The sequence below is a fragment of the uncultured Neptuniibacter sp. genome, from assembly GCF_947498015.1.
Taxonomy (GTDB): domain Bacteria; phylum Pseudomonadota; class Gammaproteobacteria; order Pseudomonadales; family Balneatricaceae; genus Neptuniibacter.
On record NZ_CANMIR010000003.1, the window covers coordinates 57,672 to 173,014 of the forward strand.

107 protein-coding genes, 4 tRNA genes, 1 pseudogene and 1 riboswitch (2 of these 113 cut by a window edge) are annotated in these 115,343 nt (G+C 45.7%); of the genes and pseudogenes, 76 read left to right on the forward strand and 36 right to left on the reverse strand.

Features of this window, described 5'->3' with window-relative positions; translation table 11 throughout:
- Positions 1-311, forward strand: partial view of a Si-specific NAD(P)(+) transhydrogenase gene (gene sthA / locus Q0882_RS04460; RefSeq protein ID WP_299178519.1) — the 3' end only. Its footprint begins 1,090 nt before the window's first position; the window shows 311 of its 1,401 coding nt (coding positions 1,091-1,401); its start codon lies beyond the left edge, outside the window; its stop codon occupies positions 309-311.
- A gap of 101 nt (positions 312-412) precedes the next feature.
- Here the strand turns inward: sthA and Q0882_RS04465 are convergent, their stop codons facing one another.
- Positions 413-2,638 carry an NADP-dependent isocitrate dehydrogenase gene (locus Q0882_RS04465; RefSeq protein ID WP_299178521.1) on the reverse strand — a complete coding sequence of 742 codons (2,226 nt, stop codon included), beginning with the start codon at positions 2,636-2,638 and terminating at the stop codon, positions 413-415.
- Positions 2,639-3,002: 364 nt separating this feature from the next.
- On the opposite strand from Q0882_RS04465, the gene Q0882_RS04470 reads away from it, so the two are divergent.
- On the forward strand, positions 3,003-3,170 hold the full coding sequence (locus Q0882_RS04470; protein ID WP_299179106.1) for an oxidoreductase-like domain-containing protein: 168 nt from the start codon (positions 3,003-3,005) through the stop codon (positions 3,168-3,170).
- Between the two features lie 4 nt (positions 3,171-3,174).
- Complete coding sequence (locus Q0882_RS04475) at positions 3,175-3,336, forward strand: hypothetical protein (protein WP_299178523.1); 162 nt, start codon at positions 3,175-3,177, stop codon at positions 3,334-3,336.
- A gap of 38 nt (positions 3,337-3,374) precedes the next feature.
- Here the strand turns inward: Q0882_RS04475 and rne are convergent, their stop codons facing one another.
- Positions 3,375-6,197, reverse strand: a complete 2,823-nt coding sequence (rne, locus tag Q0882_RS04480) for a ribonuclease E (protein ID WP_299179108.1) — start codon at positions 6,195-6,197, stop codon at positions 3,375-3,377.
- Between the two features lie 523 nt (positions 6,198-6,720).
- On the opposite strand from rne, the gene rluC reads away from it, so the two are divergent.
- The 9 genes from rluC (at position 6,721) to Q0882_RS04525 (ending at position 14,637) form a co-directional block, all read left to right on the forward strand.
- The gene (gene rluC, locus Q0882_RS04485) at positions 6,721-7,686 is read left to right on the forward strand and encodes a 23S rRNA pseudouridine(955/2504/2580) synthase RluC (protein WP_299178525.1); all 966 of its coding nucleotides are present in this window, start codon (positions 6,721-6,723) and stop codon (positions 7,684-7,686) included.
- A 15-nt stretch (positions 7,687-7,701) separates the two neighbouring features.
- Positions 7,702-8,787: a DNA-binding protein gene (locus Q0882_RS04490; RefSeq protein ID WP_299178526.1), complete on the forward strand. Its 1,086-nt coding sequence runs from the start codon at positions 7,702-7,704 to the stop codon at positions 8,785-8,787.
- A gap of 118 nt (positions 8,788-8,905) precedes the next feature.
- Entirely contained in the window at positions 8,906-9,880 is a 975-nt protein-coding gene (gene cysB / locus Q0882_RS04495; protein ID WP_299178528.1) for an HTH-type transcriptional regulator CysB, read from the forward strand.
- A 519-nt stretch (positions 9,881-10,399) separates the two neighbouring features.
- The gene (locus Q0882_RS04500) at positions 10,400-10,864 is read left to right on the forward strand and encodes a hypothetical protein (RefSeq protein WP_299178530.1); all 465 of its coding nucleotides are present in this window, start codon (positions 10,400-10,402) and stop codon (positions 10,862-10,864) included.
- Positions 10,865-10,884: 20 nt separating this feature from the next.
- Positions 10,885-12,291, forward strand: a complete 1,407-nt coding sequence (locus tag Q0882_RS04505; protein WP_299178532.1) for a hypothetical protein — start codon at positions 10,885-10,887, stop codon at positions 12,289-12,291.
- A 35-nt stretch (positions 12,292-12,326) separates the two neighbouring features.
- A complete protein-coding gene (locus Q0882_RS04510; protein WP_299178533.1) occupies positions 12,327-12,959 on the forward strand; it encodes a hypothetical protein in 633 nt (210 codons plus the stop codon).
- A 65-nt stretch (positions 12,960-13,024) separates the two neighbouring features.
- Entirely contained in the window at positions 13,025-13,387 is a 363-nt protein-coding gene (locus Q0882_RS04515; RefSeq protein WP_299178535.1) for a roadblock/LC7 domain-containing protein, read from the forward strand.
- Positions 13,388-13,417: 30 nt separating this feature from the next.
- Entirely contained in the window at positions 13,418-13,879 is a 462-nt protein-coding gene (locus Q0882_RS04520) for a PAS domain-containing protein (RefSeq protein WP_299178536.1), read from the forward strand.
- Between the two features lie 11 nt (positions 13,880-13,890).
- Positions 13,891-14,637, forward strand: a complete 747-nt coding sequence (locus Q0882_RS04525) for a PhnD/SsuA/transferrin family substrate-binding protein (RefSeq protein WP_299178538.1) — start codon at positions 13,891-13,893, stop codon at positions 14,635-14,637.
- Between the two features lie 52 nt (positions 14,638-14,689).
- Here the strand turns inward: Q0882_RS04525 and Q0882_RS04530 are convergent, their stop codons facing one another.
- The 3 genes from Q0882_RS04530 to Q0882_RS04540 all read right to left on the reverse strand — a co-directional run bounded on the left by Q0882_RS04530 (position 14,690) and on the right by Q0882_RS04540 (position 19,154).
- A complete protein-coding gene (locus Q0882_RS04530; protein WP_299178539.1) occupies positions 14,690-16,951 on the reverse strand; it encodes a Tex family protein in 2,262 nt (753 codons plus the stop codon).
- A gap of 7 nt (positions 16,952-16,958) precedes the next feature.
- Positions 16,959-17,387, reverse strand: a complete 429-nt coding sequence (gene trxC / locus Q0882_RS04535; RefSeq protein ID WP_299178540.1) for a thioredoxin TrxC — start codon at positions 17,385-17,387, stop codon at positions 16,959-16,961.
- A gap of 177 nt (positions 17,388-17,564) precedes the next feature.
- Complete coding sequence (locus Q0882_RS04540; RefSeq protein WP_299178541.1) at positions 17,565-19,154, reverse strand: ABC-F family ATPase; 1,590 nt, start codon at positions 19,152-19,154, stop codon at positions 17,565-17,567.
- A 207-nt stretch (positions 19,155-19,361) separates the two neighbouring features.
- On the opposite strand from Q0882_RS04540, the gene Q0882_RS04545 reads away from it, so the two are divergent.
- The 6 genes from Q0882_RS04545 (at position 19,362) to Q0882_RS04570 (ending at position 28,486) form a co-directional block, all read left to right on the forward strand.
- Positions 19,362-19,799 carry an acyl-CoA thioesterase gene (locus Q0882_RS04545; protein ID WP_299178542.1) on the forward strand — a complete coding sequence of 146 codons (438 nt, stop codon included), beginning with the start codon at positions 19,362-19,364 and terminating at the stop codon, positions 19,797-19,799.
- 94 nt (positions 19,800-19,893) lie between these two features.
- A complete protein-coding gene (sbcD, locus tag Q0882_RS04550) occupies positions 19,894-21,357 on the forward strand; it encodes an exonuclease subunit SbcD (RefSeq protein WP_299178544.1) in 1,464 nt (487 codons plus the stop codon).
- Positions 21,354-25,064 carry an AAA family ATPase gene (locus tag Q0882_RS04555; protein WP_299178546.1) on the forward strand — a complete coding sequence of 1,237 codons (3,711 nt, stop codon included), beginning with the start codon at positions 21,354-21,356 and terminating at the stop codon, positions 25,062-25,064. Before sbcD ends, Q0882_RS04555 begins: the two co-directional genes overlap by 4 nt.
- 3 nt (positions 25,065-25,067) lie before the next feature.
- Positions 25,068-25,577 (forward strand): GNAT family N-acetyltransferase, encoded by a 510-nt coding sequence (locus tag Q0882_RS04560; RefSeq protein ID WP_299178548.1) that lies wholly within the window; start codon positions 25,068-25,070, stop codon positions 25,575-25,577.
- Positions 25,578-26,156: 579 nt separating this feature from the next.
- Positions 26,157-27,254, forward strand: a complete 1,098-nt coding sequence (locus Q0882_RS04565) for a site-2 protease family protein (RefSeq protein ID WP_299178550.1) — start codon at positions 26,157-26,159, stop codon at positions 27,252-27,254.
- 2 nt (positions 27,255-27,256) lie between these two features.
- Positions 27,257-28,486, forward strand: coding sequence for a DEAD/DEAH box helicase (locus Q0882_RS04570; protein WP_299178552.1), 1,230 nt, complete (start codon positions 27,257-27,259; stop codon positions 28,484-28,486).
- 11 nt (positions 28,487-28,497) lie between these two features.
- On the opposite strand, the gene Q0882_RS04575 is transcribed toward Q0882_RS04570, so the two are convergent.
- Together Q0882_RS04575 and Q0882_RS04580 are read right to left on the reverse strand one after the other, a co-directional pair.
- Positions 28,498-29,076: a DNA-J related domain-containing protein gene (locus tag Q0882_RS04575; RefSeq protein ID WP_299178554.1), complete on the reverse strand. Its 579-nt coding sequence runs from the start codon at positions 29,074-29,076 to the stop codon at positions 28,498-28,500.
- A gap of 67 nt (positions 29,077-29,143) precedes the next feature.
- Positions 29,144-30,151 carry an MsnO8 family LLM class oxidoreductase gene (locus Q0882_RS04580; protein WP_299178556.1) on the reverse strand — a complete coding sequence of 336 codons (1,008 nt, stop codon included), beginning with the start codon at positions 30,149-30,151 and terminating at the stop codon, positions 29,144-29,146.
- Between the two features lie 127 nt (positions 30,152-30,278).
- Here Q0882_RS04580 and Q0882_RS04585 point away from each other — a divergent pair, with 127 nt between their 5' ends.
- Complete coding sequence (locus tag Q0882_RS04585) at positions 30,279-31,208, forward strand: D-hexose-6-phosphate mutarotase (protein WP_299178558.1); 930 nt, start codon at positions 30,279-30,281, stop codon at positions 31,206-31,208.
- On the opposite strand, the gene Q0882_RS04590 is transcribed toward Q0882_RS04585, so the two are convergent.
- The 7 genes from Q0882_RS04590 to ilvC form a co-directional block, all read right to left on the reverse strand.
- Positions 31,201-31,506: an AzlD domain-containing protein gene (locus Q0882_RS04590; protein WP_299178560.1), complete on the reverse strand. Its 306-nt coding sequence runs from the start codon at positions 31,504-31,506 to the stop codon at positions 31,201-31,203. The two genes, Q0882_RS04585 and Q0882_RS04590, sit on opposite strands and share 8 nt — an antisense overlap.
- Complete coding sequence (locus Q0882_RS04595) at positions 31,503-32,186, reverse strand: AzlC family ABC transporter permease (protein WP_299178562.1); 684 nt, start codon at positions 32,184-32,186, stop codon at positions 31,503-31,505. Before Q0882_RS04595 ends, Q0882_RS04590 begins: the two co-directional genes overlap by 4 nt.
- Positions 32,187-32,254: 68 nt before the next feature.
- The gene (locus Q0882_RS04600; RefSeq protein WP_299178564.1) at positions 32,255-33,085 is read right to left on the reverse strand and encodes an AraC family transcriptional regulator; all 831 of its coding nucleotides are present in this window, start codon (positions 33,083-33,085) and stop codon (positions 32,255-32,257) included.
- Positions 33,086-33,131: 46 nt separating this feature from the next.
- The gene (locus Q0882_RS04605; RefSeq protein WP_299178566.1) at positions 33,132-35,072 is read right to left on the reverse strand and encodes a bifunctional diguanylate cyclase/phosphodiesterase; all 1,941 of its coding nucleotides are present in this window, start codon (positions 35,070-35,072) and stop codon (positions 33,132-33,134) included.
- A gap of 20 nt (positions 35,073-35,092) precedes the next feature.
- Positions 35,093-35,593 carry a hypothetical protein gene (locus tag Q0882_RS04610; RefSeq protein ID WP_299178568.1) on the reverse strand — a complete coding sequence of 167 codons (501 nt, stop codon included), beginning with the start codon at positions 35,591-35,593 and terminating at the stop codon, positions 35,093-35,095.
- Positions 35,594-35,771: 178 nt separating this feature from the next.
- Positions 35,772-37,211 (reverse strand): molybdate ABC transporter ATP-binding protein ModF, encoded by a 1,440-nt coding sequence (gene modF, locus Q0882_RS04615; RefSeq protein ID WP_299178570.1) that lies wholly within the window; start codon positions 37,209-37,211, stop codon positions 35,772-35,774.
- Between the two features lie 101 nt (positions 37,212-37,312).
- Complete coding sequence (ilvC, locus tag Q0882_RS04620; RefSeq protein WP_299178572.1) at positions 37,313-38,788, reverse strand: ketol-acid reductoisomerase; 1,476 nt, start codon at positions 38,786-38,788, stop codon at positions 37,313-37,315.
- A gap of 346 nt (positions 38,789-39,134) precedes the next feature.
- On the opposite strand from ilvC, the gene Q0882_RS04625 reads away from it, so the two are divergent.
- The 15 genes and pseudogenes from Q0882_RS04625 to Q0882_RS04690 all read left to right on the forward strand — a co-directional run bounded on the left by Q0882_RS04625 (position 39,135) and on the right by Q0882_RS04690 (position 57,172).
- Positions 39,135-39,211: transfer RNA gene (locus Q0882_RS04625), tRNA-Met, on the forward strand.
- A 201-nt stretch (positions 39,212-39,412) separates the two neighbouring features.
- On the forward strand, positions 39,413-39,997 hold the full coding sequence (locus Q0882_RS04630) for a hypothetical protein (protein WP_299178574.1): 585 nt from the start codon (positions 39,413-39,415) through the stop codon (positions 39,995-39,997).
- A gap of 269 nt (positions 39,998-40,266) precedes the next feature.
- A complete protein-coding gene (gspE, locus tag Q0882_RS04635) occupies positions 40,267-41,991 on the forward strand; it encodes a type II secretion system ATPase GspE (protein WP_299178576.1) in 1,725 nt (574 codons plus the stop codon).
- Positions 41,991-43,214, forward strand: coding sequence for a type II secretion system F family protein (locus tag Q0882_RS04640; protein ID WP_299178578.1), 1,224 nt, complete (start codon positions 41,991-41,993; stop codon positions 43,212-43,214). Before gspE ends, Q0882_RS04640 begins: the two co-directional genes overlap by 1 nt.
- 20 nt (positions 43,215-43,234) lie before the next feature.
- Positions 43,235-43,681 carry a type II secretion system major pseudopilin GspG gene (gene gspG, locus Q0882_RS04645; protein ID WP_299178580.1) on the forward strand — a complete coding sequence of 149 codons (447 nt, stop codon included), beginning with the start codon at positions 43,235-43,237 and terminating at the stop codon, positions 43,679-43,681.
- Between the two features lie 22 nt (positions 43,682-43,703).
- A complete protein-coding gene (locus tag Q0882_RS04650; RefSeq protein WP_299178582.1) occupies positions 43,704-44,135 on the forward strand; it encodes a GspH/FimT family pseudopilin in 432 nt (143 codons plus the stop codon).
- A pseudogene (locus Q0882_RS16740) lies at positions 44,128-44,214 on the forward strand (prepilin-type N-terminal cleavage/methylation domain-containing protein); the annotation flags it as partial. The gene Q0882_RS04650 and the pseudogene Q0882_RS16740, both read left to right, overlap by 8 nt.
- Positions 44,215-44,220: 6 nt before the next feature.
- On the forward strand, positions 44,221-44,535 hold the full coding sequence (locus Q0882_RS04655; protein ID WP_299178584.1) for a hypothetical protein: 315 nt from the start codon (positions 44,221-44,223) through the stop codon (positions 44,533-44,535).
- Positions 44,532-45,236 (forward strand): prepilin-type N-terminal cleavage/methylation domain-containing protein, encoded by a 705-nt coding sequence (locus tag Q0882_RS04660; RefSeq protein WP_299178586.1) that lies wholly within the window; start codon positions 44,532-44,534, stop codon positions 45,234-45,236. Before Q0882_RS04655 ends, Q0882_RS04660 begins: the two co-directional genes overlap by 4 nt.
- A complete protein-coding gene (locus Q0882_RS04665; protein WP_299178588.1) occupies positions 45,214-46,164 on the forward strand; it encodes a general secretion pathway protein GspK in 951 nt (316 codons plus the stop codon). The genes Q0882_RS04660 and Q0882_RS04665 overlap by 23 nt, the downstream gene beginning before the upstream one ends.
- Positions 46,165-46,169: 5 nt before the next feature.
- Positions 46,170-47,267, forward strand: coding sequence for a PilN domain-containing protein (locus tag Q0882_RS04670; protein WP_299178590.1), 1,098 nt, complete (start codon positions 46,170-46,172; stop codon positions 47,265-47,267).
- Positions 47,264-47,881: a type II secretion system protein GspM gene (gene gspM, locus Q0882_RS04675; protein ID WP_299178592.1), complete on the forward strand. Its 618-nt coding sequence runs from the start codon at positions 47,264-47,266 to the stop codon at positions 47,879-47,881. Before Q0882_RS04670 ends, gspM begins: the two co-directional genes overlap by 4 nt.
- Positions 47,878-48,423, forward strand: coding sequence for a hypothetical protein (locus tag Q0882_RS04680; RefSeq protein WP_299178594.1), 546 nt, complete (start codon positions 47,878-47,880; stop codon positions 48,421-48,423). Before gspM ends, Q0882_RS04680 begins: the two co-directional genes overlap by 4 nt.
- A gap of 17 nt (positions 48,424-48,440) precedes the next feature.
- Positions 48,441-50,591, forward strand: coding sequence for a type II secretion system secretin GspD (gspD, locus tag Q0882_RS04685; protein ID WP_299178596.1), 2,151 nt, complete (start codon positions 48,441-48,443; stop codon positions 50,589-50,591).
- A gap of 650 nt (positions 50,592-51,241) precedes the next feature.
- A complete protein-coding gene (locus Q0882_RS04690; RefSeq protein ID WP_299178598.1) occupies positions 51,242-57,172 on the forward strand; it encodes a hypothetical protein in 5,931 nt (1,976 codons plus the stop codon).
- A gap of 208 nt (positions 57,173-57,380) precedes the next feature.
- Here the strand turns inward: Q0882_RS04690 and Q0882_RS04695 are convergent, their stop codons facing one another.
- From Q0882_RS04695 to Q0882_RS04705, 3 genes are all read right to left on the reverse strand, one after another.
- Entirely contained in the window at positions 57,381-60,569 is a 3,189-nt protein-coding gene (locus Q0882_RS04695) for an Ig-like domain-containing protein (protein ID WP_299178600.1), read from the reverse strand.
- Positions 60,570-60,642: 73 nt separating this feature from the next.
- A riboswitch (cyclic di-GMP riboswitch) is annotated at positions 60,643-60,729 on the reverse strand.
- A gap of 292 nt (positions 60,730-61,021) precedes the next feature.
- Positions 61,022-61,276, reverse strand: a complete 255-nt coding sequence (locus Q0882_RS04700) for a hypothetical protein (protein ID WP_299178602.1) — start codon at positions 61,274-61,276, stop codon at positions 61,022-61,024.
- 136 nt (positions 61,277-61,412) lie between these two features.
- Entirely contained in the window at positions 61,413-62,786 is a 1,374-nt protein-coding gene (locus Q0882_RS04705; protein WP_299178603.1) for a sigma-54 dependent transcriptional regulator, read from the reverse strand.
- 261 nt (positions 62,787-63,047) lie between these two features.
- Here Q0882_RS04705 and Q0882_RS04710 point away from each other — a divergent pair, with 261 nt between their 5' ends.
- Positions 63,048-64,886, forward strand: coding sequence for an ExeA family protein (locus Q0882_RS04710; protein ID WP_299178605.1), 1,839 nt, complete (start codon positions 63,048-63,050; stop codon positions 64,884-64,886).
- Between the two features lie 12 nt (positions 64,887-64,898).
- A complete protein-coding gene (locus Q0882_RS04715; protein ID WP_299178607.1) occupies positions 64,899-65,771 on the forward strand; it encodes a general secretion pathway protein GspB in 873 nt (290 codons plus the stop codon).
- A gap of 147 nt (positions 65,772-65,918) precedes the next feature.
- On the opposite strand, the gene Q0882_RS04720 is transcribed toward Q0882_RS04715, so the two are convergent.
- A complete protein-coding gene (locus Q0882_RS04720; RefSeq protein ID WP_299178609.1) occupies positions 65,919-66,737 on the reverse strand; it encodes a pyruvate, water dikinase regulatory protein in 819 nt (272 codons plus the stop codon).
- 240 nt (positions 66,738-66,977) lie between these two features.
- On the opposite strand from Q0882_RS04720, the gene ppsA reads away from it, so the two are divergent.
- Both ppsA and Q0882_RS04730 read left to right on the forward strand, forming a co-directional pair.
- Positions 66,978-69,344, forward strand: a complete 2,367-nt coding sequence (gene ppsA, locus Q0882_RS04725; RefSeq protein WP_299178611.1) for a phosphoenolpyruvate synthase — start codon at positions 66,978-66,980, stop codon at positions 69,342-69,344.
- Between the two features lie 137 nt (positions 69,345-69,481).
- Positions 69,482-69,616, forward strand: coding sequence for a hypothetical protein (locus tag Q0882_RS04730; RefSeq protein WP_299178613.1), 135 nt, complete (start codon positions 69,482-69,484; stop codon positions 69,614-69,616).
- A 38-nt stretch (positions 69,617-69,654) separates the two neighbouring features.
- Here Q0882_RS04730 and rrtA read toward each other — a convergent pair whose 3' ends face one another.
- The 4 genes from rrtA to Q0882_RS04750 all read right to left on the reverse strand — a co-directional run bounded on the left by rrtA (position 69,655) and on the right by Q0882_RS04750 (position 74,262).
- Positions 69,655-70,260 (reverse strand): rhombosortase, encoded by a 606-nt coding sequence (gene rrtA, locus Q0882_RS04735; RefSeq protein WP_299178615.1) that lies wholly within the window; start codon positions 70,258-70,260, stop codon positions 69,655-69,657.
- A gap of 14 nt (positions 70,261-70,274) precedes the next feature.
- Positions 70,275-72,389, reverse strand: a complete 2,115-nt coding sequence (locus Q0882_RS04740) for a VIT and VWA domain-containing protein (RefSeq protein ID WP_299178617.1) — start codon at positions 72,387-72,389, stop codon at positions 70,275-70,277.
- Positions 72,390-72,514: 125 nt separating this feature from the next.
- Positions 72,515-73,246 carry a helix-turn-helix transcriptional regulator gene (locus tag Q0882_RS04745; protein ID WP_299178619.1) on the reverse strand — a complete coding sequence of 244 codons (732 nt, stop codon included), beginning with the start codon at positions 73,244-73,246 and terminating at the stop codon, positions 72,515-72,517.
- Positions 73,247-73,326: 80 nt separating this feature from the next.
- Positions 73,327-74,262, reverse strand: a complete 936-nt coding sequence (locus Q0882_RS04750; RefSeq protein ID WP_299178621.1) for a LysR family transcriptional regulator — start codon at positions 74,260-74,262, stop codon at positions 73,327-73,329.
- A 143-nt stretch (positions 74,263-74,405) separates the two neighbouring features.
- Here Q0882_RS04750 and Q0882_RS04755 point away from each other — a divergent pair, with 143 nt between their 5' ends.
- Entirely contained in the window at positions 74,406-77,483 is a 3,078-nt protein-coding gene (locus Q0882_RS04755; RefSeq protein ID WP_299178624.1) for an FAD-binding and (Fe-S)-binding domain-containing protein, read from the forward strand.
- A gap of 12 nt (positions 77,484-77,495) precedes the next feature.
- Here Q0882_RS04755 and Q0882_RS04760 read toward each other — a convergent pair whose 3' ends face one another.
- Positions 77,496-78,116, reverse strand: a complete 621-nt coding sequence (locus tag Q0882_RS04760) for an SPOR domain-containing protein (RefSeq protein WP_299178626.1) — start codon at positions 78,114-78,116, stop codon at positions 77,496-77,498.
- Positions 78,117-78,227: 111 nt separating this feature from the next.
- Here Q0882_RS04760 and rraA point away from each other — a divergent pair, with 111 nt between their 5' ends.
- A complete protein-coding gene (gene rraA, locus Q0882_RS04765; protein WP_299178628.1) occupies positions 78,228-78,716 on the forward strand; it encodes a ribonuclease E activity regulator RraA in 489 nt (162 codons plus the stop codon).
- 419 nt (positions 78,717-79,135) lie between these two features.
- Positions 79,136-79,540 carry a hypothetical protein gene (locus Q0882_RS04770; protein ID WP_299178630.1) on the forward strand — a complete coding sequence of 135 codons (405 nt, stop codon included), beginning with the start codon at positions 79,136-79,138 and terminating at the stop codon, positions 79,538-79,540.
- Here the strand turns inward: Q0882_RS04770 and Q0882_RS04775 are convergent.
- Complete coding sequence (locus tag Q0882_RS04775) at positions 79,537-79,962, reverse strand: Rrf2 family transcriptional regulator (protein ID WP_299178632.1); 426 nt, start codon at positions 79,960-79,962, stop codon at positions 79,537-79,539. The two genes, Q0882_RS04770 and Q0882_RS04775, sit on opposite strands and share 4 nt — an antisense overlap.
- Before the next feature lie 161 nt (positions 79,963-80,123).
- Here Q0882_RS04775 and Q0882_RS04780 point away from each other — a divergent pair, with 161 nt between their 5' ends.
- Both Q0882_RS04780 and sppA read left to right on the forward strand, forming a co-directional pair.
- Entirely contained in the window at positions 80,124-80,783 is a 660-nt protein-coding gene (locus tag Q0882_RS04780; protein ID WP_299178634.1) for an HAD-IA family hydrolase, read from the forward strand.
- A 15-nt stretch (positions 80,784-80,798) separates the two neighbouring features.
- Positions 80,799-81,869: a signal peptide peptidase SppA gene (gene sppA, locus Q0882_RS04785; RefSeq protein ID WP_299178636.1), complete on the forward strand. Its 1,071-nt coding sequence runs from the start codon at positions 80,799-80,801 to the stop codon at positions 81,867-81,869.
- 40 nt (positions 81,870-81,909) lie between these two features.
- Here sppA and Q0882_RS04790 read toward each other — a convergent pair whose 3' ends face one another.
- Positions 81,910-82,488, reverse strand: coding sequence for a nucleoside triphosphate pyrophosphatase (locus tag Q0882_RS04790; RefSeq protein WP_299178638.1), 579 nt, complete (start codon positions 82,486-82,488; stop codon positions 81,910-81,912).
- Positions 82,489-82,599: 111 nt separating this feature from the next.
- Between Q0882_RS04790 and Q0882_RS04795 the strand changes: the two genes are divergently transcribed.
- From Q0882_RS04795 to Q0882_RS04870, 16 genes are all read left to right on the forward strand, one after another.
- Complete coding sequence (locus Q0882_RS04795) at positions 82,600-83,118, forward strand: YceD family protein (protein ID WP_299178640.1); 519 nt, start codon at positions 82,600-82,602, stop codon at positions 83,116-83,118.
- 23 nt (positions 83,119-83,141) lie between these two features.
- On the forward strand, positions 83,142-83,324 hold the full coding sequence (rpmF, locus tag Q0882_RS04800) for a 50S ribosomal protein L32 (protein WP_299178642.1): 183 nt from the start codon (positions 83,142-83,144) through the stop codon (positions 83,322-83,324).
- A gap of 2 nt (positions 83,325-83,326) precedes the next feature.
- Positions 83,327-84,343: a phosphate acyltransferase PlsX gene (gene plsX / locus Q0882_RS04805; protein WP_299178644.1), complete on the forward strand. Its 1,017-nt coding sequence runs from the start codon at positions 83,327-83,329 to the stop codon at positions 84,341-84,343.
- 99 nt (positions 84,344-84,442) lie between these two features.
- Positions 84,443-85,375 carry an ACP S-malonyltransferase gene (gene fabD, locus Q0882_RS04810; protein ID WP_299178646.1) on the forward strand — a complete coding sequence of 311 codons (933 nt, stop codon included), beginning with the start codon at positions 84,443-84,445 and terminating at the stop codon, positions 85,373-85,375.
- A gap of 22 nt (positions 85,376-85,397) precedes the next feature.
- Positions 85,398-86,141, forward strand: a complete 744-nt coding sequence (gene fabG / locus Q0882_RS04815; RefSeq protein WP_297307905.1) for a 3-oxoacyl-ACP reductase FabG — start codon at positions 85,398-85,400, stop codon at positions 86,139-86,141.
- 163 nt (positions 86,142-86,304) lie between these two features.
- Positions 86,305-86,538, forward strand: coding sequence for an acyl carrier protein (gene acpP / locus Q0882_RS04820; protein ID WP_299178648.1), 234 nt, complete (start codon positions 86,305-86,307; stop codon positions 86,536-86,538).
- A 108-nt stretch (positions 86,539-86,646) separates the two neighbouring features.
- A complete protein-coding gene (gene fabF, locus Q0882_RS04825) occupies positions 86,647-87,885 on the forward strand; it encodes a beta-ketoacyl-ACP synthase II (protein WP_299178650.1) in 1,239 nt (412 codons plus the stop codon).
- Positions 87,886-87,894: 9 nt separating this feature from the next.
- On the forward strand, positions 87,895-88,707 hold the full coding sequence (pabC, locus tag Q0882_RS04830) for an aminodeoxychorismate lyase (RefSeq protein WP_299178652.1): 813 nt from the start codon (positions 87,895-87,897) through the stop codon (positions 88,705-88,707).
- Positions 88,704-89,729, forward strand: a complete 1,026-nt coding sequence (gene mltG, locus Q0882_RS04835) for an endolytic transglycosylase MltG (RefSeq protein ID WP_299178654.1) — start codon at positions 88,704-88,706, stop codon at positions 89,727-89,729. Before pabC ends, mltG begins: the two co-directional genes overlap by 4 nt.
- Before the next feature lie 18 nt (positions 89,730-89,747).
- Complete coding sequence (gene tmk / locus Q0882_RS04840; protein ID WP_299178656.1) at positions 89,748-90,383, forward strand: dTMP kinase; 636 nt, start codon at positions 89,748-89,750, stop codon at positions 90,381-90,383.
- 2 nt (positions 90,384-90,385) lie between these two features.
- The gene (locus Q0882_RS04845; RefSeq protein ID WP_299178658.1) at positions 90,386-91,381 is read left to right on the forward strand and encodes a DNA polymerase III subunit delta'; all 996 of its coding nucleotides are present in this window, start codon (positions 90,386-90,388) and stop codon (positions 91,379-91,381) included.
- A gap of 16 nt (positions 91,382-91,397) precedes the next feature.
- A complete protein-coding gene (locus tag Q0882_RS04850; RefSeq protein ID WP_299178660.1) occupies positions 91,398-91,748 on the forward strand; it encodes a PilZ domain-containing protein in 351 nt (116 codons plus the stop codon).
- A 30-nt stretch (positions 91,749-91,778) separates the two neighbouring features.
- Positions 91,779-92,558 carry a TatD family hydrolase gene (locus tag Q0882_RS04855; RefSeq protein ID WP_299178662.1) on the forward strand — a complete coding sequence of 260 codons (780 nt, stop codon included), beginning with the start codon at positions 91,779-91,781 and terminating at the stop codon, positions 92,556-92,558.
- A 1-nt stretch (position 92,559) separates the two neighbouring features.
- Complete coding sequence (locus Q0882_RS04860; RefSeq protein ID WP_299178664.1) at positions 92,560-93,453, forward strand: radical SAM protein; 894 nt, start codon at positions 92,560-92,562, stop codon at positions 93,451-93,453.
- Between the two features lie 136 nt (positions 93,454-93,589).
- Complete coding sequence (locus Q0882_RS04865) at positions 93,590-94,690, forward strand: malate dehydrogenase (RefSeq protein ID WP_299178666.1); 1,101 nt, start codon at positions 93,590-93,592, stop codon at positions 94,688-94,690.
- A 56-nt stretch (positions 94,691-94,746) separates the two neighbouring features.
- Positions 94,747-95,154, forward strand: a complete 408-nt coding sequence (locus tag Q0882_RS04870; RefSeq protein WP_299178668.1) for a secondary thiamine-phosphate synthase enzyme YjbQ — start codon at positions 94,747-94,749, stop codon at positions 95,152-95,154.
- A gap of 53 nt (positions 95,155-95,207) precedes the next feature.
- Here Q0882_RS04870 and Q0882_RS04875 read toward each other — a convergent pair whose 3' ends face one another.
- From Q0882_RS04875 to Q0882_RS04900, 6 genes are all read right to left on the reverse strand, one after another.
- Positions 95,208-95,765 (reverse strand): chemotaxis protein CheW, encoded by a 558-nt coding sequence (locus Q0882_RS04875; protein ID WP_299178670.1) that lies wholly within the window; start codon positions 95,763-95,765, stop codon positions 95,208-95,210.
- A 189-nt stretch (positions 95,766-95,954) separates the two neighbouring features.
- Positions 95,955-96,266: a TusE/DsrC/DsvC family sulfur relay protein gene (locus tag Q0882_RS04880; protein ID WP_299178672.1), complete on the reverse strand. Its 312-nt coding sequence runs from the start codon at positions 96,264-96,266 to the stop codon at positions 95,955-95,957.
- A gap of 1 nt (position 96,267) precedes the next feature.
- On the reverse strand, positions 96,268-96,564 hold the full coding sequence (tusB, locus tag Q0882_RS04885) for a sulfurtransferase complex subunit TusB (RefSeq protein WP_299178674.1): 297 nt from the start codon (positions 96,562-96,564) through the stop codon (positions 96,268-96,270).
- Between the two features lies 1 nt (position 96,565).
- Positions 96,566-96,934 (reverse strand): sulfurtransferase complex subunit TusC, encoded by a 369-nt coding sequence (tusC, locus tag Q0882_RS04890; protein WP_299178676.1) that lies wholly within the window; start codon positions 96,932-96,934, stop codon positions 96,566-96,568.
- A complete protein-coding gene (gene tusD, locus Q0882_RS04895; RefSeq protein WP_299178678.1) occupies positions 96,934-97,326 on the reverse strand; it encodes a sulfurtransferase complex subunit TusD in 393 nt (130 codons plus the stop codon). Before tusD ends, tusC begins: the two co-directional genes overlap by 1 nt.
- Before the next feature lie 75 nt (positions 97,327-97,401).
- Complete coding sequence (locus tag Q0882_RS04900; RefSeq protein ID WP_299178680.1) at positions 97,402-98,061, reverse strand: Bax inhibitor-1/YccA family protein; 660 nt, start codon at positions 98,059-98,061, stop codon at positions 97,402-97,404.
- Between the two features lie 135 nt (positions 98,062-98,196).
- Here Q0882_RS04900 and truC point away from each other — a divergent pair, with 135 nt between their 5' ends.
- The 4 genes from truC (at position 98,197) to Q0882_RS04920 (ending at position 102,084) form a co-directional block, all read left to right on the forward strand.
- Positions 98,197-98,979 carry a tRNA pseudouridine(65) synthase TruC gene (gene truC, locus Q0882_RS04905; protein WP_299178683.1) on the forward strand — a complete coding sequence of 261 codons (783 nt, stop codon included), beginning with the start codon at positions 98,197-98,199 and terminating at the stop codon, positions 98,977-98,979.
- 18 nt (positions 98,980-98,997) lie between these two features.
- The gene (locus Q0882_RS04910) at positions 98,998-100,011 is read left to right on the forward strand and encodes a thioredoxin fold domain-containing protein (protein ID WP_299178685.1); all 1,014 of its coding nucleotides are present in this window, start codon (positions 98,998-99,000) and stop codon (positions 100,009-100,011) included.
- Between the two features lie 96 nt (positions 100,012-100,107).
- The gene (gene mtnN, locus Q0882_RS04915) at positions 100,108-100,860 is read left to right on the forward strand and encodes a 5'-methylthioadenosine/S-adenosylhomocysteine nucleosidase (RefSeq protein ID WP_299178686.1); all 753 of its coding nucleotides are present in this window, start codon (positions 100,108-100,110) and stop codon (positions 100,858-100,860) included.
- Between the two features lie 45 nt (positions 100,861-100,905).
- On the forward strand, positions 100,906-102,084 hold the full coding sequence (locus Q0882_RS04920; RefSeq protein ID WP_299178688.1) for an alanine--glyoxylate aminotransferase family protein: 1,179 nt from the start codon (positions 100,906-100,908) through the stop codon (positions 102,082-102,084).
- A 25-nt stretch (positions 102,085-102,109) separates the two neighbouring features.
- On the opposite strand, the gene Q0882_RS04925 is transcribed toward Q0882_RS04920, so the two are convergent.
- Positions 102,110-102,619 carry a TlpA disulfide reductase family protein gene (locus Q0882_RS04925; RefSeq protein WP_299178690.1) on the reverse strand — a complete coding sequence of 170 codons (510 nt, stop codon included), beginning with the start codon at positions 102,617-102,619 and terminating at the stop codon, positions 102,110-102,112.
- Between the two features lie 200 nt (positions 102,620-102,819).
- Entirely contained in the window at positions 102,820-103,461 is a 642-nt protein-coding gene (locus tag Q0882_RS04930) for a hypothetical protein (protein ID WP_299178692.1), read from the reverse strand.
- A gap of 233 nt (positions 103,462-103,694) precedes the next feature.
- Between Q0882_RS04930 and Q0882_RS04935 the strand changes: the two genes are divergently transcribed.
- Both Q0882_RS04935 and Q0882_RS04940 read left to right on the forward strand, forming a co-directional pair.
- Positions 103,695-104,558, forward strand: a complete 864-nt coding sequence (locus Q0882_RS04935; RefSeq protein WP_299178694.1) for an NAD(P)-dependent oxidoreductase — start codon at positions 103,695-103,697, stop codon at positions 104,556-104,558.
- Between the two features lie 128 nt (positions 104,559-104,686).
- Positions 104,687-104,818 (forward strand): hypothetical protein, encoded by a 132-nt coding sequence (locus tag Q0882_RS04940; protein ID WP_299178696.1) that lies wholly within the window; start codon positions 104,687-104,689, stop codon positions 104,816-104,818.
- 58 nt (positions 104,819-104,876) lie between these two features.
- Here Q0882_RS04940 and Q0882_RS04945 read toward each other — a convergent pair whose 3' ends face one another.
- A complete protein-coding gene (locus Q0882_RS04945) occupies positions 104,877-105,668 on the reverse strand; it encodes a DUF1853 family protein (RefSeq protein WP_299178699.1) in 792 nt (263 codons plus the stop codon).
- A gap of 77 nt (positions 105,669-105,745) precedes the next feature.
- Here Q0882_RS04945 and Q0882_RS04950 point away from each other — a divergent pair, with 77 nt between their 5' ends.
- The 6 genes from Q0882_RS04950 (at position 105,746) to Q0882_RS04975 (ending at position 108,809) form a co-directional block, all read left to right on the forward strand.
- Entirely contained in the window at positions 105,746-106,051 is a 306-nt protein-coding gene (locus Q0882_RS04950) for an excinuclease ABC subunit C (RefSeq protein WP_299178701.1), read from the forward strand.
- Positions 106,052-106,054: 3 nt separating this feature from the next.
- Positions 106,055-107,896 (forward strand): excinuclease ABC subunit UvrC, encoded by a 1,842-nt coding sequence (uvrC, locus tag Q0882_RS04955; RefSeq protein WP_366915909.1) that lies wholly within the window; start codon positions 106,055-106,057, stop codon positions 107,894-107,896.
- A gap of 7 nt (positions 107,897-107,903) precedes the next feature.
- A complete protein-coding gene (pgsA, locus tag Q0882_RS04960) occupies positions 107,904-108,452 on the forward strand; it encodes a CDP-diacylglycerol--glycerol-3-phosphate 3-phosphatidyltransferase (RefSeq protein ID WP_299178703.1) in 549 nt (182 codons plus the stop codon).
- Between the two features lie 89 nt (positions 108,453-108,541).
- A tRNA-Gly gene (locus tag Q0882_RS04965) sits at positions 108,542-108,616 on the forward strand.
- A 25-nt stretch (positions 108,617-108,641) separates the two neighbouring features.
- A tRNA-Cys gene (locus Q0882_RS04970) sits at positions 108,642-108,715 on the forward strand.
- Between the two features lie 7 nt (positions 108,716-108,722).
- Positions 108,723-108,809 (forward strand) — tRNA-Leu (locus tag Q0882_RS04975).
- A gap of 137 nt (positions 108,810-108,946) precedes the next feature.
- Here Q0882_RS04975 and Q0882_RS04980 read toward each other — a convergent pair.
- Together Q0882_RS04980 and Q0882_RS04985 are read right to left on the reverse strand one after the other, a co-directional pair.
- Positions 108,947-109,900: an ATP-binding protein gene (locus Q0882_RS04980; RefSeq protein WP_299178705.1), complete on the reverse strand. Its 954-nt coding sequence runs from the start codon at positions 109,898-109,900 to the stop codon at positions 108,947-108,949.
- Positions 109,897-110,436, reverse strand: coding sequence for a heme NO-binding domain-containing protein (locus Q0882_RS04985; RefSeq protein WP_299178707.1), 540 nt, complete (start codon positions 110,434-110,436; stop codon positions 109,897-109,899). Before Q0882_RS04985 ends, Q0882_RS04980 begins: the two co-directional genes overlap by 4 nt.
- 208 nt (positions 110,437-110,644) lie before the next feature.
- Between Q0882_RS04985 and Q0882_RS04990 the strand changes: the two genes are divergently transcribed.
- The 5 genes in view from Q0882_RS04990 to Q0882_RS05010 are tightly spaced (at most 12 nt apart) and all read left to right on the forward strand, a layout consistent with a single transcriptional unit that may run on beyond the window.
- A complete protein-coding gene (locus Q0882_RS04990; protein WP_299178709.1) occupies positions 110,645-111,232 on the forward strand; it encodes a response regulator in 588 nt (195 codons plus the stop codon).
- Complete coding sequence (locus tag Q0882_RS04995) at positions 111,229-112,272, forward strand: HDOD domain-containing protein (protein ID WP_299178711.1); 1,044 nt, start codon at positions 111,229-111,231, stop codon at positions 112,270-112,272. Before Q0882_RS04990 ends, Q0882_RS04995 begins: the two co-directional genes overlap by 4 nt.
- 2 nt (positions 112,273-112,274) lie before the next feature.
- Complete coding sequence (locus tag Q0882_RS05000) at positions 112,275-113,093, forward strand: phosphate/phosphite/phosphonate ABC transporter substrate-binding protein (protein ID WP_299178712.1); 819 nt, start codon at positions 112,275-112,277, stop codon at positions 113,091-113,093.
- Between the two features lie 12 nt (positions 113,094-113,105).
- Positions 113,106-114,773 (forward strand): ATP-binding protein, encoded by a 1,668-nt coding sequence (locus Q0882_RS05005; RefSeq protein WP_299178714.1) that lies wholly within the window; start codon positions 113,106-113,108, stop codon positions 114,771-114,773.
- A protein-coding gene (locus Q0882_RS05010) for an HD domain-containing phosphohydrolase (RefSeq protein ID WP_299178716.1) crosses the window boundary here: on the forward strand, positions 114,773-115,343 show its start. The gene runs 731 nt beyond the window's last position; 571 of the gene's 1,302 nt are visible here — the first part of the coding sequence; the start codon lies at positions 114,773-114,775; its stop codon lies off the right edge, out of view. Before Q0882_RS05005 ends, Q0882_RS05010 begins: the two co-directional genes overlap by 1 nt.

The window sequence follows — 115,343 nt, forward strand, 5'->3', positions numbered from 1 at the left end:
TAACGCAAGAATGTGTTCCTTATGAAGTGGGTCAGGCTTTCTTTAAGGATACTGCACGTGCTCAGATATATGGGCAGCCGGTAGGTATGTTAAAGCTCCTATTTCATCGTGAAACGTTGGAGATTCTTGGGATTCACTGCTTCGGTGAGCACGCATCTGAGATTGTGCATATCGGTCAGGCGATTATGGCTCAAGAGGGTGAGGCAAATACATTGAAGTACTTCATCAATACCACCTTCAACTATCCTACAATGGCTGAAGCATATCGTGTTGCCGCTATTGCTGGGTTAAATCGTATCGCAAACCTCTAGTATAAATTTATATAAAGTGTGCAGGTGCACGCTTTATATTGAGGTTTACTTGGGACACAAAAAAACCGGCTAGTGCCGGTTTTTTTTGTGTACTTCGCTTATTAAGCGGTAACAGCGGCTAAAGCAGCATTTAATGTTGCACTAGGGCGCATTACTTTCTTAACAGTTTCACGCTTAGCGTGGTAGTAACCATCAAGCTCAGCAGGTTTACCCTGGCACTCGGCAAGTTCAGCAACGATTGTTGCTTCATTTGCTGTCAGTGTTTCTGCAAGCTGTTTAAATTCAGCTGCTAGTGCTGCATCTTCTGTCTGAGATGCAACTGCCTGAGCCCAGTACATACCTAGGTAGAAGTGAGAACCACGGTTGTCAAGTTCACCTGTCTTACGTGAAGGTGATTTATTGTTCTCTAGAAGCTTGCCAGTTGCGGCATCCAGTGTCTTAGCCAGAATTGCGGCGCGTTGATTGCCTTTAAAGCCAACATCTTCTAGAGATACGGCAAGAGCAAGGAATTCACCAAGTGAATCCCAGCGAAGGTGATTTTCCTCTTCAACCTGCTGTACGTGCTTAGGTGCAGAACCGCCAGCACCAGTCTCATACATACCGCCACCTTTCAGCATTGGTACGATTGAAAGCATTTTTGCAGAGGTTCCCAGTTCCATAATTGGGAACAGGTCGGTCAGGTAGTCACGTAAAACGTTACCAGTTACGGAAATTGTATCCTGGCCGCGGAGTTGGCGCTCCATCGATAGACGAATAGCTTCAACGTAAGACATGATGCGAATATCTAGACCTTCAGTATCGTGCTCCTTCAGATACTCTTCTACTTTCTTCTTAAGTTCCATGTCGTGGGCACGCTCAGGATCAAGCCAGAAAATAGCAGGTGTATCAGAGTTACGCGAACGTGTAACAGCCAGTTTAACCCAGTCACGAATTGGCTCGTCTTTGGTCTGGCATGCACGCCAGATGTCGCCTTTCTCAACATCGTGCTGCATCAGAACATTACCTGATCCGTCAACGACACGCATAACACCAGGCTGGCATTCGTAAGTTTTGTCGTGTGAACCATACTCTTCTGCTTTCTTCGCCATCAGGCCAACGTTTGGTACTGTGCCCATTGTGGTTGGGTCAAATGCACCGTTGGTTTTACAGAAGTTGATCATCTCCTGGTAGATGCGAGCATATGTAGATTCTGGCATAACTGCTTTGGTATCATCAGTATGGCCATTGGAATCCCACATCTTACCGCCATTACGAATCATCGCAGGCATAGAGGCGTCAACGATAACGTCGGATGGTACGTGAAGGTTTGTAATGCCTTTGGATGAATCAACCATCGCCAGCTTAGGACGATGTGAATAGCATGCGTGAATATCGTCTTCAATCTCTTCACGCTTTGAGCGAGGAAGGGTAGCGATTTTATCGTAGACGCTACCAATACCATTATTTGGATTAACACCCAGTTCTGCAAACAGCTCGCCATGCTTATCGAACAGTTCTTTGTAGAAAACTGTAACTGCATGACCAAATACGATTGGGTGTGAAACCTTCATCATTGTTGCTTTTACGTGCAGAGACCACATAACGCCGGTGTCTTTCGCATCCTGCAGAGATTCTTCGAAGAAGTCACGTAGAGCAGTACAGCTCATGCGCATTGTGTCGAGTACTTCACCTTTCTCTAGGCTGAGTTCTTTCTTAACTTCAACGTTGCCCTGAGGGTCTACGTATTCAATACGAACGTCTCCAGCTTCACCCATAGTGATCGCTTGTTCACTGGAGTGGAAATCGCCATCGCGCATATAGTCTGCGTGGGTCTTTGAAGCTTTGCACCAAGTACCCATAGAGTGTGGGAATTTACGTGCGAAGGCTTTAACAGCACCTGGAGCACGGCGGTCAGAGTTACCTTCACGCAGTACCGGGTTTACCGCGGAGCCAAGAATTTTAGAGTAGCGGGACTGAATGTCTTTCAGTTCGTCAGTAGAAGCATCTTCTGGGTAGTCAGGTATGCTATAGCCTTGAGTCTGAAGCTCTGCAATACAGGCTTTAAGCTGAGGAATGGATGCACTGATGTTAGGTAATTTGATGATGTTTGCATTTGGGTCCTGAGTTAGGTTTCCAAGAAACTTCAGGCCATCTTCAACGCGTTGATCATCTGAGAGGCTTTCTGGGAAAGCTGACAGAACACGTCCTGCTAGAGAGATGTCAGAAATTTTAACATCGATTCCTGCTTGAGACGTGAATGCACGAACGATTGGCAAAAACGAACATGTAGCCAAGGAAGGTGCTTCGTCAGTTAGGGTCCAGTAAATCGTTTGATTAGTTGTAGTCATTGTATTCCCCAAAAGTTTTATGGCAGTGCAGCCAAGGGTTCAGATAAAGGTAACTTGTGATCACCTTTCTCCACTATCTCTAAACCCGGTGGTTGTAATTTAGTGCCAGAATTATACTGAAATTAGTGGGTTAGTCATACGTCTGGCCTATGTACTTATGGCTAATGTTGTTGTGTTTTTACAACTTTCAGAGGTTATGTTTCATGCTGCAGTGCAGCATAAAGTCAATATCAAAGACTTTGTTGTAGTTTGATTACATCTTGTGGGTCGTAATTACGATTTTGTACAGAGGAACTTGCGCGGCGAACTGTAATTTACCTGAAGGGAGTGTGAGGTTAGACTATCTATAAGCAGGAGGTAGATGATGACTGATCAAAATTATAGGCCGGTTCCTCCAGGCGATTGTGAATGTTGTGAGAATGGTTGTACACCTTGCGTATGGGATACCTACATTGAAGCATTAAACGAGTGGAATGCTAAGCAAGCTGAGAAAGCTAGGAAGGAAAAAGAAAAGGTAGAAATTCAGGAGTAGAGTTGTGTCTAAAATTATAGATTTACAAACATCTCGTGATAAAGCACGACATAGGCGCAAGGAAGAGAAGTTTAAGTCGCTTCAGGGGCGGTTTGAAAGGGCCTTACCGATCGACAAGGAAGATCCGAAGGATAAATTACTGAATATTTTTAAAAAGAAGAAATAAAAAAGGGGGCCTGAGGCCCCTTTTTTATTTGGAAGTGCTTAGTTTTCTTCCTGGCGCTTTCGAACCTCGCGAGGATCATTTGGTGCACGGCGAGTGCGGCGCTTTCTGGCAGGTGGTTTTGGAGTGTCTTCTACAGGTTTCGATTCAGCTTCCTCTATTTTTTGCTCAGTTGCCGGCTGATGCTCGCTAACGGGGGAGGCTGCATTGTTCGGTGCTGTAGCCACGTTCTCCTGATCTGACAGAGTTGCGTCACTTTTAACCGTTTCAGGGTTCGAATCATCTTTGTTAATGGCCTGATTCTTTTGTTCAGGGATATTAACTTCTGCTGAGCTATTCTCTGCTTTGGTGCTCGTACCAGTGGTATCTGGTTTATCGCCCGCTGCTTCCACTTCCTCTATTTTCTCAGAGACAGATTCTGCAGGAGTTTCCTCTTTTTGCTGTTCCGCCACAGGTAAGTCAGCTTGTTTCTGATCGGCTTCGTTAAAAGAGCTTGCAGGTGTAGTTTTTTCACTCGCATTCTGCTTGTTATCTAAAGCCGGTTCAGTTGCTTTGATCTCTTTATCAGAATTGGATTCAGTTTTTGGTGTTTCCGATACTGCTGCAGATTGACGATTATTGCTACTTACTTTGGCAGCGTTATCTGACGTTTCAGCTGAATCTGTTTTAGCCGTATTCGGCATCTTTTTTGGTTTTTCAGCTACTTCTGTTGAGCTCGTACTGATCTCTGTTGATACATCTCCGCTTCTGGTAGCAGAGCGTTCGCTGGTGCGACGACGACGGCCTCGGCGGCGAGGGTTTCTTGGGGTATCTTCCTGTTCAGTTGACGCTGTGGTTTCAGGATCACGAGTTTCTTTGGACCTATTTTCATTGAGGTCCTGGTCACCTTTGCGTTTTCTCCGGCGACGTTTCGGTTTCTCTTCACTGCTAGCTGAGAAGGGTTGGTCTGGCTCAGGCTTTACAGTGATAATCTCGTCATTCTGTTTATTGTTGCGCTGTTTGCGATCATTGTCACGGCGGCGACGTTTTCTGCCAGAATCGTTGCGATCGTTACGTTCATTTTTCTTGCGACGTTTAGGGCGTTTTTCTTCCTCTTTATCCTGTTTTTCGGATTCCTGAGGAGTCTTTTCTTGTGAACTTCCGCCGAAAATTCCCTTGAACATCCCTAAAACGCGGCTTCCAAGTGTTTCACTACTCTTAGTTACTTCAGGTGATGCAGTGGGTTCTTTGGAAGTTTCTTGCTGAGCATTAGCTTCCGGAGCTGGTGTTGCAGGAACGACACTGCGAACTGCTGCTTGCTCACGCTGTACAGTTGCTTGTGCAGTTGAACTCTCTGTTGGGTCCTGCTCTTCGGGTTCTGGCTGAAGAGTGTAGCTCGCGTCGTTAGTGGTGGCGACAGTATGATCGTCACGCAGGCGAACAACCTCGTAATGAGGTGTCTCCATATTTGGATTTGGAACGATGACCACGCGTACATTCTGACGAAGCTCAATATCGTGAACGGGGTGGCGCTTTTCGTTCAGAAGGTATGTTGCCACGGTAACCGGCAGAATGGCTCTAATTTGGGCGGTACGATCTTTTCCAGATTCTTCCTCGATTAGACGAAGAATAGAGAGCGCTAGTGATTCCGTATCACGGATGGTGCCTTGACCATTACAGCGAGGGCAGACAACGCCGCGGGATTCTGCCAGTGATGGGCGGAGGCGTTGGCGTGACATCTCAAGAAGCCCGAAGCGTGATATACGTCCCATCTGTACGCGAGCACGATCAAGTTTAAGCGCATCACGCAGTCGGTTTTCAACCTCGCGCTGGTTTTTAATCGGTGTCATATCGATGAAATCAATGACAACCAAACCGCCAATGTCTCGCAGGCGCAGTTGGCGAGCAATTTCATCGGCTGCTTCAAGATTGGTGTGTAGCGCGGTCTCTTCAATATCACCGCCGCGAGTAGCTCTTGCAGAGTTGATATCGATAGAAACAAGGGCTTCAGTAGGGTCGATAACAATTGAACCGCCCGAAGGAAGTGTCACTTCGCGCTGGAAAGCTGTTTCGATCTGAGTCTCAATTTGGAAACGGTTGAACAGAGGAGTCTGTTCACTGTAATGCTTAATCTTGTTTTCGTAAGTAGGCATAACCTGCTTGACGAAGTTCTTTGCATCGTTGAAGACTTGCTCATCATCGATCAGAACTTCACCTATATCAGAGCGTAGGTAGTCCCGAACTGCACGGATAACGACGTTACTCTCTTGATAGATAAGGAATGGAGCAGGTTTTTCTTCGGATGCCTGTTTAATAGCGTCCCAAAGAGTCTGCAGGTATTCAAAATCCCACTGTAGTTCTTCGCTGCTGCGACCAACGCCTGCAGTACGAACGATGATACCCATCTGTTTCGGGATATTAACTCCAGAGAGGGCTTCTTTAAGCTGTGTACGCTCTTCGCCTTCAATCCGTCTTGATATGCCGCCTGCACGAGGGTTATTGGGCATAAGCACAAGGTATCTGCCTGCGAGGCTGATAAAGGTAGTTAATGCAGCACCCTTATTGCCACGTTCCTCTTTATCAACTTGAACAATGACTTCAGTGCCCTCTTTAAGCACCTCTTTGATGTTGGGACGTGAGCCACGGGTAGGCGGTTGTGTGAAGTATTCGCGCGAAATCTCTTTGAGGGGAAGAAAACCATGTCTCTCAGAGCCGTAATCAACAAAAGCCGCTTCAAGACTGGGCTCGATTCGTGTGATCTTGCCTTTATAGATATTGGCTTTCTTTTGTTCTCTGGAGTCAGATTCGATATCCAGATCATATAGTCGCTGGCCATCTACCAGCGCAACACGCAGCTCTTCAGGTTGAGTTGCGTTAATTAACATTCTTTTCATAGTGTTCTCTTATGGAACGCTTTTCACGCAGCTGGGAGAGACCATTAAAGGTCTGACCAGTCTTTTGGACTCGAACATTCAGATAGGTCACATCTACCGCAATGAACCGTAGATGGTGGCAACGGTTAGGATTACGTTGATTTAGTCACGTAATAATAATAACCATTTAAATCTGATGGTTAGAACATTAATGCGCAATCGGCACATTAATCGTCCGCGGTAGAGGAAACAGGGCCTGTATTTTTCTTCTAGCTAATTGTGGCTACCGTGTTTAGCGGTAGGTTCCTGGCTGCTGTGCATCTCTACCTCCAACCGGAATCATCCGGCTGGGTGAAAAACTAAATTTATATTCTGCTTTTATTGCTGCTTGATCTACAGGTTTGTTATCTCTGAGAGAATTCAGGCTGTATTACGGCACTCATAAAAAAAGATAAAGCCAACAGCACGCAGCAGCGCTAGAATATAGCAGCATTCATGAAGTGCATCAATTCGCTAACCGGTTTTCACATCAAATATGTCATCACAGCAAAGTTCTCCTTCCACGAAGGTTCGTTTCGTTGAAATTACTGAAGATAATGAAGGGCAACGGATAGATAACTATCTGATAACTGCTTTGAAGGGTGCGCCCAAAAGTCTCGTATACCGAATTCTTCGAAAGGGAGAGGTACGAGTCAATAAGAAGCGGGTTAAGCCGGAATATCGATTATCTATAAATGATCTAGTACGAATTCCCCCAGTTAGGCTTGCAGATAAGAAGGAGCTGCCAAAAGTCAGTATCAGTTTGATTGATAAGTTGGAATCGGCAATTTTGTATGAAGATGATGACTTGATTGTTGTAAATAAGCCTTCTGGTTTGGCCGTTCATGGAGGTAGTGGTATCAGTCTGGGTTTAATTGAGAGCTTTAGACAGATGCGCCCTCAGCTTAAATTCCTGGAGTTGGTGCATAGACTCGATCGGGACACTTCAGGTTGTATTCTGATTGCTAAGAAGCGAAGTGCGCTTAAGCTTATGCATGAGTCACTGAAAAAAAGCACCATCACTAAAATATACCATGCACTTGTAATCGGCTCGTGGTCGGACCGTAAGAAACGCATTGACGCGCCGTTAAGAAAAAACGAACTCAAATCTGGTGAGAGGATCGTAAAGGTTGCTGCTGATGGTAAGGCGTCATTGACTGAATATAAGGTGCTGCAACGATTTGGTCGTGAAGCAACTCTGGTTGAGGCTCGACCAATTACAGGTAGGACCCATCAAATACGTGTTCATTGTCAGTTTGCAGGTCATCCAATCGTAGGGGATGAAAAATATAATACTGATGAATCAAATAACACGATGAAAGAACTAGGCTTTAATCGCTTGTTTTTACATGCTGCAGAGCTGAGATTTCCGCTTCCATCAGGCGGTCGAAAAGTGGTTGTTGCGCCTTTATGCTCAACATTACAATCGTCTCTTAACCGACTGAAAAACAAAAGAAAATAGATTCTCGGGAACCTTATGGATTTAAAAGATATTACATTTTCAACAGCAGACAGGCTATTAAAATCAGGTATACAGCCTACACCTCTTTTGGTATCAGAAACGATCCAATGCGAGACTGCTGATGTCGAGCCGTTTATGAGTGAATGGTGGTCGCAAGTGCCTCAGAGGCTGCTTGCTTCTGGTTCCCTGTCTATTCCTCAGATTCCTGAAGTGTTACATGAAGCGTTTACGAATATTTGGGAGCAGGCAGTACATGAGGCTCAATCTAAAGTCGTGATCGAGCATGAGCCACGTGTTGATTATGAGTATGCCAGCATCGAAGCAGATCAGTCTCTGAAAGAGGTGCGTGCTCGTCAACTTGAACTGGAAGAAAAGTTACGTAACCAGGTTGTTGATAATGAAGAAGTCAGATTACAGGTTAAGGGTTATGAAGCTGAAATCGATGTTCTTAAAACTAACCTGGCAGCTGAAACTTCTCAGCGAAAGCAAGAGGAGCAGAGTCGGTTGAACGTAGAGCAGGAGCTTAATCATCTCCGTAAAACTTTCGACGATAGTAAGAAAACCTTCGATCAGCGAATTAAAGAAGAGCAGCGGCATACTCTGGAAGCTGTAAGTAAGGCTGAAGCGGATATTCGCTATTATCGAGGATCTCTCGAGAAGCTGAGAGATGAGGTGGGTAAAAAAGAATCAGCTCTAACAAAAAACATACATGATCTTCAGTCTGAGTCTGCGAGAAAAGAGGTGAAGAATGACACCTATCGAACCCAGATCAAAAGCTTAGAGGATGAGCTTAAGAAGGTTAAAGCGGGCAACAGTAGTCAAAATAGAGATCTCTCAAAAATTAATACCTCTTTACTGTCTGAAGTAAACAAAAATAAAAGGCTAGAAGATAAGGTCAAAGATCTAGAAGAAGAGCTGCTGAAAGCGAGAAAGAAGCAGGCAACCATCATTTCGGAACAATCACGGCGTGAAGCAGGGATTCGACAGCAATATAAGGATAAAGAGGAAGAGCTGGTTAGGGCATTATCAAAAATCGCCGTGATTGAGAAGAAGGTGATTACACAGGATGAAGAGATCCGCAGACTAAACAATCGGTTATAAGCAGAGTGTCTTCTTAGATGAAAAATTATGGAATTTATTCTAAGCTGTTATAATAATCTTACGTTTAATTACCGGAATTCACTATGCGTTCTATCCAATCATGTTTAGGGGGTCTTGAATGAAATTGCAGCAGCTGCGCTATATCTGGGAAGTGGCAAGGCATGATCTTAATGTTTCTGCTACAGCTCAGAGCCTTTATACCTCGCAGCCTGGCATCAGTAAACAGATCCGTTTGTTGGAGGATGAACTCGGAGTTGAGGTTTTTGCGCGTAGCGGAAAGCATCTTACGCGTGTGACTCCAGCAGGGCAGGCGATTTTATCTGTTGCTGGTGAAATTCTTCAAAAAGTTGAAAGTATCAAGCAGGTCGCTCAGGAGTTTAGTGATGAGCGAAAAGGGAGTCTTGATGTTGCTACGACACACACTCAGGCACGATATGCGTTGCCGCCGACAATTACTGGCTTTATGAAAGAGTATCCTGATGTCTCTCTTCATATGCATCAGGGTACGCCTATGCAGATCTCTGAAATGGCTGCTGATGGAACTGTGGACTTTGCGATAGCAACCGAAGCAATGGCGCATTTCAGTGACCTGATTATGATGCCTTGTTATCGTTGGAATCGTTCCGTTGTCGTCCCTAAAGATCATCCTCTTACGCAGGTATCTAAATTAACCCTTGAAGATCTGGCTGAGCAGCCGATCGTCACCTATGTGTTCGGGTTTACAGGGAGGTCAAAACTTGATGAAGCGTTTGTCAATGAAGGGCTTGAGCCTAAAGTGGTTTTCACTGCTGTTGATTCAGATGTTATCAAGACCTATGTCAGGCTGGGGTTGGGTGTAGGTATTATTGCCACCATGGCTTTCGATGAGAATCAGGATAGCGACCTCGTTGCACTGGATGCTAGTCATCTCTTTGAGTCGAGTACGACAAAGATTGGATTCAGGAAAGGAACATTTTTACGCGGGTATATGTATGACTTTATACAGCGGTTTGCTCCGCATCTAACACCTGATGTGGTTAGACAGGTTCAAGAGTGCAGTAATCGTAATGAGATTGATGAGTTGTTTGCAGGGCAGCACCTACCGAATTTGTAATTCATAAACGCACAGTCCTACAGAAAACCTCGTATATACGGGGCTTTTTTAATGGGTTGGTCAACGTTTATGCGTGTGTCCAGGCGCTGAGGCTGGCTATGTGAAGAGATCGATACAAGCGTTGTATGATCATCTGATTGTGGTTGTATGCCTGCACCAACAGTATTAGGAATCACTATTGGTGATATTCGTAATGGATGTTTGTGCTTATAGCTTACTGTCTAAAAGACTTGAGAATCATTGTTAATTGGCGTCAGAATTTTAGCGTATATGCAATCTGCAAGCTTATACTTTCTGTTAAATTTATTGGTGTGATCAATATTTGGGCTATCTTTAATAGATTGATATTGAATAAGAAAAAAACTGTATGTTTAGTAATCTGATGTGAACAACTTGTTGTTGCAGGTCATGATTTTAGGGGTAAATAAAACGATATATTTGTAATCTGTTGAATGAAGGGATATAACACAAACACCTGTTTAGATTTTATCGTTTACCAGAACAGAGCAGGAGCAAAGTGTGAGTTCACCAATATGGGATGTATTGGCTGACTGGGAATTGAATGCTGACTTTGATAGTGCCAATACTGGCCGCATACAAGCTGCATTTGATGCCCAGCACCCTAGGTATCTGATCTATAAGGGTCAGCAAGGCCGAAGAATTCTCTATCATTTTACAAGGATGGTTGCTGCAGAGCCTGATGCGCTCAGACTACATACCAAACGTATTTATCTCTCTATTGCCTGTTACGATAGTGCGGCGCTGGAGGGAGCATTTGCAGACTTTCTTTTAGTATTGGGTGATAAAGGCCCTAAACTACGACAGAGACTTTTTGATCAGGCAAAATCTGTAATGACGCCTGAAGTTAGGGGCGTTATTGAGCAGGCCATCGAAACAGAAGATTTAAGTCTTTTATCCGCACTATCAACGGAACATTCCGTTTTGATTAATGGGCGTTTTCAACCAGCCAGTCTTCACGGATGAATTGATAGGTATCCAAATTAATGAGCGTCAACAAAAGCAATCAGATGGACAATATTAGGAAAGTAGCACTTTTGGGCTTTACCGGTCCGAATCAGGCAATGCTTGAATACTGTTTTTCATCTGTAGTTGATTGTGAGCTGGTCTCTGCACCGATTTCAGAAGTTTTGATTGTTAATGGCGATCAGCCTGTCAAGGATGATGAGCTTCAACAGGAACTTGAATCTAAATATCCAAACCATAGTAAGGTGATGATCAGTATCCGTGATCTGTCATGGGGTGATCGCTATGTGTTGGTAAAAAAGCCTCACACATCTCAAGAATTACTTGATGCAGTTCGTAGTTGTCCGATTGTAAATATCGCTGTTGATAATGCAGTATCAGACGGTTCTGAACGTATGGTAACGCCCGGTGATGTTGATTTTATCCGTGGTAGTGCATATTCACGTCAGCGTCAGGGTGAAGCGCTCAAGCAAAAGCTTGAAAAAGGTAATTTAGTTGTCAATGCGGCTGACCGCTTAGTAAATCAGGCAGAATCTGATGCTAAGCAGAAGCAGGAAGAGATTGAAGATCAGAAGCGTAAGAAGAAAGAAGCGTTAGAAAAGAAAAAAGCCGAAAAGATTAAAGCGCTGAAGCTCAAGAAAATTGAAGAGAAAAAGAAGCAGTTAAAAGAACAGAAGAAACGCCTGGCAGAAGAAAAAGCCAGGAAACTAGAACTGCAGTTAAAACAGCAGCGTGATCGAAAGCTTCAATCCGCAGGTAACGAAATTCAATCGCAGGGTAGTGGAGCTGCCCCACAAGAAGACGTTACGCTGGCAGGTTCCAAGATATTATCGCCGATGGAAATACAGCAGTGTTGCGGGAACGCATCCGATGTTGATCTGACTAAAGCTGAAGAACGTCGCTCAATATTCTTCCATCCTGAAGGCTCTTTGCTGGTCAACCTGACCGAAGCTATGGATATGGCGGCTAAGTTGGAGCAGGTTGTCGAAGTGACTGGATTGCCAGGAAAACTATTCGTTTTACCTGATACCAGTACGGTTTATCACACATTCGATGATGATTTTTTAAATCAGTTGGCTATGACTCGTTTTGCTATTGGTGAATTGAGCATTGAGCCTCGAACTGATATTGAAATAGATAAAGCGCAATTTAACAGTGAGCGGACAGAATCCTTGATTTGGAAAGTCGCTCTTTGGACAGCAAGGGGCCGCCTCTTTATCGGGATTGATCCCGACAAATCGGTGAAGCTCGCTAAGCCACCACAATTAGAACTGATGCTGCCAATTCCATATCTTCAGGAGTTGGTAGATGTGTGGTCAGGGCATAGCCTCTCAGCTGTGGATGTGGCGAGAATATTGGATGCACCTCAACGTGTAGTGTTTGCTTTCATGTCAGGTGCGTTTTCGCTTGGATGGTTTCAGGAATGAAACGGTGGTAATACGGAAGGTTTCGGAGTTTATTTGTGACAAGTGCTACTATCCAGAATCAGTTTATTAAAATATGCCCCGCTGGAGCATTTTACGCCACGGTTGGATCTGAGCCTGATGATGCTCGAGCCCTGTTGCTTCAATTGCTCAGCTCAGACATGTCGCTGCCTTATAGCAGTGAGTTAGTCATGGAGCTAACCGATCTTGAAGAGAGTGACGCAGCAGAGCTTTTCAATAAGCTTTTAGACAAGAACTTTGTTCAGCTGAGTCCAACACCGGCTAGAACTATAAATGAATCGATTGAGCAGGTGCTTCCTGAACTACTATCAGGTCTATCCAGTAGTGGTAAAGTTGCACTGGCAGATCATCATGGATTTTGTTTGGGTTCGACTGGATATGAAGCGGATCATGCTGAGGCGCTCTCTGCTCTTGCAGCCGATTTGAGTTCTCTTCATGAGAGACATAGCTTGCTACTAAATCGTGATCTAGAATTTATGGGTGAATCCTGGGGGATGTTAGATCCTGTTGGTCTTAGCCAAGTTGGATTCTGGGTGATTCACCTTGGGCATCAGCGGTTTGTTCTTGTAATAGATCAGATGCCTCGCCTCAATCAAAATAATTATGTGGAATTATTAAGCGTTTTGGCTAGACGTTATCTGGATTATTGATCTTTATCAATGCTGAAAAAACAGATGTCTGTACTTTTAACGCCTTACAATAAAGGAGTATGTATATGCGCTCAGAAATGTTGACCTCTATCCTGAGTGACTTGAACGGAACTTCAGCAGAGATTGAAGCTTCCGCTGTCATTTCAACAGATGGTCTGATGATCGCAGCTCTTCTACCAGCAGGTCTGGATGAAGATAGAGTGGGGGCCATGAGTGCAGCTATGCTTTCTCTGGGTGAACGAACATCAAATGAGTTGGCTCGAGGGGATCTAGAACAGGTATTGGTCAAAGGTGACTCAGGTTATATCCTGATGACCCACGCAAATGAAGAGTCTGTTCTTACTGTAGTTGCTAAACCAAATGCTCGTCTGGGTTTGATTTTCCTGGATGTTAAACGTGCTGCTGAGGCGATAGGTAAAATCTTATAACCCGCAACACTGGTAGTATTAGGATCGAAAATGTCAGAACAGGGTAGTGCTGATGTTCGAGAGGTTGTCATTGAGTATTTTGATGGAACTTCCCGAACAGCAACGATTATTGATCGGGAAGTTCCTTATCCCGAAGGAAAGCTGATTGTTTCGCGTACAGATACAAAAGGCTTTATCACGCATGCTAATCAAGCTTTTGTTGATATGTCAGGTTATTCTCAGGAAGAGCTGATTGGCAAAAATCACTATATTTTAAGACACCCCGATATGCCGGCCGTTGCATTTGCAGGTCTCTGGGAAACCATTGAGGCCGGAAATAAATGGCACGGTTATGTCAAGAACCTTCGTAAGGATGGGGCGTATTATTGGGTCAAAGCAACAGTAATACCAAACATCCGAAACGGACAAGTCGTTGGATATACCTCAGTTCGTCGAAAGCCCTCACGCAGCAAAATTGCTGAAAGTGAAGCGCTTTATGCAACTCTGAAGTAGGGGTAAATAAATTGACGCTAAATCTTACAGTCAGTCCTGACTTTGCTCCGGACCATATATCAGGTTGGTTTATTTTTAATACTTGGTTGCAGCGACAGCTTGAAACTAGAGTTCATCTGGAACTGTATGATTGTTTTGATAAACAGAGAGCTGATATAAAAGCGGGTAAATATGATCTGGTCTATGCTAACCCGTTTGATGCATCGATGTTGGTTCGTGAACTTGGTTTTAAGGCGCTTGTCAGGCCGCTTTCCAAACCAGATGAGACGATCATTGCAACACATGCTGAATCCTCCCTCACGTGTGTAGAAGATCTCGCTGAAGGGGCGCAGCTGGTTGCAACGGATGATCCTGATGTTAACCGCATTGGAATGATCATGCTGGAGCCAGCTGATCTTGATTCAGCAAATACCAAACTAAATACTGTTGATTCATATGTCATCGTTGCAAAGCATCTGCTGAATAATCAGGCTGATGCCGGTTTCTTCCTTAAAGATGCCTATGATGAGCTCTCTGCACTGATTAGAAAGCAGATGAAAGTGCTCGTAAGCAGTGAAATTAGTGTGGTTCATCATGCGCTGTTAGTGGGCCCTGAAATGCAGCAGTTTATTCCCCAGCTTCAAGATAAGTTGATCGGAATGGCTGAGGATGAAAAGGGTAAAAGTGTTCTTGAAAGTATGAATTTATTAGGTTGGGAGATCATGACTGAAGAGGAAACTGAATTCATGATCGATCTGATAGATACGTTAATTGACTAAATGTTGATGATAAAAAAGCGGCTTAAGCCGCTTTTTTTGTATCACCTGTAAACTACCTATCTGATTTGGCCTTTGCAAATGCTTTTGCCAAAGCGCCTGGAGCAGGCGACGTATTTTTTTTCAGCCCCGCTTTGCTGTTGCTTGTATCCTTTCGTTTAGCTTGGTCAGTATTCAAGCCTGTACGCATAGAAAGGGCGATTCGACGGCGCTGAAGATCAATTTCGGTAACCCTGACGTTAACAATTTGACCCGCAGTAACAACTTGATGTGGATCCTTCACAAATTTGTCAGCGAGTTGGGATATATGCACTAAACCATCTTGATGCACACCTATATCTATAAAGGCTCCAAAATTTGTAACATTTGTTACCGTGCCTTCAAGCTGCATACCCTCTTCAAGATCGTCAATTGTCTTTATTTCGGAACGTAAGCGAGCAACTTTAAACTCTGGGCGAGGATCACGCCCGGGCTTTTCCAGTTCGCTCAGAATATCTCGTACGGTATAGATCCCGAAACGTAGAGTGGTGAACTCCTCTGGCTTAACGGCGCGTAAAAAGGAGGTGTCACCGATGATCTGCTCCACTGGAAGGCTGCTGTGTTTTGCAATAGATTCTGCCAGTGAGTAGCTTTCTGGATGCACTCCAGATCCATCCAGTGGATTTGAACTGTTATTAATCCTTAAAAAAGCGGCAGACTGTTCAAACGCCTTTTTACCCAGACGGGGCACCTCTTTCAATTGGTTACGGTCTTTAAAGCGGCCATGCTCGTTGCGAAACTGGATAATATTGGATGCATGGGTCCGGTTGAGCCCGGAAATTCGGCAGAGGAGTGCCTCTGAGGCGCTATTCAGATCAACGCCAACTGCATTCACGCAGTCTTCTATAACGGCTTCAAGGCTGTCGCTCAGATTCTTCTGGTTCACATCATGTTGGTACTGGCCGACACCGATTGCTTTTGGCTCGATTTTAACGAGTTCAGCCATGGGATCCTGTAAACGTCTTGCAATTGATACAGCGCCACGCAGTGATACATCAAGATCTGGAAACTCTTGGACTGCTAGTGGAGAGGCAGAATAGACTGATGCACCGGCTTCACTAACAATCAGTTTCTGAGCTTTTATCTCCGTATGTTTGTTTAATAGTTCAGAGATAAGCTTATCGGTTTCACGGGAAGCTGTTCCATTGCCTATGGCAATAAGTTCTACCTGATGCTGACAGCAGATCTGACGTAGCGTTTGCAGTGATTGATCCCACTGGTTTTTGGGTTGATGTGGGTAGATGGTTGTGTGATGCAACAGTTTTCCAGTCGGATCTACGACGACAGCCTTAACTCCTGTTCTGATCCCCGGGTCCAGACCCAATGTTATTTTCGAGCCGGCTGGTGGTGAAAGAAGCAAGGCTTTAAGATTTTTCCCAAACACCTTAATGGCTTCGGTTTCCGCCATCTCTCTCTGTTTCGCCATAAGTTCTTTAAAGAGCTTTGGCTTTAACTTCTTAATCCAGCTTTGATGAACTGTATTTTTGATCCATTCTCCAACCTTTCCAACAGAAGGTAGGTTATGAGGGCGAAGAATAATGGATTCTAATGAGTTCTCGTTGTCGATCGATAATTCAAGTTTGATAACACCCTCTTCAAGCCCGCGAAAAATAGCAAGCATTCGATGAGATGGAATTGTTTTTATTGTTTCGGTGTAGTCAAAATAATCACGGAATTTATGGCCATTTTGTTCCTTTCCTTTCACTACAGATGTTTGGAATGAGGCCTCATTCCACAATCTATCCCTTAATACTGTAACGGTATCAATCTGCTCACTGAGCTTTTCGACGAGAATCGCTTGAGCACCATTGAGGCAGTCATCTCCGGATTGGTAGCCCTTTTCAGGATTGAGATAGTCACGTGCAATTTCAGAAGGAAGTGAATGAGGGTTTTCCAGGAGTGTGCTTAATAGCTCAGTAAGACCGGCATCACGCGCTTTCTGAGCATTGGTGATGCGTTTTGTCTTATATGGCTGATAAATATCTTCAAGTAGGGTTTTGTTATCAGCCTTGATGATCGAGTTTTCAAGTTGAATTGTCAGTTTGCCCTGCTGCTTCAGGCTTTTTAATACTGTCTGTTTACGTGATTCCAGTTCGCGCAGATATACAAGGCGTTCCTGAATGCGTCTGAGTTGTTGGTCATCAAGAGCACCTGTAGCCTCCTTTCTATAACGGGCTACGAATGGAACTGTTGAACCTGAATCAAACAGTTCAATCGCTGCTTTAACCTGTGTGGGTTTTACATGTAGCTCATCGGCTATCAGTTGGTTTATCTGCATTTCCACTTCAAGCCTTGTTTAGTGTTTGTAGAATCCACTGTTTTAATTGTGGTTCTGAAAGGGCTCCGGTAACACGTTCGATCTCTTTACCATTTTGGAACATGATAATTGTTGGGATACTGCGGATATTAAGTTGTTGCGAAATAACCGGAGAGGCTTCTGTGTCAACTTTGGCAAATAGAAGCATTTCAGACTCTGCGGCAGTTTTTTCAAAAATCGGTTTCATCATCTGGCAGGGGCCGCACCAACTTGCCCAGAAATCGACAATGACCGGCAGGTCATTACTGGCAATATATTTATCGAAATGGCTATCATTTAGCTCTGCAGGCGTGTGGGTATGAAGGTTAGATTTACATTTGCCGCATCTGCCATCTGTGTGTGATTTGTCGTCAGGAATACGGTTAGAGGTCATACAATTGGGGCAAACAATAATCATATTTAATCCATTGCTAGCTGAGTGTTAACGCAAATTTTAATAGGCTCTTCAGGAGGATGAGGGCTGTGATAGCTATTTTCAACGGCTTACCTGAATGTTGTCCGTGAATAAGGGGTAAGGGAGGGGGAGAAAGTAGAGCCTCACAAAAGGAGACTCTACTGTCAGCCAGGGGGAACGTTACTCAACACCCTGACTTTTCAGGTAATCATCGTAGCTGCCACGGAAATCAACTATACCTGTTGGTGTTAGTTCAATAATTCGTGTTGCTAGCGAGGAGACAAATTCCCGGTCATGACTGACAAACAGTAATGTTCCCGGGTAGCTTTCTAGTGCCATATTAAGGGATTCAATAGATTCCATATCCAGATGGTTTGTTGGTTCATCCATCAATAGAATATTAGGTTTCTGAAGAATCAGCTTTCCGAAGAGCATACGGCCCTGTTCACCGCCTGAGATAACACTGACAGATTTGTTAATCTCTTTTTGAGAGAAGAGCAGGCGACCAAGCGTTCCCCTGATAACCTGCTCATCATCACCGTCCTGGCCCCACTGTCCCATCCAGTCCAGCAGGCTTTTATCGTTTTCGAAATCTGCAGCGTGATCCTGAGCATAATATCCGATCTCTGAATTCTCTGACCACTTCAGCTCTCCCGATGTAGGCTTCAATTCACCAACAAGGCATTTCAGCAATGTGGTTTTACCGATACCGTTGGGGCCGATAATCGCAATGCGTTCACCGACCTCAACCATGAGGTTCAGATCAGTAAAAAGGGGCTCGTCAAACTGCTTGCTCAAGCCTTCCACTTCCAAAGCAAGTCGATGTAGTTTTGTTGCTTGTTCAAAGCGGATAAATGGATTCTGGCGGCTGGAGGGTTTAACCTCTTCAAGCTGGATTTTATCAATCTGTCGGGCACGCGATGTTGCTTGTTTTGACTTGGATGCATTTGCTGAGAATCGACTGACAAATGTTCTTAACTCCGCAATTTGAGCTTTCTTCTTGGCATTATCAGAAAGTAGACGTTCCCGCGCTTGTGTCGCTGCCGTCATGTACTCGTCATATGAGCCTGGATATAGTCGTAGTGAGCCATAATCCAGGTCGGCCATATGAGTACAGACACTATTGAGAAAATGACGGTCATGCGAAATGATGATCATTGTGCAGTTCCGCTCATTCAGGACGCCTTCAAGCCAGCGAATAGTGTTGATATCAAGGTTGTTGGTGGGTTCGTCAAGCAACATGATATCTGGTTCTGAAAACAGGACCTGAGCGAGTAATACACGGAGTTTCCAGCCCGGGGCAATTTCACTCATCGGGCCAAAATGTTGCTCAATCGGGATGCCAACTCCTAACAAAAGTTCTCCAGCACGTGATTCGGCAGTGTAGCCATCAAGTTCGGCAAACTCACCTTCAAGCTCTGCTGCTCTGATACCATCCGCCTCCGTCATGTCTGGGTTAGCATAGATAGAATCACGCTCAGATTTTATTGCCCAAAGCTCTTCATGACCCATAATGACAGTATCAATGACACTGAACTCTTCGTAGGCAAACTGATCCTGTTTCAGTTTACCTATACGTTCATTAGGGTCTTTAGAAACATTCCCTGCTGAGGGCTCAAGATCACCCCCAAGAATCTTCATGAAGGTTGATTTACCGCAGCCGTTGGCACCGATCAGGCCATAACGATTACCGTCGCCAAATTTAACTGATACGTTTTCGAAAAGAGGCTTAGCGCCAAACTGCATTGTAATATTAGCTGTGGTTAACAATTTAAGAGATCCGCGTTGATTGATGCGAGGTGGAATGAGATCAGCAGGGGTGCTGGTTAAGGGCGCACATTATGCCAATATAAGGTGATTGGTGAAACCCAGAGAGGCACTGCATTGGGTAGATGTGACAACTAAATTAGTTAAGTGATCTGGAATTCATCATGCTAAAGTATCAATCCGTTATCGAAATATTGATCGAGAAAAAGTATGTCAAAAGAAATGAATAGCGCAGAGGTTACACGTGGTCGGTTAACTACCAGAACGATGGCAATGCCTGCTGATACGAATCCGGCCGGAGATATTTTTGGTGGTTGGGTGCTTTCTCAGATGGATATTGCTGCGGGGATTTGCGCAGGGCAGCGCGCGCAGTGCCGTGTTGTTACGGTCTCGCTCGATGGAATGAGTTTTATCAGGCCGGTTAAAGTGGGTGACATACTGGGCGTATATACTGACATTCTCAAAGTAGGTCGCTCATCCATGGATATTAATGTTGAGTGCTGGGTCAGAAGAGGTAGGATTGGTCATCGAGAAAAAGTGACTGAAGCGGTGTTTAAATTTGTAGCGATCGATGAAGATGGAAATCCAACACCGGTTCCTAATCTTGAGGAGCTTCCTGCTTACGCGGTTGATGAGCATAAATCTTAAGTGTATGCCTTCGCTCAGCTATCGGGGTGTTAAGTTAGCTGAGCCATATTTGCTGGAAACATAAAGGTATTTTTTGTTGTTAGAGTATCGCTGAATGCGTATTTTGCACACATCTGACTGGCATTTAGGTCAGCATTTTATCGGTAAAACCCGATACCGTGAACACCAGAAATTTATTGATTGGATAATTGGTAAAGTCGATAAATATCAAATAGATATAGTGATAATCTCAGGTGATTTATTTGATACTGGCACCCCTCCAAGTTATGCGCGTGAGCTATTAAATCATTTCATCGTTGTACTTAAACAACATGAATGTCAGTTAGTTGCACTCGCGGGTAATCATGATTCAGTTGCAACATTAAACGAATCAAAAATGTTGCTCAGTCAGCTAAATACCTACGTTATTCCGCAGGTGACTAGTGATATTGAATCGCAGGTTCTCCTGCTCAATGAACGCACGGGTGAGCCTGGCGCAATCATCTGCGCAATTCCCTTTATCCGTCCCCGGGATATTATCAAAAGCCAGTCTGAACAGAGTAGTCGTGAGAAATCCAACCAGCTAGGCAACGCGATCAGCGATCACTATCAGGTTTTATATCAGCACGCACTTGAACGACAAAAGGATATTGAAGAGAGAGTTGGCAGGAAATTGCCTATTATCGCTACCGGTCATTTAACTGCTATGGGAGTGAAGTCCAGTGAGTCAGTCAGGGATATCTATATCGGTTCCCTGGAAGCGTTCCCAGCCAGCCAGTTTCCCCCAGCCGACTACATCGCTTTAGGGCATATACATCGACCGCAGGTTGTAGCTCAGTCTGATCATATTCGTTACAGCGGATCTCCAATCCCTTTGAGTTTTGATGAGCTCAAATGGGATAAACAGGTATTAATGATCGAATTTGATTCTGAGTGTGTGGCTCAGGTGACCCCTTTAAAAATCCCTCAGTTCCAACCGATGGCCTGCATCAGGGGTGATTTGAGTCATATAGAGCAATCACTCCACATGCTTGACGATTCTGGTGAACTACCCATCTGGCTTTCGGTTGAGATCGAAACTGAGGATTACCTCACTGATCTGCAACAGAGAATCGAAGTGTTAACTGATGATCTGAATGTTGAGGTGCTTTTGTTACGCCGTGTCAGATCTCTGAGGCAGCAGCAGATCTCTCGAGAAAGTCGGGAGACGTTGGATGAACTTAACCCTTATGAGGTTTTTGAGCGGCGGCTCGCGCTGGAACAGTTTGAGTCTGAAGAGCAGCAACAAAAGCTTGGAGCGATCCGTAGTTGTTTCAGCGAGGTGATTGAAGAGCTGGTGGAGGAGCATGGGATCACTATTCAATCGCCGGTTAACCAAATCGATACTCAGGTTTGTCCTAGCGTTGAGCAAAAAATGGATAAGCCGCTTCAGGATCATTTATTTGATTCCGAGGCTGAATTGAGAGGCGATGGCACAAAATCAGGTAATTTCTCTAAGCAACGACCGGCATCTTCAACTGTGGGCACTGTTGAGGTGGATCAGAGTGATCTTTTTTCCGAGCTTGAGGGTGGCCAATGAAGATCTTGAGTTTGCGTTTTAAGAATATAAATTCGCTACGCGGTGAGTGGAAAATTGATTTTACGCGTGGTGCATTTATCGATAATGGGCTTTTTGCAATCACAGGGCCTACCGGGGCCGGTAAAACGACTCTGTTGGATGCGATCTGCCTGGCTCTCTATCACCGTACCCCCAGATTGAAAACGATCTCGCAAAACAGCAATGAATTAATGACGCGGGGCACCGCTGATTCTCTGGCGGAAGTTGAATTTGAGGTCAAAGGCCATGGCTACCGTGCTTTTTGGAGTCAGAGGCGCTCCCGTGACCAGGTTGATGGAAAGTTGCAGGATGCCAAGGTTGAGCTTGCAAAGCTCGAAAAACACACTGAAGGCGATGAGATACTGGCAACGCAGGTGAAACGGAAAAATCAGTTAATCGAGGAGATCAGCGGGCTCGATTTTGAACGTTTTACCAAATCAATGATGCTTTCTCAGGGGCAGTTTGCAGCCTTCCTGAATGCAGATGCTAACGATCGGGCGGAGCTCTTAGAGGAGCTGACAGGAACAGAGATCTATGGCCTTATCTCAGAAAAGGTCTACGCACATTATAAAAATGCTGATAATCATTTAAAACGGTTGGAGGCAAAAGCTGAAGGGGTTGAACTCCTCTCTGAGCAACGAATAACAGAGTTAAAGCAGCAGAGTGATCAGATCGCCGTTTGTCTCCTTGATGCAGAGACACAGATCAAACAGTTTCAGGCACAGCAGAGCTGGTGTGAGCAATTATCTAAAGCACAAAGAGATCTTCTTGATGCCACTGCTTCCCGTGAAAAACTGCAGCAGCGGGAGGGGGAGCATCGAACTGGATTAGAGCGACTGAGCGCCAGCCTTCCGGCAGAAGAGTTAAGAGCGGCTTATACACTAATTAAGGCAAGTGAACAGCAGAGCAGAGAGCTGACTGAATCACAACTCTCATCTGAAGAGCGGGTTGTTAAGCTTAGTGAGGAGTATCAGCAGTCGCTACAACGTTTTACTCATGCACAGAACATTTTTACAGAGGGTAAAGCCCGAAGAGCTGATCAGGAAGTGCTGTTGAACGAAAAAATAGTCCCGCTGGATGCGCAAATTGAGCGGATGGTGCATCAGTTTCATACCGCTTCAACAGAAAGAGAGAACAGCCAGCAGGCGATTACTCAGCTAAACGATTTGCTGATTGCAGCAGATAAAAAAATGCAGTCATCTCAGGCTGAGCAGATGGAGTATCAGTCTCAACTCGATCGGTTATCTCATCTCCAACCGCTGGCAACTCATCTCTCTTTATGGCGTGAGCAACTCTCCCAGTTAGATCAATTTGGCAAGCAGAGCCAACACTACGCAGTCCAGGCTGATTTATTGCTGCAGAAACAAGCCGAGAGTGAAAAGCAGGTGTCGGAGCTCCGTGCTCAGATTGCTCAACATGCGAACAAGGGCCAGTTGATTAAGGCAGAGTGTGCTGAGGGTGAAAGGGATCTGCAGCGATTGGTGGGTGATCAGGATGTAGAGGCGCTTGAGGCACGGTTGAAACAGTTGATATCGACACAAAGTCAACGAACTGAATTAAAGTTTACTGCAGAGCGGTTAAACTCATTGACTGAAGAGAATCATCAGATCGATCAAGATCTGGCTCAAAAACGACGGTCACTCACTGAGATTGAAAGTAATCTGGCTTCATTACGTGAGGAGTATAGAAAACAGGATCAGGTGGTGAAGGATCTGAATCAACTACTTGAGCAGGAACGTAAAATTCAAAGTCTCGAAGCTGAACGTAGCAGGCTTCAGCCAGATGATCCCTGCCCACTATGCGGCTCAACTGAACACCCATTGGTCGACAGTTATCAGCCGTTGAATCTTGATGATACGCAAACAAGGCTTAAGCTGGCAGCAGACGAACTGGACAGACTGAAAACTGCAGGAACCGAGTTTAACGGGCAATATACGCTGTTGCGTGATCAGCAACTACCTGAACTGGAAAGGGATAAGCAGAAACGGGTTGAGCAATTATCAATACTGACCACGCAGTGGCAGCAGTTGCTCTCACAGTTAGACATCACACTTGCAGTTGAAGATCAGGCAGCCCGCGAGAAATTTTTGTCTGAACAGATGGCTGAACTGGAGTCACTGCAAACCCAGTTGGAAAACATTCGTCGGATCCAACAGCGAATTCAGCAAAGTTCCAACAGTTTGGGAGAGATCCAACAATACGAACAAAAGCTGAACGCTGAGATAGAGCTGATCACCCAGCAGCAGAAAAGTGTTGCTGAGCAAGCGAGTACTCAGCAGGCACTCTCTGAACAGCATAAGTCTGATATGACCAACCTTAGATCAAAGCTCACTGCCGAACTGGTACCGTTTAAATTAACCCTACCGGATATCGATCAGGATTATGAGGAGTGGGTTCAGGGATTGGAAACTCAGGTTGCAAGCATTCAACAGCTCGAAGCGGCCCTGCTGCAATCACATCGTACGCTGGAGACGCTGCTGTTGGAATCTCAGAAGCTTTCTGAGCAGAAATCTCAAAAGGAGGTAGAGCTCAAACAGAGAGTCCAGAATGAAGAAACCCTAAAAGCGGCACTTCAAGAGAAGACAGATGAACGGTTTAGATTATTTTCTGATAAACAGGTGTCGGCTGTTCGGGAGCAGGCATTGCGAGAGGCTACCAACGAAGAGAAGCACTTTCAGGTAGCCCAGAAGGAGCTTCAACAGATAGAAAGTCAATTATCCTCCGCTAAGGCGACTCTGACTCAGATTCATACTCAGCTTGATAAAAATAGGACGGAATATCAGTTATTGAACAGCAAATGGGCGGATCAGCTCTCAGTTAGTCCGTTTACTTCAGAAGAGCAATTTCTGGAAGCGTTAATGGAACCCAGTGAACGTGCAGCGTTGCAAGAGATCTCTGATCAGTTAAAGCGGGAAAAAGCACAGATTCAGGCTTTGCAAGCTCAGTCAGAGAAATTGATTGAGCAGCTTACTGAAGAGGGGCGAAATAAGGGTTATGAAGGTGTTAATGCCGAACAGATAGCTGTTCAGCTCGAACACCACAGTACTGAAATTAAAACGCTTATGGTAAAGCAGGGTGAGCTCGGAGCGTTAATGCGAGATGACCAGAACCGGAGAGCATCCCAGGCTGAGTTATTTACAGAAATAGAGCGTTCCAAAAGGGCTTATGATGACCTGGCCTACCTGAACTCCCTGATCGGTTCACAGAAGGGTGATAAGTTTCGAAGATTTGCTCAGGGGCTAACCCTTGACCATCTGGTGCATCTGGCTAACTGCCAGTTAGAACGTTTACATGGCCGTTACCAACTGCAACGTAAATATACAGAAACACTTGAGTTACAGGTCGTTGATACCTGGCAGGCGGATACTGTACGTGATACCAAAACCCTGTCAGGTGGTGAGAGTTTTCTGGTGAGCTTGGCCTTAGCGCTTGCACTGTCTGATCTTGTTAGCCAGAAAACCAGCATTGATTCACTCTTTCTGGATGAGGGCTTTGGTACTCTCGATAGTGAAACACTGGATACAGCTTTGGATGCCCTGGATAGTCTGAATGCTTCAGGAAAAATGATTGGGGTAATCAGTCATATTGAAGCGATGAAGGAGCGGATTCCTCTGCAGATCAAAGTACGTAAGATGAGTGGGCTGGGGGTCAGTCGGCTTGATGATCAATATTTACTGAAAGCAGGATAAATAATGGAATTCAAAGTCCCGACCACCTGTGAAACTGAACGTCTTTTGCTGAGGCAGTTTAAAGAGCCGGATTGTGAAGCACTCTATGCCTATTATGGAAATGAGTTGGCTACCACCTTTACCATGGGGCGAGTGCTGACAGAGGGTGAAAGCTGGAGAGCCATGAGCAGTATGGTCGGGCACTGGTACCTTCGTGGCTTCGGTCCCTATGCAATGGTCGAGAAAGAGAGTGATACGGTTATTGGCATTACGGGATTATGGTACCCAAATGATTGGCCAGAACCTGAGATTAAATGGGCTTTAGCGCCGGCGTACTGGGGACAAGGATTTGCCAGTGAGGGCGCGCGGGCAGTACAGACGATGGCAAAACAGTATCTCCCTGATATCTCATTGATCAGCTTTATTCATTCTGATAACCATGCGTCGAGGCAGCTGGCTGAAGCGGTAGGGTGTCAACTTGAGAAAGAGGTTCCTTTTCGTGGTGCAGTCTGGTGTATCTACCGGCACCCTTAATGGGTCAGTGATCTCATATTGACCCTTAGACGGGCTTAAACAGGAATATCCAAAGTTACAGGCACCATTTCGTTGAAATATCAGATTGAGATGGCTTTAGCGGCGTGAAGATCAATGCTGTCAGTGAAAATTGAATGAGTGGGGGTAAAGGAGGTTGTTAGGGCCGAAAGTATCCGGCGAAAAATGTGCCGATAGGGGAACGGTTACTCTTAATAACATCGCTAACGGCACGAAAAGTCTTACATTTTTCGCTGGAATCTGAAGTATAGAACAGATATTTAAAACTGCTGTTTAAAATGGCGGCAATTTTTTTTATAACGTGATCAGCCCGATCCCCCAAAGTGTCTGCATAAAGGTAAGTTACCTGGCTGAACGGCCCTCCGTTAATTCCTCAAAGCGTCATAGCAGATCTGCTTTCATGGATCTGCCCAATAGCCCTCCGAATATTGCAGTTAGCTGGTGGAGTGTGAGCAGTGATGCTTGGTTGTTTTCCTTTCCTATTTCCTTCGCTTAATTCCCCTGAAGACGATGCTGATCCGTTATAATGCGCGCCTTTAGTGTTTTGAAGGCGATAAAACCGTGCAGTTATTAAAAGTTGAATGTCTTGGCAAAGAGTTAAGGCTGGAAGCGTCTATGGCGGGATGGCAGGCTCTGTATTGGGATAATCAGCTAGTCTCTCAGATTAACGCAAGTGCTGATGCTGGTGAGACGTTTGTGCACCGATTTACGCTTGAGGCGAGGACCGCTGCAGGTGAGTTGAAAGAGATTGTGTGCTGCTTAACACTTGAGCTCAACTGGCAGCCATTTGGCCTGAATTATCGGCTGGAGGCTGATGAACTACTGATTACTGAAGGTGCTTCAGATGAAAAAGATATTGAGGCACAGGAAGTTGTACATCGGGTAAAGCAGCCAACCAAGATCAGCATAATTGGTTTAGGGTCACTTGCACTCAAGTTGTTCAAAAGTGCGAAGGTGATCAAGGTTCTCTTTGCCGCAGGCAGTCTGGCGGCATACAGCTGGCTTTTTTCTATTGAGTTTGCGATCGCCTTAATTCTCTGTCTGGTCTTCCATGAGTATGGACATATTCGGGCGATGAAACGTTTTGGGCTGGCAACTAAAGGGATCTACCTGATTCCGTTTGTTGGGGGGCTTGCACTGTCGGATGATCGCATCAATACACGCTGGCAGGATGTATATATCTCTATCATGGGACCGTTATTCGGGCTCCTGCTTTCACTGGTGTTTATGGGAATTTACTGGCTCACAGAGATTGAGCTATTTGCAGGCCTGGCTGCCTTTAACGCATTATTGAATCTCTTCAATATGCTGCCGGTACTGCCACTGGATGGTGGACACGTTCTTAAAAGTATCGCGTTTTCCGTTAACTCCCTCTTTGGCTTGATTATCTGTATTCTGGGTGCCATTGCAGGTGTCGCACTAAGTTATCACTTTGGTCTGGCGCTGTTAGGCTTTCTGCTAGCGATTGGAAGTATTGAGATTCTCTTTGAGTGGAAGCGCCGACACTATAGTGACCTGTTACCTCTGGATCGATATGGTCAGGTGGTATCCTCTCTCTGGTACTTTTCTACTGTGGGCGGCTTAAGTTGGGTCATCTGGTTTCTTGGACAGGGTGAGAACAGCGCACTTGCTTTGCCATTAAAGATTTTGGGCAGCTGATAATGAACTTTAGTGAGCTGGGGTTGAACCCCTCAATTGTAACAGTACTTGATGCAAACGGTTATCTGGAACCAACGCCTATTCAGGCGGCTGCAATTCCAGCCATACTTGATGGTGAAGATATCCTTGCGGGCGCCAAAACAGGAACAGGCAAAACAGCAGCATTTATCCTGCCTGTCATCCAGAAGATGGCTGTCTCTGCAGAATCTCCAGAAAAGCAAAAAATCATTAAAGCCCTGATACTGACTCCAACCCGTGAATTAGCGCAACAGGTCAACAGTAGTATTAAGCGTTATGGGAAATCTGCCGGGGTAAGATCAGCCGTCGTATATGGCGGCGTTGGTATCGGGCCACAGGTCGAACAGATTAAAAAGGGTGTTGATCTGTTGGTGGCAACGCCAGGTCGTCTGTTGGATCTACATAAGAAAAGAGTGGTGAATCTCAGGTCACTTCAGTTTCTGATCTTTGATGAAGCCGATCGTATGCTGGATATGGGGTTTCGAGATGAGGTTAAAACGGTCATAAGCAAGTTGCCAAAGCGCGAGCAACAGCCACGGCAGGTGATGTTATTTTCAGCGACTCTGAATGATCAGATCTATAAGTTCAGTAAAAACCTACTCAATAAACCTAAATTGATTGAGGTTGACCAACGAAACAGCGCTTCTGAAAACGTAGCTCAGATTGTATATAACTGTGATCCAGAGAGACGTTTTGAAATAGTCAGTTACCTGATTAAAAAGCGTCACTGGAAACAGGTAATGGTTTTCAGCCGCACTAAAGAGGGGGCAGATAAACTGGCTCAATATCTACAGCTCTCGGGTATTCAGTCAGAGGCGATCCATGCTGATCGCTCTCAGTTACAGCGTGATCAAGTACTGAATCAATTCCGACAGGGAGAGTTACAGGTGCTGGTGGCGACAGACGTTGCTGCGCGAGGGATTGATATAGGAAGTCTCAGTGCCGTAATTAACCTTGAGATCCCCTTTAAGGCTGAAGATTACATTCACCGTATCGGCAGGACGGGTAGGGCAGGAGAGTCAGGTGAAGCGGTTACATTACTGATAGAGGAGGAGAACCATCTGTTGGAGGAGATCGAAATATTGCTTGATGATCGTTTGCCACAACAGTGGCTAACGGGTTTTGAGCCTGATCTAACCCGAGAGATCAATTTAGGGCGTAAAAACAGTCGATCAGCACAAAAAAAGCGAGCAAAAAAACGTGCATTAAAATAGCCGGAGTCTGTCTATTCGTAGATGCAGGTGAGGCATTCATACGCCTCTCGTATCTGGATACAACGTTCAGAATCGCCGCCCCTGTCCGGGTGATACCTGGCGGCAAGCGTTCTGAAAGCCTTTCTGATCTCATCGCCTGAGCAGTGAGTTGAAAGCCCCAATGTTTCGAGTGCCGAATCCCGCTTCTCGAAGCTATGATAGCGTTGCCAGAAGCTATTAAGGAGTGCTGTGACAGATTCATGACTGCTCTCTGAAAAACCTTCCCAGTTAAGATAATAATGAGTTAATTCGGCTTCGCCGGGTGCATCTGACAAATTGTTGTGGGGGGCTGTAACAGGCGTTAGTTCTATAGCCAGGGCTGAGATAGAGAGATAAAGTCCCTCCTTCAGAAATTGAGGGCGCAGGGTGTACAGGGCATTCATGATCAGAAAATGCTGCCGGAAGAGAGCAAGGTCACTTCCGCAAGGCGCGTCCTCACCCATATCTGCAGAGTTTAGTTTGAGTGATCTAAGCAGATCATACTCGGTGATAGGACCAGTCTGATTACGAAGAGTCTGGTTGATAGATCTAAGGAAAGGGTTACTGTGCATAGAGTGCGGGCTACTTTACGGGTGAAAGATAGCCCAGCATAAGATTTAAATTCCTCTCTCGCCAGCGTTAAAGCGCTTCAGCCAGCCGCTGGTAGCTGTCCAGGCGCTCCTCATAACTGTGTGTAACCGTCACTGTCCCTATCTCGTCACAACCGAACACGTCGGACAGTTGCTCAATCTCACTCCAGCATTGGTCGGCGGATCCTACCGTGTAGCCGTTCAGAATGTGATCATATTCAGCCTGATAAGAGACAGGAAGTTCACGGTATCTATCCTGAACTTCCGACGGTGTAAGAAAGGCTTCTCGTCTGCCGAGTTGTGCAGCGAGTTTACGATAAACTGCTGTTCCTGCACGGAGCTTTGCTTCCTCCTCTGTTTCAGCACAGATACACGCGATCGCCAACATCTTATTTGCGGTATGAGTATGACCAGCGCGTTTCCACTCATCATGGAACTCACTGAAAATAGATGGGTGGCAATTATCAGGATCGATAAAACGGGCGAGAGCTATGTTGTACCCCAGATGCCCTGCAAGACCAGCACTACCGCCGCTGGATCCGAGCATCCACAATTCCGGTTGTGGGGAGCTGTCGGGTAGGACTTTGATCTCATGGAACGGGTTATCCGTGGGTAGACTGCCTTCAATAAACCCCTTCAACTCCTGTGCTTGATGACCATACAGGTCACCATGATGAGGTTGATGTGGAAATGCGAGTGCATGCGATGTAAGACCGGTCCCCCCAGGGGCACGACCCACACCCAGATCAATCCTATCTGGGAATAGCGTAGCCATCATCTTGAACGATTCAGCAACTTTAAGGGGGCTGTAGTGCGAGAGCATAACGCCTCCGCTACCAACACGGATGTTTTGAGTCACACTGGCAATAGCGGAGACAAGAATTTCAGGGCAGGGATTTGCAAAATGCATACTGTCATGATGTTCAGCAACCCAGTAACGATAAAAACCAAGATCGTCACACGCTTTTGCCAGCTCTACCGTTAAGCGTGGTGCATCTATAGCCGGGTGTGAGCCATGTACAGGGGATTGATCAACAACAGACAACTTAATAGACATTCAGTGCTCCTCTAATATGATTAATATGTTAATTAAATAGTTGCTCAAATACAATGGTTCAAGGCTTTATCAGGGATCATAACAACGCGTAGAATGTGCTTTAGAACTGTTGTTATTTGGATAAATTATGAGTCTGGCCGAAAAGATCCAATCGTTGTATTCAAAATTTGGCTCCTTAAAGGGGGTCACTGTTGAACTCCATAAGCAGTTGATCGCTATCGCGGTTAAAAATGAAGCAGCCAGTGCCACGGTCTTTCTTCAGGGAGCTCAACTGGCTGAGTATCAACGGGTTGGTGAGCGGCCAGTACTATGGTTAAGCGAGAGTTGTGAATATCAGGCAGGTACCGCTTTGCGGGGTGGTATTCCGGTATGCTGGCCCTGGTTCGGACAGTTTGAGCGTAACCCTGAGGCTCTACAGCAACAGCTTGATGAGGGGACTTACCCAGCCCATGGCTTTGTCCGAAATCGTGAATGGCAGTTGGAATCAATCGAATTGGTGGACAGTGAAACGACCCGTTTGATCTTGTCGTTGAATGTTGAGGGTGATTCCGGGTGGCCTTATCCCGCTAATCTCAAAATGATTATTACGGTTGGCACCGAATTAAGGTTGTGTTTTGAAGTTAAAAACTGCGGTGATCAGACGTTTAAATTTACTTCCGCCCTGCATAGTTATTTCAATATCAGTCATGTTGATTCTGTAACAGTTACCGGGCTCGAGGGGGTTCAATATCTTGATACATTACAGGAGTGGAGATCCTTCAGTAGTGACCGACCGTTATCCGTGAATGCTGAGGTAGACAGGGTATACCGTAATCTTCCCATTGAAGTGGTTCTGAACGATAGGCGGTTCTCACGCTCAATCTGCTTACAGGCTGAGAATGCGCCGGATATGGTGGTCTGGAATCCGTGGACGAATAAAGCTAAAACACTCACCCACTTTCCTGATCAGGCCTATCTGCGGATGATCTGTCTTGAAACTGCGTCGGTACTGGATAATCTCGTAACACTGGCGCCGAATGAACGGCATAAAATGGCGCTGACCCTCAGCGTTATCTGATTAACATAAAGACCACCATACTGATGATTGCAGTGAGAAGAGTGTTACCTGTGAATTTCATCAATATCACTGCCAGAACTGCTCCCAGCAGGTAGGGATTTGCAGGGTCGGTATTCAGTTGCCCCTCCGTTGTAAAGACTAATGGCCCAATCACGGCAGCTAGTACGGCAGGCGCGGAATAACTGAGTATTCGCAACGCCTTATCATTCAGCTTAAGCGGAAGTCTGGGTTCAAGAAAAAGATATCGACTGATAAATACTGCCACTGCCATCCCTGTAATGAGGAGCCAAAAGTTCATTTTAGCCTCCGAGCGGTATAGGTTGTATATCCAGCCAACATTCCAGCCGCGATCGCCAGAAGCAGACCCGATTGCATATTCTGGGTTGCACAGAATACAGAGACAGCGGTAGAAACGATAACACAGGTCAGGATTGAGCTGCTTTTAACCATCGGAACAAGGATCGCAATAAACGTCGCGACGACTGCAAAATCAAGTCCGATCTGTGTTAGATCGGGTATAGCGCTACCTGCGATAATGCCGATCAGTGTTGATAGATTCCAGGCAATATAAAAGCTGAGACCCGCACCTAGTGCATACCAGCGGTTAAAGGGCTGGTCTTCGCGCTGGGTGTTAACGAACAGCTCATCAGTCAATAAAAATCCAAGTGCGGTTCGCCAATGTAAGGGGAGGACCTTGATCTTATCCCTTAAGGCCAGACTGTATAAAACATGGCGACTGGTAATGAGGAGCGTAGTCACCAGAATACTGATAAATCCGGCACCCGCCTGAATCATCCCAATGGCAACCAGTTGGGATGTGCCGGCAAAAACAGTTAATGAAAGCATCTGGGTTTTAAATGCGCCCAGACCGGATTCCACACCATAGGCGCCGACCAGTACACCCCATGGGATGACTGCAACGATCAGTGGAATCATGTCGATTGTTCCACGTATTAGCTCTTTTTTTATCGATCTCATTGAAAAGAATCCATATTAGATAGGACGCAGATTACAGCGAATGGGATAGTTGGTCTTGTACGAAGTTGTTACTTTCTCAACTGCTGTAGAAACTGCCCAGGCGTTATTCCCAAGGCTCTTTTGAAGTGACGGTTGAAATGGCTTTGATCATGGAAACCCGCATTAAGAGCTGCTTCGAGTAAACTGCATCCCTGTTGCAAAAGATTTTTAGCTAGTCTGATACGGGCTTGTATCTGGAAAGCATGAGGAGGTAACCCATAAATACGCTTGAATTGTTTAATCAGATGGTAGGTACTGAGCCCTGACAGCACTGCAAGGTCATCAAGTGAGATATCAGCGGCAGGGTGCTCACGAAGAAATGAGTGAACAAGTGCGAGATTCGACTTTGAGTTGATCGGCTCTCTTATCTCCCGATGTTCCCTGCCATGCCTCTGCATCAGTTTTAATAAAGCGCTATACAGGAGTGTTTCCCGCAGTAATCGGTTGTCAGATTGATGCAGTTGATCAAAGGTGAGCCGTAATAGTTGTGCCAGTTCGGGGTCATGGATAACAGGGTCACTAAAATAGATAGAGCCCGTGTCACTTAGGCCCGCTTCATGTCGGACTTGTTGTAGCTGCTCAGGTAGTGGGTAGATGGCCTGGTAGGTCCAGCCACCTTCTGAAGCAGAATGCCCATCATGTACCTCGTCATGATTGACAAGAATAATGCTGTCTTGAGGAGCAACATGATTTGATCCGTTTCTCAGAAACCGCTGCGCACCTTGCTCTATGATACCCACTGTGTAGCCTTCATGAGTATGACGAGAGAAGTTTTGTCGATGATAGGATGCGCTTAGGGTTTCAAGCCCTCCAAGTTCATCGACAGTTCTGTAGCGCGCAATTTCCTGTTCGTTCTTCATGCACCTATTGTAAACGTTAATCAGAGATTGGTTTTGTACAAAATTGTTATCGGTCACCTAGCGCAGTGTAATTAATGGCTGCACTATGCAGATAATTGAAATCCTTAGCTGAATTACAAAACGAAATTATATCTTCCGGCGTTAAGGGTTTGCTAAAAAGATAACCTTGTCCCATATCGCAGTTATGTTCAGTGAGTAACTCCGCTTCTTCCCTGTGCTCGATTCCTTCAGCCACAACGTGCATTCCGAGGTCATGGCCGATAGTGATCATGTTTTTGACCAGAGCCCAGCTCACCTGATTTTGGGTAATTTTCTTAATAAAGCTTCGGTCGATTTTAAGTGTTTGCACAGGGAGTTGCTGAAGATGACTGAGAGAGGACAAGCCCGTACCGAAATCGTCCAGTGCGATATGAATTCCCGATTTTTTCAGCAAGGGGAGGGTGCGCTGCGTCTCTTGAATCATCTGCATCGTAGTATCTTCAGTTACTTCTATCCATATCAATCCGTGGGGTAAATTATGTTCCTCAAGCGCTTGGTTGATCAGAGATCCCAGTTCAGGGCGATGCATAGAGGGAGAGATGTTCACTGCTACGGGTAAAGGTTTCATTGAATTATCAGACCATTCTCTGATCTGTCGACAGGCCTCACAGATGATCCAATAACCCAAAGTGTTGGCAATTCCATGTTGTTCAGCGACCTCGATGATCTCGAGCGGAGAAACGAATCCATAGATAGGATGCTCCCAGCGTAAAAGGGCCTCCAGATAGACCGGTCGACCATTCTTCAGATCGATGATCGGCTGATATGCGAGATGGAGTTTGTGGTGCTCTATGGCTTCTCTCAGATCCATCTGCAGAATTTGCCGTCTGTTAATCTGTTCATCCATGATGAAATCAAATATCTGATGACGGGAGAAAGGCGCTGATTCCTTAGCTTTGTACATCGCAATATCTGCGCGGGTTAAGAGCGAGCTGGCATTATCACCGTGATTTGGAAATTGAACGCTGCCAATGCTTGCTCCAATCAGGCACTGGTGCTCCTCAACACGAAAATCCTCTTCCAATAATTGAATAATTTCTGCGGCAATGTGATCAAGTTCATGAGTGTCATTGACGTGAGGTTGCAAAATCGCAAATTCATCTCCACCGAGACGACAGGTCAAACAATCATGAGTCTGATCTAAGCAGTTAGTTAGCCTGTCAGAGACCGATTTTAGGAGTAGGTCACCGGTGTGATGGCCTAAGGTGTCATTCACGTCTTTGAAACCATTGAGATCGATAAGATGAAGAGCAAAAGGCTCATCTCCTTCACAGCGCCTGGTTAACTCGCGACGAAAAAAGGCGCGATTGGGTATGCCGGTCAAACTGTCATGCTCTGCCTGGAAGCGATTGATTCTGTTTTCGCGGATGATCAATATCAACAGGAGAGTACCACTCATGATAAGGCCAACCATCAGCCAGATTAACTGCTGTTGAAGCTCCGATACCCTGCGATCACCACGATTATAGAAATCGTTATTAAAGTGGTAGTTATCGAGAGCCAGTTTCTCAATGGTCCTGATATGGGGTTCAAGTTTCTGTTGAAGGTCACTGGAGATAGAGGGGGTATGCTGGAGCTGGGTAAATATGGATGGCTCTAACGCTTTGATCTGATCAAAGGCCGATTGAATTGACGGTAGTGCACCTTCTATTTTGACCAGTTGATTGGCATCGATGCCCTTCAAAAGCACAGGGAAACGGCTCCAGAGGATATCGTAGCGGGCAGTAACTTCCCGGTATGCTGTGTTGTCTGATCTATAGATTGTGAGTGTATCGTTAAACCGATGCAGCTCAGTTTTTAGTTGGAACAGTGACCAAACGCTGGTGCCATAGCGATTATCTAAGATAGTTATGGATTGACGGAGCTGGACCAGACTAAAGATAGCGCTGATAAAGAATATGAGAACTACAGGGGTAAGCCATAGTTCTTTGAATCTGAGAATACTCAATAAAAACCGGTTATCAAGCATCAGAAAATTTCAATATGAGTCAGTTGCCAGATCATCTTCCCGGTATTCTCCTCTGTATTAAGCTCTGGATACTTATCAAGTGGAAGTATCAACCAGAGTGGTCCCTTATTTCTGACACTCATGATTTGGTTATCGTCACGCCAGGCCAAAATTGGCTGGTATTTCTCAATATAGGCTCTCTCGATATCGATTGTATAATCATTAAGAGCCGTAAGACGCAGAGTGTTACCTGTAGCGCCAACATGTTCAAGAACGGCAGACAGCAGGGGACCATGATATTCGTGAATACGATCGGACCACCTTGTTTGTAGCTTGAGTGTCTGACTTTTCAGGGATTGTAATTGCTCCAGGTTGAAGCGAGCACTATTCCCATAGTTACCATGCAAGATCTTTCCGGTAACCGTTAAAATAACCTTACCTTCAGATTCAGGCTGTGTCGTCTCAACTGAATTAGCAGCAGTAGAGATCAACAGGAGAAGTGCGGCTATGAGCTTGAACATATATAGACACGGCCTATTGTTAGATGAATATTCATTTCACAATAAAATTTAAGCGGAGAACAGATAAAAGTACAGTAAGTGAGGGCTAATTGTTTGTTAAACAGCGGTAAATTGAGAAAGGGTGCTCACCCGCTACAAATCAAAATGAGCAGCGGGTGAATTTAGTTGGGAAGTTTTTTTACGTAGCTTTTGTCAACTGTTTAAATTCATGGATGCCACTGATCTGATCTTCAGCATGGTGGTTCACATAGAGTACGGTGGTTTCACCACTGGCGCAGATCTTCTCAATTAAGGCCAGAACAAGCTGCCGGTTAATGTCGTCCAGTCCAAGGCAGGGTTCATCAAGAATGAGCAGCGTCGGGTGTTTCACCATCGCACGGGCAATCAATAGCAACCGCTGATCACCAAACGACAGTTGATTATAAGGCTGATCCGCTCGGTCTTTCATGCCCAGAAGCTCTAACCATTGATCTGCGACCTGTTTCTGTTTATCAGTGCTCTTACTGTACATACCGATACTGTCATGGAAGCCAGAGATAATGACATTACGTAAGCTGATACTGACGCGATATTCCCACTGAAGGGCGGTAGATACATAGCCGATATACTGTTTGATCTGCCAGATTGTTTCACCGTTCCCACGTTGCATACCAAAGACAAAGATATCGTTCACATAGCATTGAGGGTGGTCGCCGGTGATCAGATTAAGCAGGCAGGTTTTACCGCTGCCGTTAGGCCCACTCAGTTGCCAATGTTGTCCTGGCTTGATCGTCCAGTTAAGGCCATCAACAACAGTATTGTCGCCATAAGCAACACGAATATTCTGTAGGCGCACCAATGGGTCTTCCGGATTCAGAGCAGGAGGGCGATCAGTGTCGTCTGTTTCAGGTACTTCCAGGTCGGTAGTTTTCAGGTGCAGTAACTGATAAAGGTCGTCGTATGCTTGTTTGTCGTTTATATCAACGCTGTGATGGAGTCGGCCTTTATCCATATAGGCGACATGTGTAATAAACTCAGGCATTTCATCGAAGCGGTTAAGCACCAAAACCATTGGTACGGTGTCAATCTGGCTCTGAAGCAGGTCATTGAGCATCGCCATCGATTCAACATCGAGGCCATCAAACGGCTCATCCAGAATGACCAGTCCGGGTCTGTTAACCAGAGCACGGATCAGCATAATCTTACGAGTTTCGCCGGTAGACAGTTTGCGAAAACTGCGTGCTAACATCGTTTCTAATTTGAATTTGCCAATCAGTTCTTCAAGCAGTGCGGCATCAAAATCTGGATTATCAGACTTGCCCTCTTCAAGAATCTCCCTAACAAGCGTACCTTCGGAGATAACATCCATGATATCGGCATCGTCTTTTTTTAGTTCACGGTCGATCAATTCGGCCTGAGCTTCAAAAGAAACCAGCTCTACCCGTTCAGGAAGTCCTGAAATCGAGCCACTGACGTAATCACCCGCACCTGCAAGAATTGCTGCAAGTGCAGACTTACCTGAGCCATTTGTACCGGTGACGACCCAATGCTGGTTTGGCCCTATGGTCCAGTTAACCTGATCTAGAGTAAAAGATTCACCAAACTCTGCGGTGTAATTTTCGATAACGATTTTGTTCATGCTGATGCCAAAGCAGAAAGGTTGATAAAGAGTAAAAAAAAACCAGAGCGGGGCTCTGGCTTTTTATCTTATGGCCTAAAAAATCTATAAGTAATAATTACTTATACAATTTTCTTCATGTCAGCCATGTGGCCGCGAAGAGTCGTACCGATCGCTTCAACAGGGTGAGCGCGTAGTGCAGCATTCACTTCAATCAGACGAGCATTATCAACACCAGTGTCAGCTACATCCAGACCTTTACCAATCACGTCAGTCTTGATCCCCTTCATGAAATCTTCCAGAAGAGGCAGGCAAGCGTGGTTGTACAAGTAGCAACCGTACTCAGCAGTATCGGAGATAGTCGCGTTCATCTCGTACAGTTTCTTACGTGCGATAGTGTTAGCGATCAGCGGCGTTTCGTGAAGAGACTCGTAGTATGCAGAATCAGCGATGATACCCGCAGCAGTCATAGTTTCGAATGCCAGCTCAACACCCGCTTTAACCATAGCAACCATCAGAATACCGTTGTCGAAGTATTCCTGCTCGGAGATCTCTACATCGCCAGCCGGAGTCTTTTCGAATGCTGTTTCAGCAGTTTCTGCACGCCAGCCCAGCAGGTTCTTATCATCGTTCGCCCAGTCTTCCATCATTACGCGGGAGAAGGTGCCATCGATGATGTCGTCCTGATGCTTGTTGTACAGCGGACGCATGATCACTTTCAGCTCTTCAGACAGGTCAAATGCCTTGATCTTAGCTGGGTTAGACAGACGATCCAGCATGTTGGTAACGCCGCCGTATTTCAGTGCTTCAGTGATAGTTTCCCATCCGTACTGGATCAGCTTAGATGCGTAGCCAGCGTCGATACCTTCTTCAACCATCTTGTCGAAGCACAGTAGGGAACCAGTCTGCAGCATACCGCACAGGATAGTCTGCTCACCCATCAGGTCAGATTTAACTTCAGCGATAAAAGAGGACATCAGAACGCCCGCTTTGTGACCGCCAGTACCTGCAGCGTATGCTTTAGCCAGTGCCAGACCTTCACCTTTAGGATCGTTATCTTCGTGAACAGCGATCAGGGTAGGTACACCGAAACCACGTACGTATTCGTTACGTACTTCAGAACCAGGGCACTTAGGTGCAACCATGATTACAGTCAGGTCGTCACGGATCTTCATACCCTCTTCAACGATGTTGAAACCGTGAGAGTAAGACAGGCAAGCGCCTTCTTTCATCAGTGGCATAACAGCGTTTACTACAGAAGTGTGCTGCTTATCTGGTGTCAGGTTAAGAACAACATCAGCAGTCGGGATCAGCTCTTCATAAGTACCAACAACAAAACCGTTTTCAGTTGCGTTCTTCCAGGACTGACGTTTTTCAGCGATTGCAGCTTCACGCAATGCGTAAGAAACATCGCAGCCACTGTCACGCAGGTTCATACCCTGAGCCAGGCCCTGTGCACCACAACCGATAACAACCATTTTTTTGCCTTTAAGTGCTTCAACGCCATCGCTGAACTCATCGATAGACATGAAACGGCATTTACCTAGTTGCTCTAGCTGCTCACGCAGTGGCAGCGTGTTGAAGTAGTTGTTAGACATCGCTTTATTCCGTAATAGTTAGTCAGCCGAACTGACATAAGTTGGTTATGTACGCACTCTAATCGATAATGAGTGTCGCGTAAAATGATATATATGGATCGCTCTATTGCGTTTTTTGCAAGATGTTCTCCATAAGTGTGCTAAATAATAGCGTGATAGTTTTCAGGTTCCAGTATTCTCTGACTAATAATCTAAATAAACCTGACATGGTGCAAAATCTGTAAGCTATCTGGTTGATAATTAGACACTTACTGTGGATATTGGCGATTTGTATATTATTTTTGCATCTGCGAAAAATAGTGCTTGCTTAAGCACTCACAGCTCTATACTATTCGCCACACATTGATGCGGGGTGGAGCAGCTTGGTAGCTCGTCGGGCTCATAACCCGAAGGTCGTTGGTTCAAATCCAGCCCCCGCTACCAAATTTAAGAAAGCAGATCAGTTACTCACTGATCTGCTTTTTTTATGTCTGCAGTGCACTTACTTAATCATTATTTTACCTTTCTATCGTGTTTAATCTTCGCACAAGTCCGATATTGTCTAACCTCTAGACAGCCTTTAAAGTAAACTTCACCGCAGCACCAATCTGAAATTATGTGACTTAAACAGACAAAGGAGTGTCTATGTCATTAAAACGCCAGTCAATTCTTGTTTGGGCTTGCTTAACTGCGTCATATGGATATGCAGACCAATATCAACGAGATACCTGTTCTGCCATGGCTCGGTTAGATTACTCCATAGAATCGTTTCATCGCTCTAACGAATGCCATGCTCAGTTGGATAAGATCTATGGGCCCGATCCTAAAAGAGAGGCGATACGTAAACAGATAGAAATTGAAAATGTAGAAGCAAAACGGTTACGTATTGAAAATTGCGGCTCCCCAGGTGTTTCATTCCTTTGCTGGGCTGATAAATATGCGCTCCGGCCTGAAGTCCTTAACCGATGCAGCAATATCATCCTGGCCCGTATGAGAGCTGAGACTCGTTGGACATCACCTGTTGAAGAGCGTTATCCATTTTCTGTTCCTCCCCATAGCTTTAAGAAAGTGAAACCAGAGATCAATCAGCCTTGGATTATCGGTTTGGTGGGTAGTTATCTTGAAGTTAAATCCCCAGTAGGGATGTGGCAGGAGATGACCTATGTCTGCTGGGTTAATACCGATAACGATCAGGTCGTTTCAATGGATAATTGGTGGGGGCGTTTCTAATCTTTAAACTGATAATCTGGTGGTATTGTACTGATTATTTAATCATTAAGATTAAGCATACAGACTCTCAACTGTGATCGCTCATAATGAGTAAAACGGTCTGTATTAACTATCTGTTTTTTCAAAAGGGTCTATTATTGGTTATATATTTTACGTTACATATGTGCAGTTAAACTCACCCGGGGATGGGAAGTTTGATGTCGTTTACGCTACAGATCTATAACTAGCGCTTAACAGTACTTTCTGCCTTCATAACCGGAGGTAAAGATATGTCAGTATCTTCTACTGTGGTTAAGAATGAGGTGGATAGTGATGCACTTGGAGATGCGCTGGTCAGTGCCGGATGCCTGACTGAAACAGATCTGCAGCGTGTGCAGCAGATGAAAGAGGTCAGCGCTGACGATACGCCGATTACCCAGTTACTGGTTCGTTTAGGGTTACTATCCGAAACGGTATTGGCCAAACAACTTGCCTCCTTGCTGAGTCTTCCTCTGATCGATGCTAAACAGTTTCCTGTTCAGCCCATTCTGCCTGACAAGCTATCCTTCAGATTTTTAAAAGAACACAAAATTCTTCCTGTGCGGATGTCAGAAAACCATCTTCATATTGTTCAATCTGACCCCTTTGAGAGTTTTGCGCTTACCGCTATGCAGCATGCAACAGGGCTTGAGATCGTTCCAGGAATCGGGGTCTCAACCGAGATAGAGAACGCGATCGAGCGCCTGTATGGTCAGGGGAATAGCCAGATGGGCAATATCCTGGCTTCGGTCTCAACGGACGAAGCAGCGGGAGAGCAGGATATTGAACAACTCAAAGATATGGCCAGTGAGGCCCCTGTTATTCGGTTAGTCAATTTGATTATCTTGCGGGCTGTTGAATCAAGAGCTTCGGATATACACATTGAGCCATTTGAGAACAGCCTGAAGGTACGTTATCGGGTTGATGGCGTGCTTCAAGAAGGTGAAGCGCCACCGATTAATCTCTCACCTGCTGTTATATCTCGCATCAAAATAATGGCACGACTCAACATTGCAGAACGGCGCCTGCCACAGGATGGGCGTATAGAGCAGCGTATTCAGGGGAAAGATCTGGATATACGTGTATCAACAGTGCCGACAATGTATGGCGAAAGTGTTGTATTGCGTTTACTTGATCGTGAAAGTGTTGCACTCGAATTTAAAGAATTAGGGTTTGATCAACAGCTAATTTCGAAACTGCAAGCGGTTCTTGCCATACCTCATGGAATGTTGATTGTTACTGGACCAACCGGTAGTGGGAAAACAACTACCCTGTATGCGGCTCTAAGTAATCTAAATACAGAGCAAAGCAAACTGATCACCGTTGAAGACCCGGTTGAATATCAGCTTGATGGCATTAATCAGATTCAGGTTAAACCTTCAATAGGTCTCTCTTTTGCCGGAGCATTACGATCTATTGTAAGGCAGGACCCAGATGTAATCATGGTGGGGGAGATGCGAGACCTCGAAACTGCACGTATCTGCGTACAATCCTCACTTACGGGCCACATTGTACTGTCGACGTTACACACTAATGATGCAGCCAGTAGTCTCACACGCCTGCTGGAGATGGGGGTTGAAGATTACCTATTGACGTCGACACTCAATGCAGTTTTGGCTCAGCGACTGGTGCGTAGGTTATGCCTCCATTGTCGTGAGGCATATACACCGCTTCCCGAGATCATCAGTGAGTTTCGATTACAGGAATTAAACTTGGGAGAGGCTGTTCATTTATATCGCCCTACTGGGTGTGAGCAGTGTAATGGCACTGGCTATCACGGGCGTGTCGCTATCATCGAAATACTGGTTATGAATGATGAGTTAAGGCGTCAGATATTAAAGCATGCTGATGCTGGCGCGATCCTGGTGGTTGCTCGTCAATCGGGTATGCGCACCATGTATGAGGATGGTTGTATTAAAGCGCTGGCGGGCGTGACAAGTATTGAGGAAGTCATACGCGTTACGCAGGAGGCTTAATGATGACCGTCTATTATTTCCGGGCTGTATCCAGTGAGGGTGAAGTACAAAGCGGGCAGCTTGAAGAGGAGAGTGAAAAAGGGGTCGTACGTCATCTGCACAATCAGGGTTTGATCCCACTTTCTATTGATATCCAATCCAACGACGTTGACCTCATTAAGATTCTTAATACCAAGATCGGCTCCAAAGGGATCAGTGAAGGGCGATTATTACTGTTTACCCAGCAACTTGCGACACTGATGCAAGCCGGTATATCTCTGGATCGTGCATTGGAGATCATGATCGATGTCGGAGATGATGGTGAGCTGAAAGCGGTGCTGATTCCGATCAAAGAGGGGGTACGTAAAGGACTGCCTTTATCAGAAGTCCTTGCAGGGCATCCGGATTCCTTCTCACATTTTTATATCAGTATGGTTCAGGCATCAGAAGCTTCTGGTGATCTGGGTGAAGGCCTTGAGGGGCTGGGCGAATACCTTGAAAGAAGCAAAACACTCAAAGAGCAGGTGCTCTCTGCGCTGATCTACCCGATCATTCTGGTCGTGGTTTCTGCTGCCTCCCTGCTAATTATCCTCACCTATGTTGTCCCCCAGTTTACCCAGCTCTTTGAAGGAATGGGTGAGGCCTTGCCGATATCAACACAGTTCGTGATTGCCGTTGCTGAAGGACTGAAATCTTACCTGCCATGGATATTGGTTGGAGGTGTACTTTTGTGGATCTTCTGGCGTATGCGATTGAATCAGCCCGCTGCTCGTTCAAATTGGGATGCCCGGAAATTAAAAATCCCATTGTTTGGGCCGCTTAATCAACGTATCGAAACCGCACGGTTTACACGCAGCCTCGGGACATTAGTGGGGGGGGGAGTACCTTTACTCAATGCGCTGTCAATCGCTCGGGAAACGCTTACGAACAGGCGCATGGCAGAGGCTATTACGGATGCGATCGATCACCTGAAAGAGGGTGAGCACCTGGCCAAACCGTTGCGCTTGAGCCAGCTATTTCCAAGCCTGGCAATACAGATGATTCAGGTCGGCGAAGAGACAGGACGTCTTGAAGAGATGTTATTAAAGGTTGCGAATTTGTATGACAGAGAGGTCGGGGTTGCGATCAAACGAATGTTAGCCATTTTGACCCCGGCTTTGATTGTCTCGCTGGGGATTGTTATCGCAGGAATTATCATGTCGATTCTGGTGGCGATCATGAGTCTGAATGATATTCCAATTTAAATATTGAAGGAGTTCGCACTATGAAGTCCACGACTCAAAGGTATCAGGATAAATGCCGTCGCCCTAAGGGCTTCACGCTCCTCGAAATCCTGGTGGTATTGGTGATTTTAGGGTTACTAGCCAGTCTTGTGGGCCCTCAGGTATTTAAGCAGCTCTCAAGTTCAAAAAGTAAAACAGCATCACTACAGATTGAAGAGTTGTCCTCTGCTCTGGATCTTTATCGATTAGAGGTTGGAGGATACCCAACCTCAGAACAGGGGTTGGATGCCCTGATCAACAAGCCAGCCAATATAGACAAATGGAACGGTCCCTATCTGAAAAAATCGATCATCAGGGATGACCCGTGGGGTAATGCTTACATCTATGTTTTCCCTGGAGAGCATGGTGAATTTGACCTCTACTCGCTGGGTGCTGACAAACAGGAGGGGGGAGAGGGTGAAAATAAAGATGTAAAGAGCTGGGAGTAAGGCTTTCAATGGAGCGCAAGCGATGCACACTGACCGGTTGCTGGGTTTTACATTACTAGAATTGCTGATCGTGTTGATTATTGCCGGTTTGGCAATGAGCGTTGTTGCGCCTCGTTTCGGGGGCTTACTGCCAGAAGTCCAATTAAGGAGTGAGACCGGTAAAGTCGTTTCGTTATTGCGTCAGGCACAGAGCATATCGATGTCACGTGGTGTGATGATTGAGGTGGCTGTAGATGGTGAACACTCCAGTATCCAGATCAAAGAGTTGGGAGAAGCGGGTACACCTATGATCCCTCTTGAGTTAAATGCTGTGCTTTCATCTGAAGGACGGGGTGCTATTCGATTTTACCCTGACGGGACGAGCAGTGGGGGTAGGGTAGAACTTCAGTCAGGTCAGCGAATAAGAGTCGTACAGGTTAACTGGCTAACGGGACAGGTTCAGAGTGATGGATAGGGTCTATCAGAATCGATGTAGAGGTTTCACACTGTTGGAGGTGCTCGTTGCTTTTCTGATTTTGTCACTCTCATTGGGTGTCATTATGAATATATTATCATTGTCGGCCAGTACAGCGCATCTGACCGATTCAAGACAGCGTGCACTGCTGTTCGCTGAATCTAAAATGGCAGAGTTGGCAGTCGACCCGGATCTCAAATCCGGTATCAGTCAGGGCGAATTTGATGAAAAATTCCGCTGGGAAGCCTCCATCACTGAATGGGAATTTCCCGATTATGATCCCAGCCTGAGCACTACCGTTACACCTTACCAAATAACGCTGGCGGTTAGCTGGTCAGATCTGCCGACAGAACGCATCACCCTGCATAGCGTTCATCTTGTTATGGGTGAATCCTTATGACCTTTCACAGGGCGGGTGCAGCAGGATTTACGCTGGTCGAAATGATGATTGCACTGGTTCTGCTCGGTTTGTTATCCGCTGTGATATCAACTGGATTTTTTTTGGCGATTAAAAGTTGGGAAGCCGTTGAACATCATCAGGGGGTACAGAACGAACTGGTTACGGTGCAGAAAGCATTGAGAAGTACGCTGTCAAATATGCGGGCTGAATTTATACGCGATATCGATGGTGTCCGGCAAATTGCCCTATTCGGTGATGAGCAAGAGCTGATTTTTCTGTCACCGCTCAAGCAGATAAAGCGTGGGGGTGATCTTTTTTGGGTACGCTTGGCAACCGAGCTGAATGAATCACAGGATCAGCATCAGTTGATCGCCTCCTATATGCCCTATGTGCCGCTGATCGATAATACGCCTAACAGAAAGGTTTCTATTAGCAGCGGAAACCTGGATTGGGCAGAGTTGCGACAACAGTTGATTGATGAGGGGTCTCGGGTCTCCATTTACCGGGGGGACTTAACGGCTTTCAGATTCAGCTATCAGGACACAAGCAATAAACGTATTCCTGAATGGGAATCAGAATGGTTGAAAAAAGAGAACCTGCCGACACTGATGCGCATTCAATTTGGTGAGCGATCTGAAGCCTGGCCCGATCTGATGATTCGTCCAAGGGTATTTTCATATGATTTTACCGGTTCACGATAAAACACACTCGGATTCTGGTGTCGCCCTTGTGGTGGTTCTGTGGTTTTTAGTACTGCTATCGGTTATGGCTACTCATCTCTCGTTTTCAAGCCGGACTGAAGCACGCATCAGTCATAACCTTTTCAGTGCAGCACAGGCAGGTTATGCCGCTGATGCCGGTGTTCAATGGGCGATCTGGCGCTTATCACTGCCCGCACAGCAACAGTGGCTTGCAGATGGTGGAGTGCATGAGGTGGCACTGGCTGAGGCGACGGTCAGAGTGAGCCTTCAGGATGAAAATGGAAAATTAAACATCAACAGCGTTGGAGCGGCCGAGCTATTACCGTTATTTGCTGCTGCAGGCGTTGATGAAACAACAGCGAGCATGTTGACCGACAGAATCCTCGATTGGCGTGATAAGGATGATCTTAAGCGACTGAATGGTGCTGAAAATGAGGATTATATCAAGGCGGGCTTAGACTACGAGATTGGGGATGGGCTGTTTCGCTCCCTCGAACAGCTACAAAAAGTATTGGGTATGGAAGCGTGGATCTATAAACGAATAGAACCGGCACTGAGTACCCGATCACGATTTCAGGGTGTGAACCCATTGGTTGCGCCCCGACTTGTGTTGCTATCGATGCCGGGGGCCACTGAAGAGCTGGTAGAGCAATATATAGAACAACGTCGCAGTGACCGTGAAGCGGGACTAGTGGCTAAAGGGTTAGAGCTGCCATTAGCACAATTCATTCCGGTAACAACGCCGGGTGTGTACTACACTATTGAAACAGAGTCAAGACTAAGAGACGGAGCAGGAGCAAGGCAAAAGCTTCAGCTTGTAAGAAGCGGAGCGGGTCAGCAAGTACGATATAAGATCACTGAAGTAATCGATCTCTATGAACCCGAACAACCAATATGCCCTGGTCAGGAGTGTCCTGAGTTAAGGTGAGATCTATGGAAAAGCAGGCTTTACCTGAAGCGAGGAGCGCAGCCCATCAGTTTGCTGACCAAGTACAGCGATTCTGGTGCTGGTGGACCGGAGAGCTTGGGGCGATGTTACCAGAGTCTCTGCTGGAGCGTTTTAAAGCAAAACGCACCTATATGGTGATTGAGCTTCACCCTGAACAGAGTGCAATCAGGTATGGACAGAAGGGCGAGCTGATTCAGCTGGCTACAATCGATTATGAGCAGGGTAGGCTCGGATCCATACCGCATCTCACATCAGAATCAGACCATGCTGATGAAGTTATCTGCCTGTTACCACCCGTCCTGCTCTTAACGAAGAAAATCTCCCTGCCACTCGTAACTGCTTCTAACATTGACAATGTTCTCCGATTCGAAATGGATCGGTATACGCCTTTCAGTGCAGATCAGGTCTATTACGGTTATCGAATTGAACCACAGAAGAGTGGCAGCAAAATGCTGGAGATCACCTTAAGCCTGATTCATAAAACTCAACTTGATCCGTTACTTGATCAATTCAAACAAGCGGGGATAAGGGTCAATGTGGTTGCACCTGCTGCAGATTCCAGCCGTGAGCTTTACAGCATGAACCTGCTTCCGCAGGTGAAAGAGAAAAAGACCTTAGCATTCTCTCTGCCTCTGAAGATTGTCCTCATACTGGCGCTATTGATTTTCGCATTATTCTTTTTGCTTCAGTGGCAGGAACAACAGGTGGAAACACTGCGTACGCAAAGTGAGATTCCTCGACAGAAAGCTGAACAGGCACAGCAGATCAGTGCTGAGTTAAAAAATCTGGCAGAGAGCCAGCAGTTTCTGCAAAACAGGAAAGAGGCCACCGTCTCAAGGTTGATACTGCTAAAAGATCTCACTACAAGAATGCCGGATCATACCTGGATCAACAACTTTCAGCTGGATGGATCAACCCTGAAACTTCAGGGGGAATCAAATGAGGCGTCATCACTGATCGGATTACTGGAAGACTCAACACTCCTTCAGAATGTGCGCTTTTCGTCACCCGTGACTCAGAACGCTAACTCGAAAAAAGGTCGCTTTGCAGTGATTGCACAGATCGGGAAGGAGGCGCCATGAATCAATTAACCCTGATTCAGAGGCGAAGCATAGCGATCGGCCTGTTATGTCTAATGTTGGTCATAATCTACCAACTCATTTTTTCACCCCTATTAACGCGCTATCTTGAAAACAAAGCACAGATAAACCAGCTTGAACATCAGATGGAAGTTTATCAACGTGTAATCGAGAACAGTGGTAATGAGCAGACACAGCTGGAACAGATGCGGGCTGAGAATCCTTCTGCCGGGTTATACCTGAATGAATCACGCCCCAGTCTGGCGGCAGCTATGCTGCAGCAGTTGCTTACTGAGTTATTAAACAGCAGTGGTGGGCAACTGGTCAGTACACAGATCATTTCAAATGCTACGTCTGAAGAGATTATCCCGGCGGTTACATTGCAGGTGCGAATGCGCTCAGAGATCAATGAACTGGTCGCACTGCTTTACGATATTGAGTCCCATCAACCTTATCTCTTCACCGAAAATCTGATTATCTCCTCAACATCGCGTGTCGTGAACAGGCCTCCCCGAATCAGCAGTAGAAACAGAGCACCAGTTCGACAGCGTTTAAAGATTCCAACGCTGGATGTCCGATTTGATCTGATCGCATACACCGCAAGGGGGGGAGAATGATGCGTCTTTGGATACACGCCACCCTGACCCACCGGTTACTGTACCTGTTGATAGGCTGTTGCCTTTCATACACTACGATGGCTGATCAAATCAGCAACAATGCGCTACCTGAGATCGAGGCATATAGCGAAATATCACAACGCCCTCTGTTTCATTCGACACGACGCCCCAAGCCAAAATCACAGAATGGGGGATCGGATTCGCAGGGAGATCTACATGAAAAATGGCGCTTGTCCGGAATTGTGACACATGAAAATGAGCCTGTTGCACTGTTTGCGGATCGCAGCGGTAAAACGAATGTGCGGCTAACAGTTGGAATGCCATTGGATCAACAGGGAGTGCTTTCAGAAGTAGGTACCGATTTTGCCCTGGTTGATGATAACGGTGAATCAATAAGGTTCGAACTCTGGGAGCCAAGAGATAGGAGCCCGGTTAAACCGCCGGTAACAGCGGAAAATGGAACATCAAAACAACCCAAAATATCCCCGAGAGCGCGTATTCAGCCTGAAAAGGTTGATCAGGCGGGTGCCGATAAAAAGTGAGCCGAGGGAGAGAGATTATGAATAATAAAAGCATGTTGCCCATGTGGTTAGTTGCTTGCAGTCTGTTTCTTGCGGCTTGCAGTCTGACACCCGGTGGAAACCGTAACACTCTGGATAATCCATGGCATCCGGAAAACAAGAAGCAACCTGTATCGGATCAAGCAAGCGCTGACGTGATGAATCAACCAATTAAAAGCTCTGAAAATCGCTTCTCTAATCAGGGAGGCCCTAGTACTGCACCTATGCCGCCAACATCTGAAATCTTTGAAGGGCATGGCTCGATGGTTGCCAATGTCACGGTTGAACCCATTTCTGAAACGACCCCGCATGGTGATATTACGTTGAATTTCCAAAGTGCAGAGATCAGCGAGATTGTAAAAACCATACTCGGGGATATTCTGCAGAAAAACTATGTAATTGATGAACGGGTAAGGGGGGCTGTGCACCTGCAGACGAGTCGACCACTAAACAGAGATGAACTGATCCCAACACTCGAAGCTTTATTGAGAATTAATGGTGCAGTTCTACGCCAGACAAGAAATTTTTTTGAAGTCGTACCTGCGGAGTCTGCGCTTGATGCTGGGTTCTCACCACGTACAGGGTTAAAAGCTGATAGTGGTTATCAGGTACTGATACTACCGCTTCGTTACATCGCATCCAGTGAGATGATGAAAATACTTGAGCCTCTTAAACCAAAACAGGGCTTAATGGAGGTCGATAGTCGTCGGAACTTACTGATTGTAGCCGGAGCAGTCGATGAGCTGGTAAACATACAGGAAACCGTGCGTATCTTTGATGTTGACCAGCTCAAAGGGATGTCTGTGGGGTTGTTCCGTCTTGAAACGGTGACAGCCGAAGTGATGGTGGATGAACTGGAAGCGATTTTTGGTGATTCTGCAGAGGGGCCTCTTGCCGGATTTGTTAAGTTTCTACCTATCGAGCGATTGAATGCATTACTCGTGATAACCCCCCAGAAGAAATACCTTAGAGATGTGAGAGTATGGATTAAGCGCTTAGACCGCTCCGAAGATCCTCGTGGCATGAATATGTACGTCTATTATGTTCAGAATGGGAAAGCTGAAAACCTTGCCAATATGCTCTCTGAGTTATTCGATAATCAGCGTGACAGTAATAGTGGCCAGGGTGATCAAGACAACAGGCAGAACGAGGATCAGGAAAGACAAAATACATCCGAGGAAGCAGCATTGGATAATCAGACCAGAACCGCTTCCGCACGACGTGTTAATAACCGTATTGGTGATGAAGGCTCAAGTCTTGATGTCGGTGATGTTAGTATCATCGCAGATGAGGAGAATAATGCACTGCTCATTCTGGCGTCCCCATTGGATTATGAAAAAGTACAACAAGCGATTGTAAAGTTAGATGTGCTACCTTTACAGGTACTTGTTGAAGCGACCATTGTTGAGGTCTCGCTTTCAGATGAGTTGAGATATGGCCTTCAGTGGTTCTTTAAATCCAGATTAGATAATAAATCTGCTATTGGCTCATTAGGTAATACACCATTCGCAGCCCCTTCTAATTTTTTCCCAACTGCAAATTTTGAAGTTTTTGATGCGGTAGGCACTCGGTTACTGCTCAATACCCTCGCCGAAGATTCAAAACTAAACGTGATATCATCACCCTCGTTAATGGTTCTGGATAACCATACCGCAACTATTCGGGTCGGTGATCAGGTGCCGGTAAGAACCTCGGAAACAACGGCTAATAGCAGTGATAATCTCAATACAACTAGTACCATTCAATTTAAGGATACCGGCGTGCTGCTCGAAGTTACACCACGAGTTAATGCAGGTGGGATGGTCGTATTGGAGATTAAGCAAGAAGTTAATGATGTAGATGAGACTACAACATCAGGCATCGACTCCCCAACAATCATTCAACGCCAGATCGAAACCAGTGTTGCAGTACAAAGTGGAGAGACACTGGTCCTGGGCGGTTTAATCAAGGAAAATCGTGATCGTAGCAGTGCAGGCGTGCCCGGGCTGAGACATGTCCCTGTTGTGGGCTGGATGTTTGGTAGTGAAGGTAAGAGTGTTAGCCGCACAGAGCTTGTCGTCATGATTACTCCAACTGCTGTCACCGATAGAGAAGAAGCGCGTAATGTGACACGGGAATACCGGCAGAAACTTCAAGGAATTGAGTTTTAATGAGTGACACACTTAATTAAAACCTACCCATTACCAGTCGTGAAAAATAGAGTGTGCTCTATCATCTCACCTCTTCTATGTGTGGGAAAATAGATCATGCATTTATTGCTAGTTGTTACATAAACTCCTCTCAAAAGCGCAAAGTTTTATATTGGATTTCCTGTTCATGAAAGTAACGGAATCGTTACAGTGTGAACGGATTATTAATCCTTTTAAAACAGCGTGTTAGTTATCTCTTGTTGGTGCCTTTATACATTAGTAGAGCAATAGTGTGCCATCGGCATTACACTCCCTCCTTATCCTCTGTGTATTTAATAAATAATTCTTTTAGTATCAGTTGGTTAGCTATTGGGCATGGCTATTGCTTATCTAGGCAGTGAGTCAGCAGCCTGTAACCGGTTTCTGGACTCCGGGTCTCTGGAAGATGGGGTGCTCTACCGCTACACATGTTGAGTGAGACTAATCGTTGTGTGGGAATGAGAAGGCCCATCGAAGGGCAAGCCCAAGCTGAAGGGCGAGGGCTTTAATCAAATACATATTCGGATAGGTCAAGGTTGCTCAACCAATGAGAGTTGATTAACGCAGGCTGAGCCGAATAAAAGAGGTTCTGTTCCCCTGACGTGTGGGGAGGTGAACCATGGAGGTGAGAAATGAAGAGTTTCTCGCGATGTATAACACAACGAGTGACGGAATTCTTATTCCTGATATTCCTGTCACTGGGCGGCGCACTGGCTTATGCAGTTGATGATCCAGACCATGTCTCCTTTACCCTTGAAGGGTGTAAAGGTGATGTCGAGTTGGCCGCTTATGACGATGTCAATTTCATCTGTACCGATGTAGGGCTGTATACCACAGGTAACCTCGGTAAAGGGTGGAATGAACTGGATATCGTCCCACATAGATTGACGACGGCTGCAGGTAATGCTGCGCCCGCGTCGCAAACCTACAGAGTCGCGCTGACCCTGGATAATGAGAGTGCCGGTAACCCCGGTTACGATCTGCTGACAGAGCCTGCTTTGAATGCAGCGATGTCTGATCCCAGCTGTTCAATCTCATTCAGTGCTCAGGGTACAGCACCTGATGCGGGTGATACGATTATCTTCAGAACGCTGGATATTACACAGGATAGAAACAGTGTCTGTGTAATTGACTGGGCAGGTCGACTGGCGTTGGGATCACACCTTTATCCCGGATCATCCCTGCATGCGCATACCAAAAACCAGGCGCTAGGTACGCAGGGTATCGGTAATAAAGACGTATCGATTCCAGTTAAGGAGATCTTAGCGCAAGTGCTGTCAAAATCGATGGCGGCTGAACGGGATTCTCAGAAAACATGGAATGTTACTAAAATATCTAACCCCGCTGTGTTGATGTTTGGTGATACCTGTATCGTGGACCCATCAGGTAATGCACAACAATTGACGATAGACGTAAGCTGGACTGTTGTTGAAAGTCCTGCCGGGGAAGTGACTGTGATGACAGATATTACAGCTACAAACCCTGCGCATCGTAAATTATTAGTTAGCGTTGAAGATGTAATATCTGGGGATTTTGGCTCTGGTTATGTTGAGCTTCCATTCTTAACGGATGGTGTAATCGATGTAGAAATAGAAGCGAATACATCGATGGTTGTTTTTCATCATGAGGAAACGTTTGATCAGGCTGATCTTGATGGGTTAGGGCTTGGCCTTAATTTGAACGATCTGGTTGGGATGATGGATACGGCAACCGCAACCTACACTGATTTTGCGTTTCCTGATGTTGTTATACCCGGTGAGCTCACTGCTGATGCGAGTACAGGCATAAATAGCAGTGGTGTTGTGCTTAATGACACAGCAGTAATTACCGATGTAGAACAGATTAGCGGCCTAGGCCTTTCATTTTCTGTCGATGGTTTTTCTGGAACAACAGGTAGTTACAAAAATGGCTATATCGAAGGTGACCCAACCACGGGATCAGTCACTTGGGAATCTGATCCGCAATCCGAAAGCGGATCTGTAACATTCAATAAAACAGTTTATCTGGACATGCCGAGGAATGTTAATGGTTTGATCTCTGATACAGCTACATTGAACGGGTCTGATGGTGCCTTCGCACAACAGAGCGCCAGTTCAGATATCTCTGCGACAGCAACGTCTGAACTAACGATCAACAAAACCGTAGATATCACTCCGGATGGAAATGAAGAGTTCGTTTTCATGTTTAATGTGTCTGGCTTAGGTGATTATCCTATTACCATTTTACCTGGTGAATTCAGCGGATCTGTTGTTTTAAGTGGAATCAATCAGACAAATTATACAGTGACTGAATCTGCAACAGCTGGGTTCGATATCAGTTCTGCTAATCCACAACAGATCGATTTTGGTCAACCAGAAGGCCCTCTACTTTGTGATGGTAGTGTTGATTTTGCAAATGTGGCGAGATTAGCTACTGTTCAGGTGATTAAAGAAACAGATCCTGAAGGTGCAGAAGCTGGTTGGATATTTGATCTGACAGGTCCCGGCGTATCTGAGAGTGATACCACCGATGGCAGCGGAACAGCCGACTTTGGTGGCCTGACCTTAGGTGAAGGTACCTATACCATGACAGAGCAAGGTATGGGTGGTTGGGATCTGACTCAGGTAACCAATCCTGATGGCAGTAACGATCCTGCTGAATGTACCTTTACCGTTAACCTCCCTGAAGATGCAGATGAGCAGTTCACCTGTACCTTTGAGAATACTCAGAGAGGTATGATAATCGTTGAGAAAATACTCAATGGTGAAGTTCAGGATCAGGCGGTATTTAGCTTTGATACTAACGATGCTGAAGGTATCAGTGACTTCGACTTAGCTGCTTCTGTCGGTACTGTGCCTGATTGTGGATCTGATCTGCAATGCAGAACCTTTGATAATCTGAAACCCGGATTCTACAGTGTTGTAGAATTAGGACCTTCAGGCGATTTCGATTTCAGTAGTTTAACCTGTGATGTAATCGAAAATGGTGCTGATGGAGATCAGGATAGTATCTTAAATATCTCTGGCCAGATGGTTGATATAGGTCTCGCTGCGGGTGAAACCGTTAAATGTACCTATACCAATTCACGCTTAGCTAACCCAGGCAGTATCTTTATTGAAAAATATGTTGTTGGTCCTGATGGTTCCACCATCATTACAGATAGAGATGCTCAATTCCCATACAGCACCGCCTCGAATCAGGATGGTCAAGGTGATGGCGGCGTAGGCCTGCCTGGTAATTTCAGCCTGACGACAGTCAATGGTCAAGCTGCTACCTCACCTTTATTTACCAATATCTTTGCCGGGGATCATACCGTGACCGAATCGGTACCTGCTGGATATACGCTTGATCGCGTCGAGTGTGAAGAGGTTGGTGGTACCACCGGTGATCCGAGTACAGGCGTTAATGGTTTTGCTGAGATCTCATTGGATGATGGCGAAACAATTATCTGCCGGTTCTACAACAAACCATTGCCACGTATCCGCGTACTTAAAGCATTAATTCCATCCAACGATTCCGGACTATTTGATCTGCGAGTTGATGGTAGTGTTGAAGCTGCAAGCGTAGGTGATGGCGGTGACACTGGATGGGTAACTGTCAATGTGGGTAGCCACAGCGTCAGCGAACTTGGCTCGGGCGGTACTGATTTGAACAACTACGTCTCCGATGTGAGTTGTGATAACAATACGGGTGTCGACCCAGGTACCTCACTCGATGTAGGCAACCTGGATTACAATGACGATGTCACCTGTACCATCACCAACACCCGTAAGGGTAATATCAAAATCGTGAAAAATTCGATTGGTGGTGATGGCTCGTTCGACTACACAGGCTCGTTAGGTCTTACCAGTCTGACTACCCAGGGTGGTAGTGATGATACTGGTACGACTTACTTCAACCTGAACCCAGGTACTTACACCGTGACAGAAACGGACCCTGGTCCTCAGTGGGATCTGACTGATCTAAGCTGTTCTGATACTGACAATACCGTTGTGAGTAATGCGACAGCAACGATCGAACTAGATCCAGGTGAAACAGTCGTCTGTACCTATGAAAATACCCGTCGAAGCAACATCATTGTCGAGAAAATCCTGAATGGTGAAGTCGCTGATATCGGAGTGTTTACTTTCAATACAACAGGCAATGGCTTCTCTGGCTTTAACTTAGAAGCAACTGTAGGGGTTGTACCAAACTGTAATACTGATCTGCAGTGCCGTACATTTAATAATCTGCAGCCCGGTTTCTTTAGTGTTACAGAAGCAGGCCCAACAGGTGATTTTGCCTTCGTTAGCTTAAGTTGTAGTGTAATAGTTGCTGCTGATAATAAGAATGACAGTGTAATTAATCTTAGTGGTCAAACAGCTGAGATTGGGCTTGCTCCAGGTGAAACTGTTAAGTGTACTTACACTAATTTCCGTGCAGCTAACCCAGGCAGTATCTTTATTGAAAAATATGTTGTTGGTCCTGATGGTTCCACCATCATTACAGATAGAGATGCTCAATTCCCATACAGCACTGCCTCGAATCAGGATGGTCAAGGTGATGGCGGCGTAGGCCTGCCTGGTAATTTCAGCCTGACGACAGTCAATGGTCAAGCTGCTACCTCACCTTTATTTACCAATATCTTTGCCGGGGATCATACCGTGACCGAATCGGTACCTGCTGGATATACGCTTGATCGCGTCGAGTGTGAAGAGGTTGGTGGTACCACCGGTGATCCGAGTACAGGCGTTAATGGTTTTGCTGAGATCTCATTGGATGATGGCGAAACAATTATCTGCCGGTTCTACAACAAACCATTGCCACGCATCCGCGTACTTAAAGCATTAATTCCATCCAACGATTCCGGACTATTTGATCTGCGAGTTGATGGTGGTGTTGAAGCTGCAAGCGTAGGTGATGGCGGTGACACTGGATGGGTAACTGTCAATGTGGGTAGCCACAGCGTCAGCGAACTTGGCTCGGGCGGTACTGATTTGAACAACTACGTCTCCGATGTGAGTTGTGATAACAATACGGGTGTCGACCCAGGTACCTCACTCGATGTAGGCAACCTGGATTACAATGACGATGTCACCTGTACCATCACCAACACCCGTAAGGGTAATATCAAAATCGTGAAAAATTCGATTGGTGGTGATGGCTCGTTCGACTACACAGGCTCGTTAGGTCTTACTAGTCTGACTACCCAGGGTGGTAGTGATGATACTGGTACGACTTACTTCAACCTGAATCCAGGTACTTACACTGTGACAGAAACGGACCCTGGTCCTCAGTGGGATCTGACTGATCTAAGCTGTTCTGATACTGACAATACCGTTGTGAGTAATGCGACAGCAACGATCGAACTAGATCCAGGTGAAACGGTCGTCTGTACCTACGAAAACACCCGTCGCGGTAATATCATCATCGTGAAAAATTCGATCGGTGGTGATGGTGAGTTTGCATACAGTGGATCACTAGGCTTGACCAGCCTGACGACTGTTGGTGGTACTGATGACACCGGTAATACCTACTTCAATATGGTTCCGGGTATTTACTCTGTGACAGAGACTGATCCTGCACCTAACTGGGATCTAACCGGACTGAGCTGTATTGAAACCGGTGGTCAAAATACTGCTACCAATAATGCAACCGCCAATATCATGCTGGATCCGGGTGAAACGGTTACATGTACCTATACAAACACCAAACGGATCATGGTTGATCTGTTGAAAACCTTCAATGGTCAGATCGATCCGAATCTAACCGTTGTCTTCGAGTTGTATGAAGGCCCAGACGGATTTGGTGGAACACCGTTAGCCAGCAGTTCTACTGCGGGTGATCTGGATGGAGTACTTGAGTTTGGTATGATCAAACTTCCAGCATCAGGTACCTATACCCTCTGTGAACGTGATATCCCGGTCGGCACTACCGCTAACTGGTGGCGTGATACAACATCACCGCCGGATGGTATCGGTGATGTGGATCTGAGTAGCTACGTCTATAACCCAAATAACATCGAAGATTTGGGTGATCGTTGTATCGACTTTGGTGCGGGTACAAACATCACCGTCGATGCGGGTGGCACATTACATCTCGTTGTTGATAATGAGCGCCCTGAGGGTGACCGTCGTACGCCAGGCTACTGGAAAAACTGGAATATGTGTAGCAGTGGTAACCAGGCTCAAACCGCAGAGAAAAATGGCGGATTTGAGAATGGATTCTGGTTGCTTGAAGATCTGATACCAAGTCGGGTTAACTCAATCGGTGATGTTGATGTGCTTAATTGTCTGACTGCGGTTTATATTCTGGACAGTCGAAGTGTCGGTGGTAAACACAGAAAACAGGCGAAATACGCAGATTTCAAACTGGCTCGTTCTTTATTAGCAGCCAAACTGAATCTGGCCGTACCAACCAGTGACTGTAGTCCTAGTGTCCAACATGTTGTTGATGCTGCAGATCAATTGCTAAAAGATGTTGGATATAACGCTAATACTGGTCAGTTAAGACCTAAAGATGCAGAACATAGTGATGCCATCTATCTTCATGGTATTTTGGATGACTTCAACAACAATATCTGTACCCCCTATACCCTTCCTTAAGGGTGAGGATGCAGAGTTAGGTTGAACGAAGAAACGGCGGGTGAAAACCCGCCGTTTTTGTATTTCAGCCCGTGGGAGCGGTGTCCTCACCGCGATCGCAATTCAGTTATTTTCTCTATGATAAGACCGCTCCGCCTATCGGCACATCCCATAAAAAAGGGCCCATCCCTGGCCCCTTTGCGGAGTGGGTTAGCAACGAATCCCGATGCTATTTCTTCTTACCATTGCCTTTTCCGCCGGTACCACCATCACCACCGTCATCGGAGGAGAGTTGCACGCTGACGGTGGCTGTCGCGGTTTTATCACCATCGCTGATGGTATAGCTGAAGCTGTCACTACGTTTGAAGCTACGCGCCGGCGTGTAGGTGAGTGTTCCATCACCGTTGATCCATACTGAACCTTTAGCGCCCTGAGAAACGGCTTCAACAGTGAGTGTGTCGTTCTCGGCATCATAATCATTTACCAGAACCGGGATGGTGATTGCGCTTTTGCTGCTCATGTTGGCAGTATCACTGACGGCAACCGGGGCAGTATTGGTAGATACCGCATTCACGGTAACGGTTACAGCAGCGGAGTCAGTGCCACCCTGACCATCACTGACCGCATAGTTAAAGGTTTCGCTGCCACTAAAGCCTGCTGCCGGTGTGAAGGTGATGGTGCCATTTGCGTTAACAACGGCAGTGCCATTTACACCACTGGTGCCAGTAACACTGAGCGTATCGCCATCGGCATCGCTGTCATTAGCCAGTACACTGATGGTAACGGCGCTGTCCTGATTAGTAGATGCGCTGTCATTAGATGCAACCGGGGCATGGTTGACGGCACTCACAGTAACCGTCACAGAAGCGGAATCACTGCCACCCTGACCATCGCTGATGCTGTAGTTGAAGGTCTCACTGCCACTAAAGCCCGCAGCCGGTGTGAAGGTGATGGTGCCATTTGAATTCACAACCGCACTGCCATTCACACCACTGGTGCCAGTGACACTGAGCGTATCGCCATCGGCATCGCTGTCATTCGCCAGTACATTGATCGTAACAGCGCTCTCTTCATTAGTAGAAGCACTGTCGTTAGATGCTACCGGCGCATGATTAACAGAGCTCACCGACACGGTTACAGAAGCGGTATCGCTGCCACCCTGACCATCACTGATGCTGTAGTTAAAGGTCTCACTGCCACTAAAGCCCGCCGCTGGTGTAAAGGTGATTGTACCGTTTGAGTTCACCACCGCACTGCCATTCACACCGCTGGTGCCAGTGACACTAAGCGCATCACCATCGGCATCGCTGTCATTAGCCAGCACATGGATCGTAACAGCACTGCCTTCATTTGTTGACGCGCTGTCATTGGCTGCAACTGGGGCGGTGTTTTCATTTACAACAGAGTTATCTATCATCACCATCCGACTTACACTAGTCGTATCTGCTTCTTTTGCAGCAGTCATGTTGAGTCCATAGAAAGTCTCTGCGGCAGTAGAGGGTGATGTAACCTGAAGAACGACATTAGTCGATTCGCCTGGTGATAGAGTTACGCTGCTGTTAGAAAAAGCTTTGCTCCATCCAGAAGGAACACTTGCGCTAAGTTGAATCGTGGAACTATCGCAGGCTACAGTATCCTGGTTACTGACTGTCAGTGTATATGAGACAGTGTCTCCGGCACTCAACCACTGGGTGAGTGATGGATCGGCGATTAGGCCTGGAACCGCTTGAGTACAAGTACCAGCAGCGACCGGATTCACATAAACTGTTGCGCCATTACTCGTTGTAGTTTCAGTCAGAATACTATTACCACTATAAGGGTCATAAAACTCAAAGCCGGGTTCAAGCGCTCCATCCCACCAGTCACTTGTATTCGGGGTCATGTCAAGAATAAAACTGCTATTACCATCGCTAGGGGAGCCTGAAGTCACAGTTACACCCTCTAGATAGTTACCTGCGATAGATAACCCACTGTCAAATCCAATAGGTTGACGATATTCAAGGTAGTACCAGGTTTGATTCCCTGTGGCGGGATCGATACCGTTATATACTTTGAGAGCTTTCGTATCGTTAGTATCTGCAGAATAGGGGTTAATGGTATAGCTACCAGGTGTGCTAACAGTCGTTATACTAGGAGAGCTGCCGAAGCCTAACCAACCTAGACGTTCCTTCTGGAACGCATTAAAGTGCCCGGCAACCATGGTACCCATGATGTCAGGGATATTACCGTATTCAATGCTGCTACAGTTTTCCCCTGTGCTTGCTGAGCCACACTCCTGCGCATGAGAATGGTAAAGACCTAAGTTGTGACCAAATTCATGTGCAATGGTTGAATAGGGCAGGCTGCCGTTAATGGTTGAGGTAGAGGGTGATCCACCCACGCTACCAACACCGCTCCATTTACAGGCACTGGTGTAGGGATGAATGAAAATTAGACGGTTATATTGGCTGAGATCATTACCCCGGCTTTCTGCTTGTGCCATTGCGCTTGATTGGATTGCTGCAGTATCACAGGTTGTACTGTTAACTGGAGCGGTGTACCAACCGAAAACATCACCTGTAAGCCAGGTCTGCCCAAATGAATTTTCACGGATGAAATCATCTACATCAGTAAACACACTCGCTTGGGTTTCAGCGACAGTGAATGGCTGATCATCCGGTGCATCCTGAAAGTTAATCAGGAATACAGCGGTTTTCTGTTCTCCGAATGTATTCGCGACTGGATCAGGCGTGCCTCCGTTACTACTCCCAGAAGTATCACCACCTGCAGCCAGTGTTAGGATGCCGGCATCACCACTTTCTGCTGCAAGCAGCCCATCATGATCGTTTATGTCAGTAAGGTTATTAAGTAATACACCCTTAACTTCCACCAGCTCCCCAGTTAGGTGTTGCTTTGGCTTACCTGCTTGATTTAACGCAAAACGTTCACCGGCTGGAGTATTAAGGTAGCGGCGGAGTTGATGGCTGCCGTCTTCATAATCTTCATAGAACAGCTCTAATTCACCTTGAACAGTGACAATCTGCTCGAGTTGTTCCTGTACCTCGGAGGGGAGTTCGGACTGTTTCTCGTTGGGAATTGCAAGCGCCAACGCTTTGGCAGGATTGTGTTGAATCAGTTCGGCCATCAGCGTACGACGTGATTGAGCCTGTTCAATCAGTGCCTGTAAAGCCGTGCTCTTTGCTGCTTTACCCTGCGCTTTTTTCCAGTTGTTTTTAGCCTTGATCAACGCTTCTGTAGACGCTTGGGTCACTGCATGTTCAGCATTGGCATGTGAATGCCTATGAGACTGTGCAATAGGATGCGCGTGATCATGTGGATGATCATGAGAAGAAGCCAGTAATACTGGGCTGATGGTCAGTGCCGCCGATATACTGAGAGCGGCACAAAGTGCACGTGGTTTAAACGAATAAGTGTTCATGAGAATCTCCGCATAATTTCTCGCGAAAGATCCTCTGCAACGAATGGCTGCAAGGTAGGAATAAATTCTCTCCTTCGGTAGTCCGGCCATCCCTACGAGACAAATAGGGGGATCCGTAACTTTGCGACACCTGATTACTCAGGCTGTGCCTTTATCGGGAGAGGATCTTTCTAATCTGTTTTTCTGCTATAGCTAGTAGCAGTTACTGACTTGTCCACACGGCTATCTCATCTGTGAGTTTACGCAATTTCTTACACCACTTGCCCATGATATCCACTATCAGGTGGGTGCGTTTAGCCTGCCTGGGTGTACTACTGTTCACTAAGTGTTACACCCTGTAAATTTTGCGTAATACTATCATTAACTATAGGTTATGTCTTATACAATTGTGGAATAAACAAACGGCTGCTTGCTTATTAAATAATCATTAGTCAATCTAATATAAGTTGTAGTTAATCTGAAGATTCTTCAAGTGGGTAGGTCGGATGCCAATCATTTTCTAGTTCATCCCACAAAAGAATATAGGGGGCGGATGATGCATGAATGGAGGAGGGGTGGTGCCGTTGCTGACGACGTTTAAGGTCATGTATGAGGGTTTGTCTCCACTGAGTTGAGTTCGAGTGAGTATCCACCAGAATTGGTAACTTATTGGAATAGTCTTCCTTTAAACTCAGTACTGACTTTGGTTTGGAGCCTGCTATACGCATGGTTCATTTCCTCTCCCCCATAGGTATTTCACGCAATGATTAAGCCAAATATAAAAGCCTATATTTTACAAAGCATTAGAAGAGATAGGAGGATTGATTGACCGTAATTGTCACACGTATGATACAGTTTTAACTGTTAACGCAGGTCGTACTTTTCTATTAACCGGTAGAGTGTGACGCGTGATACCCCCAGTATTTTGGAGGCCTTAGAGACGTTTCCATGTGTATAGTGAAGTGTGCTCCGAATTGCGAGCTCTTCTGCCTGATCCCGCGCTTTATCCAGTGTAATAATTTCATGGTTAACCTGATAATGCGATAGTCCCAGATCTGAAGCGGTCACAAGTCGGTTATCACTCATTATCAGTGCTCTGCGGATGCGGTTGATCATCTCCCGTATATTACCTGGCCAGCGATGTGTATTCATTGCAGTAATGGCCTGCTTTGAAAAACCATGGCATCTGTTTTGAACGCCCTCTGAGAATTTTTTAAAAAAGTAGTTAGCAAGTAACTCTATATCTTCATAGCGGTCGGATAGAGTGGGAAGGTGGATATTAAGAACGTTGAGGCGATAGTATAGATCCTCTCTGAAACGACCCTCTTCAACCGCTTTTTCGAGGTCAATATTGGTGGCTGCGACTATTCGTGCATTGATGTGGAGCGTTTCGACGCTACCGAGCCGTTCGATCGTTTTTTCCTCTAAGAAACGTAGTAGATAGACCTGAAGTTCGAGCGGCAGATCACCCACCTCATCCAGAAAAAGTGTTCCATCGTGCGCCGCTTCAATACGCCCAATTTTACGTTTATGGGCCCCCGTAAATGATCCTTTCTCATGGCCGAACAGTTCAGCATGGATGAGCGAGTCAGGCAGTGCGCCACAGTTGATCGCAACAAATGCACCTTCGCAACGCGAGGATCGCTGGTGGATAGCACGGGCTACCATCTCTTTACCGGTACCTGTCTCGCCCGTAATAAGTACAGGGGCGTCAGTGGCGGAGATCTTACGGATCTGAATGAATATTTTGCGCATAGTGTCACTAGCACCAACCATCTCACTGGAACCAATGAGGTCATTGTCACTGTCATTCGCAGCTCTTAGCAGTGAAATCCCGTAGGCATGACCCAGTGTTGCCTTCAGGTAGTTAAGATTATTTTCCAGGGGCAGAGTGAAATAGTCATAAAAGTTTTCATAGATCAGAGTTCGGAAATCCTTATCTGCCAGATCTCCCTCCTCAACAAGGGCGATCCAAACCGTTCCATATTCATACCCTATGAGGTTGACGATATTTTCCTGTTGCTCTTTAGACAGGTGGCTTAGGTAGACCATACCTACCAGATAATTATGAGAGTGGATGATACTTTTTGCCCGGAAGGCAGAGGTAACCCTATCTACTGACCAGTCAGTAAACGGGAATCTTTCGATGTTATTTTGATGCTTATCGGCAAGATCGAGGTAGACAGCCTTTCTTACACTTTCACCACTAATAAAAGCATCGTTAGACAGAGGTTCCATGATGCTTTTCCTTATTTCCGTGTGCTTATAACTGCGCAACCTATCCTTTTGAGCACTTTATATTCACCCTGTCATTAAGTGTAGACGGGATATGAATGACCGGGTTGAAAGCTTTGCAATACACTGGTGTTAATCATGAGTTACATTTTTGTAACTGCTCTATTTTGGCAGGAGAGTGTGAAAGTTAGTCATAACAGCTGTTGTATAAAGGAATAATGGCTCTGATGGTTCTATATTTATAGGACATCAAAGGGAGATACGATGATGTACAGTCAATACTTTGGATTGTCTGAACCTCCGTTCTCGATAGCACCTGACCCTCGCTTTCTTTATATGAGTGATCAGCACAGAGAGGCACTTGCACACCTGCTGTATGGTATAGGAAGTAATGGGGGGTTTGTGCTCCTGACCGGTGAGGTTGGGACCGGTAAGACAACCGTTACACGCTGTCTGTTAGAGCAGCTTCCTGAGAGTACCGATGTTGCCTATGTACTCAATCCCAAATATACCGTTGAAGAGTTATTGGAAACGATCTGCGACGAGCTCGCCATTAGTGTCGAGAGGGAAGGTCTGGGGATTAAAGAGTATGTCGATGCGATCAATGGCCATCTGATTGAAAACCACCGGCGTAACCGAAACACAGTTCTGATAATCGATGAAGCACAGAACTTATCAGTAGATGTATTGGAAACGATTCGCTTACTGACCAATCTGGAAACAAATACCAAGAAGCTTTTACAGATCATACTGGTAGGGCAGCCGGAGCTATCTGATCTGTTAGAACAGCAGGCGCTCAGGCAGCTTAACCAGCGTATCACCGCACGCTATCATCTTCGGGCGCTCCATCAAGATGAGATTCAGAGCTACCTCAACCATAGACTGGCGGTAGCCGGTGTTGATTGCCCGCTCTTTCAACCCGGCTCAATCAAGCGATTATATAAACTGACAAAAGGGATCCCCCGGCTGATTAATATCATCTGTGATCGTGCCCTGTTGGGTGCTTACGTGCAGCGTGAAAGCACGGTTAAGGCTGAGGTTTTGGGAAAGGCTGCAGGTGAAGTTTTAGGTGATAGTAAAGATGACCATAGCAACTCGTGGCTTAGAGTGCCTGTAATGGCTGTGGTCTCATTGATTGTGATTGGGGTGATCTTTGTTGGATCTTTTTTCACGTCCCCTCAGCTTAAAGCCTGGGTTTCATCAACTGAGTTGATTCAACCGCCATCCTCTGAGGTGTTGAATAGTCAATCTGCCTCACTTGAAGATGAACAGTCAGCATCAGCGGTAATAACACCAGAAGATGAGAAGTTTGGCAGTGTGCCTTTAAACCAGAAGAGTGACATTCCTGATCTGGTGAATGAGGACATTGAAGCTGATGATAAGCTGCATGAGGTTAGAGCAGCACCGGTTATCAAAGAAGGGGATACGGCTGTAGTTGCTCAGTCACAACCTCCGGAAAGTGTTGATAAAATTGCCATCACCAATCCAGCCAACTGGGCCTGGGAAAATAAGTCGGAAGCGGAGCTCAGTGAGGTACTCGCTTATCAGCATCTATTCTCGCTATGGGGAATTGAGTTCCAGCCTAAAGAGGATCCGGCAGTCTGCACATTTGCTGAATCAAACGGGCTCAGCTGTTATTTTCAGGTTAGATCGCTCAGTGAGCTGGCTAGTCTTAACCATCCTGCAGTACTCAAACTGTTGAATGCTGTCGGTGTTCCCTTTTACGTTACCTTGGTAGAGATCAACGGTGAATACGCGGATCTGTATATTGCAGAGAGCAAACGCCGTGTAGCTTTGAAGGACCTGAAACTATGGTCTACCGGGAATATAACGCTGCTGTGGCGTAAACCGCAAAACTATAGACATCCGCTGTTGCCTGGTGCTCAAGGTGATCTGATCACCTGGCTGGACCAGCAGTTAGCAGTGGTACAGGGTCGGAATCCGAGAACACCCTCACCTGAAATTTATGATGAAGCGCTCGTTTGGCAAGTCAAAAAATTCCAGAGTAGTTTTGGTTTAATGGCGGACGGTGTGGTGGGACCCAAAACAGCGATGCAATTGGCAGCAGTGACATCACAGTCGATTCCCAAGCTAAGAGAGTGAAAGGAAGGTACTATGTCCTATATTCTTGATGCCTTAAAACACTCTGATTCAGAGCGACAGAAAGGCTCCATACCTGACCTTCAAAGCCAGCCTATAATCTATCATCGTCCTGCCAGGAGAGCGGGGATACGATGGGTCTATCTTATCCCTGTTGCCGTTATCGCATTCACTGCGGGGTATTTATTGCTGCCCGATAACCCCGGCCAAATATCGGTACCCCCTCCATTAGAGGATGAAATAATTCCCTTTGCTAAAACGGGTCTGTCTGCCACCGAATTGCCCCAGGATAACCGAGTTGAACAAGTTTCACCGGTCGAATTAGAGAAACGTGAAGAGAAGCGCACAGAGCAATTACCCGTGAGGGGAACGGATCAAAATCAACTACTGACGATCTCTGAAGAGAGTATCAAAGATCTCTCTGGTATCACTTTTGAAGTTGCTGCTGTGCAACCTGTAAGGGAAAGTAATCTTACGGTGAATCCACCACGTTCAATTGAGAGCCATACAACACGTCCTACTGTCGCCGTTCCAGAAAAAACAGAGGCCGTTGATAAGCTGAAGAAGCCTGACGTTAATCGGATTACCGTCAATAAGCCACCTACAGTGGCCATGGCTGAATCGATAACACCCTCAGATAAGCGTGATCCGTATGTTGGGGTCAGGCACTTTAAGCAACTGAGCAGCGAGATCAAACGGGAGATTCCAGCGTTAACCTTCTCCGTGCATATCTTTTCTGATACCCCCTCAGGCCGGATGGTTAAGATCAATAATAAAACCCTGAGAGAGGGGGGGATGCTTAATGGCGACCTCAGGCTGGAAGAGATTACAAAAGATGGCGTGATCATGGTGTACCGCGGGCAGAGATTCTGGCGTGGCACACAATAGACTTAAATGAATATCCGCATAAAAATTAATGCTACTAAATTGGGATTCAATATTTCTTATGGATATAAGAATATAAATTTGTATCGTAAAGATACCTACACTAAGCTCCTTGGGCCACCATCAATGATGGGGCCTTTTTTTTGCCTGCTAGTTCATACGACGCTCTAAACCCGCCTGCGCCATGATACGTGTTGAGATCTCTTCAATCGAAAAGTTGGTGGTATTGATACAGGGGAGTGAGAGCTTTTTGAACAATTTCTCTACTTCACGCACTTCAAAATCACATTGGTCTAAAGATGCATAACGACTGTTGGGACGACGTTCATGGCGGATGGCCGCCAACTGAAATGGATCGATAGTTAAGCCGTATAACTTATGCTTATATTCTTCAAGAACCTTTGGTAACTTGTTGAATTCCAAGTCTTCCTCAGTAAGAGGGTAGTTGGCCGCACGGATGCCGAACTGCATTGCCATGTAGAGACAGGTCGGTGTTTTTCCGCAGCGTGAGACACCGACCAGAATAATATCAGCGTTTGCATACTGCTTTGTTCGGGCACCATCATCGTTATCGATAGCAAAATTAACAGAATCAATACGGTCTTTATAACGGGTGCGCTCGACAATGCCGTGAGATTTACCCACCGAGTAGTTTGAGTGGGCGTCTAACTCGTTTTCTAGAGGCTTAAGAAAGCTGGAGAATACATCAATTTTGAATGCATTTGATTCCGCGATGATATTCCTGATCTCCTCATTAACCACTGTATCGAATATGAGTGGCCTGATGCCATCGATCTCTGCCTGAGCATTGATTCGCATAACGATATCACTGGCTTTGTCGACGGAATCGATATAGGGCAGGGTGATCTGATCAAACTCAATACCATCAAACTGAGCCAGCAGACTATGACCCAAAGCTTCTGAGGTAATACCGGTGCCATCGGAGATAAAAAAAGCAGTACGTTTCATAAAGTTTGTTACAGATAGCTAAGAAATTTGCGTTGACTATAACAGAAGTGAAACAACAATGACGCTAGTGTGTTGGTAGGATCATTATCCGTTGAGCAGTATGGAGTAACGTTAAAGCTGGAGCAGTTGTTTTTGATCACGATTTACATGCTTAGATAGGGATTTTTACAATCGAGTGCAGTAAGATCATGAAACATTATTATAACGATAGATTACAACACCAGAGTAGGAGATAGGCCGTTGCAGAACTATGTACTGCGCCTCGATCAGGTAGGTATGAATGATGTAGAGAAGGTTGGTGGAAAAAACGCTTCTCTAGGGGAAATGCTACAACAACTCACCGGTGCTCACGTAAAAGTACCCAATGGTTTCGCAACAACGGCTGATGCTTACCGAGATTTTCTTGCCCACGGTGAGCTTGAATCAAAGATAAACGATAAGCTGCATAAACTGGATACAAATGATATCCAGGCACTCAAGGATGCAGGTAAAACGATCCGTACCTGGATAATGGAAGCGGACTTCCAACCGCAACTTGATACTGCAATAGAAACCTATTGGCAGGAACTGTCTGAATCAAATCCCAATATCTCAGTTGCTGTACGATCCTCTGCCACCGCAGAGGATCTGCCGGATGCATCATTTGCCGGACAGCAGGAAACATTCCTTAATGTGCGTGGGCTTGATGCCGTAAAGCACGCAATCAAGGAGGTGTTTGCATCCCTCTATAATGATCGTGCAATCTCTTACCGTGTACACCATGGTTTTGAACACAGTGAAGTAGCACTTTCTGCAGGCATTCAGCGGATGGTACGTAGTGAGAGCGGATCTTCCGGTGTGATGTTTACGCTGGATACCGAGTCCGGTTTCAACCATGTGGTGTTCATTACCTCCGCTTACGGCTTGGGTGAAACGGTTGTTCAGGGAGCGGTCAACCCTGATGAGTTTTATGTCTATAAACCGACACTGAAAATGGGTGCTCCAGCTATCATTCGTAAAACACTGGGCTCAAAAGCGATCAAGATGGTGTATTCAGCGGATGACGCTGAGAGCCCGGTTAAAACAGTGCCGGTTTCTCCGGACGATCGGCAGTCATTCTCGATTGATGATAACGATGTGGAACAGCTTGCACATATCGCAATGGAGATTGAATCCCATTATGGCCGTCCTATGGATATAGAGTGGGCGAAAGATGGTGATACGGGCGAACTTTTCGTCGTGCAGGCGCGTCCGGAAACGGTTAAAAGCCGGAGCAACCAGGCGGTGATAGAACGTTACCTTCTTAAAGAGACCAGCCAGGTCTTAGTTGAAGGACGCTCTATTGGCCATCGTATTGGATCCGGTCATGTTCGTGTGATCTACGACATCAGTGAGATGGACAAGGTGCAGCCCGGTGAAGTTCTGGTCACCGATATGACAGACCCAGACTGGGAGCCTGTGATGAAACGGGCTGCGGCAATTGTGACTAACCGCGGTGGGCGTACCTGTCATGCTGCGATCATCGCTCGTGAACTGGGTATCCCGGCTATCGTGGGCTGTGGCGATGCCACTGAACAGTTCGTGAATGGCCAGTTGGTGACGGTTTCCTGTGCTGAGGGTGATACTGGACGTGTATACGCTGGTAAGTTGGATTATGAGCATCAATCCAACAGTGTCGAGTCGATGCCCCCTCTGCCGTTCGAGATCATGATGAATGTCGGCAACCCTGATCGTGCATTTGATTTCCAGGCGCTGCCTAATGCCGGAGTTGGTTTGGCAAGGCTCGAATTTATCATCAATCGTATGATCGGCGTTCATCCGAAGGCGCTGCTGAACTTTGACAGCCAGTCACCTGCACTTCAACAGACCATCTCTCGGCGTATCGCAGGCTATAAAAGCCCGGTAGATTTCTATGTAGATCGATTGGTGGAGGGGATCTCGACACTTGCAGCAGCGTTCTATCCGAAAAAAGTGATCGTGCGTATGTCCGATTTTAAATCGAACGAATATGGTCATCTGATTGGTGGCGATCGGTTTGAGCCTAGCGAAGAGAATCCGATGTTAGGTTTCCGCGGTGCTGCACGCTATATCTCTGAGAACTTCAGAGATTGTTTTGAACTTGAATGTCGCGCTATAAAGCGTGTGCGAGATGAGATGCAGCTGACCAATGTTGAGGTCATGATCCCGTTTGTTCGTACTCCGGGTGAAGCAAAACAGGTTGTCGATCTTCTTGCAGATAATGGCCTCAGAAGAGGCAAAAACGGTTTGCGCGTCATTATGATGTGTGAGATCCCATCCAATGCCTTGTTGGCGGATGAGTTCCTCGAGCACTTTGATGGGTTCTCAATCGGTTCCAATGATCTGACCCAGCTCACTCTGGGCCTGGATCGAGATTCAGGGGTTATTGCTCATTTGTTTGATGAGCGTGATGCGGCAGTCAAGAAGCTGTTGATGATGGCGATCACTGCGTGTAAAAAACAGGGTAAGTACATCGGCATCTGTGGTCAGGGTCCTTCTGATCATCCAGATCTGGCACGTTGGTTGATGGAGCAGGGGATCAGTACTGTTTCACTTAACCCTGATTCCGTACTCGATACCTGGTTTTTCCTGGCGAATAATGAAAGTTAAGCCACTGTCATGAACAAGGCCGCTGATTGCGGCCTTTTTTATTTGGATATCAAATTTTATTGAATTGAGGAATGTTAAGGAGAGACAACTCTTATTCCCCTATCTTGCTCTCTTTAACTCCCAATCAGGTAAAGATAATGAGCGAAGATAAAAGTAACCAGCAGGAAGATAGGAAACAGGGTTCTGCTACGGAGACTGAGGTTCAGCAGGTGGAACCATCAAAAGAGTCAGACAAAGAGCGTCCAACAGTCTGCTGTGGCTCCTGTTCATAAGAGTCACCTGCAATGAAGCAGCTGATTGCTGCTTCAATCTACATGCGCCATGCTGTTACTCGAACAGATAGAATAACGAGCAGACCCGATATCGCTCCAGCCAGATGGGAGCGACAATCAAGAGCCCACCCCTCAGTGACAAAAACTGATTGCGCCTGTGTCAGTTCCATTATTGTTTTGAATATGATCAACAGGATTGGGAGCCATCCGCTCATCCCTTTTTGAGTGTTGAGCCATTCGATGGCAGCCACTGTCATAACTGCATATAAAATTCCGGACAAACCACTGTACTGTAGAACTGATGCCAATGGGGATAGCAGGTACAGATTAAGATTGATGAAACTGACAATCAGGGTGAGGACATAGAGCCTGACCTGCCGCTGTTCCAGATAATAACCACAGAATACAAACACCAGAAGATCCCAGAACAGATGATCTGTAGAGCTATGCACCAGATGAGCGGTTATCAATCTCCAGTATTCACCCTGTTCCCGAATGGCTTGGTAGTCAAAACAGAGCCAGTCGATCACTGGCCAGAATTGATTAACCCAGCCAATAAACAGTGCAACAATACTGATACTCAAGGTGATCACATAACCTCCCCTCAAGTGATGAGGGGAGGGTGCTGAGCATTTATTTTTCACAGTGCTACCTGAATCTAGAGCCTAACTCGGCGGAGCTGTACAAAAGCAATCGATATAGCGATTGCGAATACTAGCCAGGGGGAAACGGCTCCGCTACCTGAGCCTGAACGAGAGGGGGTGATCGTGGCTCGAGGTTGTGGTTTAACAGGCCCGTTAGTGCTCTTTTGTGGAAACATAGGCTGTTTTGAATCAGCACGATGTTGTTGAGCGCTGATCTGAGTTTTCTCGCGGGTTTGACGTGCTACAGATTCTCTTTCTATGCGCTTTTGATTGTTACGATCGATATTTAATGCCTTAAAAACCTCTTCACGAACAACAACCATAGAGGTGTAATCTGTGACCAATCCATATTCTATGGCCGTATCGAGAATGGCCTGCTGAGTATCATTGTCGCTACCAAGGTATTCATTTTCTGCTTTCAACTTTTCGATGGTGGCGAATGCCCAGAGGCGCTCAAGTTCAGGATGCAGGGAGGCATGGTCTGGGAACTCTATCCGACTGCTGTATGTTTTCTTCTGGCCGTTGATATAACCCGTTAAGGTTATCTCGGCGTCTCCTGGCTCATAGTAATGTCCAAACAGAGTTAATTGCTGGCCATGATAGAGTGTATTTGCAAGGCGAGGAGAGACCATCTCTCTATTACGAACTCCCTTAATTTCGACATTGATGTCACGTAGCGCGGCATGATTCATTTTCTCTTTAGTCAGCATCAGTTGTCCGATAATGTCGTCTGAGTTAGAGACTGAAGTAGCGAAACCGTGTGATACACGCACCATCTCTTCGAGCAGAGGTCGATTGGCACTGTTTCCCATGATAAAAGTGAATAGCCTGACATCCTTGTTGTTAAGAAGATTCAGAAACTGCTCTTTTTGAGTATGACCGACATTGGCTACACCGTCCGTGACTAGAATAAGGGCAGTAGTTCGATCGCTATCCAGTTGTGAAACTGCGGTATCTAATCCAGCGTACAGGTTAGTTCCATGACTTGGTTGTATTTGCTGTATCTGTTGAATGGTCTTGTTGATTTCATTTTTGGTGGCCGGAAGCAGGCCCTTAGTTATCGGATGTGCGCGATTGTTAAATAGCACTACGCGGAACCTGTCCTGAGTTGATAACTGTTCTAAACCTTGTCTAACACCTTCAGTCAGCGCAGAAAACTTACCTTGCATAGAACCGGAGATATCCAACACAAATATCCAGTCTTTCCCCTGTTGCATCTCAGGAAGATCACTACCCGGGGTGAGTGTGAGTTTATAGGTGCCTTTTGAGCTATCTGCCTGCTTATACGTAATCATATCAACACTGGCAGGGAGGTCTTGCTGATGCCGCCAATAAAGCACAATATCCTGATCCAGGGTGGCGGCATGGGTGTTTATCGCTGGTGATGGAGTGTGGAGGGTATCTTCATCAATCTGGTTTGATTGGCCTTTATTCAGATTTACACTCCAGCTGTGATCATTCAATTGGTGAATGAGGGCGTTTGGGTGTTTGGGTAATCTCAGACCATCAAGTGGGTAGCTGGTTCTCAATTTTACATTGAATGTGAATAGGTCATCGACAATTTCATCTCTCTGCCAGAAGCTCAGCTTCGCTTCATCGACACCGCCGTCCTCAAGCGGGTAAACATAGCGCCCTATCCCGGTATCCGTTTGTGTATTCTGTAGATATACCAGTTTGACTCTGACATCTTGCTGGGCTTTGACTGGAAATACTGAGATATCGAACGTTTTGTATTGATCCTTTTCGACTATGGCTGCTTCACGACCCTGCTGTTTCTCAGATTCATATATCTGACGTGCTTGCTGTTTTTCTACAACTTCACCTGTAACCGGAACTCCATCTATCCAGTAGCTAAACTCACCTACAACTGCTTTTTCGGGTACTGGAAAGGAGTAGATCGCCTCTAGGTCTGTTGAATTAGGATTTGAAAATATCTGTTCTACTGTCGTGGTTGCGTACATATCTTCGATCACAACATTGACATGGTGTTCTTTGATAGTCAGCGCACTATAGGCGCTATTTTGCGGTTTAAGCAGGCCGGCCGCTTCACTGGTAGATGTGATCAGAATGGTGCTCAGGCCGATAAGAGCAAGAAGGCTGTAAAACCGATTTTTTGAGATGATATTCATTGCTGTGTCCTCGTTTTAACAACGAGAGCAAGCATCTGTTGAGACGTTAGAAATAAGTACTTATTCAGGATAAGTTCAGCGGTATTGATCCTCAGGTATCAGTTATTGATACGAATTAAACTAAATCATTTCATGATCTTCTTGAACAGAGAGTATTGCCACTGACGTATAGCGAGCACCATGGTGGTCCCATGTTTTTCACCGTTAGGTGCTGCGTGATCCTCCTTCATCAACTCATTGAACTCAGTTGCTAGACGTTCCATCTTCTTCTGAAGGCGGGCATTAGAACTGTCAGTCAGAATGGCATTGGTCACAATCAGTTTTTCATTGGCTTTATCGAATCGGGAACTGAAAAAATCCTGTTCAACTTTTTGTTGGAAGAATTGCTGAATCGGTCCGTTGGGGAGCCAGTGGAAATTGGGTGCTATGAGCAATTTGACACGGTTGTTAGGCAGTAGGTCAATAATTTTCAGACGATCTAACTTAGCTAGCTTCTGAATACATTCAGTCTCAGCGATATCGTATGCATTCAGTATATCTGAGTAGGACATGCCACTGATTACGCTGACGGTTATAAGCAGCAAGATCAGATCTTCTGCAATCTCTCTCTCCTGATCTCTGGTCAGTTGAGTCAGCTGCTGCTGATCAGCACTCATTTTTTGGACGAGTTCTGATAGTTCAATATCGAGCATGTCACAGATTATCTCTAAGCGCTGTAGGGTAAAATTCCTCTCAGCAAAGAGTCGCTTAACGGAGGCTTCGCTTAAGTCGAGTGCTTTAGCAACATCGACATATGTTTTACCTTGTGCTTTGAGCTGGCGCTTAAGCGTCTCAATCAATGGGCCTACCTGTGCCATATCATCTCCTTAAACATTGCCATAAAAATACTATATATAATTAATGTGCTTTGCGTCATCAGTTGTCAGCACTGCAAGTACTAATTGATTCTTTCAACATGGCAAGGCAGATTCGCCCGTTTAAATTGTTGCTCAATCATGGATAAAAGAGATTCTGCAGCGGGACTGAGCGCGCGGCCTTTTCGAGTGATAATACAGATTTCCCGGTTTAATGTTGGCGATTTCAATGGAATAAATACCAGATGTTGAAAAGCACGCGTACTGGCAGCAAGGGCGGGTAACAGGGAGATACCAATCCCAGCATGAACCATCTCTGCCAGTCCGGCTGGTGTTGATACCTCAATGATGCTGCCCTGTAAATTCAGATTGAGGTACTCACTTTCAACCAGTTTGAGAAGTTGTGATCGGGTGCCTGAATCGGATGTGAGGTGTACCTGTGGGAGTTCGCAGATATCTTTCCATTCAATAATATTTTGTTTCCGAAGCGGGTGGTTATGTGGCAATACGACACCGTATAGGTCATTCAAGACGGGTTTGTAATTAAGCTCTGATTGCGCTGAATGGTTTCCGCCAATACCAAAATCAACATCGTTATCCAGAACGCGCTGTTCAATACCGCTGGCATTATCATCTCGCAGATATATACCAATTTTAGGATATTGCTGATGGTAATTTTTTATAATGTCAGGCAGAACGCGACCAATCATTGAAGGCGAGGCTGCGATACCGATCTTTCCCCTTTGATGAGTGGCAACAGCCTGAAGATCACTAAAAGCAGTATCAAAATCAGAGATCAATTTTTCTGCAACCGGCAGGAACCCTGTTCCTTCGCCTGTTAGTAGAACGCTGCGGGTTGTACGATCCAGTAACTTCAACCCAGCTTGTTCCTCCAGTTGCTTGATCGTGGCGGTTAGCGTCGATTGAGTCAGGTGAAGATTATGTGCGGCTTTGGTGAAACTACCGCAACTGGCGACTTCAATAAATGCACGTAGATGGCGTACGGATACATTATTCATATTTATCAATTAATTGATTAAATTTTATCGTTTGAATGATTAATGGTAATTCTGCATCATAGCGCGCATCCTAGCAATTTATGAACTAAACGCTTGCGATCCATCTGCAGGGTCCAACTTACGTTTAGATAGAGGTAAGTTATATGATTCCTCGTCTTTCCCAGGTCGAGACTACAGAAACAATCTATTTGGAGTTTATTGAGGCGTTGAAAAGCGCTGGCTTCAAAGGTGATCTTAACCCCGATTATGCCAATCGAATCGTACTGTCGACTGATAACAGTATCTATCAGATGTTACCCCAGGGGGTTATCTACCCGAAAAGTACTGACGATCTGATATTGATTGCCGAGCTGGCAGATGAGGCGCGTTTCTCTGACGTTAAGATGAGTGCACGAGGCGGTGGAACAGGTACCAATGGCCAGTCTTTGACTGATGGGCTGATCGTTGATCTGTCGAAACATATGAATCAGGTACTTGAGATCAATGCGGAAGAGCGTTGGGTTCGGGTTCAAACTGGTGTTGTTAAAGATCAGCTCAACCGCGCACTTAAGCCCTACGGTTTATTCTTTGCTCCTGAGCTTTCGACAAGTAACCGTGCAACCGTGGGTGGCATGATCAATACCGATGCCAGCGGTCAGGGCTCGGTGATGTACGGGAAGACCCGCGATCATGTATTAGAACTTAATTCGGTCCTCATCGGGGGTGAATGCTGGACCTCTAAGTCATTAGCTGATGATGAACTTGAGTTAGTGAAACAACGAGAAGACAGAATTGGAGAAATTCATCGGTTAGTGGATCAGGTTTTTACGGATAAGCGATCTCTGATTGATGAGAAATTTCCAAAGTTAAACCGTTGTCTGACCGGATACGATCTGGCTCATATTCGTGATGATCTGGGGCGCTTTAATCTGAATTCGGTGCTTTGCGGTGGTGAAGGGTCATTGGCATTTATTGCTGAAGCAAAACTGAATGTCCTACCGATTCCTAAATTCGCAGCGCTGGTTAATATCAAATATGACAGCTTCGAATCCTCTTTGCGTGATGCAACGGCACTCATGAAATGGAATCCCACGTCAATTGAAACCATCGATTCTAAGGTCCTGAACCTCGCCATGGGCGATATTATTTGGGACACAGTCAGCCAGTATTTCCCACAGGATGAAGGTGAGCCAGAGATTCAGGGAATCAATCTTGTTGAGTATACCTCAGATGATGAAGAGGCTTTGCGCGCAGATGTAGCAAACTTAGAAGCACATCTTCACGCCGTAGCGGGACAATCGGGAAAAAGCTTTGGTTTTTCGGTGGTCTACGGTGCTGGTGAGATTGGTAAGGTCTGGGCGATGCGGAAAAAAGCTGTCGGTTTGCTCGGCAATGCTCAGGGTGAGGAGCGCCCGATACCTTTTGTTGAAGATACGGCTGTTCCACCTGAAAATCTCGCTGATTTCATCATGGAGTTTCGAGCAGTTCTCGATCAACGCAATCTGGCTTACGGCATGTTTGGCCATGTTGATGCAGGGGTGCTGCACGTTCGACCCGCTATTGATATGAAGGATCCTCAACAGGAGTCTCTTATCAGAGAAGTGACCGATAAGGTCGTCGCTTTGACAGTTAAATACAAAGGACTGTTATGGGGTGAGCATGGTAAAGGGGTTCGTTCTGAATATGCTCCTGAATTTTTTGGTGAGCTTTACCCTGAATTGCAACGGATTAAGGCTGGATTTGACCCGCGCAACCAGATGAACCCCGGCAAAATAGCGTCACCGGCTATCGAAGGGGCAGAGCTTCTCAAAATTGACGCAGTCCCCACACGTGGTCAGTACGATCGACAGATCAGCCCTAAGGTGCGGGAAGAGTATAATGAAGCGATGTTCTGCAACGGGAATGGTGCCTGTTTCAACTATGATCCCAATGATGCGATGTGCCCATCCTGGAAAGGAACGCGGCAGCGGATTAACTCTCCAAAGGGGCGTTCATCACTGATCCGGGAATGGCTGCGATTGATGGATAAGCAGGGAACTGATCTGGTTGAAGAGGCAGATAAGGTTAAACGTCGTTCTTTTATTGGATCACTACCGGGCAGAATCAAAAATACCCTGGCACGAAACAAGGAAGAGCAATACGATTTCTCGCACGAAGTCCATGAGTCAATGATGGCGTGCCTGGCATGTAAATCCTGTGTGGGTCAGTGTCCGATTAAAGTCAATGTGCCAGATTTCAGAGCCCGCTTCCTAGAGGTGTATTACGGTCGCTACCTGCGTCCTGCAAAGGATTATATGGTCGGTTCCTTAGAATATATGATTCCATGGCTTTCTAAGTTCCCTGCACCCTATAACTGGGCGATGAAGAATTCGGCGATCAAAAGCATCTTTCGTAAACATGTAGGAATGGTTGATAGTCCGACTATCTGCACAAATTCACTTATATCAGGAATGAAAGCGCGTGGTGTTGAGTTCGCCACACCAGCATTAATCAAAGCGATGAACGATGAAGATCGGCAGAATGCTGTGATCATCGTACAGGATGCGTTTACAAGTTATTTTGAAACTCAGTTGGTGTTAGATCTTGTCGATCTGCTAACCGGTTTGGGTTTTTATGTGCTGATGGCACCGTTTAAGCCGAATGGTAAGCCACTACATGTACATGGCTTTATGAAGGCATTTGAGAAGGCGGCATGTGATAATTCATTAATGTTGAAAGAGTTAAGTGAGACAGGTATCGATTTGATCGGTATTGACCCCTCCATGACTCTGACTTACAGGCAGGAGTATGGCTATGTCATACCGGAAAAGAACTTGCCACAGGTGCAGCTAATACAGGAATGGTTATCTAAGCAAACGGATAAGTTGTCTACCTTCAACAACCGCAGTTTACCAGCCGGTGATTTTAAGCTGTTAGCACACTGTACTGAGAAAACTAACGCCGCGCCAAGTATCAAACTATGGCAACAGATCTACGGGGCGATGGGGCAGAAATTGGAGATTGTGGCTGTGGGTTGCTGTGGTATGTCCGGTACCTATGGTCACGAGACGCAGAACTTCGAAACATCTCGCAATATTTACCAATTGAGCTGGTCTGAAGTGGTTAATGCGCCTGAAAACAGTGATAAGTTGGTTGCCAGCGGCTACTCTTGTCGTAGTCAGGTGAAGCGAATGGATCAGAAGCAGATTCCACATCCAATTCAGATGCTCCTAACGCTCTTAACAGAGCATAAATGGCGATAAAAAAACGCAGCTTTAAGGCTGCGTTTTTTTATATGCTGAAGAATGTTTGGGTAAACGCCGGATATGAAACTCATGGATGCCATTTTCAATGAGCATCTTGGTATAGTTCTGAGCGTCTTCTCTACTGCTAAAGTTACCTGCTGCGTAGGCGGTTAGATCGGCAGTGTAATTAAATGTATATAGGGGGGCCTTCAGGGGGAACCTTTCAAGAGCGCTTTTAAGGTTATTGTGACTTCTGAACACCCCTAGCTGAATGGTGTATCCTGCATCGACCGAAAGAGCTTTTTCTGGTGTAGGCTCTCCCTTTTTACTCGGAGCAGCAATTGCTTTAGGAGTGACTCGTTTTTCTCTGTATGGCGAGGTTGGTATATCCTGTGGTGCAGTATTTGTCTGATGCCCATGTGCAGCGTAGAGGGCAGCTAGTTGTGATTCACGTGTTTTTTTAAGAGCCAGCCTGCGTTCCCTTAATTCTGAAGGAGACAATACATCCTCTGTATGATCTTTGGCTTGGGTCAGAACATTATCGTTATTATGGCGATTATCGACAGGTACAGTTCTGCTGCAGCCCGGTAGGACAGCTCCTAATAGACAGAGGATAGCTACACTAAATTTCCAATCACAGCTAACAGTCACGATATTCCTGCATAAGTTGTAGTGCAATTGCACAATTTATCGGCGAATATACGGCATGATTTAATAAGAGCATCGACTAGCTAAAGGTGCAAATTTTTTAAGGAGTTAAATGTGGAAGATCTTCTACCGGAGCTGTGTGATCAGTTTCCTGAACTAGTTCAGGTTGTAGAGCCAATGTTTGGTAATTTTGGTGGTAGTGAACGTTTTGGTGGTGAGATAGTGACCCTTAAAGCGTTTGAAGATAACTCCCTGGTGCGTGAACAAGTTGCACTGCCTGGCAAAGGCAAAGTGCTGGTGGTAGATGGTGGTGGTTCTATGCGTCGTGCCATGCTTGGAGATATGCTTGCAGAAAAAGCGACTAAGAACGGCTGGGAAGGGATCATCATCTACGGTTGTATTCGTGATGTGAATGCGATTGGTGATCTGGATATCGGCGTGCAAGCGCTGGGTTGTCATCCAATGAAAACAGAGAAAAAGGGCTTGGGTGAGCTTAATGTCGATGTCACTTTTGGCGGTGTGACATTCAAACCGGGGCAATATGTTTATGCAGACAATAATGGAGTATTAATATCTCCGGAAAAGCTTGAAGTGACTGAATAAGATTCAGTTTCATATTCAATACAGATCTAAAGCCCGTCTATACGGGCTTTATTTTTTATCAATGATTATTCCCGTGATACCCCCTGAAAACATCTAGCTACCTTTGAACGTTGCTTTGGATTGGATACATGCCCAGCATTCCAATAATTAACCGCAGCCATCATCGGCACTGCAGAGGAAGTAACAAACTCTGTTGCTGCACTGATGTTCCTAAGGCAGATCATTAAATGTATTTGAAATATATCTTTATGTTTATATAATGTGCATTAAATACATTATAGTGGTGCCGGAGATGAATAATACTAAAGAGCAGCATCGGAACTGGATGGAAGTTACAGGTACTGCGGTTAATAGAGTGCACAAAACCTCGGGACTTAAAACCACTGCAAAAAATGAAAAGACAAAGCACGAGGTTGGTAATGAAAAGAACAGAAGCGCTGATTCCGTTAAGTAAAGACCATCATAAAGCACTGGTTACAGCAAAAAGGATTAACGATCTCGCAGAGGAAGCTGAAGTTGAGATCCGAAACTATTGGTATGCAAAAAGAGAGGTGTTGTTACGTGAGTTAACACCCCATTTTGAAACAGAAGAGCAAACATTGCTGCCGTTGTTGAAAGAGATCTCAGCAGATCTGTCTGAACGTCTGTTGTCAGACCACAAGTTGATGCTGTCGATGCTTCGAGATGAAGATAATGTCCAGCCAATCGAATTTGCTGAGTTGCTTAAAACACACGTGAGATTTGAAGAGCGTGAAATGTTTCCTCTTCTGGAGGAAAAATACGGTGATTCAGAGCTGTTATCGCGGTTAAAAGGAGAGCTTTAACAGCTCTGTATTAAACTTTCAGCCATTTTAGGGTTTCGGAGCATATCTTCAAGGGTGTATTGCTCCAGTACCTGCATAAATGCTTTCTGGGCTTCTCCCAGAATATTTTGTAATGAGCAAAACCCTGTCAAACGGCACATCTGTTCACCACAATTGATTAATGGATGATAGCCCTCCGCCTCACCTACAATCTGGGCAATGTTTATATCGCGTGGCGCTTTTGCGAGCCTGATGCCACCATTTTTACCGCGAAATGTTTCCAGATGACCGGCTTTAGAAAGCGCATGTACAACCTTTCTCAGGTGCTCTACAGATATTTCGTAGCAACCGGCTATCTCCGAAAGGGTAACCAGGCGGTCATCATTTGTTGCTACGTAGAAAAGTACACGAAGGGTGTAATCAGTAAATCGGCTAAGTTGCATAGGCCTACACTTATAAAAGATGTTTTTAAAATATACGTTATTGTTAGTATTCAGGGCAAGAGGTGTATTAATTTATGCTTATGTTGGCTGCTTTGCTTGAAGTTTCAGCAAGCTCCCCTATATAGATGTATTCCTGACAACGGTTTTCAGAAGGAACCAGTGTGTACAAGTTACTTATATTTGATTGGGACGGAACCATCATAGATTCAGCATCACGGATTGTTTCTAGTATGCAGGCCGCAGCGCGTGATTGTGATTTCTATGTGCCTACCGATGATGAGGTACGTAATATTATCGGTTTAGGGTTGCCAGAGGCGATACGGATTCTCATCCCGGGTGTCACAGATCAGGGTATAACCCAGATGCGTGAACGCTATGGTCACTATTATTTAGGTGAAGATTCTACACCTACACCTTTATTTCCCGGTGCCCGAAGCTCACTTGAAAGCATGCATGCTAAAGGGATGCGTATGGCCGTTGCTACGGGCAAAAGTCGAAGAGGGCTAGGCAGAGCATTTGCAGATACCGGTTTGGGTTTTGTATTTGAAACGTCCCGTTGCGCCGATGAAACGACCTCAAAGCCTGATCCGCATATGCTTGAGGAGATTCTTGCTGAAACGGGCGTGTCTCCTGCTGAAGCATTGATGATAGGTGATACTGAGTACGATCTTGATATGGGAAAAAGGGCAGGGATGGATGTTATCGCTGTCAGTTATGGTGCCCATCACCTCGATCGATTAAAAGGGTATAACCCGGTACTTGAAGTTCATAATTTCCCTGAGCTTGAAAAGTGGCTGGATAACCAGAGCGTTTTTGCCTGATGAAAGGAGGGATTTGTGTCTGATAATCCATGGAATGAATCAGAAAATAATGGCCAGTCATCAGATAAGGTAAAAGGATCTGACAGCTCCTCTGCCGATAGCCATTCAAAGCTTGACCGGGCGGTATCCAATGCAAAACAGGATAACGCCAGCAAAAAAGAGTGGAAACTGATTGAAAAGACGCTCAATGGCTTGTTTGTTGAGCAGCGAAGGGCGCGGCGCTGGGGGATCTTTTTCAAATTACTGACTTTTGGGTATCTGTTTGCGCTTCTGGCAATTTTTTTCAATGGGCAGGAGCTAACAAAAGAGGTCTCTCAAGAGCTACATACTGCGGTTATTGAGGTCAAAGGGCCTATAAGTGCAGATGATGATTCGAGTGCAGATAATATAATTTGGGCGCTTCGGGAGGCTTTTGAAAACAGTCAGGCTAAGGCGGTCATTCTTAGAATAAATAGTCCCGGTGGTAGCCCGGTGCAATCAGGTTATATCTATGATGAGATTAAGCGTCTGAGGGAGGTATACTCTGACAAACCTCTCTACGCCGTGATCAGCGATATCGGTGCTTCAGGGGCATATTATATTGCTGCAGCTGCCGACCAGATCTATGCGGATAAAGCGAGTCTGGTGGGTTCTATCGGCGTTGTCGCTGGTGGTTTTGGCTTTGTTGATCTAATGGAAAAAGTAGGCGTTGAGCGCCGTCTCTATACAGCCGGTGATCATAAAGCGTTCCTTGATCCATTTTCGCCAAGTAATACGGGTGAAGAGCAGTTTTGGCAAAGCGTTCTCGATACTACCCATAAGCAGTTCATTGATCAGGTTAAAAAAGGGCGAGGTGATCGCTTGAAAGATGAGCCTAAGCTTTTTACTGGTTTGGTCTGGACAGGTGAGCAGGCATTAGAGATCGGCCTGATAGATGGGCTTGGAAGCACAAGCTATGTCGCGAGGGAGATTGTTAAGGTTGATAAACTGGTCGATTACTCACCTAAGCAACCGCCATGGCAACAACTGGTAGATGAGCTGGGTGTGAGCTTTGCAAAAGGTCTTGCAACGCAGTTAGGGATCAATAATGGCTTGCAGTTGAAGTAACCCAAAAAGGAGGGGGAACCCTCCTTTTTTGTGTCGAAGGTTACAGCACCCTGTAGCCTTCATTCTCAAGCAGCCTGACCAGGCGAATGAGCGGAAGTCCGATCAATGTGTTTGGATCTTCGCCTTCCAATTTCTCAAACAAAACGATACCTAAAGCTTCGGATTTAAAACTCCCCGCGCAGTTATAAGGCTGTTCGGTAAGCAGGTAATTTTCAATCACTGTGTCAGTCAGGGCACGGAAAAATACTTTAAATGAAACAACTTCTGTTTGAGCATGGCCTGTATCTGAATTGACCAGAGAGAGTCCCGTCAGAAATGTTACTGCTTGTCCAGACAGCTTCTGTAGCTGTTTCACGGCGTTTTCATGTGTATGTGGCTTTCCCAGTATCTCATCTCCAAGTACGGCGACCTGATCAGAGCCGATAACCAAAGCTGAATGGGCATCAGACGCGATCTTTCGTGCTTTAGCTTCTGCCAGCCGAGCAACAAGTGCTTCAGGGGTCTCATACTCATGTGCACTCTCGTCAATCTCTGGAGATATGCAGGAATAATCAACGTTTAGCTTATCTAAAATTTGACGACGGAAAGGCGAACTTGATGCTAAAATCAGTTTTCTCATGTTGTTTTTTGGCCATGAATTTAGGAAGGCCCAAATATTAGCGTTTTTATTGCGGAAATAAACCCCAAAGTCTTTGACAGATCGGGCTTCGGGCCCTAGAATTGCGCGCTTATGTCAAACGGTCCATTACCTAAAAGAGTAGACCCGCGAAAACTTGCTGAGCGGGAAGTGCGAATTGCAGGTGAAGCTGACTTAAACGGCATGCCAAATCTTTGTCAGACAATTGTCGGCGAGAAGGGTGTCGTTAATGTTGAGCTTCAGTTTGCGGTTGATGAGCAGCGTATCCGCACAATTACAGGCAGCGCCAGCGGTCATGTTTTCATGACATGCCAACGTTGTCTGGATCCTGTTGAGGTTGCCGTCGAGGCAGAATTTAATCTTGGCGTTGTCGCCAGCGAGGAAGCTGCTAAACAGTTACCTCGTAGTTATGATCCTCTGATTGTAGAGGATGAAGAGATTGAACTGCTGCCGGTAATTGAAGAGGAGTTGATACTGAGCTTGCCTCATGATGCTTATCATGATGATTGCACAGTTAAAACTTCTTTTGGCGAAGCCGAGGCAGTGGCGGATGACACCGATAAACCGAATCCATTTAGTGTGTTGGCTAAGTTAAAAGCCAGCAACAAATAGAAAGAACCAGGAGCTATTTAGTCATGGCAGTTCAGAAAAGTAAGAAGTCTCGTTCCCGTCGCGATATGCGTCGCTCCCACGATGCACTGGGTAACCCGACTCTGTCTGTAGAAGCAACTACCGGTGAAACTCACCGTCGTCACCACGTATCTGCTGACGGTTTCTACCGTGGTAAGCAGGTAGTAAACAAGCAGGATGACGAATAAGCTTGTCAGAATACTACACCATTGCAGTTGATGTGATGGGCGGGGACTTCGGTCCCCGCGTTACAATTCCTGCAACTCTTGATGCTCTAAAACGTTTTCCCCACCTATCAGCCAAACTGGTTGGTCATTCCGAATCTATCACCCCTTATTTAAATTGCCTTCAAGCTGAAATCGCATGTCGTGTCGATATTGTCCATGCGCCTGATGTGATCTCTATGTCAGAGAAACCCTCTCAGACGCTTCGTAACGGTAAGCAATCATCTATGTTCAGAGCGCTACAACTGGTCGCTGATCAGGAGGCTCAGGCGTGCGTTAGTGCTGGGAATACAGGTGCACTCATGGTGTTGGGGCGCTATATTCTGCGAACTTTACCTGGGATTGATCGTCCTGCCATTATCTCATCAGTTCCATCTGTGAATGGCCATTGTTATATGCTGGACCTTGGCGCAAATGTAGATTGTAGTGCAGAGCACCTTCTGCAGTTTGCAATTATGGGTTCTGTTATGGCTGCGGCAGTCGATGACATTCCTCGTCCTAAGGTTGGATTACTCAATATTGGTCAGGAGGAGGTCAAGGGTAATGAGCAGGTTAAACTCGCTTCACGTCTGATCGATGAACAGGGTGGATTGAACTATATTGGTTATGTTGAAGGTGATGATCTGTATGCAGGCACCGCTGACGTAGTCGTGTGTGATGGGTTTGTAGGTAACATCGCCCTCAAAAGCAGCGAAGGTCTGGCTCGAATGATTAGCCATAAATTTCAGGCTAGCTTTCAGAAAGGGATCTATCGGCGAGCTCTGGCTATGCTGGCAAGGCCTGTTTTACGTGATCTTAAAAAGCAGATGGACCCTTCCCGTCGCAATGGTGCTAGCCTTTTGGGGTTGCAGGGCATTGTGATTAAAAGTCATGGTTCAGCTAATCAGAATTGCTTTGGTTACGCCCTAGATCAAGCTGTTGCTGAGATTGAACAGAATGTCCCCCGCCTAATCTGTAAAGAAATAGAAGATAAGCTGGCCTGAATCTTCGTGTTACAGTTTTAATTGCCTCCGAATGTTGTAAACTACGGGCCAATCGCCTTAATTAACGGGCATTGTTCAAATTTACGATTTGAGGAAATCATGTCGCAAACTCTTGCATTTGTCTTTCCAGGACAAGGGTCTCAACAAGTAGGTATGCTTGCTGAGCTTTCTGAATCTCATCCAGTAATTAAAAGTACCTTTGCTGAGGCATCTGAGGTTCTTGGTTATGATTTGTGGGAGCTGGTACAGAACGGCCCGGATACTGAACTAAATCAAACCGATAAAACACAACCTGCACTGTTAACAGCTGGCGTTGCACTGTGGCGTCTATGGCAAGAGCAGGGTGGTAATAAACCTGCGCTGGTAGCCGGTCATAGCTTAGGTGAATATACTGCACTGGTTTGTGCTGGGGCTATCAGCTTCGCTGATGGTGTAAAGCTGGTGAAGCTGCGTGGTGAGTTTATGCAGCAGGCTGTTCCAGTTGGTACCGGTGCGATGGCAGCAGTTCTAGGCTTAGATGACGCTGGCATCGAGCAGGCATGTAAAGATGCAGAGCAGGGCGATGTGGTATCTCCAGTTAATTACAACTGTCCTGGCCAGATTGTTATTGCTGGTCAGAAAGAAGCGGTAGATCGTGCTATCGAAAACTGTAAGGCAGCTGGTGCTAAGAGGGCTATCCCTCTACCTGTGAGTGTTCCTTCTCACTGTGCATTGATGAAGCCAGCAGCAGAAAAAATGGCTGAAGAGCTGGCTAAGATCGAGATTTCATTACCGGAAATTCCAGTTGTTCAGAACGTTACAGCAGCGGTGCCTACTTCGGTTGAAGAGCTTAAAGAAAACCTGCTAGCACAGTTATACAGCCCTGTTCTGTGGACTAAGAGTGTGCAGAGCATGGTAGAACAAGGTATTGAAAGCACCGTAGAGTGCGGACCAGGCAAAGTTCTGTCTGGATTGAATAAGAAAGTCCATAAACCTCTGAGCGTAGCAGCAATTGGTGATGCGGCAGGCCTTGAAAAGGCGCTAGGTCAGTAATTGCTAAGCAAGGGAAATCGGAATGAGTATTGAAGGTAAAGTCGCACTGGTCACTGGTGCAACCCGAGGCATTGGTAAAGCCATTGCTCAGGAGCTTGGTAAGCAGGGTGCTGTTGTCGTTGGCACAGCTACCAGCGAAAATGGTGCTGCATCAATCAGCGCTTATCTTGAAGAGTCAGGTATAAAAGGTACTGGTCTGGTACTGGATGTTTCAGATGCGGATTCTGTTGCGGACGTACTGAAAGCAGTTCAGTCTGATTTTGGTACAGTGGAAGTGTTGGTAAACAACGCTGGCATTACACGCGATAACATCCTGATGCGTATGAAGGATGATGAGTGGGATTCGGTAATCAACACTAACCTGAACTCTGTTTATCGTCTGGTTAAAGGTTGCCTGCGTGGTATGACTAAGGCGCGCTGGGGTCGTATCATCAGCGTGAGCTCTGTAGTTGCTTCTATGGGTAATGCGGGCCAGGCAAACTATGCTGCGGCTAAATCCGGTATGGAAGGTTTTACGCGTGCGCTGGCACGTGAAGTAGGCTCCCGTAATATTACGGTTAACTGCGTAGCACCAGGTTTTATCGACACAGATATGACCAGTGGCCTAGCAGATGAGCATAAAGAAGCACTTAAATCACAGATCCCTATGAACCGTTTGGGTCAGCCGGAAGAGATTGCGGCAGTTGTTGGTTTCTTAGCCAGCCAGGGTGGTGGTTACGTGACCGGTGAGTCGATTCAGGTCAACGGTGGCATGTATATGGGCTAAATACCCATAGAAGGAATTGTTTTTTTCTTCGAATTGTTGATAATGTGCCGTCAGGTAGAGAGCAAACTAACCGCTTAAGCTTGATAAAGATTAAGCGGTCTAATAAAATTTCTTTCCGCATATCAAAATGATGTGCGGTGTTAATAAGAAGATAGGAAGAGATATGAGCAGCATTGAAGAGCGCGTAAAAAAGATCATCGCAGAACAGCTAGGTGTTAAAGAAGAAGAAGTGACTCAGGAAGCTTCTTTTGTTGAAGATCTGGGCGCAGATTCTTTGGACACAGTTGAGCTGGTAATGGCTCTGGAAGAAGAATTCGAAACTGAGATTCCAGACGAAGAAGCTGAGAAGATCACTACAGTTCAGCTGGCTATCGATTACATCAACGCTAATCAGTAATCGTTACAAGCAAGTATTTCTGACAAGCCGCTCTATCACTGATAGCGCGGCTTTTCTTTGTCTATAGCACAAAGAATTGAACGTTATAGCTTTATATGGAGATAATAAATGTCACGTAGGCGTGTTGTAGTTACCGGTATCGGCATGCTAACTCCTATCGGTAATACTGTTTCTGAAACCTGGGAGCATCTATTGGCAGGTAAAAGTGGCGCAGCTCCGATAACTCATTTTGATACAGCGCCTTTTGCAACAAAGTTTTCAGCTTCGGTCAAAAATTTTGATGTGACAGAGTACATGAGCCCGAAAGATGCACGAAAGATGGATCTCTTCATTCAATATGGAATGGCGGCTGGTATGCAGGCGATTAGTGACTCTGGGTTTGAAGTAACTGAGTGCAATGCAGCCCGCATCGGCTGTGCAATAGGGTCAGGTATCGGTGGCCTGCCGATGATCGAGAAAAACGTCGGGGTTCTTGAAGCCAGTGGTCCGCGTAGGGTCTCTCCTTTCTTTGTTCCTGGTAGTATCATCAATATGATTGGTGGCAACCTTGCAATCAAATATGGTCTTAAAGGCCCCAATATTGCGATTACGACTGCCTGTACGACTGGAACACATAATATTGGTCATGCGATGAGAAGCATCCAATATGGTGACGCTGATGTTATGCTGGCAGGGGGGGCTGAAATGGCGACCACCCCACTGGGTATTGCTGGTTTTTCTGCAGCGCGGGCGCTTTCAACACGTAATGATGATCCCACAACTGCAAGCCGTCCCTGGGATAAGGATCGTGATGGTTTTGTACTGGGAGATGGCGCGGGCATCTTAGTTCTGGAAGAGTATGAGCACGCAAAAAAAAGGGGGGCTCATATCTATTGTGAGCTAGCTGGCTTTGGCATGAGTGATGACGCTTATCATATGACTGCACCGCCTGAAAGTGGCGAGGGTGCGGCCCTGTCCATGAGTAATGCGATAGCTGATGCAGATCTGCCCGTAGATAAGATTCATTATATCAATGCGCACGGGACTTCCACGCCTGCAGGTGATGTTGCTGAATCAAACGCTACCAAAAAGGTTTTGGGTTCAGCCGCAGAAGTTGTTCGCATGAGCTCAACAAAGTCGATGATAGGACATCTGCTTGGTGCTGCAGGTGCAGTGGAAGCGATCTTTTGTGTTCTTGCACTGAGAGATCAGGTAGCGCCACCCACGATAAATCTTGATAACCCATCAGATGGTTGTGATCTCAATTATGTTCCCCATAGCCCTCAAAGTTGTCGTATAGATACAGCTATATCTAACTCTTTTGGATTTGGTGGTACGAATGGAACGTTGTTGTTCAAGAAAATATAAAGGCCCCAGATGAAGTGTTGGGTAAATGGAATCGAGGCAGACTCTATCGATATAGCTGATAGAGGCCTATGTTACGGGGATGGTCTATTTGAAACTATTCTTGTTACAAATGGTACGCCCCATCTTTATAATCAGCACATTCTGCGATTAGGTAGAGGCCTTGACAGGCTTCGCTTTCCTCCTGAAACGCTGGATCTGGTGTCAGCTGAGCTTGATAGGTTAGACCTAAAGGGTGATCAGGTTCTAAAAATTACAGTAACACGGGGCGTTGGTCCTCGAGGGTATGCCCCTTCGTCTGGCTCCGAGCCTTCTCGGATCATCACGCTTTCTTCATATGCAGGAAATGATCAGCATCGTTTAACTGGCATTAACCTTAGATTGTGTAGCCAGCCTCTGGGGATTAACCCTCAACTAGCTCAGTTAAAACACCTAAATCGTCTTGAGCAGGTACTTGCAAGAGGGGAGTGGAGTGACCCTGACATCGCTGAGGGGGTGATGCTTGATGTAGACGGGTATCCAATTGAAGGTACGATGAGTAATATCTTCTGGGTAGCTTCAAATAAGATCTTCACACCTGATCTGGATCGTTGTGGTATCCAGGGGGTGATGCGTGATCATCTGATCTCCCTTTTGCGTGCAGAGGGGATTGAGGTAGATATCGGGCGTTACAACCTTGATGATCTTCATTTGGCTGAAGAAGTTTTTGTGTGCAATAGCCTGATTGGTATCTGGCCTGTTATTCAATTCGAAGCTTCTACATACGCAATAGGAAAATATACGCGTCTCCTTCAGGGGCTATTACAAAAGGAAATAAGTAGTTGAAGAAACTCGTTGTAACTTTTCTTATTCTGGTAACGTTAACAGGCATTGCTGCATCCTGGCTCTGGCACGATTACCAGCGTTATTTGTCAGCTCCACTTTTAATTGAAAATGATATGGTTTTTTTGGTTAAAAAAGGCAGTAATTACAATGAGATACTGAATGATGTTAAACTGATTTCTGGTGGGGTTAGCATCCCCTATCTGAAGTTTTACGGCCGTCATTCAAAGCTTGCTAATAAAATTAAAGCCGGTGAATACCAGCTTAGTGCTGGCATAACACCCAAAAAATTCCTGGAAATTATCACATCGGGCCGTTCAATCAATTACCAGTTCACGATAGTTGAAGGCAGTACTTTTAAAGATCTAATCGCTAATATCTCCGCTAGTAAAACGCTTGTTGATGACGTTAGCTCATTAACTGATCAAGAGCTCATTCAGCAACTCAATGTGTCTGAAAATTATCCTGAAGGGTTATTTCTGGCTGAAACCTATAGCTATGAAAAAAACAGTTCAGCCATGGCTTTGCTGAAACGTGCGAATCGTTTGATGGCGGGGATTCTAAATGAACAGTGGCAAGTTAGGGATAAAAGCTTACCCTATAAAACACCTTATGAAGCTTTGATCATGGCCTCTATCGTTGAGAAAGAGACAGCACGAGCAGATGAGCGTCCTATCATCGCCGGAGTGTTTGTCAGAAGGCTTAATAAAAAGATGCGCCTGCAAACAGATCCTACCGTCATATACGGGATGGGAGAGAGTTACAAAGGTAATATTCGCCGTTCAGACCTTCGCAAAGCGACGCCTTACAATACCTATGTGATACCTGCTCTTCCTCCAACCCCAATTGCCATGGTCGGCCGTGAGGCCATCTCTGCGGCTCTCAATCCTGCACCGGGTAAGGCTCTCTATTTTGTTGCTAAAGGCGATGGTAGTCATTACTTCTCAAAAACACTCAAAGAACATAACAATGCGGTTCGACGCTACCAGCTATCACGCCGAAAAGATTATCGTTCTTCACCATAAATCTGTATCTGAGCTTATATGAACACAAACGAAACAGGCCGGTTTATTACTATAGAAGGGACCGAAGGGGTTGGAAAATCCACTAATATCGAGTTTCTGTGCAATCTGCTGGAAAGTAAAGGGGTTGATATAGTTCTTACACGAGAGCCAGGTGGCACACCGTTGGCTGAGGAGCTCAGAGATCTACTTCTGAAGCCTCGTGATGAGCAGGTTAGTCAGGATACCGAACTGCTACTTATGTTTGCAGCCCGTGCTCAACATCTTGCCAATGTAATCAAGCCAGCACTTGAGCGCGGCTGCTGGGTTATCAGTGACCGATTTACGGATGCAACTTTTGCATATCAGGGCGGTGGTCGCGGTGTTGACTACGATAATATTCAAACACTTGAAAGGCTTGTTCAGCATGGATTACAACCTGATTTGACACTGCTGTTAGATCTTGATGTTGAAGTCGGGTTGCAGCGTGCTTCGGCACGGAGTGTGCCAGATCGGTTTGAGCAGGAGAAACTAGCTTTCTTCAGAAATGTTCGAAGTGCATACCTTCAACGCGCTGAAAATGAACCTGAGCGTTTTGCCATTATCGATGCCGGTAAAGGGCTGGATGAGGTTCAGCAGCAGATTGCCAATGTACTTAATAATTTTCTGGATAATTGAACATGGCTGAGATGCTATCTGCTTATCCCTGGTTTATAGAAAGGCTTACTCATCTGGCTAAGCTTCATGATGGCAAGCGTTTGCCTCATGCATTGCTCATTCATGGTATGACTGGAATTGGCAAAGGACATTTTGCCGAATGTTTTGCTCAGTATCTTCTTTGCCACTCGCCACAGGAAACCCAGGCATGCGGTCAATGTAAAGGGTGTGAACTCAATGCGGCCGGCAGTCATCCGGATCTCTATCTGTTGAAACCGGAAGAGGAGGGTAAGCAACTCAAGGTCGATCAGATCAGGGCGTTGGGTGATTTCATATACAGTACCGCTCAACAGGGCGGCTACCGCGTTGTCATTGTCGAGCCGGCCGATTCAATGAATGTGGCTTCTGCTAATGCGTTACTGAAGATGCTGGAAGAGCCAGGTAAAGATACGCTCATCTTGCTTGTCACCTCCAAAATGGGGCAGGTATTACCCACTATCAAAAGCCGATGTCAGCATATTGAGTGTTATACACCTTCTGAGGCTCAGGCGATCGAGTGGTTGATGGCGGCCTCTGATATTGATTCAGATAAAGCCCAAAGTGTTCTCCATATCAATCGTGGAGCCCCTAAAGAAGCACTAAATTATTTAGAAAAAGGGCTGCATGATGATCGAGCCCAACTGATCAGGGGGTTGGCTGATATTCTTAAGCAAAGACGCACTCCTATCGAAGTCGCTCAATCATGGCAGAAGCAGGACCTGGAACTCATTTTAGGTTGGTTATATAGCTTGCTCTCTGACATCGCGCGTGGTGCAGTATGTCAAAGCGAAGAGCTAATTCGTCAAGATGATGCACGTAATATGATTAATGCAGTTGCTAAAAAAACTAACCCCGTTAAAATCTTTGGATTAGCTGATAAAGTTCAAGAGGAACGTAGAGCTATTTTGCTCAGGCAAAACCCAAATAAGCAATTATTGCTAGAATGCATCTTGCTGGAGTGGGCAGCACTTTATTCATAAGGAGAATAGAACCGATATGGTAGCAGTTCCGCGTTTAAGTCACGGTATTCTGTCTTTAACTATCAAGACTAAAGAAGAGCTGTACCAGGCTTACCTGCCATATATCTCTAATGGCGGTCTATTCATTCCAACCCTTCGTTCTTATCACTTGGGTGAAGAGGTGTTCATGCTTCTCGAGTTGATGGAAGAGGGTGACAAGATCCCTGTAACTGGCAAGGTAGTGTGGGTTACACCAAAGGGTGCTCAGGGTGGTCGTACCCCCGGCATTGGGATACAGCTATCTCCGGATGACTCAACCTTAATCAACAAAATTGAGACCTACCTCGCAGGCGCGCTTAACTCTGAACGTAAAACAAACGCGCTCTAACTGGTCGACTAAGCCGAAACTCCCATCTTTATGTTTATAGATTCTCACTGTCACCTGGACAGGATTGACCTGTCTCCGTATGAAAATAATTTTGAAGCGATGCTTCAGTCTGCAAAAGATCGTGATATCGACAAGATGCTTTGTGTATCTATTTCGATGGAACAGTTTGAGCCGATGTATGAACTGATCAAACCGCATAGTTCTATTTTTGCCTCTGTTGGTGTTCACCCTTTGAGTGCGGATAAGGAGCAGGTAGCGGTAGAGCAACTGATCGAATCTGCCGGAAAGAAGCGCATTGTCGCAATTGGTGAAACTGGGCTGGATTATTACTACCAACAAGATACAGTTGAACTGCAGAAGCAGAGTTTTCGCAATCATCTTGTGGCGGCATCTCAGCTCGAAATGCCTGTAATAGTGCATACCAGAGCTGCGAGAGAAGATACTCTGGCGATGATTAAAGAGTACGGAGACCTTGACAGTGCAGGGGTACTTCACTGTTTCACGGAAGATTGGGGTATGGCCAAATCGGCTCTGGACCTCAACTACTACATCTCTTTTTCCGGCATTACTACCTTTCGCAATGCGGAAGAGCTTAGAGAGGTTGTTAAGAAGGTGCCACTGGAACGTATTTTAATTGAAACCGATGCCCCTTATCTTGCGCCCGTACCTCATCGGGGTAAAAAAAATGAACCTAAATATGTGGTCGAAGTTGCACAATGCATAGCCGACCTGAAAGGCGTTAGCTTATCTGAGATAGCAGCAGTTACCACAGATAATTTCTATCGGCTGTTTAGTAAAGCGGATGTCTGATATGTACCCTCCTATCAATTATATCGAGCCGGTCTTTCGCCCCCCAAGTGAGGCTAATTCTTTAATTCTTCAGGTCACTAATGGCTGTAGTTGGAACAATTGCACCTTCTGTGAGATGTACACATTACCGCAAAAAAAGTTCAGGCCTAAACCTCAGGCTGACATTGATCAAGAGATTCGTAACTGTGCAGAATCGCTGGGTCAGGTGAGACGTGTGTTCCTTGCAGATGGCGATGCTATGGCACTTTCGGTAAAACGCCTCAAAGCGATTCTGATATCTATTCGAACCTACCTGCAATCAGTTACGCGAGTATCATCCTACTGTTTGCCTCGTAATCTGATCAAGAAATCAGTGGAGGAGTTAGCAGAGCTGAAAGAGCTGGGTCTTGAACTGCTTTATGTGGGTGCTGAAAGTGGAAATGATGAGGTTCTAGCCAAGATAGATAAAGGTGAAACCTATGATTCCACGCTCGAGTCATTGCTAAAAATTAAAGCAGCAGGCATCAAATCATCTGTGATGATCATCAATGGCATGGGGGGCGTTAATTACAGTGCTCAACATGCATTAGACTCCGCCAGATTAGTTAATGAAGCACAACCTGAGTACCTGGCAACACTTGTTCTGTTCTTCCGGCAGGGTGAACAGCGATTTAGAGAAGCGTTTGGAGGCGATTTTACCGCCTGTAATCAAATGCAGCTGATTGAAGAGATGAAAACGTTGCTTAGTACTCTCGAGCTTAAGAAAACGATATTTAGAAGCGATCATGCTTCCAATTATCTGGTTTTAAAGGGGGTGCTGGGTAGAGATAAGCCGATGTTATTGCAGAGCATAGATGCTGCTTTGAATCACGAGGATAGGGTATTTCTTCGGAGTGAGAGAATGCGGGGGCTGTAAGTTTGATACTAACGTATCTTTTAAATAGTTAAATTAAGTACGAGAGAATTAATTACATTTCTATATTTTGTGTTTATACTTTGGTATAAAGTAAATTCTTTATAATTATAAGAATATACCGTGAGGTAATAAGCACATGAGAAGACCTGTTCGTATCGCTGTTACAGGTGCTGCTGGCGCCATCAGTTATAGCCTTCTATTCAAAATCGCTGCAGGCGAAATGATGGGCAAAGATCAGCCCGTTATTCTTCAATTAATCGAACTTCCGCATGCAATGAACTCACTTCGTGGTGTTGCTATGGAGTTGATGGACTGCGCGTATCCTCTGCTGCACACCATTACACTGCACGATAATGTTGAAGATGGATTTAAGAATGCCCATTACGCACTTCTTGTGGGTGCCAAGCCTCGTGGGCCGGGGATGGAGCGTAGCGACCTGCTTGAGGAAAACGCAGAAATTTTTGCTCGCCAGGGTAAAGCGTTGAATGATTTTGCAAACCGTGATGTAAAAGTGTTGATCACAGGCAACCCGGCTAATACCAACGCACTGATTGCTAGCCGTAATGCACCTGATCTGAGTCCTTCTCAGTTTACCTGTCTGACACGTCTTGATCACAACAGAGCTAAAGGGATTCTTGCAAATCACAGTGGTGCAACTACACGTGATATTGGCGGCATTATGATATGGGGTAACCATTCAGCCACTCAGTACCCGGATCTTCATCAGGCTACCATTCTGGGTAAGCCCGCTATGTCACAGATTGATACGACGTGGTATCGGGATGAGTTTATTCCTAAGGTACAAAAACGTGGCGCAGAGATTATTGATGCCCGTGGACTTTCCAGTGCCGCTTCTGCTGCTCAGGCTATTGTCGACCAGATGAGAGATTGGGTCTTAGGAACTGATCCAACTGAAATTATCAGTATGGGAATTCTCAGTGATGGCAGCTATGGAATTGCTAAAGGTATCTTCTACTCCTTCCCGGTTCGTTGTAACTATGGGCGATATCAGATTGTTCATGATATTGAGATTAATGAATTTAGCCGTCAGCGCTTAACAGATACAGAGCAGGAGTTGTTAGACGAGAAGGCTATCGTCGAACATCTGTTACCTAAAGAGACTGAAGCTTCTCATCAGAACCTTTCAATCTGCCTTCGTTCCGGTGTCACGTTATATGCTGACAACACAGGACCTGATTCTGAGAGCAAATTCATGACGACCAACCGTGTCATGTAAGTAGCTTAACCTCATTTTTCTGCTAAAGTGCCTCTTCAAATGAAGGGGCATTTTTTATGGTTGAGATTATTAAGGTCAGAACAGGGCGGCAGGGGCTTTATGAGTTCACATATCAGGTCCAGAATTTAATCGACAGGTCCACATTAGAATCTGGACTATGCTCCTTACTGATTCAGCATACCAGTGCCAGTCTTACTATTCAGGAGAATGCTGATCCCAGTGCTAAGGTTGATCTTGAAAATTGGTTCAACAGGCTGGTAGTTGAACGAGATTCGATTTATACGCATACCCTTGAGGGTGATGATGATATGCCAGCGCACATTAAAAGTGCCCTCACAGCAACCTCATTATCCATTCCCTTCAAAGCTGGACGTTTATGTCTTGGGGCTTGGCAGGGGATCTATTGTTGGGAGCACCGGCATAATGCTTCAGAGAGAAGCGTAGCGGTGCATATTGGGAACTAAAAAAGGCCAATAAAAAAGGCTGCTAATGCAGCCTTTTATAATATTTCGGAAAATTAGAACTCTTCGCCCGTATCCATTGGAGTAACACTCTGAAGCATCTTTAAAAGATCTAGTAAGATGATCAGGATATTATTGTAGTAGCATACTCCCTGCACAAAGCGTTTCGTTGTCTCTTCGCCTGTCGCATTTGGTGCGCGATCAATATCATTCTGAGGTAGGTTAATAACCTCATCAACACTATCAACTACCAGGCCGACTACTTCCTGTTCATTGTATTCCACTACAATGATCCGGGTATCGTCATCTGGTGTGTGTGGGCTTAAACCGAACATCTGGCGAGTATCGATTACGGTAACTACATTCCCACGCAGATTGATAATCCCCTGAATGAAGTAGTCAGAACCGGGAACAGGTGTTATTTCGCTGTAGCGAAGCACCTCTTTGACCTGAACAACATCGATACCGTATAACTCATTATCAACTTTGAATGTCGCCCACTGATGGTAGACTACCTCTTCTTGATTAGAGCGTTTACCATCATTTGCCTGCTGATGAATAGCCTGCTCAGCTTGTAATGCTTTAAGGTGCTCAGCTGCTGCTTCTAGACCCATAGTCGGTTACCTATTCGTAGTTACAACTATCAAACACTCTCAATCTATATTTTAAGAATGTAACTTGATTCATTTGAGTATCCCACAGCTTTAAGATCCTTGAAAGTAGGGGATTATTTTTTATTCTAGGATAGACCAGCAATAGATGACTTTAAACAAAATGAGGGTCTAATTCTGGTCTTTTTTGCCTTAAAGGCAGTTGTCTGGTTTTGGCAGTCCCGCAATTTTTGCAAGGAGTTTCGCCGGACTACCAGGGAATAGTTTCATCAAGTAGATACTTTTTCCCTTATCACTCCCCAGCTTTAGAGTAACCGCTTTCACCAGCGGGCGCATTGCTGGGGAGTGTTCAAACAACTGATAAAACTCCCGAATGACCTCAATCAACTCCCAGTGAGCAGGTGTTAATTCAATACCTTCTTGCTGTGCGATCTGTTCAGCAACGCTTTGGTTCCAGTCCTGTAAGCTGCGAAGGTAGCCCTCATCGTCGAACTCAATATCCATTTCAGTACCAGCTTACCGTTTTATCCATATCGCTACAGAGCACCACAAACTGTTTGTCGTCGGCAATACTAACCTGCTCAGATATTCGAGAGGTAATACCGCGTGCCTCTAAATCAGCTTCCAAAGCAAAGAGAGCAACATTATCAGGAATGGAGGAGAATAGACCTTGATGCGCATCCAATGCGCCTAAAACTCCATCTTCGATCATTATAATTGCATCACCATCTTCAATTGCGCAGAGCATTCTTTTGATCAATGCATCTGCAGAGGGCGACTTATTTAAAATATGCAGTGTCATATCAGAATGTCAGCACCGTATCATGCAGGTTAATTAATTGAGATATGCTTGATTGGTCAATCAGCGTCACAGGTAAGCAGAGGTCTTCATCTGTCAGACCGTTTTGTATCAGGGAATCATGTTCAACATAGATCTCTGTGATGTCATACATCGGAAGCGCACTTAGCATCGCTTCAATTTTTTTCTGTTGAATCTTGCCTGGCTGCTGATCTTTAAGGAGCTGAAAGATAGCATCTCCGCAGAATAGCAAAGTAACGGGCATCTCAAAGATAGAGCAGGTCAGGGCGATATCCAGAGACTCGCGTGCCGCTGCATCCCCATATGGGCTTTTCTGATTGATGATTAAGACAGATTTTTTTTCGCTCATCATCAGGCTCCAAAGGTTATGACACGATCTGAGACAGCGATGGCTTCTGCCAGCTGACCCAAGCCTGACAGTTCGAAAGTCTCACGAAGGTTGCCAGACGCTTTCTCATAGCGTTTGGCCTCATTATCATCGATAACCCCGCGTTTAACCGCCGCTGCAATACAAACAACCAGGTCAAGTTGATGCTCTTCGGCGAGCGTTTGCCACTGCTGTGGCAGATCTGCTTCTCCTTGGGGGGAGCAGATCTGATTATTGGCTATCAACGTTGCTTCAGCATAAAAGAAGACCCTGAAGAGTTCATGACCTTCGTCCAGCAGGGTTTGCGCAAACCTGAAAGCAGTTGCTGTAGATTGATGGCTAAAAGGTGACGCCTGTATGACAAGTGAAAACTTCATGTGTAAATCGCATCAGAAAAAAAAGCCCCGCTATCTTAACAAAGAAAGCGGGGCTTTTTTAATTAGGTGGACAGCTTAGTCATCCATAATGCCGAGAATATTCAGCAGGCTGATAAAGATGTTGTATATAGACACATACAGGGTCACTGTAGCTGAAATATAATTAGTCTCGCCACCATTCACTATCTGCTGTGTTGTGAACATGATAGCAGCAGAAGAGAACAGGATGAACATCGCAGAGATAGCCAGTGTTAATGCTGGCATCTGCAGGAAGATGTTAGCAATGATCGCGACCAATAGCACAACAAAACCCGCCATCAACATGCCAGCGAGGAATGAAAGATCACGCTTTGTCGTCAATGCATAGGCTGAAGTGACAAAGAATGTCAGAGCGGTACCGCCCAAGGCTGTCATGACGATCTCACTACCGCCACCTGCTGTTGCATAATTGATGATGGGTCCTAGGGTGTACCCCATAAATCCAGTCAGCAGAAATACAAACACCAGTCCCAGGCTGCTGTTACGGTTTTTCTCAGTTAGATAGAGCAGGCCATAGAAACCAACAATTGTAATCAAAAAACCTGGGTGCGGGAGAGCAAGAACGGCTGCTATACCAGCAACCAACGCGGACCATGCCAAGGTTATACCCAGCAGGAAATATGTATTACGAAGTACCTTATTCGTCTGCAGAGCGCTCTGCTCGGAACGGGACTCATATGTGTTGATGTTACGCATGTTACCCTCTGGAATAAATTCCCTATTTAGTTAGCTCTATATATAAGTATTTTAGTGGGTTTTTCAAGGATTCTTTACTTAGAATTAAGTCAGCGTAGAATCCGTACGCTTTTATACGATATTTACCAGGCCGTTATGACAGAGTTAGACATACTTTTTGAAGATGAATTCCTTATTGCTATCAATAAACCCTCTGGTCTGTTGGTCCATCCTAGTTGGCTGACCCCTCGCGGGACACCAAATCTTGCTTCGATGTTAAAAAACTATTTTAACGGTGCGAGCCCATATACCATTCATCGTTTGGACAGACCTACTTCCGGTGTTATTTTATTCGGTAAAAACAAAGAGATAGCACAGCAAATGAATCTTATTTTTGCTCAGCGTGAAGTGCAAAAAACCTATCTCTGTATGTCACGAGGTTACACTCAGGAAGCGGATACGATCGATTACCCGTTGAAAGAACAGCTCGACAAAATAGCTGATAAGTATGCGCAAAAAGATAAAGAAGCACAGGATGCTGTTTCTCACTATCGACGTTTAGCCACTGTAGAGTTACAGATGCCTGTAGGGCGTTACGAAACTGCTCGTTACTCTCTGGTAGAAGTTCGCCCAGAAACAGGACGAAAGCACCAGATCCGTCGTCATATGAAACATATATTCCATCCTATTGCCGGGGATACTTCACACGGCGACAATAAACATAATAAAGCCCTGAAAGCCCGTTTTGGGCTTGATCGCCTTATGTTAATGGCAACAGAGATTGAATTTAAACACCCTGTAACAGGGCAGATAATGAAGATTCCTGCTGCTGTTGATCAATTCACAGATCAGTTATTCAAAAAGTTTGAATGGCAGGGACTGTATCCAGCTCCCCTTGTGGAATCATCAAACCCAGACCAGACTATTGAGAATGGGTAATAATGGGGGTCATAGTTTATGCGCAAAGTCATTGTCTTATTTACTCTGCTGATCTCAAGCGCATTACTTTTCGCTAATCCCTCAGTTGAAACTCGTCTGCTCCAATATAGTGGCTCAGCAATAGATGAACCCCACTGGTTCAAAGATAGTTTTTTAGAGCTGGCAGATGATATCGATGAAGCTCAAGAGGATGGGAAGAATCTGTTGATCTATTTTCATCAGGCGGGCTGCCCCTACTGCTTTAATTTTGTCCAGCAGAGCCTCCTGGATCCTCACCTTAGCAATTATATTCAGCAATATTTTGATGTTATCGCTTTAAACCTCTGGGGTGATCGGGAGGTAACATTGCCGGATGGAGAGGTTTTGAGTGAGAAGGATCTGGCCCTGAAGTGGAAGATTCAATACACACCGACGCTTCTGTTTTTCCAAAAGGGGGCTGATCCCATTTTAAGAATTGATGGCTACCGAAATAAACAGGTGTTCGCTAAGGTCCTGGATTACGTCAGAACTGGTAAAACTGACAGGTCGCTGGCTCAGATACTCATTGAGCAGGATGTATCGGCTTCCTTATATCCGTCGGATGTACTTAAGGAATCAGAAAATCTTAAAAAAACTATAAACGACAAACCAACGTTGCTGTTATTTGAGTACCCAGGGTGCAAAGATTGTGACCAGCTGCACCGCCAAGTGCTAACACGTAAAGATACACATTCTCTTCTTAAGCAATTCAATGCAATTAGACTGGATCTCGGTAGCGAGAAGGTAATAACGGATTTTACAGGTGATCAAAAGACTGCCCGCCAGTGGGCTGAAGATTTGGGGTTGAGTTACTTCCCAAGTGTAGTGTTGTTTGATGCTGATATTAAAGAGCAGCTAAGAATTGACAGCTATGTTCAGGCATTTCATTTTAATACCGCATTAGAGTTTGTCAGTGACAAGATTTATACGCGAATGCCTCAATTTCAGCGCTACATCAATGAACGGGCTGATAGATTGCGAGCACAAGGTGAAAAAGTTGTAATAACCCAGTAAGCATAGGCGATAAAGCTATTTTTTTTGCAAAAGCTATGATCTAATCGCCGTGTTTTTGAACCTTATAAAGACCAATCAGGGCGGAACGTTTCCTAGATGAGCACAGAGCATAATATGGCTGATCTGCTGGAGCAGAAAAGCGGTGATATTCGCATCGGAATTATAGGTGCGATGGATGAAGAAGTAGAGCTATTAAAAGCCTCACTTGATAACAGAGAAGATCATGTTATCGCTGGCTATCATCTTTTTACGGGTAAGCTGCATGGTAAAGAGATCGTTCTTCTCAAATCAGGCATCGGTAAAGTGAATGCCGCTATTGGTACGACCATTCTTCTGCAAACATTCAAGCCTGACTGTATCATCAATACTGGCTCAGCTGGTGGGTATGATCCTGAACTGAATGTGGGTGATATTGTGATCTCATCTGAAGTACGACACCATGATGTTGATCTGACCGTATTTGGCTACGAATACGGCCAGGTGCCACGCCAGCCCGCTGCATATACCCCTGATGAGACACTGGCCGCTGTGGCAGAAAAGTGTATTGCCCGCATGGATGGTATGAAAACAGTGCGCGGGTTAATAGCAACGGGTGATCAGTTTATGAATGATCCAGACCGGGTTGAACGTAAGCGTAAGCTGTTTCCGCAGATGAAAGCTGTTGAGATGGAAGCCGCTGCGATTGCTCAGACCTGCCTTCAATTTGGTACACCTTTTATTATTATCCGTGCATTATCAGATATCGCAGGTAAAGAATCTGGCGTCTCATTCGACCAATTCCTTATCACTGCAGCTAAACATTCTGCTGAAATGATCATCGCAATGATTGATGAGTTAGCCTCCAACTGATACAAATAAGGCCTTTGTAACTTTAAGCACTATAAGGGCCTTTAAATGACAACCTCTTTTCACCCTCCTGTACGGACACTGATGGGCCCTGGGCCATCAGATGTCAGCCCACGCGTACTCTCTGCCATGTCACGACCAACCATTGGTCACCTAGATCCCGAATTTATCCGCATGATGGACGAGGTCAAGGGCATGCTTAAACGTCTGTTCAAGACCGAAAACGAACTCACAATGCCAGTCTCTGCTCCGGGTTCCGCTGGTATGGAGGCGTGTTTTGTTAACTTGGTTGAGCCGGGTGATAAAGTGATCGTCTGCCAAAATGGTGTTTTCGGTGGGCGTATGAAAGAGAACGTTCAGCGTTTCGGTGGTGAATGCATTCTTATCGAAGATGAGTGGGGCAAACCGGTAGATATTGAGAAGGTTAAAGCTGCCTTTGCAGAAAATACGGATGTAAAAGCGTTAGCATTTGTACATGCTGAAACATCAACGGGCGTTCGTTCAGATGCCAAGGCATTGTGCGAACTTGCGCGGAATAATGGCGCTCTGGCAATTGTTGATGCAGTAACTTCGCTGGGGGGGATTGAGGTCGATGTTGATGGGTGGGGTGTTGATGCCATCTATTCGGGAACTCAAAAGTGCCTGTCATGCCCACCGGGTATCTCTCCGGTTAGCTTCAGTGAGAAAGCGGTAGAAGCAGTTAAAAATCGTAAAACCCCTGTACCAAGCTGGTTTTTAGATAAGAATCTGGTGATGGGTTATTGGGGGGGCAGTGGTAAGCGAGCTTATCATCATACCGCACCTGTTAACTCTCTCTATGCGCTGCACGAAGCACTCGTAATCCTTGAGGAAGAGGGCTTGGAAAATGCCTGGAAACGTCATGAAAAATATCATCGCGCGCTAAAAGCTGGTCTGGAAGCTATGGGCATTAGCTTTCTGGTGGATGAAGAGTCCAGACTTCCACAGCTCAACTCAGTTGTAATACCGGAAGGGGTTGATGATGCGGCTGTACGTACAGCATTGCTTCAGAATTACAGCCTGGAAATTGGTGCTGGCCTCGGAGCACTGGCGGGCAAAGTATGGCGGATAGGATTGATGGGCACCGCATGCTCCCAACGCAATGTGATGTTATGTCTGGATGCGCTTGAAAATACCCTGGCAGGTATGAATGCACCGATCAATATCGGGGTTGCAGCTCAGGCAGCGGCTGCTGTACTGGCAGAATAATTGTGCTACTCGTGGCCAGCAGTGTTTAAGCTGCTGGCTGCTTCTTTTCTAACAACTTCTCGATTTTGCTAATCGCCTCAGGACTATCCCACTCCCTGCCGCCAAGAATGGTTTCAACCAGCTTTCCGTTCTGATCAAACAGAATCGACATCGGTAGCCCCCGAATCCCAAACTCATTAAATGAACGGTTTTGTTCATCCAATAGAATTGGGAAGGTGAGTTCGGTTTCGAGTTCAAGGAGAAAGCTGGAGATTGTTGTTGGATCTTCACCAGCATTAATAGCGATAATTTCAAAGGGGTGGCTATCAAAATGTGATCTCAGCCTCTGCATCGACGGCATCTCCTTAACGCATGGAGGGCACCACGTAGCCCAGAAATTCACCAGTATTACCTTGCCTTCAAAATCAGCCAGACTGATTGACTGTTGGTCAACGTTATTGAAGCTCAGTTCATAAATCGACACTTTATCTGTTTCAGAGGCGTAGCTACTGAAACAGAGGCTTAACAACAAAAAAATGGATAGAAAGGATTTCATTTCCAGCCCTACAGATCATGAAAGAATCTAATTTTATCAGAGTTGTCGAATCTTTCAGTGAAAGAACTCTTAGCTTTAAGGAGAATAATACAACCGCATCATTGAACCAGAATCTGTTTTGTCTGGTAGTAGCGGGTTTTTATTGTGAATCAGGAACGTGAATAGGCGCTGGCACGTTTTGAGCACGCGCCCCTGTTCTTTCAGCCTGTCACAGCATGTTCGTCGTTTTCAGTACACTTACTCTGTCTGTAAAATAGGAATGAACCATAGGCAATGAGCATATAGCCAAACAGTTCGAGGCCCTCTTGTAGGGTTGACTTGAATGCATAGTCATAGGCCTCACCCATGACAGGCTTCCATAGCAGTGTTCCGCTCCCGAGAACGCGGCTTAAAACCAGTAAGATGATCAATCCAAAGAGAAGATGGTAGTACGATTTAGTGCCAATGAAATCAGCCATCGGACGTGCAATAGTCTTGCGGTAAAATAGCGCAAAAATGATTGCGGCTACAGCGATACTCAGGGCAGGCCAAAGCCAGAACCCGTGATGAATTTTGTCAAAATAGGCATCCAGCTCACGGATGAAAAGACAAGCAAAAAAGCCCGAAACCAGTACCAAAAACCCCCTCGACTTGGGCATGCGTAACGCTCTCGTTCCAAATAAAACCGTTGAGATGAAAAGCAGGCATTCCTGCATTAGTTCGGTGACTGAGGTCTCAGGTATACCTTTAAAGCCGATAATGAGCACGTCAATGGCGATTACGAATGGTGCCGCAAGCGTTAAGAGGGTCAGTAGGAAAAGATCCTTGATGCCTGTAATTATTTTAATTTTCGTTCCGTTCATGACTGATTCTTGTCGATCCATAGCTATGATAATAGTTCAGATAGTTACTGCTTCGCTTGGCAATGTTTTTTAAGGGCGGGGATACTGCACTATTTTTTGAATATGGCCAGAAAGCGCGTCAATAATAGCAAAGTTATAGGATGCTAGCATGTGATGGAGTTTGTCCTGTCTTCATTTATACTCTGAACACATTAATATTAAACAGTTCAAGCAGACGCTGTATAAGGATTACTATGAAAGTTGCATTTATCGGTTTGGGTGTAATGGGTTATCCCATGGCGGGTCATTTAGCGAAAGCCGGTCATGACGTCAGGGTATACAACAGAACCACTACAAAAGCGGAAGCCTGGAAAGATGATTATGCAGGTGATTTTAGCCTTACTCCGGCTGTAGCCGTTCAAGGCGCTGAGATCGTATTTACCTGTGTCGGTAACGATGATGATCTGCGAGAGGTAACCTGTGGTGAGAAGGGTGTGTTTCAGGGAATGAAATCTGGCTCGATTCTAGTCGATCACACTACGGCCTCCGCTGATATTGCACGCGAACTTGATAAGGCCGCAAAGGATAAAGGGATCGGCTTTTTAGATGCCCCCGTTTCTGGCGGTCAGGCGGGCGCAGAGAATGGTGTTCTAAGTGTCATGGTGGGTGGTGATGCCGATACATTTGAGCTGGCCCAACCTGTGATGGAGTGCTATTCCAAATCAATTCGCTTGCTGGGTGATGCGGGGGCAGGGCAGTTAGCCAAGATGGTGAATCAGATCTGTATTGGTGGACTGGTTCAGGCCCTGTCTGAAGGCGTTCATTTTGCCAAACGAGCGGGTCTCGACCCAGCACAAGTGTTTGACGTTATCCAGCATGGCGCGGCGGGGTCCTGGCAGATGGTTAACCGCCATCAAACTATGATCGATAATGAGTTTGATTTTGGCTTTGCGGTTGATTGGATGCGCAAAGACCTAAATATCGTTCTGGATGAAGCTCGTAAAAATGGTGCACGTCTTCCAGTCACTGCGATCGTGGATCAATTCTACGCTGATGTGCAGGAGATGGGCGGTGGTCGTTGTGATACCTCAAGCCTGTTAAAGCGCTTGGAAAAATAAGTGACGCAGTAGTCCTGCAATATTTGTGGGTATTGTGGGCTATGGGTGCATAGACAGAAAAAAAATGCTCTCTATAATAGCGCTCGATATTTCATCTATTACTACTAAAAAATATCGAGGACAGTTCTATGGATAAATACAGCATGATCTCTGTCGCACCGAGCCTTGTCATTGTAGCTGCAATGATTATCGGTACAGTGGTTGGTATCGCTACTTTGAAAAAAGTGATCGCGAAAGATGCGGCAGCAGCAGACAAATAAGCTGTAAATAACCGGGCTTTCAGAACTCTCTGAACAGCCCGGTTAATCTCTTTTAGCTTTACCAGCTATCAGGAACCACAAAGCCACGATCAATCTCCCCACCTTGTCTATCTACTCTACAGATCAAAACCGGATTATTTAACCCGATCACTAATTCAGTGAGCTGAGCGAGGTTCATTCGTGTTGACGTGTCCGGAGTGAGCCACCTGGGCTTGATCATCACAACATAAAATCCATCATGCTTGAGCCTCCCAAGTTGATGATGCTTCAGCCACCAACCTTGTGCGTGGAAGGGGTTGATAGCCTGATGAAGGACATTTGGTGAACCTTCCCCAAAAGGGTGGAACAGGTACCCCTGAATTAACAGCAGTTTGAGCTTTGGATAAACACCCTGAGCTTCACATGCTTGGATTCCCAGCGAGTCAGAAGAGAGCATAAGTTGATGTGAATTCATCCTCTCCCACTTAAGATCAAGCCGATCCTTTTTACCTGGCCCTATAAAGTGGTGTAACTCAGAGCCACTCTCTGTCCGAAGATAAAATTTAATTGCACACTCGAGATGGAATCCACCCAAGTCTGTATTACCGATGAAATCAAATTCACCTTTAGTGATGCGACCGTCAAAAACTTTAACATTACGCTTTAAATCGATAAGCCTCCGGGATGAGCCGATCAGTTGATAGACCAGATCTTCATAATAGAGTCCAAGTCGATGCTGTGTGATTTCAGGTGGCTGAATCATATCCTCATGAGTATGCAGAGTATCCGAGAACCAACTGAGAGCAGATTGTTCTGTAGCTATGCTCATGAGTGAGGGGGAGTTAAGAATCCAGCTATAATCGCTATTCATATCAATTATCTAGTTACAGCGCCTTTTTTTATGCTTAAAGTATGAGGCAAATTCAGGCTGTGTGTAAGAGAATAAAAATGAGTCGTCTAAAACCGAATACTAGGCCATTAAGTGAACAAGAGCGTGAGGTCATGCTCTCAGAATCTGACATTAATACCATTCTGGTTAATGGTGCTCAGATCTCGCTGACCAAACTACGCCGGGCTAGAAATACCGATGCCCAACTGTGTTATTACGCCGAAATCGGTGTGTACTTGGAGGTTTCGCTGTCTCGCGGGGCAGGGATCACGGAAGAAACAATGAGCGCCCTCGAAGAGATACACCGAATAGCCACCCATGAATATATGGATACACGCAAGCTCAAGGCTAAAACAGAAGATTAGAACGTGCCAGACGAGAACATCTCAGATCAATTTGACGCCAAGGCTTATCTACAGCAGCTGACAACACGTCCGGGTGTTTATCAGATGTACGATGCACAGGAAAAACTCCTGTATATCGGTAAGGCCAAAAATTTAAAAAACCGGGTCAGCAGCTACTTTCGAACAACCGGGCTCCATGTTAAAACCCGGGCCCTTGTAACAAAAATTACCGATATTCAGGTCACGGTCACTAACAGTGAAACAGAAGCGCTGCTGCTAGAGCAAAACCTGATTAAACAGTATCGTCCCCCCTATAATATTCTCCTTCGAGACGATAAATCCTACCCCTATATCTTTATTTCGGATAAAGAGGAATATCCAGCTGTTCGTTTTAGCCGAGGCGCCAAACGTAAAAGCGGCCGCTATTTTGGCCCTTATCCCAGTGGGGGAGCTGTCCGCGACAGTCTGAATCTGTTGCAGAAGATCTTTAAGATTCGGCAGTGTGATGATAGTTTTTTTAAAAATCGCTCTCGCCCCTGTCTTCAGTTTCAGATTAAGCGCTGCACAGCGCCCTGCGTTAAAGCGATCTCTACAGATGAATACCAGAAAGATATTCGCCATGCAGCGATGTTTCTGGATGGGAAAAATAGCGCAGTGATGGATGAACTGGCTACCCAGATGGAAAGTGCTGCCGCCGAACTCCACTTTGAATATGCAGCACAGCTCAGGGACCAACTGATCAGCTTACAAAAGGTTCAGGAGCAGCAATATGTTTCAGGCCTTCAGGGTGATGCAGACGTGATTGGATTTGCGATGAAGCCTGGTGGGGTCTGTATCCATATGCTGTTTGTCAGAGGGGGACGAGTTATTGGCAGCAAGGTCCATCACCCTAAGGTTTCTATAGAGGAGACCCCGGAAGAGATTATCTCCTCTTTTGTAGCCCAATGGTATCTGGGAGCCCAGCGTGAAATTCCCTCGTATGTGATCACCCCGGTTGAGATTGAAGATAAAAGCTGTGTTGAAGCGGCACTCAGAGAACAACGGAATAAAAAGGTTACACTGTCGCACAGTGTAAGAGGTGAGCGCTCTGCATGGTTAAAGTTGGCACAAACCAATGCTGAGCAACAGCTTGGGAGTTTTCTGGCTAATAAGCAGAATATCTATAAGCGTTACCTTGAACTTCAAGAGCTTCTGAATATGGATGAGCCTCCAAAACGTTTAGAGTGTTTTGATATCAGTCATAGTTCAGGTGAAGCGACCGTAGCTTCATGTGTTGTGTTTGATAGAAATGGCCCTTTGAAATCGGATTATCGTCATTTCAATATCAATGATATTACAGCCGGTGATGATTATGCAGCCATGCATCAGGCCCTGAATCGTCGCTATAAACGGATTAAGAAGGGAGAGGCGAAACTACCTGATCTACTTGTCATTGATGGTGGTAAAGGTCAGGTCACTCAGGCGATGGAGGTTCTTGATGAGCTCGAGATCGATCAGGTACTGGTCATTGGAATAGCGAAGGGACCAACACGTAAAGCCGGTTTTGAAGTTTTGATCTCAGGAGATACTGGAGAAGAGACCGTTCTCGATAGTGACTCCTCTGCGCTTCATCTGTTGCAACATATACGTGATGAAGCACATCGTTTTGCAATAACCGGCCATCGTGCTAAAAGAGGCAAAGCTCGTAAGCGGTCTGTACTTGAAGATATCCCTGGTGTAGGCCCTAAAAGACGGCGTGAATTGTTGCGTCACTTCGGTGGAATACAGGAAGTTGAGCGCGCCAGTGTTGAAGAAATTGCAAAAGTCTCTAGTATAAGCCGCACTATAGCCGAAGAGATCTATGCGGCCCTCCATCCGAATGCATGAAGATTAGATGAAAATACCTAATATACTTACAAGCTTGCGCATATTATTGATACCGGTTTTTGTGCTGGCTTTTTACCTGCCTTACCAATGGGCACCCATTGCAACGGGATGTATCTTTGCAGTGGCGGCGTTTACTGACTGGTTAGATGGCTACCTGGCTAGAAAACTGGATCAATCATCGCCTTTTGGCGCTTTTCTTGATCCGGTTGCCGATAAGTTGATGGTTGCAATATCACTGGTTCTGCTGGTGGACAGCTATTCTACACCCTGGATTACTATTCCGGCAGTTGTGATCATCGGTCGTGAGATCGTTATCTCTGCTCTCAGGGAGTGGATGGCTGAAGTCGGAAAACGTGCAAGCGTTGCTGTTTCCTACATCGGTAAAGTCAAAACGGCTCTGCAGATGCTTGCGATTATGCTAATGATTGTTGCTGAACCTTACACCGATATTTCATGGGCAGGTATTATTGCCCTTTATCTGGCCGCAATTTTAACTTTATGGTCTATGTATCAGTACCTTAGAGCTGCTTGGCCAGCTCTGACGGAAGAGATGTAAGTGGTTAATAATTAAGCAAATTTTTTTTGTAATACGGTGTTGACATATAGGGCGGGGTCTCTATAATACGCACCACTTGCTACGGCAGAGCGGGAATAGCTCAGTGGTAGAGCACAACCTTGCCAAGGTTGGGGTCGCGAGTTCGAACCTCGTTTCCCGCTCCAAAGTAATGCAAAGCAAGTTCTATGAGGCGCGGTGGCAGAGTGGTCATGCAGCGGACTGCAACTCCGTGTACGCCGGTTCGATTCCGACCCGCGCCTCCATCTCTTCGCCCGGGTGGTGAAATTGGTAGACACAGGAGACTTAAAATCTCCCGATCGAAAGATCGTACCGGTTCGATTCCGGTCTCGGGCACCATTGTTTCAGCACCTTCCTCGTAAGCAAATACTTATTCAGATAGATCTTTAGGGTATTTCACATACTTGTCATTCTGATACATCAGATAGTGGTATTTCGCAGATATAAGCTTGGCACCACCCAATCTTTTACTTTTTCTACGCCCCCTGATTTCTCTCTTTTTTGGGTAATTTGATGGTAAAAAGGCTTCCTTTGCCGGGTTCGCTTTCAACCATGATATCGCCCCCATGCTCCTGAATAATACTGTATGCGATGGCTAATCCCATCCCTGTGCCTTTTCCGACAGCTTTCGTCGTAAAAAATGGTACGAAAATTTGATTGCGAGTCTCTTCTGACATACCGCAGCCGTTGTCCCTGACCGTGATAAAAACAGATTCAGAGTCCTGATTACTTGTTATCTGGATAACCGGATGGGTGATTGCCTCTGTTGCCTGTTTAGCATTGAGAATAATGTTTAAGAAGACCTGATTCAGTTCATTGGGGTTACAGATGATTGGCCCTACCGGCGCTAGATTGAGATCAAGCGTGACACTGTTTTTCAGTTCACTACTGAGTAATTTCAACGTACTGTGGAGGCCATCAACTACATCTGACTTTACACGATCACTGGCTTGGGTTCTGGAGAAGTTTCTCAAGTTTTGGATGATATCTTTAACCCTGGTAAGTCCCTCAGCGGTATCCTGCATCAATTCAGGCAGATCTTCCTGAATAAATTCAATATCCATCTCACGTAAAATCTGTTCAATTTCCTTAAGCAAGGATTCTGGAAGTTGAGGCTTTAACTGCACAACCCGTTCAATGACAGAGTCATAAGCCTGATGGTATTGCTGTAAAGATTCAAAATTACTCTTAACGAATGCCAATGGGTTGTTGACCTCATGCGCGATCCCAGCAGAAAGGGTCCCCAGAGTTGCAAGCTTATCCTGAGTTAGCATATGAGCTTGCTGTTTTTGTAACTGTTGGTAGCTCTCTTCAAGGCGACGGTTCTGCAGATAGAGTTCTCGTGATTTATCCTCGAGCAACTTCTCCGCTTTGAGACGGGCTTTTCGTTCACGCTGATAGGCCAGTTCATAAGGATTGCTATCACTCATTCGATAATCCTGACGATTAGATCACAGTGAGAATCTCCTTTATGGCAACAAACCTCATGTTCAAGCTCTATCTCAGTTTTATAGAGGGATGCCGCTCCTCGAATCAGCCCCTCTGCCAGAATGCATAACCTTCTTGGAGAATGGTAACGCATCAGCAGGCGACCATCTGAGAGGTCTTCATATTCAAAGCGGGGGAGAGATGGATCTGTAAACAGCTTCTTTACCTCGAGGTGGATCACAGAATCAACACTTCTAAGAAAAGCTATCAAGTCCGATTTGCTATCAACAAACATTGGGAAGCGTTCAGCAAGCTGAGAGAAAAGAAATTCACCGAAGTGACCGATAAGTTTCTCGCAGGGAACCCCTGTTTGTGCAGAAATCTCATTAACAAGGGCAAACAGTTCTGAGTCCGGATAGCTATCGCCTGCAGTGTAGATCCCCTCAAGCTGTTGTGACTGCAATATGTTGTTCCATACCTGCATCCCTTCGTTGGAAATTACCATCTCCTCGAGGATATTAAAAACCACACCTTTCATATTGGCTACCCAATACTGACCATAAGATGGTTTCACTATAGCCCACAAAATTAGTTGTCACAAAAGTCCGGTCATTAAGGCATTTGACACGTATTGACTACTATATCTGGCCTTTAACGCAACGATTTATCAGACATTTGTGACAAATGTGAAGGTTGCGACTATGTTTATATTATCTAAAGACATAAGTCGGTTTCCGGACATCGAGATGAAGACCTATACAACAGGTGACATTGCTCAGATATGTGATGTAACTCAACGTACTGTTATACGCTGGATAGAGCGTGGTGATCTGATTGGCTTCAAGCTACCCGGGCGTGGCAATAACAGAGTCACGGAAGAGGACCTGCTCAAATTTCTCCAGAAGCACAATATCCCATTAGCGAATCCCACTAAGCCAGATGAACGTGATCTGATATTAATCGTTGATGATGAGCCTGCTGTCGCAAAGGCAATTCAGCGAGTCATGCGCAGTGCTGGCTACCCTACAGAAATTGCACTGGACGGATTTGAAGCTGGCAGTGAACTCGTCAGACGAAAGCCCGTTTTAATGACCTTAGATCTTAATATGCCCGGAATTAACGGAATGGAGGTGATAAAACAGGTACGCAGCAACATGGATACGGTTGGTACTAAGATCCTGGTGATCTCATCCGCTGAAATATCCCTCCTTCAACAATCGGTAGAATCCGGTGCTGATGCCTATCTACAGAAGCCATTTACAAATTCGGACCTGCTTAATGCAGTTGATCAGCTTGTCACTGATTCATCACGGGTTAGGGGGAAGAAGCGATGATGATGAAAGCGGTATTTATTGATGATGAAAAGCCTGTACTAAGATCGATAAAGCGCAGCTTACGAGATCAGTCAGATAGGTGGGATTTTGTTTTTGAATCATCACCTCAAGCTGCATTGAGTCTGATTGTTTCCAGCCCGGTATCTGTTGTTGTAGCAGATCTGAAGATGATCGAGATGGATGGGGTCACTCTGCTCTCATTGGTCAAAGAGCGCGTACCAGATGTGCTACGTGTGCTGTTGAGTGGAGACACCGGAGATTCTACGCTGCTTGCCTCGGCTAATATCGCACATCTTTTTTTACCTAAACCGTTCGAACAGTCTGAACTATCAGATCTTCTCGATCGGGCTTATGCACTCAGGAAACTCCCAATAGATGATGAACAAAGAATGCAGTTAGGTCGTATGCAGAATCTCCCCATATTACCGCATGTGTTTCACGAATTTTCCTCTTATCTCAATACACACTGCGAGCCAGAGGTCGAGGCAGTTGTCTCGATTATTAACAAAGATGCAGCGATGACAGCTAAGCTTGTTCAAGTCGCAAACTCCAGTTTTTTTGGTTATCAGAGCCGTACATTTAATCTCGAACAAGTTGTTGTCAGGCTCGGATTTGAACTGTTGAGACAACTAATCGTAGTGATGGCTTTAATGAGTGATAGTCATTGTCGTCACGGTTTCGTTGATTCAGAACAGACTGCACTGCTGATGCGTGAAATATCTGAGCAGGCTGGGCATAACGCTCAGTCAGTTGAGAAGGCTTACATGCTTGGATTGCTTCACTCTTTAGGAACGATCACACAGCCCTGGGATAACCAGTCCGATCTGATTGGAGCATACCTCCTGACACTCTGGGGCTTTGATAAAGAGTTCTGCGAGGCAGTGTTGTATCAGTCACAACCGTTGTCACAATCACCTATATCACAAACGACCTGCCTGCTCTATATTGCGAAGCAATCGCAGATGGGGGCTAATATGAATGAAATACCTGAAACGATCACTAAATACGCACAAATGAATCAGACGACAGGGAGTGAATAAAAATGAAAAAATGCATATGGATAACCTGTCTATGCGGCTTCCTATCAACCCCGATACACGCAGAAACGATCACCTTTGGGATTGTGCCTCAGCAATCAGCGAAAAAACTAGCCAAGCTCTGGACCCCAATCAACTCCTATTTGAGCGACAAGTCAGGTTTGAAAGTACAGTTTGCCACGGCCCAGGATATCCCCACGTTTGAGAAACGTGTTTTAGCAGGGGAATATGATCTGGCGTACATGAATCCATACCATTACACCGTCTTCAATCAAAAACCGGGGTATCAGGCGATAATCAAACAGAAGGATAAGCGAATCAAGGGTATCGTTGTTGTCCCTCAAGGGAGTTCTGTGACATCACTGAATGAGCTGGATGGCATGACACTGGCCTTTCCTTCACCAGCGGCTTTCGCAGCCAGTGTACTACCCAGAGCCAAAATGGCCGTTGAGGGAATCAACATTACACCTAAATATGTCTCATCCCATGATTCCGTCTACCTGACTGTTTCAAGAGAGTTATTCCCAGCGGGTGGGGGGGTGATGAGAACGCTCAATAACACGACCCCTGCAGTGAAACAGAAACTCAAAGTGCTTTGGTCAACTCCTGGCTATACCCCTCATGCATTTGCTGTCCATCCGCGGTTGGATTCAGAAACGGTATCACGTTTACAGCAGGCGCTCCTTCAGATGAATAGCGATCCGGATGGGCAGGTGCTCCTGAAAACGATTAATTTTAAAGGGATGGAGAGAGCAGAGGACAGCGATTGGGATGACGTAAGAGCCCTGAATATAACACTCCTGGATCATCTTCTTCAGGATTGATAAGGAGTTGATGTGTCTCTTAGGCTAAAAACCATTCTCGGTATCGCCATTATCGAAGCGATCCTTCTGATATTACTGGTATCGATGACGCTGGATTACCTGCGTACCACCAATTACGAAAGCCTTAATAAGCGTGCGCAAACTACAGCAACACTATTCGCAACGACGACCAAGGAAGCGGTGCTCAGCTACGATCTGGCATCACTCGATGCCTTTGTATCAGAGGTGATGAAAAACCCCGATCTGGTATATGCACGTGTACTAGGCCCTGAGGACGTAGTATTTGCGCAAGCGGGTGAGCAGACGCTTCTGGTACGTAAATTTACCCCCGATCACCATGCAGAGGATGTCAGTGATGGAACCTTTGATACATTTGCTGAGATCAGAGAAGGGGGAGCTGTTTATGGCCGGGTAGAGCTGGGTCTGGATATCAATAGCCTCACTGCAATTATTACGGAGGCAGAAAGACGCAGTGCAACAGTTGCAGCGCTGGAGATGGGTCTGGTAGCGATGTTCTCCTTTATTTTGGGAACCTATCTAACCCGACAATTGAAAGTGCTCTCACAGGCAGCAAAATCGATCTCCTCAGGCAACCTTGCAACACAAGTTCCGATCAGAGGGAAAGATGAAGTGGCAGAAGTTGCCAGTGCATTTAATGCAATGACCAACAATCTGCATGAGGCTCATCAAAGAAGAAATGAGTTCGAAGAGCAACTCAAGGAGCTCAACCGCAACCTTGAACAGAGAGTGCAGGAGCGAACGGAGGAGCTTGTATTGAAAAACAGGGAGCTTGAGCAGGCCAATCGCGAGATCAAGCTTGCACAGGCAAAACTGTTACAGTCTGAGAAAATGGCGTCAGTCGGCGTATTAGCCGCAGGTGTTGCTCATGAAATTAATAACCCGCTCGGTTTCGTGATCAGTAATTTAAGGACACTCGAAAACTACGCCAATAACTACCGGGATCTGATTAAGCAGTATCAGGTGATCCATCAGCTCAATGATCATGCAGAGATCGAGAAAAACGCTGAAAAGCTTAAGTCCCTTGAGGAGCAGTATGATCTGGAGTTTATGAATGATGATCTTGATGAATTGTTAAAAGATACTCAAGAGGGTTCAAATCGTGTGAAAGAGATCGTTAAGAGTTTGAAGAGCTTTTCTCACGTAGACCATTCCGAAAAATTTGAACCAACAGACCTTAATGAATGTATCGAAACAACGCTTAAAGTGGTCAATAACGAACTTAAATACCACTGTACAGTTAACCTGAACCTCGAACCTATCCCTCTCGTTGAGTGTATTCCTGGTCAGATTAAGCAGGTGCTACTAAATATCCTGATCAATGCAGGGCAGGCGATTGTTGGAGAGGGGACGATAATCATCACCACCAGAAACGTTGATGATTATGTAGAGGTTGCGATACAGGATAGCGGTAGTGGCATTCCGGCTGATCGGTTGGGTAAACTATTTGATCCATTCTACACAACTAAGCCTGTTGGAGAGGGGAGCGGTCTCGGTTTAGCGATCTCTTTCAGTATTATCGAAGATCACCATGGCGAGATTCTAGTGAACAGTGAGCCCGATAGAGGAAGCTGCTTCACTTTGAAACTGCCGATCAATCAGAACCAGGCTAGGGTAACGGAAAAAAAGCCTGAGACAGCGAATAACGGAGTACGCGCTTAATGACGGATTACCAGAACAATACCATCCTTCTTGTTGATGATGAGCAAGCGGTGCTGAATTCACTCAAGCGCCTGCTAAGGCCTCTTCGATGTAACGTATTGACAACGGTATCACCGTTAGAGGCGCTAACGCTGTTGGAACAGCATCCGGTCGATATGTTGATAAGCGATATGCGGATGCCGGAGATGGGGGGGGAAAGCTTTCTTGAAGAGGCTGCTACAAAGTATCCAGATACAGAGCGCATTGTGATTTCAGGCTATGCCGATGCACAAGCCACCATAGATGCGATTAACCGCGGTAAAATCAGTCGCTTTTTGCTTAAGCCCTGGGAGGACGAAGATGTTCTCAAACTGGTACGTAAAGGGTTTGAGTTGTCTGCGTTAAAGCAAGAAAATGAACGGCTGCAGAAACAGACACAGGAAAAAAATGCTGAGTTACAGCGGCTCAATCAAACGCTGGAAGAGCTGAATCAATCACTTGATGGCAAGGTGCAGGAGCGAACCGATCAACTGCGACAGGCCAACGAAAGCATTAAAAACAATTACCGGGCCGTTGTTCGCATGTTTTCTA

What these genes read in the sequence shown, in the direction of transcription:
- Q0882_RS04980 (WP_299178705.1), bottom strand. Translation starts at nt 109,900, where the DNA reads ATGAGTGATAGCAATCCTTATGAACTGGCCTATCAGCGTGAACGAAAA.
- Q0882_RS04575 (WP_299178554.1), bottom strand. Translation starts at nt 29,076, where the DNA reads ATGCACAGTAACCCTTTCCTTAGATCTATCAACCAGACTCTTCGTAAT.
- Q0882_RS04875 (WP_299178670.1), bottom strand. Translation starts at nt 95,765, where the DNA reads ATGGGTCTAGAAGCAGCAGCTGAGCACCTTAAAGCATTACAAGCTGAG.
- Q0882_RS04640 (WP_299178578.1), top strand. Translation starts at nt 41,991, where the DNA reads ATGATGACCGTCTATTATTTCCGGGCTGTATCCAGTGAGGGTGAAGTA.
- Q0882_RS04795 (WP_299178640.1), top strand. Translation starts at nt 82,600, where the DNA reads ATGTCAAACGGTCCATTACCTAAAAGAGTAGACCCGCGAAAACTTGCT.
- Q0882_RS04850 (WP_299178660.1), top strand. Translation starts at nt 91,398, where the DNA reads ATGGTAGCAGTTCCGCGTTTAAGTCACGGTATTCTGTCTTTAACTATC.
- Q0882_RS04730 (WP_299178613.1), top strand. Translation starts at nt 69,482, where the DNA reads ATGAGCGAAGATAAAAGTAACCAGCAGGAAGATAGGAAACAGGGTTCT.
- mtnN (WP_299178686.1), top strand. Translation starts at nt 100,108, where the DNA reads ATGAGCACAGAGCATAATATGGCTGATCTGCTGGAGCAGAAAAGCGGT.
- Q0882_RS04670 (WP_299178590.1), top strand. Translation starts at nt 46,170, where the DNA reads ATGGAAAAGCAGGCTTTACCTGAAGCGAGGAGCGCAGCCCATCAGTTT.
- Q0882_RS04590 (WP_299178560.1), bottom strand. Translation starts at nt 31,506, where the DNA reads ATGAACTTTTGGCTCCTCATTACAGGGATGGCAGTGGCAGTATTTATC.
- Q0882_RS04545 (WP_299178542.1), top strand. Translation starts at nt 19,362, where the DNA reads ATGTCAAAAGAAATGAATAGCGCAGAGGTTACACGTGGTCGGTTAACT.
- Q0882_RS04985 (WP_299178707.1), bottom strand. Translation starts at nt 110,436, where the DNA reads ATGAAAGGTGTGGTTTTTAATATCCTCGAGGAGATGGTAATTTCCAAC.
- Q0882_RS04995 (WP_299178711.1), top strand. Translation starts at nt 111,229, where the DNA reads ATGATGATGAAAGCGGTATTTATTGATGATGAAAAGCCTGTACTAAGA.
- Q0882_RS04490 (WP_299178526.1), top strand. Translation starts at nt 7,702, where the DNA reads ATGGATTTAAAAGATATTACATTTTCAACAGCAGACAGGCTATTAAAA.
- tusD (WP_299178678.1), bottom strand. Translation starts at nt 97,326, where the DNA reads ATGAAGTTTTCACTTGTCATACAGGCGTCACCTTTTAGCCATCAATCT.
- trxC (WP_299178540.1), bottom strand. Translation starts at nt 17,387, where the DNA reads ATGATTATTGTTTGCCCCAATTGTATGACCTCTAACCGTATTCCTGAC.
- sbcD (WP_299178544.1), top strand. Translation starts at nt 19,894, where the DNA reads ATGCGTATTTTGCACACATCTGACTGGCATTTAGGTCAGCATTTTATC.
- fabG (WP_297307905.1), top strand. Translation starts at nt 85,398, where the DNA reads ATGAGTATTGAAGGTAAAGTCGCACTGGTCACTGGTGCAACCCGAGGC.
- Q0882_RS04465 (WP_299178521.1), bottom strand. Translation starts at nt 2,638, where the DNA reads ATGACTACAACTAATCAAACGATTTACTGGACCCTAACTGACGAAGCA.
- pabC (WP_299178652.1), top strand. Translation starts at nt 87,895, where the DNA reads ATGAAGTGTTGGGTAAATGGAATCGAGGCAGACTCTATCGATATAGCT.
- tmk (WP_299178656.1), top strand. Translation starts at nt 89,748, where the DNA reads ATGAACACAAACGAAACAGGCCGGTTTATTACTATAGAAGGGACCGAA.
- Q0882_RS04750 (WP_299178621.1), bottom strand. Translation starts at nt 74,262, where the DNA reads ATGAATAATGTATCCGTACGCCATCTACGTGCATTTATTGAAGTCGCC.
- fabF (WP_299178650.1), top strand. Translation starts at nt 86,647, where the DNA reads ATGTCACGTAGGCGTGTTGTAGTTACCGGTATCGGCATGCTAACTCCT.
- rpmF (WP_299178642.1), top strand. Translation starts at nt 83,142, where the DNA reads ATGGCAGTTCAGAAAAGTAAGAAGTCTCGTTCCCGTCGCGATATGCGT.
- Q0882_RS04940 (WP_299178696.1), top strand. Translation starts at nt 104,687, where the DNA reads ATGGATAAATACAGCATGATCTCTGTCGCACCGAGCCTTGTCATTGTA.
- Q0882_RS04650 (WP_299178582.1), top strand. Translation starts at nt 43,704, where the DNA reads ATGCACACTGACCGGTTGCTGGGTTTTACATTACTAGAATTGCTGATC.
- Q0882_RS04570 (WP_299178552.1), top strand. Translation starts at nt 27,257, where the DNA reads ATGAACTTTAGTGAGCTGGGGTTGAACCCCTCAATTGTAACAGTACTT.
- Q0882_RS04520 (WP_299178536.1), top strand. Translation starts at nt 13,418, where the DNA reads ATGTCAGAACAGGGTAGTGCTGATGTTCGAGAGGTTGTCATTGAGTAT.
- Q0882_RS04660 (WP_299178586.1), top strand. Translation starts at nt 44,532, where the DNA reads ATGACCTTTCACAGGGCGGGTGCAGCAGGATTTACGCTGGTCGAAATG.
- Q0882_RS04600 (WP_299178564.1), bottom strand. Translation starts at nt 33,085, where the DNA reads ATGAAGAACGAACAGGAAATTGCGCGCTACAGAACTGTCGATGAACTT.
- Q0882_RS04555 (WP_299178546.1), top strand. Translation starts at nt 21,354, where the DNA reads ATGAAGATCTTGAGTTTGCGTTTTAAGAATATAAATTCGCTACGCGGT.
- Q0882_RS04580 (WP_299178556.1), bottom strand. Translation starts at nt 30,151, where the DNA reads ATGTCTATTAAGTTGTCTGTTGTTGATCAATCCCCTGTACATGGCTCA.
- Q0882_RS04870 (WP_299178668.1), top strand. Translation starts at nt 94,747, where the DNA reads ATGGTTGAGATTATTAAGGTCAGAACAGGGCGGCAGGGGCTTTATGAG.
- Q0882_RS04710 (WP_299178605.1), top strand. Translation starts at nt 63,048, where the DNA reads ATGATGTACAGTCAATACTTTGGATTGTCTGAACCTCCGTTCTCGATA.
- Q0882_RS04630 (WP_299178574.1), top strand. Translation starts at nt 39,413, where the DNA reads ATGTCATTAAAACGCCAGTCAATTCTTGTTTGGGCTTGCTTAACTGCG.
- Q0882_RS04990 (WP_299178709.1), top strand. Translation starts at nt 110,645, where the DNA reads ATGAAGACCTATACAACAGGTGACATTGCTCAGATATGTGATGTAACT.
- Q0882_RS04745 (WP_299178619.1), bottom strand. Translation starts at nt 73,246, where the DNA reads ATGGCACAGGTAGGCCCATTGATTGAGACGCTTAAGCGCCAGCTCAAA.
- gspE (WP_299178576.1), top strand. Translation starts at nt 40,267, where the DNA reads ATGTCAGTATCTTCTACTGTGGTTAAGAATGAGGTGGATAGTGATGCA.
- Q0882_RS04910 (WP_299178685.1), top strand. Translation starts at nt 98,998, where the DNA reads ATGCGCAAAGTCATTGTCTTATTTACTCTGCTGATCTCAAGCGCATTA.
- Q0882_RS04880 (WP_299178672.1), bottom strand. Translation starts at nt 96,266, where the DNA reads ATGGATATTGAGTTCGACGATGAGGGCTACCTTCGCAGCTTACAGGAC.
- gspD (WP_299178596.1), top strand. Translation starts at nt 48,441, where the DNA reads ATGAATAATAAAAGCATGTTGCCCATGTGGTTAGTTGCTTGCAGTCTG.
- rne (WP_299179108.1), bottom strand. Translation starts at nt 6,197, where the DNA reads ATGTTAATTAACGCAACTCAACCTGAAGAGCTGCGTGTTGCGCTGGTA.
- tusC (WP_299178676.1), bottom strand. Translation starts at nt 96,934, where the DNA reads ATGATGAGCGAAAAAAAATCTGTCTTAATCATCAATCAGAAAAGCCCA.
- Q0882_RS04720 (WP_299178609.1), bottom strand. Translation starts at nt 66,737, where the DNA reads ATGAAACGTACTGCTTTTTTTATCTCCGATGGCACCGGTATTACCTCA.
- Q0882_RS04695 (WP_299178600.1), bottom strand. Translation starts at nt 60,569, where the DNA reads ATGAACACTTATTCGTTTAAACCACGTGCACTTTGTGCCGCTCTCAGT.
- Q0882_RS04775 (WP_299178632.1), bottom strand. Translation starts at nt 79,962, where the DNA reads ATGCAACTTAGCCGATTTACTGATTACACCCTTCGTGTACTTTTCTAC.
- rluC (WP_299178525.1), top strand. Translation starts at nt 6,721, where the DNA reads ATGTCATCACAGCAAAGTTCTCCTTCCACGAAGGTTCGTTTCGTTGAA.
- Q0882_RS04860 (WP_299178664.1), top strand. Translation starts at nt 92,560, where the DNA reads ATGTACCCTCCTATCAATTATATCGAGCCGGTCTTTCGCCCCCCAAGT.
- Q0882_RS04610 (WP_299178568.1), bottom strand. Translation starts at nt 35,593, where the DNA reads ATGTTCAAGCTCATAGCCGCACTTCTCCTGTTGATCTCTACTGCTGCT.
- fabD (WP_299178646.1), top strand. Translation starts at nt 84,443, where the DNA reads ATGTCGCAAACTCTTGCATTTGTCTTTCCAGGACAAGGGTCTCAACAA.
- ilvC (WP_299178572.1), bottom strand. Translation starts at nt 38,788, where the DNA reads ATGTCTAACAACTACTTCAACACGCTGCCACTGCGTGAGCAGCTAGAG.
- Q0882_RS04665 (WP_299178588.1), top strand. Translation starts at nt 45,214, where the DNA reads ATGATTTTACCGGTTCACGATAAAACACACTCGGATTCTGGTGTCGCC.
- acpP (WP_299178648.1), top strand. Translation starts at nt 86,305, where the DNA reads ATGAGCAGCATTGAAGAGCGCGTAAAAAAGATCATCGCAGAACAGCTA.
- Q0882_RS04680 (WP_299178594.1), top strand. Translation starts at nt 47,878, where the DNA reads ATGATGCGTCTTTGGATACACGCCACCCTGACCCACCGGTTACTGTAC.
- Q0882_RS04945 (WP_299178699.1), bottom strand. Translation starts at nt 105,668, where the DNA reads ATGAATAGCGATTATAGCTGGATTCTTAACTCCCCCTCACTCATGAGC.
- Q0882_RS04950 (WP_299178701.1), top strand. Translation starts at nt 105,746, where the DNA reads ATGAGTCGTCTAAAACCGAATACTAGGCCATTAAGTGAACAAGAGCGT.
- Q0882_RS04505 (WP_299178532.1), top strand. Translation starts at nt 10,885, where the DNA reads ATGAGCGTCAACAAAAGCAATCAGATGGACAATATTAGGAAAGTAGCA.
- Q0882_RS04920 (WP_299178688.1), top strand. Translation starts at nt 100,906, where the DNA reads ATGACAACCTCTTTTCACCCTCCTGTACGGACACTGATGGGCCCTGGG.
- pgsA (WP_299178703.1), top strand. Translation starts at nt 107,904, where the DNA reads ATGAAAATACCTAATATACTTACAAGCTTGCGCATATTATTGATACCG.
- Q0882_RS04715 (WP_299178607.1), top strand. Translation starts at nt 64,899, where the DNA reads ATGTCCTATATTCTTGATGCCTTAAAACACTCTGATTCAGAGCGACAG.
- Q0882_RS04585 (WP_299178558.1), top strand. Translation starts at nt 30,279, where the DNA reads ATGAGTCTGGCCGAAAAGATCCAATCGTTGTATTCAAAATTTGGCTCC.
- gspM (WP_299178592.1), top strand. Translation starts at nt 47,264, where the DNA reads ATGAATCAATTAACCCTGATTCAGAGGCGAAGCATAGCGATCGGCCTG.
- Q0882_RS04470 (WP_299179106.1), top strand. Translation starts at nt 3,003, where the DNA reads ATGACTGATCAAAATTATAGGCCGGTTCCTCCAGGCGATTGTGAATGT.
- tusB (WP_299178674.1), bottom strand. Translation starts at nt 96,564, where the DNA reads ATGACACTGCATATTTTAAATAAGTCGCCCTCTGCAGATGCATTGATC.
- Q0882_RS04925 (WP_299178690.1), bottom strand. Translation starts at nt 102,619, where the DNA reads ATGAAATCCTTTCTATCCATTTTTTTGTTGTTAAGCCTCTGTTTCAGT.
- Q0882_RS04740 (WP_299178617.1), bottom strand. Translation starts at nt 72,389, where the DNA reads ATGAATATCATCTCAAAAAATCGGTTTTACAGCCTTCTTGCTCTTATC.
- Q0882_RS04790 (WP_299178638.1), bottom strand. Translation starts at nt 82,488, where the DNA reads ATGAGAAAACTGATTTTAGCATCAAGTTCGCCTTTCCGTCGTCAAATT.
- Q0882_RS04515 (WP_299178535.1), top strand. Translation starts at nt 13,025, where the DNA reads ATGCGCTCAGAAATGTTGACCTCTATCCTGAGTGACTTGAACGGAACT.
- gspG (WP_299178580.1), top strand. Translation starts at nt 43,235, where the DNA reads ATGAAGTCCACGACTCAAAGGTATCAGGATAAATGCCGTCGCCCTAAG.
- cysB (WP_299178528.1), top strand. Translation starts at nt 8,906, where the DNA reads ATGAAATTGCAGCAGCTGCGCTATATCTGGGAAGTGGCAAGGCATGAT.
- Q0882_RS04935 (WP_299178694.1), top strand. Translation starts at nt 103,695, where the DNA reads ATGAAAGTTGCATTTATCGGTTTGGGTGTAATGGGTTATCCCATGGCG.
- Q0882_RS04690 (WP_299178598.1), top strand. Translation starts at nt 51,242, where the DNA reads ATGAAGAGTTTCTCGCGATGTATAACACAACGAGTGACGGAATTCTTA.
- Q0882_RS04865 (WP_299178666.1), top strand. Translation starts at nt 93,590, where the DNA reads ATGAGAAGACCTGTTCGTATCGCTGTTACAGGTGCTGCTGGCGCCATC.
- Q0882_RS04855 (WP_299178662.1), top strand. Translation starts at nt 91,779, where the DNA reads ATGTTTATAGATTCTCACTGTCACCTGGACAGGATTGACCTGTCTCCG.
- Q0882_RS04770 (WP_299178630.1), top strand. Translation starts at nt 79,136, where the DNA reads ATGAAAAGAACAGAAGCGCTGATTCCGTTAAGTAAAGACCATCATAAA.
- Q0882_RS05000 (WP_299178712.1), top strand. Translation starts at nt 112,275, where the DNA reads ATGAAAAAATGCATATGGATAACCTGTCTATGCGGCTTCCTATCAACC.
- Q0882_RS04705 (WP_299178603.1), bottom strand. Translation starts at nt 62,786, where the DNA reads ATGGAACCTCTGTCTAACGATGCTTTTATTAGTGGTGAAAGTGTAAGA.
- Q0882_RS04655 (WP_299178584.1), top strand. Translation starts at nt 44,221, where the DNA reads ATGAATATATTATCATTGTCGGCCAGTACAGCGCATCTGACCGATTCA.
- Q0882_RS04530 (WP_299178539.1), bottom strand. Translation starts at nt 16,951, where the DNA reads ATGCAGATAAACCAACTGATAGCCGATGAGCTACATGTAAAACCCACA.
- Q0882_RS04560 (WP_299178548.1), top strand. Translation starts at nt 25,068, where the DNA reads ATGGAATTCAAAGTCCCGACCACCTGTGAAACTGAACGTCTTTTGCTG.
- Q0882_RS04595 (WP_299178562.1), bottom strand. Translation starts at nt 32,186, where the DNA reads ATGAGATCGATAAAAAAAGAGCTAATACGTGGAACAATCGACATGATT.
- truC (WP_299178683.1), top strand. Translation starts at nt 98,197, where the DNA reads ATGACAGAGTTAGACATACTTTTTGAAGATGAATTCCTTATTGCTATC.
- modF (WP_299178570.1), bottom strand. Translation starts at nt 37,211, where the DNA reads ATGAACAAAATCGTTATCGAAAATTACACCGCAGAGTTTGGTGAATCT.
- Q0882_RS04700 (WP_299178602.1), bottom strand. Translation starts at nt 61,276, where the DNA reads ATGCGTATAGCAGGCTCCAAACCAAAGTCAGTACTGAGTTTAAAGGAA.
- Q0882_RS04900 (WP_299178680.1), bottom strand. Translation starts at nt 98,061, where the DNA reads ATGCGTAACATCAACACATATGAGTCCCGTTCCGAGCAGAGCGCTCTG.
- Q0882_RS04845 (WP_299178658.1), top strand. Translation starts at nt 90,386, where the DNA reads ATGGCTGAGATGCTATCTGCTTATCCCTGGTTTATAGAAAGGCTTACT.
- Q0882_RS04930 (WP_299178692.1), bottom strand. Translation starts at nt 103,461, where the DNA reads ATGAACGGAACGAAAATTAAAATAATTACAGGCATCAAGGATCTTTTC.
- Q0882_RS04755 (WP_299178624.1), top strand. Translation starts at nt 74,406, where the DNA reads ATGATTCCTCGTCTTTCCCAGGTCGAGACTACAGAAACAATCTATTTG.